At 73.1% G+C, this 109,849-nt stretch carries 107 protein-coding genes (2 of these 107 only partly in view); 54 read left to right on the top strand and 53 right to left on the bottom strand.

What is annotated here, in order from left to right; all coding sequences use genetic code 11:
• Both tgmB and ACZ7EC_RS11890 read left to right on the top strand, forming a co-directional pair.
• Positions 1-601 carry the 3' portion of an ATP-grasp ribosomal peptide maturase gene (tgmB, locus tag ACZ7EC_RS11895; protein ID WP_471061233.1) on the top strand. 383 nt of this gene lie to the left of the window's left edge, so only the last 601 of its 984 coding nucleotides appear in the window; its start codon lies off the left edge, out of view; it ends in the stop codon at positions 599-601.
• Positions 602-636: 35 nt separating this feature from the next.
• On the top strand, positions 637-1,515 hold the full coding sequence (locus tag ACZ7EC_RS11890; RefSeq protein ID WP_471061230.1) for a Gfo/Idh/MocA family protein: 879 nt from the start codon (positions 637-639) through the stop codon (positions 1,513-1,515).
• Between the two features lie 28 nt (positions 1,516-1,543).
• Here the strand turns inward: ACZ7EC_RS11890 and ACZ7EC_RS11885 are convergent, their stop codons facing one another.
• From ACZ7EC_RS11885 to ACZ7EC_RS11860, 6 genes are all read right to left on the bottom strand, one after another.
• Positions 1,544-2,494, bottom strand: a complete 951-nt coding sequence (locus ACZ7EC_RS11885; protein WP_471061227.1) for a class I SAM-dependent methyltransferase — start codon at positions 2,492-2,494, stop codon at positions 1,544-1,546.
• A complete protein-coding gene (locus tag ACZ7EC_RS11880; protein ID WP_471061222.1) occupies positions 2,473-3,123 on the bottom strand; it encodes a cysteine hydrolase family protein in 651 nt (216 codons plus the stop codon). Before ACZ7EC_RS11880 ends, ACZ7EC_RS11885 begins: the two co-directional genes overlap by 22 nt.
• Positions 3,120-4,214, bottom strand: a complete 1,095-nt coding sequence (locus tag ACZ7EC_RS11875) for an isocitrate/isopropylmalate family dehydrogenase (RefSeq protein ID WP_471061219.1) — start codon at positions 4,212-4,214, stop codon at positions 3,120-3,122. Before ACZ7EC_RS11875 ends, ACZ7EC_RS11880 begins: the two co-directional genes overlap by 4 nt.
• Positions 4,211-4,768 (bottom strand): EF-hand domain-containing protein, encoded by a 558-nt coding sequence (locus ACZ7EC_RS11870; protein WP_471061217.1) that lies wholly within the window; start codon positions 4,766-4,768, stop codon positions 4,211-4,213. The genes ACZ7EC_RS11875 and ACZ7EC_RS11870 overlap by 4 nt, the downstream gene beginning before the upstream one ends.
• Positions 4,769-4,931: 163 nt before the next feature.
• Positions 4,932-5,849 carry a GNAT family N-acetyltransferase gene (locus ACZ7EC_RS11865; protein WP_471061214.1) on the bottom strand — a complete coding sequence of 306 codons (918 nt, stop codon included), beginning with the start codon at positions 5,847-5,849 and terminating at the stop codon, positions 4,932-4,934.
• Positions 5,850-5,903: 54 nt separating this feature from the next.
• A complete protein-coding gene (locus ACZ7EC_RS11860) occupies positions 5,904-6,119 on the bottom strand; it encodes a hypothetical protein (RefSeq protein ID WP_471061212.1) in 216 nt (71 codons plus the stop codon).
• Between the two features lie 54 nt (positions 6,120-6,173).
• Between ACZ7EC_RS11860 and ACZ7EC_RS11855 the strand changes: the two genes are divergently transcribed.
• Positions 6,174-7,232: a PP2C family protein-serine/threonine phosphatase gene (locus ACZ7EC_RS11855; RefSeq protein ID WP_471061209.1), complete on the top strand. Its 1,059-nt coding sequence runs from the start codon at positions 6,174-6,176 to the stop codon at positions 7,230-7,232.
• 116 nt (positions 7,233-7,348) lie between these two features.
• Here ACZ7EC_RS11855 and ACZ7EC_RS11850 read toward each other — a convergent pair whose 3' ends face one another.
• Both ACZ7EC_RS11850 and ACZ7EC_RS11845 read right to left on the bottom strand, forming a co-directional pair.
• Positions 7,349-7,789 carry an Lrp/AsnC family transcriptional regulator gene (locus ACZ7EC_RS11850; RefSeq protein ID WP_471061207.1) on the bottom strand — a complete coding sequence of 147 codons (441 nt, stop codon included), beginning with the start codon at positions 7,787-7,789 and terminating at the stop codon, positions 7,349-7,351.
• A 22-nt stretch (positions 7,790-7,811) separates the two neighbouring features.
• Entirely contained in the window at positions 7,812-9,161 is a 1,350-nt protein-coding gene (locus ACZ7EC_RS11845) for a transaminase (RefSeq protein ID WP_471061204.1), read from the bottom strand.
• Between the two features lie 304 nt (positions 9,162-9,465).
• Here ACZ7EC_RS11845 and ACZ7EC_RS11840 point away from each other — a divergent pair, with 304 nt between their 5' ends.
• Positions 9,466-9,945, top strand: coding sequence for a hypothetical protein (locus tag ACZ7EC_RS11840; RefSeq protein WP_471061201.1), 480 nt, complete (start codon positions 9,466-9,468; stop codon positions 9,943-9,945).
• A gap of 135 nt (positions 9,946-10,080) precedes the next feature.
• On the opposite strand, the gene ACZ7EC_RS11835 is transcribed toward ACZ7EC_RS11840, so the two are convergent.
• The gene (locus ACZ7EC_RS11835) at positions 10,081-11,622 is read right to left on the bottom strand and encodes a helix-turn-helix domain-containing protein (protein WP_471061198.1); all 1,542 of its coding nucleotides are present in this window, start codon (positions 11,620-11,622) and stop codon (positions 10,081-10,083) included.
• 352 nt (positions 11,623-11,974) lie between these two features.
• Between ACZ7EC_RS11835 and ACZ7EC_RS11830 the strand changes: the two genes are divergently transcribed.
• From ACZ7EC_RS11830 to ACZ7EC_RS11820, 3 genes are all read left to right on the top strand, one after another.
• Entirely contained in the window at positions 11,975-12,595 is a 621-nt protein-coding gene (locus tag ACZ7EC_RS11830) for an L-threonylcarbamoyladenylate synthase (RefSeq protein ID WP_471061196.1), read from the top strand.
• Positions 12,596-12,756: 161 nt separating this feature from the next.
• Complete coding sequence (locus ACZ7EC_RS11825) at positions 12,757-13,512, top strand: dienelactone hydrolase family protein (RefSeq protein ID WP_471061193.1); 756 nt, start codon at positions 12,757-12,759, stop codon at positions 13,510-13,512.
• Positions 13,513-13,725: 213 nt separating this feature from the next.
• Positions 13,726-14,925 carry a glycoside hydrolase family 64 protein gene (locus tag ACZ7EC_RS11820; RefSeq protein ID WP_471061190.1) on the top strand — a complete coding sequence of 400 codons (1,200 nt, stop codon included), beginning with the start codon at positions 13,726-13,728 and terminating at the stop codon, positions 14,923-14,925.
• Between the two features lie 65 nt (positions 14,926-14,990).
• On the opposite strand, the gene ACZ7EC_RS11815 is transcribed toward ACZ7EC_RS11820, so the two are convergent.
• Complete coding sequence (locus tag ACZ7EC_RS11815) at positions 14,991-17,312, bottom strand: M4 family metallopeptidase (RefSeq protein ID WP_471062044.1); 2,322 nt, start codon at positions 17,310-17,312, stop codon at positions 14,991-14,993.
• Positions 17,313-17,786: 474 nt separating this feature from the next.
• Between ACZ7EC_RS11815 and ACZ7EC_RS11810 the strand changes: the two genes are divergently transcribed.
• The gene (locus ACZ7EC_RS11810; protein ID WP_471061186.1) at positions 17,787-18,764 is read left to right on the top strand and encodes an alpha/beta fold hydrolase; all 978 of its coding nucleotides are present in this window, start codon (positions 17,787-17,789) and stop codon (positions 18,762-18,764) included.
• Between the two features lie 155 nt (positions 18,765-18,919).
• Complete coding sequence (locus ACZ7EC_RS11805; RefSeq protein ID WP_471061183.1) at positions 18,920-19,951, top strand: LLM class flavin-dependent oxidoreductase; 1,032 nt, start codon at positions 18,920-18,922, stop codon at positions 19,949-19,951.
• Positions 19,952-19,964: 13 nt separating this feature from the next.
• Here the strand turns inward: ACZ7EC_RS11805 and ACZ7EC_RS11800 are convergent, their stop codons facing one another.
• Complete coding sequence (locus ACZ7EC_RS11800) at positions 19,965-20,906, bottom strand: TauD/TfdA dioxygenase family protein (RefSeq protein WP_471062042.1); 942 nt, start codon at positions 20,904-20,906, stop codon at positions 19,965-19,967.
• A 253-nt stretch (positions 20,907-21,159) separates the two neighbouring features.
• Here ACZ7EC_RS11800 and ACZ7EC_RS11795 point away from each other — a divergent pair, with 253 nt between their 5' ends.
• The 3 genes from ACZ7EC_RS11795 (at position 21,160) to ACZ7EC_RS11785 (ending at position 23,191) form a co-directional block, all read left to right on the top strand.
• Positions 21,160-21,990 (top strand): aldo/keto reductase, encoded by an 831-nt coding sequence (locus tag ACZ7EC_RS11795; protein ID WP_471061181.1) that lies wholly within the window; start codon positions 21,160-21,162, stop codon positions 21,988-21,990.
• 59 nt (positions 21,991-22,049) lie between these two features.
• On the top strand, positions 22,050-22,658 hold the full coding sequence (locus ACZ7EC_RS11790) for a DNA polymerase ligase N-terminal domain-containing protein (protein WP_471061178.1): 609 nt from the start codon (positions 22,050-22,052) through the stop codon (positions 22,656-22,658).
• 95 nt (positions 22,659-22,753) lie between these two features.
• Entirely contained in the window at positions 22,754-23,191 is a 438-nt protein-coding gene (locus ACZ7EC_RS11785) for a cupin domain-containing protein (RefSeq protein ID WP_471061175.1), read from the top strand.
• A 7-nt stretch (positions 23,192-23,198) separates the two neighbouring features.
• On the opposite strand, the gene ACZ7EC_RS11780 is transcribed toward ACZ7EC_RS11785, so the two are convergent.
• The 3 genes from ACZ7EC_RS11780 to ACZ7EC_RS11770 form a co-directional block, all read right to left on the bottom strand.
• On the bottom strand, positions 23,199-25,541 hold the full coding sequence (locus ACZ7EC_RS11780) for an ATP-binding SpoIIE family protein phosphatase (RefSeq protein ID WP_471061173.1): 2,343 nt from the start codon (positions 25,539-25,541) through the stop codon (positions 23,199-23,201).
• 56 nt (positions 25,542-25,597) lie between these two features.
• Positions 25,598-26,065 carry a peroxiredoxin gene (locus ACZ7EC_RS11775; protein ID WP_471061170.1) on the bottom strand — a complete coding sequence of 156 codons (468 nt, stop codon included), beginning with the start codon at positions 26,063-26,065 and terminating at the stop codon, positions 25,598-25,600.
• A gap of 77 nt (positions 26,066-26,142) precedes the next feature.
• Positions 26,143-26,721 (bottom strand): MarR family winged helix-turn-helix transcriptional regulator, encoded by a 579-nt coding sequence (locus tag ACZ7EC_RS11770; protein WP_471061167.1) that lies wholly within the window; start codon positions 26,719-26,721, stop codon positions 26,143-26,145.
• A gap of 251 nt (positions 26,722-26,972) precedes the next feature.
• Between ACZ7EC_RS11770 and ACZ7EC_RS11765 the strand changes: the two genes are divergently transcribed.
• The 4 genes from ACZ7EC_RS11765 to hemC all read left to right on the top strand — a co-directional run bounded on the left by ACZ7EC_RS11765 (position 26,973) and on the right by hemC (position 30,425).
• On the top strand, positions 26,973-27,356 hold the full coding sequence (locus tag ACZ7EC_RS11765) for an SH3 domain-containing protein (RefSeq protein ID WP_471061164.1): 384 nt from the start codon (positions 26,973-26,975) through the stop codon (positions 27,354-27,356).
• A gap of 191 nt (positions 27,357-27,547) precedes the next feature.
• The gene (locus ACZ7EC_RS11760; RefSeq protein WP_471061161.1) at positions 27,548-28,324 is read left to right on the top strand and encodes a helix-turn-helix domain-containing protein; all 777 of its coding nucleotides are present in this window, start codon (positions 27,548-27,550) and stop codon (positions 28,322-28,324) included.
• A gap of 139 nt (positions 28,325-28,463) precedes the next feature.
• Positions 28,464-29,420, top strand: a complete 957-nt coding sequence (locus tag ACZ7EC_RS11755) for an ATP-dependent DNA ligase (protein ID WP_471062039.1) — start codon at positions 28,464-28,466, stop codon at positions 29,418-29,420.
• A 63-nt stretch (positions 29,421-29,483) separates the two neighbouring features.
• On the top strand, positions 29,484-30,425 hold the full coding sequence (gene hemC, locus ACZ7EC_RS11750) for a hydroxymethylbilane synthase (RefSeq protein ID WP_471061158.1): 942 nt from the start codon (positions 29,484-29,486) through the stop codon (positions 30,423-30,425).
• Between the two features lie 102 nt (positions 30,426-30,527).
• On the opposite strand, the gene ACZ7EC_RS11745 is transcribed toward hemC, so the two are convergent.
• From ACZ7EC_RS11745 to ACZ7EC_RS11730, 4 genes are all read right to left on the bottom strand, one after another.
• Positions 30,528-31,052, bottom strand: a complete 525-nt coding sequence (locus tag ACZ7EC_RS11745; protein WP_471061156.1) for a hypothetical protein — start codon at positions 31,050-31,052, stop codon at positions 30,528-30,530.
• Positions 31,053-31,235: 183 nt separating this feature from the next.
• Entirely contained in the window at positions 31,236-32,099 is an 864-nt protein-coding gene (locus ACZ7EC_RS11740) for an ABC transporter permease (protein ID WP_471061153.1), read from the bottom strand.
• Complete coding sequence (locus ACZ7EC_RS11735) at positions 32,056-32,973, bottom strand: ABC transporter ATP-binding protein (RefSeq protein WP_471061151.1); 918 nt, start codon at positions 32,971-32,973, stop codon at positions 32,056-32,058. Before ACZ7EC_RS11735 ends, ACZ7EC_RS11740 begins: the two co-directional genes overlap by 44 nt.
• Positions 32,970-33,548 carry a MarR family winged helix-turn-helix transcriptional regulator gene (locus tag ACZ7EC_RS11730; RefSeq protein ID WP_471062037.1) on the bottom strand — a complete coding sequence of 193 codons (579 nt, stop codon included), beginning with the start codon at positions 33,546-33,548 and terminating at the stop codon, positions 32,970-32,972. Before ACZ7EC_RS11730 ends, ACZ7EC_RS11735 begins: the two co-directional genes overlap by 4 nt.
• A gap of 290 nt (positions 33,549-33,838) precedes the next feature.
• Here ACZ7EC_RS11730 and ACZ7EC_RS11725 point away from each other — a divergent pair, with 290 nt between their 5' ends.
• Entirely contained in the window at positions 33,839-34,642 is an 804-nt protein-coding gene (locus ACZ7EC_RS11725; protein WP_471061148.1) for an RNA polymerase sigma factor SigF, read from the top strand.
• 222 nt (positions 34,643-34,864) lie between these two features.
• Positions 34,865-35,695, top strand: coding sequence for a VOC family protein (locus ACZ7EC_RS11720; protein WP_471061145.1), 831 nt, complete (start codon positions 34,865-34,867; stop codon positions 35,693-35,695).
• A 296-nt stretch (positions 35,696-35,991) separates the two neighbouring features.
• Here the strand turns inward: ACZ7EC_RS11720 and glgX are convergent, their stop codons facing one another.
• Together glgX and ACZ7EC_RS11710 are read right to left on the bottom strand one after the other, a co-directional pair.
• Positions 35,992-38,136, bottom strand: coding sequence for a glycogen debranching protein GlgX (gene glgX, locus ACZ7EC_RS11715; protein ID WP_471061142.1), 2,145 nt, complete (start codon positions 38,134-38,136; stop codon positions 35,992-35,994).
• A complete protein-coding gene (locus ACZ7EC_RS11710; RefSeq protein ID WP_471061140.1) occupies positions 38,133-38,642 on the bottom strand; it encodes a pep a2 in 510 nt (169 codons plus the stop codon). The genes glgX and ACZ7EC_RS11710 overlap by 4 nt, the downstream gene beginning before the upstream one ends.
• Before the next feature lie 305 nt (positions 38,643-38,947).
• Between ACZ7EC_RS11710 and ACZ7EC_RS11705 the strand changes: the two genes are divergently transcribed.
• The 6 genes from ACZ7EC_RS11705 to ACZ7EC_RS11680 all read left to right on the top strand — a co-directional run bounded on the left by ACZ7EC_RS11705 (position 38,948) and on the right by ACZ7EC_RS11680 (position 47,851).
• Positions 38,948-39,247: a DUF5133 domain-containing protein gene (locus ACZ7EC_RS11705; RefSeq protein ID WP_471061138.1), complete on the top strand. Its 300-nt coding sequence runs from the start codon at positions 38,948-38,950 to the stop codon at positions 39,245-39,247.
• A 109-nt stretch (positions 39,248-39,356) separates the two neighbouring features.
• Complete coding sequence (locus ACZ7EC_RS11700; protein ID WP_471061135.1) at positions 39,357-41,348, top strand: alpha-1,4-glucan--maltose-1-phosphate maltosyltransferase; 1,992 nt, start codon at positions 39,357-39,359, stop codon at positions 41,346-41,348.
• The gene (gene treS / locus ACZ7EC_RS11695) at positions 41,345-43,063 is read left to right on the top strand and encodes a maltose alpha-D-glucosyltransferase (protein WP_471061132.1); all 1,719 of its coding nucleotides are present in this window, start codon (positions 41,345-41,347) and stop codon (positions 43,061-43,063) included. Before ACZ7EC_RS11700 ends, treS begins: the two co-directional genes overlap by 4 nt.
• A gap of 31 nt (positions 43,064-43,094) precedes the next feature.
• Positions 43,095-44,459 carry a maltokinase N-terminal cap-like domain-containing protein gene (locus ACZ7EC_RS11690; protein ID WP_471061129.1) on the top strand — a complete coding sequence of 455 codons (1,365 nt, stop codon included), beginning with the start codon at positions 43,095-43,097 and terminating at the stop codon, positions 44,457-44,459.
• 4 nt (positions 44,460-44,463) lie between these two features.
• The gene (glgB, locus tag ACZ7EC_RS11685) at positions 44,464-46,671 is read left to right on the top strand and encodes a 1,4-alpha-glucan branching enzyme (protein WP_471061126.1); all 2,208 of its coding nucleotides are present in this window, start codon (positions 44,464-44,466) and stop codon (positions 46,669-46,671) included.
• A gap of 91 nt (positions 46,672-46,762) precedes the next feature.
• Positions 46,763-47,851, top strand: a complete 1,089-nt coding sequence (locus ACZ7EC_RS11680) for a glutamate--cysteine ligase 2 (RefSeq protein ID WP_471061122.1) — start codon at positions 46,763-46,765, stop codon at positions 47,849-47,851.
• Positions 47,852-47,874: 23 nt separating this feature from the next.
• Here ACZ7EC_RS11680 and ACZ7EC_RS11675 read toward each other — a convergent pair whose 3' ends face one another.
• Positions 47,875-48,108, bottom strand: coding sequence for a DUF6480 family protein (locus ACZ7EC_RS11675; protein WP_471061119.1), 234 nt, complete (start codon positions 48,106-48,108; stop codon positions 47,875-47,877).
• Positions 48,109-48,417: 309 nt separating this feature from the next.
• Here ACZ7EC_RS11675 and ACZ7EC_RS11670 point away from each other — a divergent pair, with 309 nt between their 5' ends.
• From ACZ7EC_RS11670 to ACZ7EC_RS11660, 3 genes are all read left to right on the top strand, one after another.
• The gene (locus ACZ7EC_RS11670; protein ID WP_471061116.1) at positions 48,418-48,852 is read left to right on the top strand and encodes an ATP-binding protein; all 435 of its coding nucleotides are present in this window, start codon (positions 48,418-48,420) and stop codon (positions 48,850-48,852) included.
• 160 nt (positions 48,853-49,012) lie between these two features.
• Positions 49,013-50,386 (top strand): NAD(P)/FAD-dependent oxidoreductase, encoded by a 1,374-nt coding sequence (locus tag ACZ7EC_RS11665; protein ID WP_471061113.1) that lies wholly within the window; start codon positions 49,013-49,015, stop codon positions 50,384-50,386.
• Positions 50,387-50,449: 63 nt separating this feature from the next.
• Positions 50,450-52,762 carry an FUSC family protein gene (locus ACZ7EC_RS11660; protein ID WP_471061110.1) on the top strand — a complete coding sequence of 771 codons (2,313 nt, stop codon included), beginning with the start codon at positions 50,450-50,452 and terminating at the stop codon, positions 52,760-52,762.
• Positions 52,763-52,796: 34 nt separating this feature from the next.
• Here ACZ7EC_RS11660 and ACZ7EC_RS11655 read toward each other — a convergent pair whose 3' ends face one another.
• Both ACZ7EC_RS11655 and ACZ7EC_RS11650 read right to left on the bottom strand, forming a co-directional pair.
• Positions 52,797-53,636 carry a SigB/SigF/SigG family RNA polymerase sigma factor gene (locus tag ACZ7EC_RS11655; protein WP_471061107.1) on the bottom strand — a complete coding sequence of 280 codons (840 nt, stop codon included), beginning with the start codon at positions 53,634-53,636 and terminating at the stop codon, positions 52,797-52,799.
• Positions 53,637-54,098: 462 nt separating this feature from the next.
• Positions 54,099-54,515 carry an ATP-binding protein gene (locus ACZ7EC_RS11650; RefSeq protein ID WP_471061104.1) on the bottom strand — a complete coding sequence of 139 codons (417 nt, stop codon included), beginning with the start codon at positions 54,513-54,515 and terminating at the stop codon, positions 54,099-54,101.
• A gap of 124 nt (positions 54,516-54,639) precedes the next feature.
• On the opposite strand from ACZ7EC_RS11650, the gene ACZ7EC_RS11645 reads away from it, so the two are divergent.
• Positions 54,640-54,885, top strand: a complete 246-nt coding sequence (locus tag ACZ7EC_RS11645; protein ID WP_471061101.1) for a hypothetical protein — start codon at positions 54,640-54,642, stop codon at positions 54,883-54,885.
• 282 nt (positions 54,886-55,167) lie between these two features.
• The gene (locus ACZ7EC_RS11640; RefSeq protein ID WP_471061098.1) at positions 55,168-55,623 is read left to right on the top strand and encodes a cyclic nucleotide-binding domain-containing protein; all 456 of its coding nucleotides are present in this window, start codon (positions 55,168-55,170) and stop codon (positions 55,621-55,623) included.
• A gap of 21 nt (positions 55,624-55,644) precedes the next feature.
• On the opposite strand, the gene ACZ7EC_RS11635 is transcribed toward ACZ7EC_RS11640, so the two are convergent.
• A complete protein-coding gene (locus ACZ7EC_RS11635) occupies positions 55,645-56,943 on the bottom strand; it encodes an MFS transporter (protein WP_471061095.1) in 1,299 nt (432 codons plus the stop codon).
• Positions 56,944-57,043: 100 nt separating this feature from the next.
• Complete coding sequence (locus ACZ7EC_RS11630; RefSeq protein ID WP_471061091.1) at positions 57,044-57,658, bottom strand: LysE/ArgO family amino acid transporter; 615 nt, start codon at positions 57,656-57,658, stop codon at positions 57,044-57,046.
• Between the two features lie 69 nt (positions 57,659-57,727).
• Here ACZ7EC_RS11630 and ACZ7EC_RS11625 point away from each other — a divergent pair, with 69 nt between their 5' ends.
• Entirely contained in the window at positions 57,728-58,609 is an 882-nt protein-coding gene (locus ACZ7EC_RS11625; RefSeq protein WP_471062034.1) for a LysR family transcriptional regulator ArgP, read from the top strand.
• A 157-nt stretch (positions 58,610-58,766) separates the two neighbouring features.
• The gene (locus ACZ7EC_RS11620) at positions 58,767-59,018 is read left to right on the top strand and encodes a WhiB family transcriptional regulator (protein WP_471061088.1); all 252 of its coding nucleotides are present in this window, start codon (positions 58,767-58,769) and stop codon (positions 59,016-59,018) included.
• Between the two features lie 12 nt (positions 59,019-59,030).
• Here the strand turns inward: ACZ7EC_RS11620 and ACZ7EC_RS11615 are convergent, their stop codons facing one another.
• The 5 genes from ACZ7EC_RS11615 to ACZ7EC_RS11595 all read right to left on the bottom strand — a co-directional run bounded on the left by ACZ7EC_RS11615 (position 59,031) and on the right by ACZ7EC_RS11595 (position 64,378).
• The gene (locus ACZ7EC_RS11615; RefSeq protein ID WP_471061085.1) at positions 59,031-59,480 is read right to left on the bottom strand and encodes a DUF6098 family protein; all 450 of its coding nucleotides are present in this window, start codon (positions 59,478-59,480) and stop codon (positions 59,031-59,033) included.
• An 80-nt stretch (positions 59,481-59,560) separates the two neighbouring features.
• Positions 59,561-61,438 (bottom strand): sensor histidine kinase, encoded by a 1,878-nt coding sequence (locus ACZ7EC_RS11610; protein WP_471061082.1) that lies wholly within the window; start codon positions 61,436-61,438, stop codon positions 59,561-59,563.
• The gene (locus tag ACZ7EC_RS11605) at positions 61,435-62,139 is read right to left on the bottom strand and encodes a response regulator transcription factor (RefSeq protein ID WP_471061080.1); all 705 of its coding nucleotides are present in this window, start codon (positions 62,137-62,139) and stop codon (positions 61,435-61,437) included. Before ACZ7EC_RS11605 ends, ACZ7EC_RS11610 begins: the two co-directional genes overlap by 4 nt.
• Positions 62,140-62,179: 40 nt before the next feature.
• Complete coding sequence (locus ACZ7EC_RS11600; RefSeq protein ID WP_471061077.1) at positions 62,180-62,914, bottom strand: L,D-transpeptidase family protein; 735 nt, start codon at positions 62,912-62,914, stop codon at positions 62,180-62,182.
• A gap of 42 nt (positions 62,915-62,956) precedes the next feature.
• Positions 62,957-64,378, bottom strand: coding sequence for a M1 family metallopeptidase (locus ACZ7EC_RS11595; RefSeq protein ID WP_471061074.1), 1,422 nt, complete (start codon positions 64,376-64,378; stop codon positions 62,957-62,959).
• A 209-nt stretch (positions 64,379-64,587) separates the two neighbouring features.
• Between ACZ7EC_RS11595 and ACZ7EC_RS11590 the strand changes: the two genes are divergently transcribed.
• On the top strand, positions 64,588-64,935 hold the full coding sequence (locus ACZ7EC_RS11590; RefSeq protein ID WP_471061071.1) for a DUF488 domain-containing protein: 348 nt from the start codon (positions 64,588-64,590) through the stop codon (positions 64,933-64,935).
• Between the two features lie 2 nt (positions 64,936-64,937).
• Here the strand turns inward: ACZ7EC_RS11590 and ACZ7EC_RS11585 are convergent, their stop codons facing one another.
• Positions 64,938-66,611 (bottom strand): FAD-binding dehydrogenase, encoded by a 1,674-nt coding sequence (locus ACZ7EC_RS11585; protein ID WP_471061068.1) that lies wholly within the window; start codon positions 66,609-66,611, stop codon positions 64,938-64,940.
• A 17-nt stretch (positions 66,612-66,628) separates the two neighbouring features.
• A complete protein-coding gene (locus tag ACZ7EC_RS11580) occupies positions 66,629-67,261 on the bottom strand; it encodes a TetR/AcrR family transcriptional regulator (RefSeq protein WP_471061064.1) in 633 nt (210 codons plus the stop codon).
• A gap of 126 nt (positions 67,262-67,387) precedes the next feature.
• Here ACZ7EC_RS11580 and ACZ7EC_RS11575 point away from each other — a divergent pair, with 126 nt between their 5' ends.
• Positions 67,388-68,017 (top strand): alpha-ketoglutarate-dependent dioxygenase AlkB, encoded by a 630-nt coding sequence (locus tag ACZ7EC_RS11575; RefSeq protein ID WP_471061061.1) that lies wholly within the window; start codon positions 67,388-67,390, stop codon positions 68,015-68,017.
• Positions 68,018-68,102: 85 nt separating this feature from the next.
• A complete protein-coding gene (locus ACZ7EC_RS11570; RefSeq protein ID WP_471061059.1) occupies positions 68,103-68,876 on the top strand; it encodes an MBL fold metallo-hydrolase in 774 nt (257 codons plus the stop codon).
• A 6-nt stretch (positions 68,877-68,882) separates the two neighbouring features.
• Here ACZ7EC_RS11570 and ACZ7EC_RS11565 read toward each other — a convergent pair whose 3' ends face one another.
• Positions 68,883-69,749 carry a universal stress protein gene (locus ACZ7EC_RS11565; RefSeq protein WP_471061056.1) on the bottom strand — a complete coding sequence of 289 codons (867 nt, stop codon included), beginning with the start codon at positions 69,747-69,749 and terminating at the stop codon, positions 68,883-68,885.
• A gap of 203 nt (positions 69,750-69,952) precedes the next feature.
• On the opposite strand from ACZ7EC_RS11565, the gene ACZ7EC_RS11560 reads away from it, so the two are divergent.
• From ACZ7EC_RS11560 to ACZ7EC_RS11550, 3 genes are read left to right on the top strand one after another with little or no spacing between them, the layout of a single operon-like run.
• The gene (locus ACZ7EC_RS11560; RefSeq protein WP_471061053.1) at positions 69,953-71,662 is read left to right on the top strand and encodes an FAD-dependent oxidoreductase; all 1,710 of its coding nucleotides are present in this window, start codon (positions 69,953-69,955) and stop codon (positions 71,660-71,662) included.
• A complete protein-coding gene (locus ACZ7EC_RS11555; RefSeq protein ID WP_471061050.1) occupies positions 71,659-73,155 on the top strand; it encodes an ATP-binding protein in 1,497 nt (498 codons plus the stop codon). The genes ACZ7EC_RS11560 and ACZ7EC_RS11555 overlap by 4 nt, the downstream gene beginning before the upstream one ends.
• On the top strand, positions 73,152-73,502 hold the full coding sequence (locus tag ACZ7EC_RS11550) for a UBP-type zinc finger domain-containing protein (RefSeq protein WP_471061048.1): 351 nt from the start codon (positions 73,152-73,154) through the stop codon (positions 73,500-73,502). Before ACZ7EC_RS11555 ends, ACZ7EC_RS11550 begins: the two co-directional genes overlap by 4 nt.
• A gap of 42 nt (positions 73,503-73,544) precedes the next feature.
• Here ACZ7EC_RS11550 and ACZ7EC_RS11545 read toward each other — a convergent pair whose 3' ends face one another.
• Entirely contained in the window at positions 73,545-74,888 is a 1,344-nt protein-coding gene (locus tag ACZ7EC_RS11545; protein ID WP_471061045.1) for an SGNH/GDSL hydrolase family protein, read from the bottom strand.
• 131 nt (positions 74,889-75,019) lie between these two features.
• A complete protein-coding gene (locus ACZ7EC_RS11540; RefSeq protein WP_471061042.1) occupies positions 75,020-76,780 on the bottom strand; it encodes a M4 family metallopeptidase in 1,761 nt (586 codons plus the stop codon).
• Between the two features lie 334 nt (positions 76,781-77,114).
• Here ACZ7EC_RS11540 and ACZ7EC_RS11535 point away from each other — a divergent pair, with 334 nt between their 5' ends.
• The 5 genes from ACZ7EC_RS11535 to ACZ7EC_RS11515 all read left to right on the top strand — a co-directional run bounded on the left by ACZ7EC_RS11535 (position 77,115) and on the right by ACZ7EC_RS11515 (position 81,537).
• Positions 77,115-78,281 carry a serine hydrolase domain-containing protein gene (locus tag ACZ7EC_RS11535; RefSeq protein ID WP_471061038.1) on the top strand — a complete coding sequence of 389 codons (1,167 nt, stop codon included), beginning with the start codon at positions 77,115-77,117 and terminating at the stop codon, positions 78,279-78,281.
• A 54-nt stretch (positions 78,282-78,335) separates the two neighbouring features.
• Positions 78,336-79,013 carry an AIM24 family protein gene (locus ACZ7EC_RS11530; RefSeq protein ID WP_471061035.1) on the top strand — a complete coding sequence of 226 codons (678 nt, stop codon included), beginning with the start codon at positions 78,336-78,338 and terminating at the stop codon, positions 79,011-79,013.
• A 19-nt stretch (positions 79,014-79,032) separates the two neighbouring features.
• Positions 79,033-79,995: a pyridoxal-phosphate dependent enzyme gene (locus ACZ7EC_RS11525; RefSeq protein ID WP_471061032.1), complete on the top strand. Its 963-nt coding sequence runs from the start codon at positions 79,033-79,035 to the stop codon at positions 79,993-79,995.
• 77 nt (positions 79,996-80,072) lie between these two features.
• Positions 80,073-81,044 carry an LLM class F420-dependent oxidoreductase gene (locus ACZ7EC_RS11520; RefSeq protein ID WP_471061030.1) on the top strand — a complete coding sequence of 324 codons (972 nt, stop codon included), beginning with the start codon at positions 80,073-80,075 and terminating at the stop codon, positions 81,042-81,044.
• A gap of 67 nt (positions 81,045-81,111) precedes the next feature.
• Entirely contained in the window at positions 81,112-81,537 is a 426-nt protein-coding gene (locus tag ACZ7EC_RS11515; protein ID WP_471061027.1) for an SsgA family sporulation/cell division regulator, read from the top strand.
• Between the two features lie 12 nt (positions 81,538-81,549).
• On the opposite strand, the gene ACZ7EC_RS11510 is transcribed toward ACZ7EC_RS11515, so the two are convergent.
• The 5 genes from ACZ7EC_RS11510 to ACZ7EC_RS11490 form a co-directional block, all read right to left on the bottom strand.
• The gene (locus ACZ7EC_RS11510) at positions 81,550-82,038 is read right to left on the bottom strand and encodes a GNAT family N-acetyltransferase (RefSeq protein WP_471061025.1); all 489 of its coding nucleotides are present in this window, start codon (positions 82,036-82,038) and stop codon (positions 81,550-81,552) included.
• A gap of 33 nt (positions 82,039-82,071) precedes the next feature.
• Entirely contained in the window at positions 82,072-82,569 is a 498-nt protein-coding gene (locus tag ACZ7EC_RS11505) for a DUF6328 family protein (RefSeq protein WP_471061023.1), read from the bottom strand.
• A gap of 52 nt (positions 82,570-82,621) precedes the next feature.
• A complete protein-coding gene (locus ACZ7EC_RS11500; protein ID WP_471061020.1) occupies positions 82,622-83,605 on the bottom strand; it encodes an aldo/keto reductase in 984 nt (327 codons plus the stop codon).
• 65 nt (positions 83,606-83,670) lie between these two features.
• Positions 83,671-84,369, bottom strand: a complete 699-nt coding sequence (locus ACZ7EC_RS11495; RefSeq protein WP_471061017.1) for a ribonuclease H family protein — start codon at positions 84,367-84,369, stop codon at positions 83,671-83,673.
• Between the two features lie 45 nt (positions 84,370-84,414).
• Positions 84,415-85,209, bottom strand: a complete 795-nt coding sequence (locus ACZ7EC_RS11490; RefSeq protein WP_471061014.1) for a VOC family protein — start codon at positions 85,207-85,209, stop codon at positions 84,415-84,417.
• 138 nt (positions 85,210-85,347) lie between these two features.
• Between ACZ7EC_RS11490 and ACZ7EC_RS11485 the strand changes: the two genes are divergently transcribed.
• Together ACZ7EC_RS11485 and ACZ7EC_RS11480 are read left to right on the top strand one after the other, a co-directional pair.
• Positions 85,348-86,358, top strand: a complete 1,011-nt coding sequence (locus ACZ7EC_RS11485; RefSeq protein ID WP_471062031.1) for a zinc-binding alcohol dehydrogenase family protein — start codon at positions 85,348-85,350, stop codon at positions 86,356-86,358.
• Between the two features lie 35 nt (positions 86,359-86,393).
• Positions 86,394-86,549, top strand: coding sequence for a hypothetical protein (locus tag ACZ7EC_RS11480; RefSeq protein WP_471061011.1), 156 nt, complete (start codon positions 86,394-86,396; stop codon positions 86,547-86,549).
• Between the two features lie 119 nt (positions 86,550-86,668).
• Here ACZ7EC_RS11480 and ACZ7EC_RS11475 read toward each other — a convergent pair whose 3' ends face one another.
• Positions 86,669-87,151, bottom strand: a complete 483-nt coding sequence (locus ACZ7EC_RS11475) for a VOC family protein (protein WP_471061007.1) — start codon at positions 87,149-87,151, stop codon at positions 86,669-86,671.
• Positions 87,152-87,581: 430 nt separating this feature from the next.
• Here ACZ7EC_RS11475 and ACZ7EC_RS11470 point away from each other — a divergent pair, with 430 nt between their 5' ends.
• Complete coding sequence (locus tag ACZ7EC_RS11470) at positions 87,582-88,454, top strand: RNA polymerase sigma factor SigF (protein ID WP_471061004.1); 873 nt, start codon at positions 87,582-87,584, stop codon at positions 88,452-88,454.
• A 61-nt stretch (positions 88,455-88,515) separates the two neighbouring features.
• On the opposite strand, the gene ACZ7EC_RS11465 is transcribed toward ACZ7EC_RS11470, so the two are convergent.
• On the bottom strand, positions 88,516-88,968 hold the full coding sequence (locus ACZ7EC_RS11465; RefSeq protein WP_471061001.1) for an ATP-binding protein: 453 nt from the start codon (positions 88,966-88,968) through the stop codon (positions 88,516-88,518).
• 182 nt (positions 88,969-89,150) lie between these two features.
• On the opposite strand from ACZ7EC_RS11465, the gene ACZ7EC_RS11460 reads away from it, so the two are divergent.
• Complete coding sequence (locus ACZ7EC_RS11460) at positions 89,151-90,452, top strand: streptophobe family protein (protein ID WP_471060998.1); 1,302 nt, start codon at positions 89,151-89,153, stop codon at positions 90,450-90,452.
• Here the strand turns inward: ACZ7EC_RS11460 and ACZ7EC_RS11455 are convergent.
• Entirely contained in the window at positions 90,405-90,815 is a 411-nt protein-coding gene (locus tag ACZ7EC_RS11455) for a hypothetical protein (protein WP_471060995.1), read from the bottom strand. The two genes, ACZ7EC_RS11460 and ACZ7EC_RS11455, sit on opposite strands and share 48 nt — an antisense overlap.
• A 317-nt stretch (positions 90,816-91,132) precedes the next feature.
• Between ACZ7EC_RS11455 and ACZ7EC_RS11450 the strand changes: the two genes are divergently transcribed.
• Positions 91,133-91,516, top strand: a complete 384-nt coding sequence (locus tag ACZ7EC_RS11450) for a nuclear transport factor 2 family protein (protein WP_471060992.1) — start codon at positions 91,133-91,135, stop codon at positions 91,514-91,516.
• A gap of 129 nt (positions 91,517-91,645) precedes the next feature.
• On the opposite strand, the gene mgrA is transcribed toward ACZ7EC_RS11450, so the two are convergent.
• Positions 91,646-92,638, bottom strand: a complete 993-nt coding sequence (mgrA, locus tag ACZ7EC_RS11445; protein ID WP_471062028.1) for an L-glyceraldehyde 3-phosphate reductase — start codon at positions 92,636-92,638, stop codon at positions 91,646-91,648.
• 108 nt (positions 92,639-92,746) lie between these two features.
• Here mgrA and ACZ7EC_RS11440 point away from each other — a divergent pair, with 108 nt between their 5' ends.
• A complete protein-coding gene (locus tag ACZ7EC_RS11440) occupies positions 92,747-93,628 on the top strand; it encodes a LysR family transcriptional regulator (protein WP_471060990.1) in 882 nt (293 codons plus the stop codon).
• A gap of 55 nt (positions 93,629-93,683) precedes the next feature.
• Positions 93,684-94,199 (top strand): mycothiol transferase, encoded by a 516-nt coding sequence (locus tag ACZ7EC_RS11435; RefSeq protein WP_471060987.1) that lies wholly within the window; start codon positions 93,684-93,686, stop codon positions 94,197-94,199.
• Here the strand turns inward: ACZ7EC_RS11435 and ACZ7EC_RS11430 are convergent.
• From ACZ7EC_RS11430 to ACZ7EC_RS11420, 3 genes are all read right to left on the bottom strand, one after another.
• The gene (locus ACZ7EC_RS11430) at positions 94,181-95,251 is read right to left on the bottom strand and encodes an adenosine deaminase (protein ID WP_471060984.1); all 1,071 of its coding nucleotides are present in this window, start codon (positions 95,249-95,251) and stop codon (positions 94,181-94,183) included. The two genes, ACZ7EC_RS11435 and ACZ7EC_RS11430, sit on opposite strands and share 19 nt — an antisense overlap.
• A gap of 275 nt (positions 95,252-95,526) precedes the next feature.
• Complete coding sequence (locus ACZ7EC_RS11425; RefSeq protein ID WP_471060980.1) at positions 95,527-96,453, bottom strand: M48 family metalloprotease; 927 nt, start codon at positions 96,451-96,453, stop codon at positions 95,527-95,529.
• Between the two features lie 16 nt (positions 96,454-96,469).
• Complete coding sequence (locus tag ACZ7EC_RS11420; RefSeq protein ID WP_471060978.1) at positions 96,470-96,847, bottom strand: BlaI/MecI/CopY family transcriptional regulator; 378 nt, start codon at positions 96,845-96,847, stop codon at positions 96,470-96,472.
• A gap of 330 nt (positions 96,848-97,177) precedes the next feature.
• Between ACZ7EC_RS11420 and ACZ7EC_RS11415 the strand changes: the two genes are divergently transcribed.
• On the top strand, positions 97,178-97,624 hold the full coding sequence (locus ACZ7EC_RS11415) for an SPW repeat protein (protein WP_471060975.1): 447 nt from the start codon (positions 97,178-97,180) through the stop codon (positions 97,622-97,624).
• A 161-nt stretch (positions 97,625-97,785) separates the two neighbouring features.
• Here the strand turns inward: ACZ7EC_RS11415 and ACZ7EC_RS11410 are convergent, their stop codons facing one another.
• Both ACZ7EC_RS11410 and ACZ7EC_RS11405 read right to left on the bottom strand, forming a co-directional pair.
• The gene (locus ACZ7EC_RS11410) at positions 97,786-98,298 is read right to left on the bottom strand and encodes a GNAT family N-acetyltransferase (RefSeq protein WP_471062025.1); all 513 of its coding nucleotides are present in this window, start codon (positions 98,296-98,298) and stop codon (positions 97,786-97,788) included.
• A gap of 138 nt (positions 98,299-98,436) precedes the next feature.
• Positions 98,437-99,879, bottom strand: coding sequence for an APC family permease (locus tag ACZ7EC_RS11405; protein WP_471060972.1), 1,443 nt, complete (start codon positions 99,877-99,879; stop codon positions 98,437-98,439).
• 176 nt (positions 99,880-100,055) lie between these two features.
• Here ACZ7EC_RS11405 and ACZ7EC_RS11400 point away from each other — a divergent pair, with 176 nt between their 5' ends.
• Complete coding sequence (locus tag ACZ7EC_RS11400) at positions 100,056-102,797, top strand: glycoside hydrolase family 2 protein (protein WP_471060969.1); 2,742 nt, start codon at positions 100,056-100,058, stop codon at positions 102,795-102,797.
• A 49-nt stretch (positions 102,798-102,846) separates the two neighbouring features.
• Here the strand turns inward: ACZ7EC_RS11400 and ACZ7EC_RS11395 are convergent, their stop codons facing one another.
• Complete coding sequence (locus ACZ7EC_RS11395) at positions 102,847-104,319, bottom strand: hydrolase (protein WP_471060967.1); 1,473 nt, start codon at positions 104,317-104,319, stop codon at positions 102,847-102,849.
• Positions 104,320-104,541: 222 nt separating this feature from the next.
• Here ACZ7EC_RS11395 and ACZ7EC_RS11390 point away from each other — a divergent pair, with 222 nt between their 5' ends.
• Positions 104,542-104,805, top strand: coding sequence for a GlsB/YeaQ/YmgE family stress response membrane protein (locus ACZ7EC_RS11390; protein ID WP_471060964.1), 264 nt, complete (start codon positions 104,542-104,544; stop codon positions 104,803-104,805).
• Between the two features lie 7 nt (positions 104,806-104,812).
• Here the strand turns inward: ACZ7EC_RS11390 and ACZ7EC_RS11385 are convergent, their stop codons facing one another.
• The 3 genes from ACZ7EC_RS11385 to ACZ7EC_RS11375 all read right to left on the bottom strand — a co-directional run bounded on the left by ACZ7EC_RS11385 (position 104,813) and on the right by ACZ7EC_RS11375 (position 107,387).
• Positions 104,813-105,604 (bottom strand): GNAT family N-acetyltransferase, encoded by a 792-nt coding sequence (locus ACZ7EC_RS11385; protein WP_471060961.1) that lies wholly within the window; start codon positions 105,602-105,604, stop codon positions 104,813-104,815.
• A 49-nt stretch (positions 105,605-105,653) separates the two neighbouring features.
• Positions 105,654-106,508, bottom strand: a complete 855-nt coding sequence (locus ACZ7EC_RS11380; protein ID WP_471060958.1) for a GNAT family N-acetyltransferase — start codon at positions 106,506-106,508, stop codon at positions 105,654-105,656.
• 231 nt (positions 106,509-106,739) lie between these two features.
• Entirely contained in the window at positions 106,740-107,387 is a 648-nt protein-coding gene (locus ACZ7EC_RS11375) for a chaplin (protein ID WP_471060955.1), read from the bottom strand.
• Positions 107,388-107,684: 297 nt separating this feature from the next.
• Here ACZ7EC_RS11375 and ACZ7EC_RS11370 point away from each other — a divergent pair, with 297 nt between their 5' ends.
• Positions 107,685-109,310 carry an alpha/beta hydrolase gene (locus ACZ7EC_RS11370; RefSeq protein WP_471060953.1) on the top strand — a complete coding sequence of 542 codons (1,626 nt, stop codon included), beginning with the start codon at positions 107,685-107,687 and terminating at the stop codon, positions 109,308-109,310.
• 57 nt (positions 109,311-109,367) lie between these two features.
• Positions 109,368-109,849, top strand: partial view of a DUF4232 domain-containing protein gene (locus tag ACZ7EC_RS11365; protein ID WP_471060950.1) — the 5' portion only. Its footprint extends 232 nt past the window's final position; only the first 482 of its 714 coding nucleotides appear in the window; it begins with the start codon at positions 109,368-109,370; its stop codon lies beyond the right edge, outside the window.

Here is a 109,849-nt window from a genome sequence, read left to right as displayed (position 1 = left end):
CCAGCGCAGCGGCCTCACCGTGCCGGCCACGCTGATCACCACGCTCCCGCAGGCGGCGCGGGAGTTCGCCGGGCGCCACCGGGACCTGGTGGTCAAGCCGGTCTCCGGAGCGCATCCGCAGGAGCCGCCGCGGGCGGTGCCGACCAGCAGGGTCGCGCCGGACGCGGACTTCACGGCGGTCGCCTACGGGCCGACGCTGCTCCAGCAACGCGTGCCGAAGCAGGCCGACATCCGGCTCACCGCCGTCGGCGGCACCCTGCTGGCGGCCCGCAAGCCGGTCGATCCGGACGCCCACCCGGACGACGTGGACGTCCGGTTCGCCCCGTCCGTGTCGCCATGGCTGCCCGTCGCGGTGCCCGCATGGGTCGCCGAGGGGGTTCTGCGCTATCTCCGGGGCGCCGCGCTGGCGTACGGTGCCTTCGACTTCGCGGAGGACGCGGACGGCGTCTGGTGGTTCCTGGAGTGCAATCAGTCGGGTCAGTTCGGTTTCGTGGAGATGGACACCGGGCAGCCGATCGCCGCCACCATCGCGCAATGGCTCGCGGGGGACGGGCTCGCCGAGGACGGCTGCGCGAACGCCGCTCCGGGCGCGGCCCGCTGAGGACGCGGGGACCGGTTCGAGGAGAGGAACGTCATATGCGCATCGGACTGCTGGGTACGGGGCCCTGGGCGCGGGCGGTGCACGCCCCCGCGCTCGCCGCGCACCCCGGCGTGGAGTTCGCCGGGGTGTGGGGCCGCCGCCCCGAGGCGGCCGCCGCGCTCGCGCAGCGGTACGACGGCAGGCCGTACGCCGACGTGGACGCGCTGCTGGCCGACGTGGACGCGGTCGCCGTCGCCCTGCCGCCGTCCGTGCAGGCACCCCTGGCGGTGCGGGCGGCGCGGGCCGGGCGGCATCTGCTCCTGGACAAGCCGCTCGCGCTGTCGGTCGCGGACGCGCGTGCCGTGGCCGAGGCGGCGGAGCGTGCCGGGGTGGGGTCGGTCGTCTTCTTCACCACGCGCTTCCAGAAGGAGCCGCAAAACTGGATCGAGGAACAGGCCGCGGTGAAGGGCTGGTTCACGGCGCGGGCGCAGTGGCTGGGGGCGGTGTTCACCACCGACAGCCCCTATGCGGCCTCTCCGTGGCGCCAGGAGAAGGGGGCGCTGTGGGACGTGGGCCCGCACGCGCTGTCCGTGCTGCTGCCGATCCTCGGCGATGTCACCCGTGTGGTGGCGGCCCGCGGTCCGGGGGACACCGTGCACCTGATCCTCGACCACGCGGCCGGAGCCTCCAGCACCGTCACCCTCAGCCTGACGGCCCCGCAGGAGGCCGCCGGGGTCGAATTCGAGCTGCGCGGCGAGTCCGGTGTCACCGCCATGCCGGCCGCCTCCGACGACAACGCCCTCGGCCGGGCCATCGACGCCCTGCTGACCTGCGTCGAGACGGGCCGCCGCCACCCCTGCGACGCGGCCTTCGGCCTACGGGTGACGGAGATCCTGGCGGCGGCGGAGGCCCGCCTGGCGGCCGAGGCGGAATGACGGCGCGGGATCTCCCGAACACCCGGTGTCAGCCCGCGCCCCCTTCCCGTACGGCCGTTCGCGGTGCCGGGACCGGTCCCGCCGCGTTCCTCGGCGCCGCCGCGAAGATCCAGCGGTTGGCGGCCAGGGCGTCGTTCGGCTCCGGCAGCGGGCCGCGGCCGTGGCGGCGGGTGAAGTCGTAGGGGGTGCGTGTCGTCGCCGTCCAGCCCAGGGAGGCGAGTTCGGCGGCCGAGTCGGGGCGGGGCTCCGCGTCGAAGAGGGCGAGCAGGTCGATGCCGAGGCGCCGGCGGGTCTCCGTGTAGACGGGGCTGGCCCGCACCTGCGGGGACTCCACGAGGTCCTTGATCTCGTACGCGAGGGTGCTGTCCGCCGCGCTGAGCCGGTCGACCGTGGCGACGAGACGCCGTTCGGCCGCCGCCGGCAGATACAGCAGCAGCCCCTCGGCGAGCCACGCCGTGGGCTCGGTGGGGTCGAAGCCCGCGGACAGCAGGACGGCGGCCCAGTCCTCGCGCAGGTCGGCCGCGAGCGGACGGCGCTCGGCCGCGGGGGCGGCCCCCAGCCGGTCGAGGACCGTCCGCTTGAAGGCCAGCACCTCCGCCGTGTCCACCTCGTACACCACACATCCCGGCGGCCAGCCCAGCCGGTACGCCCGGCAGTCCAGGCCCGCGCCGAGGAGCACCACCTGGCGCACGCCCAGATGGGCCGAGCGCAGCAGATGGTCGTCCAGGACGCGGGTGCGCAGGGCGAAGTACCGGCCGAGCCTGCCCCACAGCGGGTCGGCGTCGCCGTCGGGCACCTGCCCCGGACGCACCGGCCAGCTCGCGGAGGCCGGCGCCGCGCGCACGAAGTGCTCGGCGAACGGATCGCGGGCCAGCGCGTCGGGGCGATGCGTCTCGATCGCGCGGGCCGCGGCCACCAGCAGGGCGGTGCGGCCGACGCCCCGCGCGACCCCGGCGGTCAGACCCCCGGCCGTATGCACGGCACCTCCCCGGTCCCGAGCGCGGGCGCGGGCGCGGTCCAGGCCGCCGGGTCGGCGGCGGTGCTGGTCCGGGCGCCGTAGACGACGCGCATGAACCGCAGGACGTCGTCGCACGGAAGGTGCAGGGCCGCGGTGCAGTCCGTCAGGACGGTCACATGGAAGCCTTTCTGGAACGCCGTGCGGGCGGTGGTGTCCACACACACGTCCGCGTACACCCCGGCGAAGACCAGGTGGCCGATGCCGCGCGCGCCGAGGTGGTCCTCGAAGCCCTCGCCGAGGAAGGCGTCGAAGCGGGCGCGTTTGGTGAAGACGCGCTCGCCCGGTGCCGGGGCGACCCGGTGGAACTCGGCGCCCCAGGTGCCTTCCAGGCACTTCGGCCGCTTGCCGAGAGCCTCGTCCCGCGAGCGCCAGGCGGCGCCCTGGTGCTCGGGGTCGCCGGTGAACCGTACGAAGATCACCTCGATATCGCGCGCGCGGGCCGCGGCCACCGCCCGGACGGTGCCGGAGACGGCCGCGTCCAGGACCGCGGGGTCGCCGCCGAAGCGGGCGAGGGCGGCCGGCCCGGTGCAGAAGTCGTTCTGCACGTCCACCACGACCAGGGCCGTCCGCTCCCCCGGCACGCCGGTCACGACCCGCCGGCCAGGGTGGTCGCCGGTGACCCGCCGGGCGCGTCCAGGGCGTCGAGCAGGGCGTCGGCCACGGCGGTGGTGGAGTGCCGCCCGCCGAGATCGGGCGTGGAGATGCCCCGCTCCTCCAGGATCCGCAGCGCCTTCTCCACGGCCTCCACCGCTCCCGCGCGCCCGACGTGCCCCTCGGCGACGCGCGCGGCCGCGCGGATGGTCGCCACCGGGTTGACGAGGCCCCGCCCGGCGATGTCGTCGGCGGAGCCGTGCACCGTCTGGTACTCGGTGAGTCCCGCCAGCGCGGGATCGAGGAAGACGTTCTCGGTGCACCGGTTCTCCTGCCGCTCGGAGCCGAACCGGTCGAGCAGCATGACGTGCATGATGTCGGCCCATTCGTTGCCGGCGATCAGCAGCGTCCGGTCGGGCAGGCCGTGGGTGAGGAGGTTGCGGTTGACCGTGTCCGGCTGGAACAGGCCGATCTCCACACCGAGTTCGTCCGCGAGCCCGCTCACCCAGTCGTCCAGCGCGCCGTCCAGGAGATGGAACTTGTACGCCATGACGATGCGGCCGATCCGGCCGTCCGGCCACTCCTGCCGGGCCCGGCGCAGGGCGTAGCGGACCACGCTCGCGGTGATGTCCTGGGAGAAGGTCGTGGTGCGGGTGAGCCGGCCGGGCGTGTGCCGGTTCTCGCCGGTGTAGAACCCCTGGGCCTGGTCCCGCACCAGCAGCAGGGAGCGGCCGTCGGCGCCGAGCAGGTCCACCTTGACGGCGCGCAGCCGCTGGCGGACGAGGTAGAGGGACTGGGCGTTGACGGCGGTCCGGAAGACCGCCGTCGTGCCCCGCTCGGCGCGGGTGCGGCAGAACCGCTCGTAGTGGTCCGCGTCCGCGGCGGTCAGCTCGCGGACGCGGTCGAGGCCGGGTTCGGCGCGCAGCGAGTGGTAGGAGTGGTAGAGACGCGGGGAGCGCTCGATCGTCACCGTGCCCGGATGCCCGGCGGTCAGCGCGCCGAGCACCCGCTCGAACACGTCGGCGAGTTCGGGTCCGGTGCCCCGGCCCACGGCCAGCCCGATGACGGGCGCGTTCGGGTCGTGGGTCACTGGGCGTTGCCCGTGGTGAGGTGGTCGCCGGGGATGCCGGACTTCTCCGGGCGGTAGTAGTCGCGGATGCCGTCGGCCCAGGTGACCACGGGGACACGGTCGCCGTGGACCGGCTCGAAGGCGTCGAACAGGGCCTCGATGTTGGGGCGCTGGAAGCCGATGGCGGTCATCAGGGCGACGAAGTGGGGGCGTTCGACATAGCCGTCGCCGTCCGGGTCGCCCAGCGCGGCGAGGGCCTCGGCGAACTCGTTGACCGTGACGTCGAATCGCTGGGGGTCGAGCACGATGGCGTTGAACTCGGCGGGGCTGACCTGCCCGTCGCCGTCGGCGTCCAGCTCGGTGCGCAGGGTGTCCCAGTAGCTCTGGAAGGCCTTGAGCATCCGGTGCTTCGCGCCGTCCCCGGCCTCGGGCACGGCCTCGACGACGCGCCTGCCCATCAGCTCGAAGTCGCCGGGGTCCAGTACGCCGTTGCCGTTGGCGTCGAACAGCGAGAAGACGAGTTCGACCCGGTTGTTCGCCTCGGTGGTGGCCATGGTGTTTTCCCCTCCGGTCATACGGTGCGCATACGCCGTCGGCCCCTGGGCCCGGCGGCGGCTCCACTATCGGCTCGCCACCCCCGTCCGGTGCGGGAAAGACGGCCAACTGCCCCCGAACGAAGGAAATTTCGCGTCGGAGGCATGAACCCGCCGGTCCTGGAAAACACCGCGCACCGGACCGTCACTCCTCGGGGGCACCGCCTGCCGACCGTCCCAGCCGGAAGTTCACCCGCTCCCGTACGACCGGATATCCGGCCGTGGCGAAGTGCGCGGCCATCGGGATGTTGGACCGGTCGGTGGCGGCGGCGATGAAGCCGGCGCCCTCGGCGGCCAGCAAGTGGGTGCACTCGGCGAGGAGGTCGTAGGCGTAGCCGTGGCCGCGGTGTTCGGGGACCACGCCGACGAACCCGACGCACGGGCCCGAGGGGTTGCGGGCGGGGATGTGGATGCCGACCGGATCGCCGGCGCCGGTGCGGGCGACCTGCCACCAGGAGCGCGGCGAGGGCATCCAGTGGAAGACGTCCAGGTCCTCCCGAGCGGCCTGCTCGACCCCGCCCCGCGCGATGGCCCGGCGGGCGTGCGCGTCGAGAGTGGCGGAGTGGATGCGGCGCAGCAGGCCGAGGAAGACGGCGTCGTCCGGCTCCGGGCTGAAGACCAGGCGGCCGGGGCGCTCGGGCAGGCCGTGGTCCGGGGTCCAGCGGTAGACGAAGCGCTCCACCAGCGGCGTGTAACCGGCCAGGCGCGCGGCCGCGGCGCGGGTCTCGGCGGCGGCCCGCAGCCGTGGGTCGGCGCGCCAGCCGCCGGGCAGGTCCAGTTCGAGTTCGTCCGGACGCCAGGGCGCGGTCCGCAGGAGTTCGGCGCCGGCCGCCTCCTCGCCCTCGGCGACGTCCAGCCAGTTGATCAGCATCGGCTCGGTGTCCTCGGCGCGCCCCCACCAGGCGGCGCGGGCCACGGTGCGGCCGTCGCGCAGGGCGATGCGCTGCCACTCGGGGCGGAACGCGACCAGCCGGTGCTTCTCGGCGAGGGCCAGCGGGTCGGGCATGGTGTGGAACAGGTGCGCACTGTGCTCGTCGAGCGTGCGCATGACCAGCTCGGTCAAGGAGTCCTCCGGGATACGGGCCGCGAACGGCCTCGCGGCGGGTCGCGCTCCCGGTCAGGCCTGGCACACCCGGACGACGGGGAGGGGGGAGCGCGTGATGATCGCGGCCATGGCACTCGCCTCCTTCGTCCGTCTGGTGTCCGTCTCGGATGTGCGCTCGGACGCTATCCGGGCCGCCCGGCCGGCGTCCAGCGGATTTCCGTACCGCCCCCGGTGGGAGCCGCCGGCGACCGACGGGCCCTCCTCCCGGCGGCGGCGTAGCGTGGGCATGTGCGATCGCTGTTCGAATGGTCGTCGCGTGGGAGCCGGGAGGATCGCGGCTGGTTGCGGGGTGCTCCGCCGCCGTGGTGGATCCGGCTGCTGCCGGTGCTGCTGCTGGCCGGGGTGACCGCCGCCTCGACCTTCACCCCGCACGCCAGCGACCTCGGTTTCCTGCTGGGCGCGATCCCGCCGCTCGCCGTCCTGTCGTACGGCCCGCTGGTCACCGCCCTGCTCGGAGCGCTGGTGGTGGTGGTTCTGAACGTGCCGGCGACCCATCTGAACCGGCCCGGCAACACCGACCTGCTCACCATCGTCTTCGTCGCCCTGCTCAGCGTGTTCGTGTCGTTCGTGCGCAGCCGCCGCGACGCGCAGCTCCAGGTGGAGCGCACCATCGGCGAGGCCGTGCAGCGGGCGGTGATGCCGCCGCTGCCCGAGCGGGTGGGGCGGGTCGGCTGCACGGGCTTCTACCGGGCGGCGGAGAACGGCACGCTGGTGGGCGGGGACTTCTTCGACGTACGCGAAGGGCCGCACGGCGTACGCGCGGTGATGGGCGATGTGCGCGGGCACGGGCTGGTGGCGGTCGCGACCGTCGTCTCCCTGCTGGGCGCGTTCCGCGAGGCGGTCCTGGACCACCAGGACCTGGAGTCGGTGGCGTCCCGGATGGACCGCCGGCTGGCGGTGGACGCCAAGGGCATGCCGGACGGGGAGCTGTTCGCGACGGCGGTGCTGGTGGAGTTCCCGGCCGGCGCGCGCACGATGCGGGTGGTGGCCTGCGGTCATCCGGCGCCGGTGCTGCTGCGCGACGGCGACGCGCGGGAGATCACCGTGACACCGGGCAGCCCGCTGGGGATCGGCCTGGTCGGGGCGGATCCACCGAAGGAGGTCACGGTGCCGCTGGAGCCGGGCGACCGGCTGCTGCTGGCTTCCGACGGCGTCTGGGAGGCGCGGGACCGCTCCGGGGTCTTCTACCCGCTGCCGGACCGGCTGGCCGCCCTCGCGTACACCCGTGACGGCGAGTTGCCGGCCTCCGTGTGGGCCGATCTCGCGCGGCTGCGCTACGAGGTCCGCGACGACGCGACGATGCTGCTCCTGGCACCCACCCCGGACGACTCGCCCGCCTGACCCGCCGCCCTCGGGGCGGCCCGGCGGAGACCCGCACGGGGCCGCATCCCCCGCGCGCCTCCCGGCGGGAGCCCGCGCCGCCCATGCACTCCAGCGCCTCTCCCCCGGCTGCCCGCTCAGCCCACGTCCCACAGGAACCGGTGGGTGTGGATGCCGAAGTACGGGAAGGACCTGATCTCCCGGACGCCCTCGACCGGGCGGACCACGTCGTTGACGAAGTCCAGCAGCGCCTTCGGGCCGGACGCGACCACCTCGGCGAAGAGGTCGAAGCCGCCGGAGGTGAGCACCGCGTACACGACCTCGGGCCGCTCGGCGAGGGCGTCGGCGACCGCGCGCGGGTCGCCGTCCACGCCGATGCCGAGCAGTGCCATGGCCTGGCCGCCCATCGCCATCGGGTCGGTGACGCCGACCACTTGGACGGCGCGGGAGTCCAGCAGCCGCTGGAGCCGCTGCCGGGCCGCCGAGGCGGACAGGCCCACCTTGGGCCCGAGGTCGGCGTAGGCGATACGGCCGTCGGTCTGGAGCTCGCGCAGGATGGCCCGGTCGATGTCGTCCATGGCGGTCATCATGCCCCTCGTCTCATCCGGCCAGTTCGGCGAGGGCGGCCGCGAACACCTCGGTGTGCCGGTCGACGTCCTGCTCGGTGGTGTCGGGGCACATCAGCGCCATGTTGTGGAACGGCGTGAGCAGGATGCCCCGGTTGGCGAGGTACAGGTGCAGGAAGTCCTCCAGCCCGGCGTCGGCGGCCGCCGCCGACTCGGTGCCGGTGCGCGGGGCGGGCGCGGTGAAGCGGTATTCGGCACGTGCCCCGAGCCGGCTCACCGACCAGGGCAGGGCGTGCACCTCGATCCCGGCGCGCACGCCCGCCTCGAAGCGTGCGCACAGCTTGCCCATCCGGGCGAACGCCTCGTCGGTGAGGACGTGTTCGAGGGTGGCGCGGGTGGCCGCGACCGACAGGGCGTTGCCGGCGAGGGTGCCGCCGACACCGCCCATGTCGACGAGGTCGAGATCGTCGCGGGCCAGCAGCCGGTCGGCCAGTTCGGCGCAGAGGCCGTAGGCACCGGCCGGGATGCCGCCGCCGATCGCCTTGCCGATGGTGAGCATGTCCGGTTCGAGGTCCCAGGCGCCGGTGCAGCCGCCGGGCCCGGCGGAGAAGGTGTGGGTCTCGTCGTTGATCAGCAGCGTGCCGTACCGCCTGGTCAGCTCGCGGACGCCGGCGAGGTAGCCGGGCTCGGGCAGCACGATGCCGATGTTGGTGAGGGCGGGCTCCATGAGGAGGGCGGCCACGTCGCCGTGGGCGAGTTCGCGCTCCAGTGCGTCGAGGTCGTTGAACTCGGCGACCCTGCTGGTGCGGGTCACCTCGCAGGGCGCGCCGACGTTGCCGGGGCGTGCGGTGCCCTCGCCGCCGGGGCCGGTGACGATCAGCGACTCGTCCACGCTGCCGTGGTAGCAGTAGCTGTGGAACAGGATCTTGGGCCGTCCGGTGACGGCGCGGGCGAGCCGGATCGCCCAGCGGTTGGCGTCGGTCGCGGTGAGCGAGAAGCTCCAGCGGGCCAGGCCGAAGCGCCGGGTCAGCTCCGCGCCGACCCACTCCGCGTCCTCGGTGGGCAGCATGGCGGTGGCCCCGCCGAGTTCCGCGAAGCGCCGCTGGACCGCCTCGGTGACCGCCGCGGGCGAGTGGCCCGCCATCGCGCCGGTGTCGCCGAGGCAGAAGTCGATGTACTCGTGCCCGTCCACATCGCTCACCCGTGCGCCGCGTGCCCCGGCCAGATACCGGGGGAACGCACCGGCCGTCTTGTTCATCCAGGTCATCGGCACCCGGCCGAAGAGATGCCCGGCCCCGGCGTACGCGGCGCGCGAGCGCGGGTTGCGGCGTTCGGCCTCGGCGCTCTCGCGGGCCAGGAGGGTGCGCAGTCGGGTGCGGTCCATGGAAAACCTCGCTGGAATCGGGCGACGGAACGACGTGAGGCTACGACGAGAACTGCACCCTCCTCAAGGGTTCACACACGAATCGATTGCCAGAACACACGAATCGTGCGCCAGGTCGGCCCACCACCCTCGAAGGGGTGACGCAGCCACCTCGTCCGGCTGACGAACCGGTGCGCGGAGTCCGAACGCGCCGACAGAAACGCCAGGCCGCGCCACCCCTTCCGCCGCATAGAAATATCTACGAGCATGCATATGCCGGGTTGCTGTGCGGACGCACCGAGTGCCCGAGAACGCGGAGCAGTGCATGACGAACACGATGTGGATGCGGGGCGTGGAGTGGCTGGCGGCGTCGGCCACCGACCCGCGCGCGTGCAAGTGGGAGTGGGACCACGGGGAGGGGATCGCACTGCTGGAGGCGGGGCGCTTCTGGGATGTGCTCAGCGTCCCCGAGCGGCTGGGGCTGCTCACCCTCGACCTGCTGTGGCAGCCCGCGCTGCCGGTGCCGGGCCCGACCCTGGTGGACCTCGCGGCCGGCCGGGTCGGCTTCTTCCTGCCGCCCGACCCGGACGGCGGCTGGGTCGGCGCGGGGCTGCGCTATGCGACCAGGGGCTCCTGGGTCGCCGCACCGCCGCCCTACCGGCCCGCTCGCTCCCTGGAGTGGCTGGTGCCGCCCGACGGCACCGGCACCCTGCACTCCCCCGGCGCCCTGGAGGACGCGCTGCGGCAGGCCAACGGCACGCTGACGGTGCTCACGGCAGCACCGCGCGAACAGCGGGAGCCGTAACGGACGCACGCGCGGGAAAGCAGGCGCGGGGCCCCGACCGGCCCCCCGTCCCGGTCGTGCCCCGCTGACGGTGAACTTACGTGCGACACGCGGTCCGTGCCAGCGCACCGGTGCGCGGCGCCCCGCGCGCAGCACTCACCGGTGCACAGCCGCGTCCGCTTGGTCCCGGTTCGCCGGGCCGAGCGCGGGGACGGGAAGTTCACCGGTGACGAGGTGGGCGAGGACGACCTCGTACAGATCGGTACCCCCCGCCAGCAGCCGGCGCTCCAGGACGGGCTCGGCGGCCCGCACGTGCTCCCGCACGGTCTGGACGTGCACCCCCCGCGCCGCCGCGGCGGGCCCGGCGTTGGCGTCGGCGGCCAGCCAGGCACGCAGGGTGCCGCGCAGATCCCGGCCGTCGGCGTCCAAGCGCCCGAGCAGGCCCCGCGCCCAGGAGCGCAGCGCGTCCCCGCCGAGCAGCTCCGCGAACCCGGCGGGCGCGGCGGGGGCGTTGCCGCCGGCGTCGTACGGGCCGTGCGCCGCCTCGGTGTCGAGCGCGATGTGCGCCATCGCGCGTACGGCCAGGGCGGAGAAGTCGGCGCCGATCAGCGCGGCCACCCGGTCCATCCGGGCGCGCACCGTGTTGCGGCTGACGCCGAGCACCTTGGCCGCGCTCACCGCCGTGAACTCCAGACCGAGCCGGGTGGTGGCGAGCAGTTCGGCGCGCACGTGGTACGGCAGCGGGTCCAGCGGGCGCAGCACGGCGGCCGACCAGGCATGCAGCGCGGCCGGGTCCATCAGGCGGGCGGGGCGGGTGCGTTCGGCGTAGACGGCGGTCCGCTCCGGGCTGAACCGGGCCACCGCGAGGGCGCTGACGGCCTGTCCGTAGGCGGTGGCGGTCAGTGCGAGGCGCTGGCGGGGGCTGCCGCCCAGGTAGATGCCGGGCCGGACCGCGACGAGGGAGCGCAGCCGGTCCCCCACCTCGGGGGCCGCGCCGAGGACGATGACGTGTTCGTCCATGGCGGGGCAGCGCACCACGAGGGCGCCGCCGCTGGTGGCCGCCCCGCACTCGTCGGCGAGCCGGTCGCGTTCGGCGGCGCTGCCCTCGACGACGTACACACGGGCGGTGTCGTGTTCCAGCAGTCCGGGCCACAGGCCCGCGGCGACCCGGCGGGCGGAGACGGTGTCCTCCACCATCAGCAGTTGCAGGATGGCGAGGCGCAGATCGGCGGTGGCCCGCCGCAGCCGGTGCCCGGCATGCGCCAACTCCCGCTCGCGCAAGAGGAGTCCGAGTACGCCCGCGGTGTGTCCGAGGATCTCGGTGGTGTGCCGGTCGAAGGGCTCCGGGCGGGCCACGGCCAGGACGGCGGAGGCCGCCGGGCCGGGTCCGGGATGCCGTATCCCGACCAGGCGGACATGCCGGGCGCCGTCCTCCAGTCCGGCGGCGGAGACCCGGCCCGCGGCCACGTCGGCGACGACGGCGGGGTCCAGCTCCGGCCGTTGTCCGGTCCCGGCGAGGAGAGCGCCGCGCGCGTCCTGGAGGTGCACGGCGGACCCGGTGCTCCGGGCGAGCCAGGCGACCAGCCGGTTCAGGTCGCGTGCGGCGGGGCGCAGCTGGTCGAGCAGTTCGCGCGCCCAGGCGCCGCCGGTCCCGCAGGACGTCCGGGGCAGCGGCTGCTCGTCCGCTCGGCGTGCCACGTGTCCCCCTCTTGTCGTCCAGGTCGTCCAGTTCGCCCACCGGTTCGGCCGATGTGCGCAGCCGGACGTTACCCGACCGTTCACCCGGTCGCCCCATCCGGGCGGACATGGCTCCGCCGGCGGCCCGGGGGGGGTGGGGCCGCCGACGGAGGCAACGCCTCCGGGGCGGGGGGAAGGCTCCGGATGGCTCAGGACTCGGGTGCCCGCGGATCCGGGGGATACACCAGGAATTTCTCCGGGGGCCGCAGGGGGCGTTTCCGGGGTGTGCGCGGGCCCCGTCCGCGGCGCGTGCGCGACCGGCGGCGCCCCCCTGCCGCCCGCGCCGCCCGCGGGTACGGCATAAGCTCGGTGAATGGCGAAGTACTTCGACGTGCACCCCGAGAACCCGCAGGCCCGCAGCATCGCGCAGATCGCCGACGCGGTCAGGGCGGGGGCGCTCATCGCATACCCGACCGACTCCTGCTACGCCCTCGGCTGCCGGCTGGGCAGCCAGGACGGCGTGGACCGCATCCGGGCCATCCGCCGGCTGGACGACCGCCACCACTTCACGCTGATGTGCCGGGACTTCGCGCAGCTCGGCCAGTTCGTGCGGGTGGACAACGATGTGTTCCGGGCCGTGAAGGCGTCCACGCCCGGCAGCTACACCTTCATCCTCCCCGCCACCCGCGAGGTCCCGCGCAAGCTGATGCACCCGAAGAAGAAGACCGTGGGCGTGCGCATCCCGGACCATGTGGTCACCCAGGCGCTGCTGGCCGAGCTGGGCGAGCCGCTGCTGTCCAGCACGCTGCTGCTGCCGGACGAGGAGGAGCCGATGACCCAGGGATGGGAGATCAAGGACCGCCTCGACCACGTGGTGGACGCGGTGGTCGACTCCGGGGACTGCGGCACCGAGCCGACCACGGTGATCGACTTCTCCGGCGGCGAGGCGGAGATCGTCCGGCGCGGCGCGGGCGACACCGCACGGTTCGAGTGACGGCGGGGGCGGTACGGCGGACCCCCCGCGAAGCTCCGGATCTTGCGTGGCAGCATGAGAGCCGCCCACCGCGCCTCGCGAGCTCGGCCGGAACACCGGCGCGCCCGCGGCGCGAGGGGGCGCCCGCCGCCCGCCATTCCTTCCCCAGGAGGCCCGTCACCATGACCGACGTACAGGGAGCATCCGTCGACATCCCGACCGAGGACGGCACCGCCGACGCCTACCTCGCCCACCCCGCGGACGGCGAGCCGCATCCGGGCGTCCTGCTGTACCAGGACGCCTACGGTCTGCGCCCCCAGCTGCGGTCGATGGCCGACCGGCTGGCGTCGGCCGGGTACACGGTCCTGGTGCCGAACGTGTTCTACCGGCACGGCTCCACCCCGCTCGGTGAGCTGCCGGAGTTCATCGACCCGGCGGCCGACCCGACCCTCTGGCAGCGCATCGGCCCGGTGATGGGCTCCCTCACCCCCGAGCAGACCCGGCGGGACGCGGACGCCTATCTGGGCTTCCTCGCGGACAACCCGTTCGTCACCGACGGACCGGTCGCGCTGACCGGCTACTGCATGGGCGCCCGGCTCGCCCTGCGCACGGCCGCCACGCACCCCGACCGGGTGGCCGCGGCGGCCGGGTTCCACGGCGGCAAGCTGGTCACGGACGCCCCGGACAGCCCGCACCGCGGCGCCGAGAACGTCACCGCCGAGCTGTACTTCGGCTTCGCCGACCAGGACGCCTCCATGCCGGCCGAGCAGATCCGGGAGCTGGAGCGGACGCTGGACGCGGCCGGGGTGCGCCACACCTGCGAGGTGTATCCGGGCGCGCAGCACGGCTACACGCAGGCCGACACCCCGGCGTACGACCGGGAGGCCGACGAACGCCACTGGGCGGCCCTGCTGGCCCTGCTCGACCGCGCCTTCTGACTCCTTCGGCGCCTTCCGGACCATCCGCCACCGGCCCATGGCGCCCGCCCCGCGGTGGGCGCCGGGCGGCGCGGTGACCCCTCCGGGGAACGAGAACCCGCGCCCAACTCGTTGACAGGGACACGACTTCGGCACCAGGCTGAGAGCGCTCTCAGGCAGGTACGGACCAGGAACCGAGGTCCGTATGACCCCGACCCCACACGGAGGTGGAGAGTGCCGCACATCCGAACCCGCCGCGCGCTGCCGATCGTCGCCGCCGCCGCCCTCGTCGGCGGAGCGCTCGCCCTCGGCGTCCCCCAACACGCCACGGCGGCCGTGCCCGACACCATCGCGCTGACCGTCACCAACAACTCGGGCCGCGCCCAGCCCGTCTACCTCTACGACCTCGGCACCCAGCTGTCCTCCGGGCAGCAGGGCTGGGCGGACGCGAACGGCGTCTTCCACGCCTGGCCGGCCGGTGGCAATCCGCCGACTCCCGCGCCGGACGCGGCGATTCCGGGACCGGCCGCCGGGCAGTCGACCACGATCCGCATCCCGAAGTTCTCCGGCCGGATCTACTTCTCCTACGGGCAGAAGCTCGTCTTCAAGCTCACCACCGGCGGTCTGGTGCAGCCGGCCGTGCAGAACCCGTCCGACCCCAACCACGACATCCTCTTCAACTGGTCCGAGTACACGCTCAACGACTCCGGGCTGTGGCTCAACAGCACGCAGGTGGACATGTTCTCGGCGCCGTACTCCGTCGGCGTGCGCCGCGCCGACGGGAGCGTCAGCACCACCGGGCAGCTGAAGCAAGGAGGCTGGTCGGGGTTCTTCGGCGCCCTGCGCGCCCAGTCCGGCGGCTGGTCCGGACTGGTCCAGACCGGCTCCGACGGCTCGGTGCTGCGCGCGCTGTCGCCGCTGTACGGCGTGGAGACCGGCGCGCTGCCCGCGAGCGCGATGGACGACTACGTGAACCGGGTCTGGCAGAAGTACGCGTCCTCGACGCTGACCGTCACGCCGTTCGCCGATCAGCCGGACAAGAAGTTCTACGGCCGGGTCTCGGGGAACGTCATGAACTTCACCGACACCACCGGCGCGGTCGTCACCAGCTTCCAGAAGCCGGACGCGGACAGCGTGTTCGGCTGCCACAAACTGCTGGACGCGCCCAACGACGCCGTGCGCGGCCCCATCTCCCGCACCCTGTGCGCCGGCTTCAACCGCTCGACGCTGCTGGTGAGTTCGCAGGCGCCGGACAACACGCCGGGTGACTTCTACCAGGACGCTGTGACCAACCAGTACGCGAAGGCGGTGCACGCCGAGATGGCCGACGGCAAGGCGTACGCGTTCGCCTTCGACGACGTCGGCAACCAGGAGTCGCTGGTCAACGACGGCGATCCGCAGCAGGCGTATCTCACGCTGGGTCCGCTGAACTGACCGCGTGCGAGGGTCCCGCTCCCCGGCCGGGGAGCGGGACCCTCGTGTTCAGGTGGTGCGGGTGATCAGCTGGTGGTCAGGGACGTGTCGTCCACGACGAAGCTGGTCTGCAGCGAGGAGTCCTCCACGCCGTTGAACTTCAGGGTGACCGTCTGGCCCGCCAGCGAGGACAGGTCGAAGGTCTTCTGCACGTAGCCCGTGGACGCGTTCAGGTTCGAGTACGAGGCCAGGGTGGTCGAACCGGCGGTGACCGTCAGCTTGTCGTACGCGGTGCTGGTGCTGGTCTCCGCGGTGTCGACGTGCAGGTAGAAGGACAGGGTGGCCTTGCAGCCCGCGGGGATCGTCACCGACTGGGACACGGAGTCGGTGTGCGAGGTGCCGTAGCCGTCCAGCCACGCCTTGTACGAACCGCCGTGGGCCGCCTCACCGCTGTCGTTGGTGATGACGCCGCTGGAGGCGGTCCAGCCGGTGTTGCCCGACTCGAAGCCGGGGTTCGCCAGAAGCTGCGTCGAGGAGCAGCCGCCGCCACCGCTGGTGCTCACCGTCCAGGAGAAGGTCGCGGTGCCGGTCGCGCCGGTGGAGTCCTTCACCGTGACGGTGGTGCTGTAGGTCCCGGCCGCGGTCGGCGTACCGGAGATCACCCCGGTGGAGCCGTTGATCGACAGGCCGGTCGGCAGGCCGGAGGCGCTGTAGGTCAGCGCGCCGCCGTTGGTGCTGCTCGCCTGGACCTGGAGGCTGACCGCCGTGCCCACGGTGGAGGACTGGCTGCCCGGATTGGTGACCGTCACGCCGTTGCCCGGCGGGGTGATGTGGCTGCCGACGTTGATGCCCGCGAAGGCGTTGCCGACGCCCGCGTACTGCGCGGAGTTGGTGCCGTAGAGCGCGGCGGCCGCGTTCAGCGCCGCGGTGCGGGCACCGGCGTAGTTGGTGCTGGACGTCATGTACGACGTCAGCGCCTTGTACCAGATCTGGAGGGCGGCGGCCCGGCCGATGCCGGCGACGGCGACGCCGTCCGAGGTCGGGCTGTTGTAGGTCACACCGTTGATGACCTTGGTGCCGCTGCCCTCGGAGAGCAGGTAGAACATGTGGTTCGCCGGGCCCGAGGAGTAGTGCACGTCGAGGTTGCCGACACCCGAGTACCAGCTGTCCGCCGAACCGCCGTCCTTGCTCGGCTTGTCCATGTAGCGCAGCGGGGTGCCGTCGCCGTTGATGTCGATCTTCTCGCCGATGAGGTAGTCACCGGGGTCCGAGCTGTTGTTCGCGTAGAACTCCACGCCCGTGCCGAAGATGTCGGAGGTGGCCTCGTTCAGGCCGCCGGACTCGCCGCTGTACTCCAGGCCCGCGGTGTTGGAGGTGACGCCGTGGCTCATCTCGTGGCCGGCGACGTCCAGCGCGGTCAGCGGGTCGTTGTTCCCGGAGCCGTCGCCGTAGGTCATGCAGAAGCAGCTGTCGTCCCAGAACGCGTTCACGTACGCGTTGCCGTAGTGGACGCGGGAGTAGGCGCCGACCCCGTCGTTCTTGATGCCGCTGCGCCCGAACGTGTTCTTGTAGAAGTCCCAGGTCTCCTGCGCGCCGTAGGCGGCGTCCGCGCCGGCCGTGGCGGCGTTGGAGTTGGTGCCGTCGCCCCAGGTGTCGCTGGACTGCGAGAACAGGGTGCCGGTGCCGGAGGAGCCGTGGTTCAGGTTGTACGTCTTGTGGCCGCCGCGGGTGCCGTCGGTCAGGGTGTACGACGAGCCCGACTGGGTCGTGGTCAGCGAGACCTGGCCGCTGTAGCGGGTGTTGCCGACGCCGGTGTCGATGCCCTGGTACCGGTACAGCTCCTTGCCGGTGGTGGCATCGGTGATGACGTGCAGCCGGCTCGGCGTGCCGTCGTCCTGGAAGCCGCCGATCACGGTCTCCCAGGCGAGCTTCGGGGTGCCGCTGCCGGCCCAGATCACCTTGCGGGCGCTGTCCGCGGTGGGCTTCGCGGCGTCCAGGGCCTTGGCGGCCTTCAGCGCCTTGTTCTCGGCGGCGGCCTTGGTGTAGGTCGCCGTGGTCGAGGCGACCTGGATCTTGTGCTTGTTGTTGTACGTGGTGCTCACGGTGCCGGCCGCCAGCGAGGCGGGCGGGGTGTGCACGATCAGGTCGCCGCCGAGGACGGGCAGGCCGTCGTAGGTGCGCTCGTAGCGGGTGTGCAGCGTGCCGTCGGCGTCCTTGGTGACGTCCTTGACGACCAGCTTCTCCTTGGCGCCGAGGCCGAGGGTGCGGGCGGTGTCGGCCGTCCTGTCGCGGGCGCTCTGGATCAGGGCCTTGTGCTGGGCCGGGCTGAGCCTGGCCTCCAGGGCTCCGGTGCGCAGGGGGCTGAGGTGGTGCGCGACGGGCGCGGCGGTCGCCGGGACGCTCTGCATGCCGACGGCGAAGAGGGCCGCGGTGGAGAGCAGGGCGGCTCCGACCGTGGCCCTCTTGGCGAGACGTCCCTGGGGAAGGCGTCCGTGAGAAAGGGATCTGTGGGGTCTCACTCTTACTCCTCCTGCGGAGGCCGCCGGGTCGCGGCCTGTGAGGACCGGACAGCCGGGTCTGCTGTCCGGTGGGCGGTGCTGTGCGGGACCGTGATCCGTGGTGCGTTCGTGGGGGATCAGCGTGCGCTGGGAGAATGACAGTCTTGAACCGTCCATGTCACCAGCCTGGAGGCCAATCGAGGGTTTTCCCTATGAAGTCGCTGTGCGCTCCCCCAGCGGCCAATTCACGTTCATGAAAGAACGGTTGGGACGCCTGCGACGCAAGGGCCCGTCCTGGGAAGATCGAACGGCCGGCACGATCGAACGGCCGGCGAACCCTTCATCCGACAGCCCGCGTTCACTCGACAGCCCACGGGAGGGCTCATGACACACGGCACCGAACCGACGCACCGGCTGGTGCCCACCGAGGGCGGCCGGATCCATCTGGTGGAGCAGGGCAGCGGGCCGCTGGTGCTGCTCGTGCACGGTTTCCCGGAGTCCTGGTACTCCTGGCGCCATCAGCTGCCCGCCCTCGCCGCGGCCGGCTACCGGGCGGTGGCGATCGACGTGCGCGGCTACGGCCGTTCCTCCAAGCCCGCCGCCGCGGACGCCTACCGGCTGACCGAACTCGTCGCGGACAACGTCGCGGTGGTGCGCGCCCTCGGCGAGGAGTCCGCGGTGGTCGTCGGCCACGACTGGGGCTCCCCCATCGCCTCGACCTCCGGCCTGCTCGCGCCGGAGATGTTCCGGGCGGTGGGCATGCTCAGCGTGCCGTACACCCCGCGCGGCGGGCCCCGGCCCACCGAACTCTTCGGGCGCATGGGCGGGGAGGACGAGTTCTACATCTCCTACTTCCAGGAGCCGGGCCGCGCCGAGGCCGAGATCGAACCGGATGTACGCGGCTGGCTCGCGCGTTTCTACCGGGCGCTGTCCGCCGGGACCATGCCCGGACCGGGCGATCCCGCCCCGTACGTGGTCAGCCCCGGCGGCACCCTGCTCGACCGGTGTCCCGACGGCCCGCCGCCCGGCTGGCTCGGCGAGGACGAACTCGACTTCTACGCGGGCGAGTTCGAGCGGACCGGGCTGACCGGAGCGCTCAACCGCTACCGGAACATGGACCGCGACTGGGCGGACCTCGCCGCGTACGACGGCGCTCCCCTCACCCAGCCGTCCCTGTTCCTCGGCGGCGCCCAGGACGTCACGATGACCTGGCTGTCCAAGTCCGTCGAGGCGTTCCCCGTCACCCTGCCGGGCCTGGTCTCCTCGCGGTTGCTCGACGACTGCGGCCACTGGATCCAGCAGGAGCGCCCCGAGGAGACCAACCGGCTGCTCATCGACTGGCTGGCCAAACTGCCCGGCTGAGACCCGGAGCGGTCCGCGGCCGGACGGGGTCGCCACTCCCCTGAAGCGGCGCCCGGCGGGTGGACGGCCGGGGGGCGCCGGAAACCGATCACACAGTTGTCACACTCGGCTGCCACACTCGGAGGGGAACCGATGTGCGACCGCTGGAGGAGCCCGTGCCGTCCACCCCACGCCCCCTGCGCAAGCTGGGCTTCCTCACGATCGGCCTGTTCGATCCGGCGGACCCGGCACGGGGGCACGAGTCCACCCTGGAGATCATCGAACTGGGTGAGCGGCTCGGCTTCGACAGCGCCTGGGTCCGTCACCGGCACCTCCAGTACGGCATATCGTCCCCGGTCGCCGTCCTCGCCGCCGCCTCCCAGCGCACCCGCCGCATCGAACTGGGTACGGCGGTCATCCCGCTCGGCTGGGAGAATCCGCTGCGCCTGGCCGAGGACCTGGCGACCGTCGACCTGCTGTCCGGCGGCCGGCTCAATCCGGGGGTCAGCGTGGGCCCCCCGATGCACTACGACCAGGTCAAGGACGCCCTGTACCCGGACACCGGCGACATCGAGGACTTCGGCTACGAGCGGGTGCGGCGGCTCCTGGACCTGGTGCGCGGCAAGCCCGCCAGCGACTTCAGCGGGGTCGAGGGCTTCGAGGTGTTCAGCGATGTGGTGCAGCCGCACTCCCCCGGTCTCGGCGGACGGCTGTGGTACGGCGGCGGCAGCCCCGGCTCCGCGCGCTGGGCGGCCGAGCACGGAATGAACTTCCTGACCAGCAGCGTCGTCAAGGCGGCGGATCCGGGCGGCGGGCCGTACGACTTCGCGGGGATACAGCGGTCCCTCATCCGGGAGTTCCGGGCGCACCACCCCGAGGGCGAGGCGGCACGGGTCTCGCAGGGCCTGGTGGTGATACCCACCGACTCGGCGACCCCGGAACAGCGCGCCCGGTACGCCGAGTTCGCGGCCAGGAGGCTGCCCCGCACCGCCGCCCCGCAGGGCCCGGCGCGGCTGCTGTTCGCGCCGGACCTGGTCGGCACCTCGGCGGAACTGGCCGAGCGGCTGCGGGCGGACCCGGCGTTCCGGGAGGTCGACGAGGTGGCCTTCGCGCTGCCGTTCACCTTCGAGCACGAGGACTATGTGCAGATCCTGACCGACATGGCGACGAAGCTCGGTCCCGCGCTCGGCTGGCGGCCGGCGGCCTGATCGCCGTACCGGCTCACCACCGGCCCGCCCCTGTGCCGGTGATCGGTGTGGACGGCCTGCCGTCGACGCCGACCGGGACCTCGCCGTGCAGCATCACCCGGTGCATGATCCGGGGCGCGCCGACCCGGGTGTGGTCGCTGGGGGCCAGATGGATGGTGGCCCGGTTGTCCCAGAAGGCGACGCTGCCGGGCGCCCAGCGGAAGCGGACCGTGTACTCGGGGCGGACTGCCTGGTCGAGGAGCATCTGGAGCAGGGCCGCGCTCTCCGGGCGGGAGACGCCGGTGATCTGCTCGATGTAGTAGCCGTTGACGAACAGCACCCGCTCCCCGGTCTCGGGGTGCACCCGTACCAGGGGGTGTTCGCAGGCCACCTGGTGGTCGAGGAGGTGGCGCAGATAGGCGTCGTCGCCGGGGCGCGGCTGGTAGCCGACGCCGAGCCGGTGCTCGGCGCGCAGCCCGTCCACGAAGGCGCGCACGGGTGCGGACAGGCCCGCGTAGGCGGCGGCCAGGTTGGACCAGGTGGTGTCGCCGCCGTAGGGCGGGACGGACTCGGCGCGCAGGATGGTCGCGGCGGGCGGGTCGACGCGCGCGCCGTGGTCGCAGTGCCAGCCGCGCAGCAGGGTGGGCCGGCGGCGGGCGAGCCATTCCTCGTGGTCCATGCCGTAGCGACCGCCCAGTTCCAGCCGGTCGGCCGTGGTCTCCACCTCGGGGAAGTCCGGGGGCGAGGCGCCGCCGCGGCGGCCGGGGACGACCGGTTCGCCGAAGCGGCGGGCGAAGGCGACATGCCCGGCGTGGTCGAGGCGCTGCTCCCGGAAGAACACCACCTTCCAGCGCAGCACGGCCCGCCGGATCAGGTCGGCCACCGCGTCGTCCAGGGGGGCGGCGAGGTCGACGCCGGTGATCTCGGCACCGATGTGCCCGGCGACGGGCCGCACCTCCACGCCGCCGCACCGCATGTCCACGCCGTCTCGCGCGCCCTCGCCGCCGAAACGCGCGTCCGCGCCGGTGCCCGGCTCCCGCCGCTCCGGTTCCTCCGGCCGCCCGTGCTGCTTCGCGCCGGCCCTGTCCGTCGTCATGCGCGCGCTCCGCTCGTCCGTACCGGCGCGGGGCCCGTGCCGTCCGCCGGCCTCGTCCCGCCCGCCCGGTTGATCACCACTCACCCTATCCGTGAGGCTGGGAGCACGACACTGTCGAGCGGAAGGTTCCCCCGTGAACGGCATACCGGTGCACACGCTCAACGACGGAACGACGATCCCCGCCCTCGGCCTCGGTACCTGGCCGCTGGACGACACGGCGGCCGAGCGGGCCGTGCGCGACGCGCTCGGCCTCGGCTACCGGCTGGTGGACACCGCGGTGAACTACCGCAACGAGACCGGCGTGGGCCGGGCCGTCGCGCACGGCGGGGTGCCCCGCGAGGAGGTGGTGGTGACCACCAAGCTCCCCGGCCGCCACCACGGCTACCAGGAGACCCTGGCCTCCTTCGAGGAGTCCCGGCGGCGCCTGGGCCTGGAGTACGTGGACCTGTATCTGATCCACTGGCCCAATCCCGGCGTCGGCAAGTACGTCGACTCCTGGAAGGCGATGATCAAGCTGCGGGAGGACGGTCTGGTCCGCTCGATCGGCGTCTCCAACTTCACCCCGGAGCACGTCATGCGCCTGGGGAAGGAGACCGGGGTGCTGCCGTCGGTGAACCAGATCGAGTTGCACCCGCTGTTCCCGCAGGAGGAGCTGCGCGCCTTCCACGCGGACCAGGGCATCCTCACCGAGAGCTGGAGCCCGCTGGGGCGGGGCGGCCAGTTGCTGGGCGACCCGGAGGTCGGCCGGATCGCCGACGAGCACGGCGTGAGCCCCGGCCAGGTGCTGCTGCGCTGGCACGTCCAGCTGGGCGCGCTGCCCATCCCGAAGTCCGCCGACCCCGAGCGCCGGCGCGCCAACCTGGACGTCTTCGGCTTCGAGCTGGACTCGGACCAGATGGCCGCCATCGCCCGGCACGCCCCGCGGCGGCTCGGCGGGGACCCGGAGACGCACGAGGAGTTCTGATCCCCGTGTGAGGGGGGTACCCGGTGCCCGGTGTGGCGAACGCAGGGAAGGAGCCGCACGTGGCAGCGGAGGACCGGCTGCGGACGTACCGCGGCAAGCGCGACTTCGGGCGGACTCGGGAGCCCTCGGGCGGGCGATCGCCCGAGGGCGGCGGCCGGCCGAGGTTCGTGGTGCAGATCCATGACGCGCGCCGGATGCACTTCGATTTCCGGCTCCAGGTGGACGGCGTCCTGAAGTCCTGGTCCGTGCCGAGGGGGCCGTCCGCCGACCCCGGCGACAAGCGGCTCGCGGTGCCGACGGAGGACCATCCGCTGGCGTACGAGGACTTCGAGGGCGTGATCCCGAAGGGCGAGTACGGCGGCGGCACCGTGATCGTGTGGGACCGGGGGACGTACGAGCCGCTGAGCCACGACCGGCAGGGGCGGCCGGTGGACTTCGCCGAGTCGCTGGCGCGCGGGCACGCCACGTTCCGGCTGCACGGCGCCAAGCTGCGCGGCGAGTACGCCCTGACCCGCTTCCGGGGCCGGGACGGGGAGGACGCCTGGCTGCTGGTGCGCAAGGGCCGGGCCGGGAAGGCGGCGCACGGCAGCCCCGACCCCCGGCGGGCACGTTCGGTGCGCACCGGGCGGACCCTCGCCCAGGTCGCGGCGGACGGTGAGGGGCGATGACGGTCCGGCGGTCCGGATTCCCTGATTCCGGCCCAAACGGGTGTGCGGCGAGCCTATGTTCGCGCCGACGTCCTTTCCTGCCCCGGAGGCATCCCATGCGCACAGCATCACGCGGCGCCGCCCTGGCCAGTGCCGTCGCCGCGGCCACCGTACTGACCTTCGGGACCGCGGGGGCGACCCCGGCGGGCCCCGGAGTGACCGCCCGCACGATCAGCGAGCGGACCGTCGACGGCACCGACTACACCCTGCGGGAGATCACCATCCCGCCCGGCCAGAGCACCGGCTGGCACTTCCACGACGGCCCGCTGTACGGGGTGGTGCGCCAGGGCACGCTGAGCCACTTCGACTCCGCCTGCGCCCCGGACGGGGTGTATCCGGCGGGCGCGCCGATACAGGAGCCGGCCGGTGCGGGGCACGTGCACATAGGCCGCAACCTCGGGGACACCCCCGTGGTGCTCGACGTGCTGTACGTGCTGCCGCACGGCTCCCCGTTCTCCGAGGACGCGCCGGATCCGGGCTGCGCCTTCCAGTAGGGGCCGGTCAGGCGTCGGGGAGCGGCTGTTCGGCCCAGATGGTCTTGCCCGCGGCCGTCTGCCTGCTCCCCCAGCGCTGGGTGAGCTGGGCGACCAGCAGCAGTCCCCGGCCGCCCTCGTCGTAGGCGTGCGCCCGGCGCAGGTGCGGGGAGGTGGAACTGCCGTCGGAGACCTCGCAGATGAGGGCGCGGTCGCGGATCAGCCGTAGCTGGATGGGGGGCGCACCGTACCGGATGGCGTTGGTGACGAGTTCACTGACGACGAGTTCCGTGACGAACGCGGCCTCCTCCAGCCCCCACGCGGCCAGTTGCTCGCCGGCGGCCTGCCGGACCACGGCGACCTGGGCGGGATGGGCGGGCACGTCCCAGGTGGCGACCCGGTCGGCGCCCAGGGCCCGGGTGCGCACCAGCAGCAGCGCCACGTCGTCGCACGGCTGCTCGGGCAGTACGGCCTTGAGGACGCCGTCGGCCAGCGCGTCCAGGGAGTCGGCCGGTGCCCCGACGGCACGGCGCAGCGCGTCGTCTGCGCCGTCCGGGTGTCCGGCGCGGTGTGCGACCAGGCCGTCGGTGAACAGGGCCACCACCGTGCCCTCGGGCAGCTCGAGTTCGGTCGCCTCGAAGGGCAGTCCGCCGATGCCGAGGGGCGGCCCGGCGGTCATGGGCGCGAGTTCGGCTCCGTCGCCGCCGGGCAGGACGAGGAACGGGGCGGGGTGGCCGGCGGCGGCGAGCGTGAGCCGGCGCGAGACGGGGTCGTAGACGGCGTACACGCAGGTGGCGCCGATCTCGGCGACGTCCTCGCGGCCGTTCTCGGCGGCCAGGTGCGTCACCAGGTCGTCGAGGTGGGTGAGGAGTTCGTCGGGCGGCAGGTCGACGTCGGCGAGGGTGCGCACGGCGGTGCGCAGCCGGCCCATGGTGGCCGAGGAGCTGATGCCGTGGCCCACCACGTCGCCGACGACGAGCCCGACCCGGCCGCCGGAGAGCGGGATGACGTCGAACCAGTCGCCGCCGATCCCGGCCTGCGAGCCGCACGGCAGATAGCGGTGGGCGACGTCGAGCGCGGCCTGTCCGGGCAGCCCGCTCGGCAGCAGGCTGTGCTGGAGCGCGAGGGCGGTGCTGCGCTCGCGGGCGAAGCGGCGGGCGTTGTCGATGCAGACGGCGGCGCGGCTGGCCAGGTCCTCGGCGAAGACGGCGTCGTCGGGGCCGTAGTCGTCCGGGTGGGCCAGCCGGACGCAGACCGCGACACCCAGGGTGGTGCCGCGGGCGCGCAGTGGTACCGCGATCATGGAGTGGACGCCCTCCCGGAAGTGGCGGCCCTCCGGTGAGCGCTCGTTGCGGTCCGCGAGCCAGGCCCCGAAGCCGGGCTCACCGGCCTGGCTGAGCACCGCGTGGCCCCCGCGCAGCGCGAGGGCCGGAGGGGCGGGCGGCCGGTAGATCTGGGTCTCGCCGACCCGCACGGCCACTCCGGGGCTGCCGGGCCGGGTGGACTGGTAGGCGACACGGCGCAGCTCGGCCTCGCCGGCGGCGGACATCGGGGGTTCGTCGGTGCCGAGCACCCAGTCCAGCAGGTCGACGGTGGCGAAGTCGGCGTAGCGCGGGACGAGGACCTCGATCAGTTCCTCGGCGGTGCGCACCACGTCGAGGGTGGTGCCGATGCGGGTGGCCGCCTCGTTGAGCAGGGCGAGTCGGCGTCTGGCCCAGTACTGCTCGCTGCTGTCGTAGGCGGCCATGGCGACCGCGGTCCGGGTGCCGGAGGCGTCGTGCAGCGGCCACATCTCCAGGTTCCAGGAGTGCTCCCGGTTCAGCGCGGGCGCGGCGGCGAAGCTCTCGTAGCGCACCGGCAGGCCGGTCTCGGCGACCTCGCGCAGATGGCGCAGGAAGCCCCGGTTGGCCTCGGTGTCGGCCACGGTGTCGGAGAAGAACCGGCCGGTCAGCCCCTCCTCGGGGACGCCGATGACCTTGCAGGCGGCGTCGTTGAGGCGCAGGTAGCACTGCTGGAGGTCGAAGACGGACATCGACAGGGACGCCTGCTGGAACGCCTGGGCGGCGAGCGCTGTGCCGGGGTGTTCGGCGGTGACGGCGTAGCCCGTGATCCCGTCGCCGCCGTCGAGGGGGCAGGCGGTGACGGCGAGATCGAGGCGGTGGCCGTCGCGGTGGCGCAGGGCGACGGTGCCGTGCCGCGTGCCGGTCCGCGCCGCGAGGGCTCCTCGGGGGAGTTCCGCGGCGAGCAGGTCCGCCGCGGGGCGGCCCACGACGTCCCCGGCCGGGTGGCCCGTGAGCAGCCGCGCGCCCTCGCTCCACCCGGTCACCATGCCCAGAGTGTCGATGATCGCCACGGCGGCGACACGGTCCATAAGGCCCAGAATGATCCGATTTGTTCGGCTCCTCAAGCGCGGGGCCGCGACCGGGGTCAGGCCCGGTGGGCACGCAGGGCGGCGAGGGCCTTGTCGGCGTGGGTGTTCATGCGCAGCTCGCTGCGGACGATCTCCAGCACGGTGCGGTCCTCGGCGATGACGTAGGTGACGCGCTTGGTGGGGGCGAGGGTGAAGCCGCGCCTGACCCCGAACCGCTCGCGGACCGTGCCGTCGGCGTCGGACAGCAGCGGCATGCCGAGCGTGTGCCGGCCGGCGAACTCCCGCTGCTTGCCGACGTCGTCCCCGCTGATGCCGACGGGCCGGGCGCCCAGCGCGGCGAACTCGGCGGCGAGATCGCGGAAGTGGCATGCCTCGGCGGTGCAGCCGGGGGTGAGGGCGGCGGGGTAGAAGAAGAGGACCACGGGGCCGTCGGCGAGCAGTTCGCCGAGACTCCGGACGGTCCCGGTCTCGTCGGGGAGGGCGAAGTCCTCCACCTTGTCGCCGACCTCGACGCGCTCGCTCATGACCGGTTCCTCCTCTGGTGGCCTGCCGCCGGATATTACTGGACGGTATGCCGCCGGGTGGCCCGTTCGTACGATCGTCACTCCCGATCCGCGGCGTCCCGCTCCCCCGCCGGCCCAGGTCCCGCGCGCCTGGCCGTCGCCGGCTCCTCCGTCACCGCCGCCTGCCCCGCCTCCGCCTCCGCCGAGTACGCGAGGAAGTCGTCGACCATCCGATGGAACAGCGTGGCCAGCTGCCGCAGTTCCGCGGGCCGCCAGCCGGCGAGCGCGCGCTGCATCTCGGCGGCCCCGGCCTCGCGGACGCGGTCGACGGCGAGGCGGCCCGCGCCGGTGAGCCGGATCCGCTGGGCGCGCCCGTCGTCGGGGTCGGGCACGCGGGTGACGTATCCCGCCCGGTGGAGCTGCTGCACGGTCCGGGTCACATGCGAAGCCTCCACCCCGAGGCGGTGCGCCACCTCCCCCGGCCGCATCGGCTCCCAGTCCGCGATCTGCCGCAGCAGCGCCACGGCGGCCCGGTCCAGCGGTACGTCGGCCAGGGCCCGCAGCCGGTCGTGGTGGCGAGTGCGGGAGCCGAGGTAGGTGGCGCGGGTGAGGGCGCGCTCGATCTCGGCGACCTCCGGGGAGGCCGGGATGTGGCCGGACGGCGTCGGCGCGGGCATGGCGCCAAGTCTACGCAGCCATTGCCCGACTCGGCCTTTTCGTCCCGGCGGCGCGCACGGCACGGACCGGTCCGCTCCGGTACGTCCGCCCGGCCCGGCGCCGTGAGCGGGGACCAGGGTCCGCGCCCGCTGCGCGGGACGTCCCGCGCCGTCCCGCGGGACGCGGAAACGGCATGGTGGGGGCTTCGCACGGCAAGGCTGGGCGACGTGATCACGGTTCGTGGTCACGAGATCGACAGCCGGAGGTTTCCATGATCCGTCGGGCCCTCAAGAGCGTTCTGCCGGCCGCGGCCGCGGCGCTCGCCCTGCTGCCCGTGTCGGCCGGTGCCGCCGCGGCGAGCACCGTCACCGCGCACCCGGTGGCCGCCGTCGCCGCCCCGCGGCACCCCGCCAGCACCCACCGCTACCACACCGGTCTGGTCGCCACCGGCGGCGTCCGGCTCAACGTCCGCTCCGGTCCGGGCACCGGCTACCGCGTGGTCGGCAGCAGGCACACCAACCGGCTCATCTCGGTCAGCTGCAAGACCTACGGCTCACGGGTGCACGGCAACCACGTCTGGTACCGGCTCCCCCACCACCACGGATACGTCTCCGCCCACTACGTGACCACCGGCCGGTACGTCCCCTGGTGCTGACGGGCGTCCGCCGCACCACCCGCTGACCGCCGAGGGCCTGTCCGGGAGCCGCGTCCCGAACAGACCTTCGGCATGGGGGCGCTTGACCCGGCCCATACCTCGTCCGGTGTTGCAGCACCCGTCCGGCAGGGAAACCATCCCGGCATCAGGGGCGAAACGCCCATAGGGGAATGGGAGTCGAGGAACGCACGATGCGGCACCCCCAAGGATCGACCGCGCCGGACGAGTCGCTGGTGGTGACACTGCGCGAGCTGAAGGACCGTACGGGGCTGAGCCTGGCGGCACTGGCCGCGCGCACCCCGTACAGCAAGTCCGCCTGGCACCGCTATCTTTCGGGCGGCAAGCGACCGCCGCGGCCCGCGGTGGAGGACCTGTGCCGGCTGGCCGACGCCGATGCCACGGCCGTACTGGCGCTGTGGGAGGCGGCCGGGGAACCCACCGCCCCGGCCCCGCCCGAGGAAGGTCCCGGCCGGCGCTCGCCCTGGCTGCCGCTGTGGGTCCCGGTGTCCGTGCTCGCGCTGTTCGGCGCGGCCACGGCGGTGGCGGCGGCCGTGGCCCTGTCCGGACACCCGGAATCCGCGCCGGTGGCCCAGCCCCTGAGCGAGGTGCCGCGCTGCCACGGGGCCTCCTGCCAGGGCGAGTTGCCCGACGCCTCGGTGTGCGCCCACGACGCGCAGACCAGGAGCAGGGTCGCCGACCACGCCTATGCCGTACGGCTGCGCTACTCGCCGTCCTGCGGGACCGCCTGGTCGGAGGTGCGGGTGCGCGGGAGGCTGGCCCGCGAGGTGTCGGTCCGCGCGGGTGACGACATCCTCTCCGCGAGCTATCCGGCCGATGATGTGACCGGTGTCAACAGCCCCATGCTGCCGGTGGGTTCGCCGCAGGGCGTGGAAGCGTGCGCCGAGGTGGGCGGGAAGGTGGCGTGCACCGGCCTGGACGCGGACGGGCCGCCCGTCCAGGAGCACTGAACGCACCGGCCGGGCGGCGGCTCGCCGGGAGGCCGGGGCACCCCGTTCAGGGGAACCGGGGCCGGAAGGCGCGTGAGGGGGCCGGGATCGGTCGACATCTTCTGCCGTGACCGCCGTAGCCCTGCCCTTCATCGCGCCGATGCTCGCCACCCCCGGTTCGCTGCCGCCCGCCGCGCAGGACGCGCGCTGGGCGTACGAGACCAAGCAGGACGGGCAGCGGGTGATGGTCTATCTGCCCGGTGACGGCAGCCTGGTGCTGCGCGCCCGTTCGGGCGAGGTGATCACCGGGGCGTATCCCGAACTGGCGCCGCTCAGCGGCGCGCTGGGCGCCCTCCCCGCGATCCTCGACGGCGAGGTGCTGGCGCTGGACGCGGACGGCCGGGCCGACTTCCAGCTGCTCCAGAGCCGGATGGGCCTCGCCCACGCGCCCGCGCGGGCCGCGCGCCGGGCCGCGCAGGTGCCGGTGCACCTGGTGCTGTTCGACGTGCCGTACCTGGTCGAGCCGCTGCTGCGGCAGCCGTACGCACGGCGCCGCGCCCGTCTGATGGACCTGGGCCTGTCCGGGCCGTACTGGTCGACGCCGGGCGCGGTCACCGGGCACGGCGCGCGGGCGCTCGCGGCCACGCGGGAGCACGGCCTGGAGGGCCTGGTGTGCAAGCGGCTGGACTCGGTGTACGAGCCCGGCGTGCGCTCGCGCGCCTGGATCAAGATCCGCAACATGCGCGCCGAGGACGTGATCGTGGGCGGCTGGCTGCCCGGCAGGGGGCGGCTGACCGGGCTGCCCGGCGCGGTGCTGGTGGGCCAGCGGGACGCGGCCGGCCGGCTGCGGTACGTCGGCGGGGTGGGCACCGGCTGGAGCGAGGCGGAGCGCACCCGGCTCGCGGAACTGCTCGCGGACGCGGCGAGCGGGCACTGCCCCTTCGAGCCGGCGCCGCGCGTACCGGGCGCCCGCTGGGTGCTGCCCCGGCTGGTCGGGGAGGTCGGCTACAGCACGCGCACCCGCTCGGGCCTGCTGCGTCAGCCGTCCTGGCTGAGGCTGCGTCCCGATCTCTCCCCGCAGGACTCGGCGGCGGACCTGCCCCCGCACCTGGCATGAGACCCGCAGGACTCGGCGGCACAGCCGCCCGCGGGTCCGGCCGGAGGTCCGAAGGTCTATCGTGTGCGCATGCCGGTTCCCGAACTGATCCGAATCGTCTCCCGCGACTCGCCCATGGCCCTGGCCCAAGTGGAGCGGGTCCGCGCCGAGTTGGCCGCCCTGCATCCGGGGGTGCGCACCGAGGTCGTCCCCGTGAAGACCACCGGCGACAAGTGGCTCGGGGATCTGGCGCGGGTCGAGGGCAAGGGGGCGTTCACCAAGGAGGTGGACGCCGCCCTGCTGGCCGGCGCGGCGGATCTCGCGGTGCACTGCCTGAAGGACGTGCCCGCCGACCGGCCGCTGCCCGCGGGGACGGTGTTCGCCGCGTTCCTGAAGCGGGACGACATCCGCGACGCGCTGGTGCACCCGGACGGCCTCACCCTGGACGAGCTGCCGGCCGGCACCCGGATCGGCACCTCCGCGGTGCGCAAGATCGCCCAACTGGCCGCCACCCACCCGCACCTGGAGTGCGTGCCGTTCCGCGGCAACGCCAACCGCAGGCTCCGGAAGCTGGCCGACGGCGAGGCGGACGCGCTGCTGCTCGCGGTGGCCGGCCTGGAGCGCATCGGGCGCACCGATGTGATCAGCGAGGTGCTGTCCCCGGAGACGATGATGCCGCCGATCGGGGCGGGCATCCTCGCCCTCCAGTGCCGCCAGGACGACACCGAGCTGATCGACGCGGTCAGCGGGCTCGGCGACCCGGACACCCACCGGGAGGCGACGGCCGAGCGGATGTTCCTGCATGTGCTCCAGGGCCACTGCAACAGCCCCATCTCCGGATACGCGCACGTGGACCGCAGCGGCGAACTCTCCCTGCGGGCCTGCGTGTTCACCCCCGACGGCAAGGTCAGGCTGAACGCCCACGAATGGGCGGGCCGGCTCGACGCGGCCACCCTCGGCACCTCGGTCGCGGTGGCGCTGCTGCGGCAGGGGGCGCGGGAGATCATCGACGGCATCCCGCACTGAGCGGGCGGCTCCGGGGGCGCCCGCCCTCGCCGCCGGTGAGGCCGCCCGGTTGCTCACCCGGTTCCCCGCGCCCGTCCGGGGCACCGCACGCGCGGCCGGGGCTCAGGCGGTGCCGGGTTCCGTCTGCTCCTTCAGGAAGGCGCTGACCTGGTGGGCCAGGTCGCCCTGCCCGGTGCCCACGGGGGCGGCCTGCGCGGTCGCCTCCTGGACGCCGGTGCCCCCCGTCCACAGCCGTCGGTCGGTCCACTCCTCGTCCACCCGCAGCTGCACCTGGATGTCCACATGGGTGAGCGCGGCCTCGGGCGCGGCGGCGTAGAGGACGGCGGTGGCCCGGCGCAGCGGGTAGACGTCGAAGCCCTCGATGAACTGGGAGTTGCGCCAGTCGATGAACGCCCCCTCGCCGTCCGTACCGACCCGGACGTCGACCTGGCCGTCCTCCAGATGGACGCCGAAGTGCCGGGTGCCCCGGTTCTCGACCGTCACCCGGACGCTGAAGTACGTCAGGCCGGCCGCGGCGTCGTCGCGTCCACGCGGGGGTTCGGCGGCCTCCAGGCGGTGGACGCGGACCCGCAGACCGGCATGCTCCTCGTACTCCTGCCAGTCACCGACCACGTTCGGCTCGTACACAGCGCCCCTCTCGACCCCGAGTGTCTATCTGTGGGCTCAGTGCACTGTCAAATGAGCGGAATGCACCGTGGCCAGGGGGTTCGCGCCCTTTGATCGGCGATCAAGCGCTGCCCAGGAGGAATCCCTCCGCCTCCCCTTCCGGGCGGGCCGCGGTGCGTGCCGCACATCACGTTCTCGGCATGATCACCGGGCCAGCCGGCCGAGCAGCGAGGAGGCCGCGGTGATGCCGAGCGCCGCGGCGATCGCCAGCACCCCGAAGTCGGCGCCGAGATGCGCGGGGGTGCCCAGCAGCAGCCCGCGCAGCGCGTCGACTTGGTAGCTCAGCGGGTTGACCTTGCTGACGGCCTGGAGCCAGCCCGGCATCACGGAGACCGGGTACAGGGCGTTGGAACCGAAGAACAGCGGCATGGTGATCGCCTGCCCGAAGCCCATCAGGCGGTCGCGGCTGAGCACGATGCCCGCGATGGTCATGGAGAGGCAGGAGAAGAACACCGAGGCGAGGATCACCGCGAGGGCGACGCCGAGCAGCTTCAGCGGGTTCCAGGTCAGGGCGACGCCGAGCAGCGCGGCGATGACGATCACGACGATCGCCTGCACCAGCGACTTCACACCGGCCGCGAACGCCTTGCCGGTGATCAGCGCCGAGCGCGGCGTCGGGGTGACCAGCAGCTTGTTCAGGATGCCGGCGTCCCGCTCCCAGATGATCTGGATGCCGTAGAAGATCGCGATGAACATGGCGGACTGGGCGATGATGCCGGGCGCCATGTAGTCGATGTACGGGATGCCGCCGGTGGGTATCGCCCGGATCCGGGTGAAGGTCTGACCGAAGATCAGCAGCCACAGGGCGGGCTGGACGGCGCGGGTGTACAGCTCGGTGCGGTCGTGGCGCAGCTTCTGCAGCTCCACGGTGCACATGGCGAGCACCCGCGCGGGCAGCAGCCGCCACCCGGCGCGCGGCACCGGGGGGCTGAGCAGCAGCGCGGTGTCCTTGCCGAGGGTGCGGTCAGCCGACGCGGCGTGCGGTGCGGCGGGTGCTTCGGACCTCACGGAAACCTCCTCCGGTGTTGTCGTCGAGGCCGCTGCCGGCGACGTCGCGGAAGACGTCCTCCAGGGTGGGCAGGGTCTCGGTGCCCTTGCGTTCGGCGAGGCCCCGGCGCAGTTCCTCCGGGGTGCCGAGGGCGCGGACGCGGCCGCGGTGCATCAGTCCGACCCGGTCGCAGTACTGGTCGGCCTCGTCCATGTAGTGGGTGGTGACGAGGACGGTCATGCCGGTCGCCTCGCGTACGGCGTTGATGTGCTCCCACACGCCGGTGCGGGCGATCGGGTCCAGGCCGATGGTCGGCTCGTCCAGGATCAGCAGCCGGGGGGCGCTGACCAGGGCCTGGGCGAGTTCGAGCCGGCGGACCATGCCACCGGAGTAGGTGCCGGCGAGCCGGTCGGCGGCATCGGAGAGATCGACGGCGGAGAGCGCCAGTTCCACGCGGGCGGCGCGCTCGCGGCGCGGCACGTCGAAAACTCGGGCGAACAGGGCGACGTTCTCGCGGCCGGTGAGGCCGCCGTCGGCGGACAGCTGCTGCGGGACGTAGCCGAGCAGGCGGCGCACGCCCATGCGCTCCCTGGCCGCGTCGTGCCCGAAGACGCGGACCATGCCGGCGGGGACCGGCAGCAGGGTGGTGATGCAGCGGATGGCGGTGGTCTTGCCGGCGCCGTTCGGCCCGAGCAGCCCGAAGACCTCGCCCTCGTGGACGCCCAGGTCGAGATCGTCGACGGCCTTGGTCTCGCCGAAGGCGTAGACGAGCCCGGTGCAGCTGACGGCCTCGGCGACGGCGGTGCCCGCCTCGGCCGTGGCGGTGGCCGCCGGTGCCGGGGTGGCGGCTGCCGGTGCCGGGGTGGCGGACGCGTCCGCCGGGTCGGTCGTCATGATGGCGTGCCCTCCGTCCAGGGTCCCTCGGGCGCGGCGTGCGCCCCGGCCGGCGCGGTCACGGGCGCCGGCCGGTGGTGTCCGCCGGTGCCGGGATCCGCGTCGTCCTCGTGCAGCAGGTCGGCGAGCCTGCGCAGGGCCGGCAGGGCCGCGCGCAGGGCGTCGTGGTCGGCTCCGTCGAGGCGGGCGAGACGCCCGCCGACCAGCTCGGCGCGGCGGCGGTGCCAGTCCTCCAGGCGCTTCTCGGCGACCCCGGTCAGCCGCAGGCGCGCGGCCCGCCGGTCGGCCGGGTCGGTCTCCCGCACCAGGTACGCGTCCCGCACGAGCTGATTGACCAGCGTCGAGACGGAATTGCTCGCCAGGTGCAGCTCCTTGGCCGCCTCCGAGACGCCGATCCCCGGCCGGGACTCGACCAGCCGCAGCAGTTCCACCTCGGCACCGCGCAGCCGGGGTCCGGCCAGGCCGCCCCGCAGCCGGCGCCGGATCAGCCGCTGGATGCCGACGAGCGCGTCGGTCAGCTCCGCCGGGAAGGTCTCGGGCTCGCCGGGCGGCGCGTCGCCGCCGGGCCCGCGTATCGCTTCTTCTTCCACGCCTGGAGATTACCTCTGCTACAGAGCTATCACCCCTCCAGCAGCCCCAAGATGCGGTCAAGCGAGCCCAGTCGCTCCTATGGTTTATCCCGTTATGAGACGAATTGTTTTGTGATGTCCATGAGCGGGAAAACCCCTTTATGTGCTTCGGACCGGAGGCACTTCCGTGGGAGCCGGCCCGAGTGGGCCTGACGCCCCCGAGTCCCCTTCCGTGACCGAGTGCGCGCGCTCCCACGGTGTCTGTCCAACCGGCACCGGCGAGAGAGGTGCGCGCGATGCGTGTCACTGGCAGCACCCAGCCCAGGTCCCGCCCCCATCCCCATGACGACGCGCCCGACACGGGCGAATGCTTCGCGCGGCTCGCGCAGCTGCCCGAGGGCCCTGAGCGCCACGCGCTGCGGGACGAACTGGTGCGGCTGTGGCTGCCCATGGCGGAGCGGATCGCCGTACGGTTCCGCGGTCGCGGGGAGTCCCTGGAGGATCTCTACCAGGTGGCCGCCCTGGGTCTGGTGAAGGCCGTCGACCATTACGACCCGGAGCGCGGCCGCGCCTTCGAGGCGTACGCGGTGCCCACCATCACCGGTGAGATCAAGCGGCACTTCCGGGACCACATGTGGACGCTGCATGTGCCCCGCCGGGTCCAGGACCTGCGCAACCGGGTCCGTACGGCCGTCAAGGAGCTGTCCCAGTCCACGCCGGGCCGGGCGCCCACCGTGGCCGAGATAGCCGAGTACACCCGGCTGGACGAGGACGAGGTGCGCGCCGGGATGGAGGCGCTGGAGTGCTTCTCCGCGCTGTCCCTGGACGCAGAGGTGGCGGGCACGGACGGCTACGCCCTCGGTGACTCGCTGGGCGGCCCCGACCCCGGATTCGACCTCGTGGTGGACCGGGCGGCCGTCAAGCCGTGTCTCGCCGCACTGCCGGAGCGCGAGCGGACCATCCTCTACCTGCGGTTCTTCGGCGGGATGACGCAGAGCCGGATCGCGCAGCAGCTGGGGATCTCGCAGATGCACGTGTCGCGGCTGCTGAGCGGGTGCTTCGACCGGCTGCGCGAGGAACTGCTCTCGGAGACGCGGTGAGGCCCTGGTCCGGGCGGGCCCCGGCCGGCTCCAGGCGTCCTCCGGCCGGATCGGCTCGGCGATGTCGCGCAGCCTGACGTGGGTGTCCTCCGAGACATCCCGCGGCGCGGCCGCCTGTCCCGCCGCCACCGGGGGTACTCGACAGGCGCCCCACCCGATTCCGGCCGGACACTGGAGCCAGACCGGTGCCCGCCGGCACCAGAGAGCAGGACGTTACCGAACATGAACCGAGAAACCCCTGTCAGCGACGGAGCGCGCGGTTCCGGGAACGGGTCGCGGGGGCGGGAGATCATCTCCACGCACTCCGTCTTCGGCGCACCGTGCTGGGTGAGCCTGACCAGCCGCGACCTCCAGGCCACCCAGGACTTCTACACGGCCGTGCTGGGCTGGCGCTGGCGCGGCGCGAAGCTCGGCGAGCACTTCCGGGTCGCGCTGGCCGACGGGGTGCCGGTGGCCGGGATCGCCGCGGTGGCCTCGATGTGGCAGATGGCGGTGGCGTGGACGCCGTACTTCGCGGTGCCGGACGCGGATGTCGCGGTGGCGCGGGCGCGGGAGCGGGGCGGTACGGCGGCGGTCGGGCCGCTCTCCTTCCCGCCGGGCCGGGCCGCGCTGCTCGCCGACCGCGACGGGGCGACGTTCGGGATCTGGCAGGGGGAACTGGTCTCCAACTGGGAGGCCTGGCGGCGCGCGGCCCCCACGTTCATCCGGCTGCACACCCGCGACGCCTTCGACTCCGCGATCTTCTACGGCGAGATCCTCGACTGGGCGTCGGGGAAGCCGGGGTGCTGCGAGGTCGAGTACGACGGCGACGAGGTCGTCCTGCGCAGCCAGGGCGACGCGGTGGCCCGGATCGACTCGGGCGCGGTGGAGGCCGCCCCGGACCCCTCCGTCCGCCCGCACTGGCAGATCCACTTCGCGGTGTCGGACGTGCCCGGCTGTGCCCGCACGGCGGAGAAGCACGGCGGCAGCGTCCTGAAGGAGGACGAGACGGAGGCGATCCTGCGGGACGCGGACGGCGCCCAGTTCACGGTGACATCCCGCCGGACCCGCTGACCCGGCCCGCGCCCTGAAGGGGCGCGGGGACCAGCGGGGCCGGCCCCATCGGACCCGCAGATCCGCACGACCCGTCGGACGAGCGGACCCGGACCGCCGCCACAACCCCCCTAGGGCCCTTCTTCCGGATCTTGCCGGGGTCGCGGGGCCTGGTACGCACATCTGCGGCGTTGTCGTCGGTCGTCGACGCTCCGCGTCGCCTCCCTCCTCCGCCTTGCATCTGCACGCACCAGCCCCCGCTCGGCTCGGCCGTACGGCACCGCCAACCCGAGCCGACCTGATCCGGAAGAAAGGCCCTAGCCGTCCACCTTCGACGCCCGCGTCAACAGCACCAGACTCCGCGCCTCCACCCGCACCCGCGTTCCCGCCTTGTGTTCCCGCTCGTCCGGCGTCCCCTCGGCGTCGGCGGTGTCGATCAGCGCCGTCCAGTGCTCCCCGAACGTCTCGTCCGGCAGCCGGAAGACCACCGGTTCCCAGTAGGCGTTGAGGAGGAGCAGGAAGGAGTCGTCGACCAGCCGGCGCCCGTACGCGTCCCGTTCGGCGATCGCGTCGCCGTTGAGGAAGACCCCGACGGAGTGGGCGTCGCCGCGCTGCCAGTCGCGGTCGGTCATCTCGCGGGCGTCCGGACGCAGCCACATCAGGTCCGGCAGCGGCTGCTTCGCGTTCGTCGCGGTCTCGCCGCGGAAGAAGCGGCGCCGGCGCAGCACGGGGTGCGCGGCGCGCAGCGCGATGAGGGTGCGGGTGAAGTCCGCCAGGTTCCGCTGCTCGCCGCCGAGTTCCCAGTCCACCCAGGAGATCTCGTTGTCCTGGCAGTACGCGTTGTTGTTGCCGCGCTGGCTGCGTCCGAGCTCGTCGCCGTGGCAGAGCATCGGGATGCCCTGCGAAAGCAGCAGCGTGGCAAGGAAGTTGCGCTGCTGGCGGCCCCGCAGTTCGAGCACGGCCGGATCGGTCGTGTCCCCCTCCGCGCCGCAGTTCCAGGACCGGTTGTGGCTCTCCCCGTCCCGGTTGTCCTCCCCGTTGGCCTCGTTGTGCTTGTCGTTGTACGACACCAGGTCCCGCAGCGTGAACCCGTCGTGCGCGGTGACGAAGTTGACGCTCGCCCGCGGCCGGCGCCTGCTGTGCTGGTACAGGTCGGAGGAGCCGGTCAGCCGGGACGCGAACTCGCCGAGGGAGCCTGGCTCGGCACGCCAGAAGTCCCGTACGGCGTCCCGGTAGCGGCCGTTCCACTCCGACCACAGCGGCGGGAAGTTGCCGACCTGGTAGCCGCCCTCCCCCACGTCCCAGGGCTCGGCGATCAGCTTGACGCGGCTGATCACCGGGTCCTGCTGGATCAGGTCGAAGAACGCCGAGAGCCGGTCCACCTCGTGGAACTGCCGGGCCAGCGTGGCCGCGAGGTCGAAGCGGAAGCCGTCGACGTGCATCTCGGTGACCCAGTACCGCAGCGAGTCCATGATCAGCTGAAGCACGTAGGGGTGACGCATCAGCAGGCTGTTGCCGGTGCCCGTGGTGTCGTAGTAGTGCGCCCAGTCCCCGTCCACCAGGCGGTAGTAGGAGGCGTTGTCGATGCCCCGGAAGGACAGGGTGGGGCCGAACTCGTTGCCCTCGGCGGTGTGGTTGTAGACCACGTCGAGGATGACTTCGAGGCCGGCCGCGTGCAGCGCCTTCACCATGGCCTTGAACTCGTTGACCTGCTGGCCGCGGGTGCCGAAGGCGGCGTAGGAGTTGTGCGGCGCGAAGAAGCCGATGGTGTTGTAGCCCCAGTAGTTGGACAGGCCCCGGTCCTGGAGCACCCCGTCCTGCACGAACTGGTGCACCGGCATCAGCTCCACCGCCGTCACCCCGAGCGAGGTCAGGTGCTCGACGACGGCGGGGTGGGCGAGTCCCGCGTAGCTGCCGCGCAGCCGTTCGGGGACGTCCGGGTGGGTGCGGGTCAGCCCACGCACATGAGCCTCGTAGATCACGGAGTCGGCGTACGCGGTGCGCGGCGGCCGGTCGTCGCCCCAGTCGAAGTACGGGTCGGTGACCACGCCCAGCATGGAGTGCCCGGCGCTGTCGGCGGGCGCCGGTCCGTCGGGCGAACGCTCGTACAGGGAGGCGTGGTTGTCGATCTGGCCGTCCACGGCGCGGGCGTACGGGTCGAGCAGCAGCTTTCTCGGGTTGCAGCGGTGGCCGAACGCGGGCTGCCAGGGGCCGTGCACCCGGTAGCCGTAGCGCTGGCCGGGCGCGATGCCGGGCAGATAGGCGTGCCAGACGAAGCCGTCGACCTCGTGCAGCCGGACGGGCGTCTCCCGGCCGCGGTCGTCCACGAGGATCAGGTCGACCCGTTCGGCGACCTCGCTGAACAGCGCGAAGTTGGTGCCCTGTCCGTCGAAGGAGGCGCCCAACGGGTAGGGCTGCCCGCTCCAGACGGGCAGCCCCTTCCGGGTGGTGCGGGCGCTCACCGGCTGCCCTCCAGGGAGTCGTCACCGGCGGCGGGTGCGGCCAGGACGGCCACCCGGCGCCGGCGCGGCTCGTTCAGGCCCGTGCTGATGAACGGCTCCGGCGGCAGCGGCACCAGCGGCACCCGTTCGCCGGCACGGGCGCGCTGCGAGAACCAGATGATCTTGCTTCCGGACTCGGCGGCGCAGCAGCCCCAGCCGTCGCTCATCGCGGCGATGTCCGCGAGGCAGGCGCGCAGATCCTGGTCCGGGCGCAGCTCGGGGTCGTCGTCGCCGAAGGCGGTGATCAGGTGCTGGCCGTTCCACCACATCTCGATGGAGGTGTGCTTGTCGCGGGCGTGCTGATCGATCGCCCGCAGCAGCAGTTCGGCGCCGCGGCAGACGGGGGCCACGAGATTGTCGAGGTCCCAGTGGCGGAGGTGGGCGGCCAGGATGCGGCTGACCTGTCCCACCCGTTCCGGGCTGACTTCCACGTCGAGGTGGTAGTAGCAGGGCACTGCGGTCTTCATCGTCGCTTGCTCCTCACCGGCGAAGCTCTCGCTCCCCTCGCCCTGTCCGGGAGGGATCCCGGACACTCAGCGTGAGCGGTGATCGCTTCTGAGTCATCTCCCACGGTGCGGTCGCTACGCCATTCGTGCAACACGAGCACACACCACTCCCGCTGGTTGAAGATCCAACAAGACGCTGCGTCCTCGCCCGTGCACCATGAGTGAAAGCCTCGATCGCCGTAACGGCGCCGTGCCCACCCCTGCGCGGACGCCACCCGACCGTCGGGAACGCGCCCAGTCGAGAGCGTGGAGGGTGAAACAGGGCCATGCTGCTACCCGCCAAGGCCGAAGTGGCCCGGCAGTTGCGGCGTTACCGGGCGTGGGAGCGCGTGATGCTCGCCTCGCCGTACGACCGCACGGTCCGGGCCACGTTCGAGGACTCGGGGTACACCTTGTGCGTTCTGATGGGCAAGCGCTGTGCCCGCGAGGCGGCGGAGGCGGCGGAGCGGTATCTGCGCACGGGTCCGGTCGGCTACCTGCGCGAGCAGGACGGCCGGCCGACGTCGCGCCGTTCGGCGCGAAGGGCGCCGGCTTCGGAGCGGCGTTCCACGGCGCCGAGCTCCTGAGCTGGCACCGTACAAGGCGTTCCCTTCGGGGACCGGCACGGGCCGGCCCCGCTCTCGGATCGCGAAGCCGGGCCGGTGCCCGGCTTCGCGCACGGCGGAGGTGAGATACATGCGCAGGACCCCGGCCATCGGCCGTGTACCGGTACGTGACGTCCGGCCGGCCGTGGAGTGCGGCAGGCGCCCGGCGAAGGCGGTGGCCGGGGAGACCTTCCAGGTCACCGCCACCGTGTTCCGGGAGGGGCACGACGCCGTCGGTGCCAATGTGGTCCTGCGCGATCCCACGGGCCGGCGCGGCCCCTGGACCCCGATGCGCGAGGTGTCCCCCGGCAGCGATGTGTGGGGCGCGGAGGTCACCCCGGACGTGACGGGCCGTTGGACCTTCCGGGTGGAGGCGTGGAGCCATCCGCTGGCGACCTGGCGGCACACTGCCTCGGTGAAGGTGCCGGCCGGCATCGACACCGGGCTGGTCCTGGAGGAGGGCGCCGAGCTGTACGAGCGCGCCACCGCCGGTGTGCCCAAGGGTCCGGAGCGCGATCTGGTGGCGGGCGCGGCCCGCGCCCTCGGCGACGACTCCCTGTCCATCCACGAGCGCCTGCGGCCCGCGCTCTCCCCGCGGGTGCGGGAGGTCCTGGAGCGTTATCCGCTGCGGGAGTTGGTGACCGCGTCCGATCCGATGCCGCTGCTCGTGGAGCGGGAGCGGGCGCTGTACGGCTCCTGGTACGAGTTCTTCCCGCGCAGCGAGGGCACGGCCGAGCGGCCGCACGGCACGTTCCGTACCGCGGCGCGGCGGCTGAAGCCGATCGCGGAGATGGGCTTCGACGTCGTCTACCTGCCGCCCATTCACCCGATCGGCCGGACCTTCCGCAAGGGCCCAAACAACTCCCTCACCGCGGGTCCGGACGACGTGGGGGTGCCGTGGGCGATCGGCTCCCCGGAGGGCGGGCACGACGCGATCCACCCGGACCTCGGCACCATCGAGGACTTCGACCACTTCGTCGCCGAGGCAAGGGGGTTGGGTCTGGAGGTCGCCCTGGACTTCGCCCTGCAGTGCTCCCCCGACCACCCCTGGGTGCACAAGCACCCGGAGTGGTTCCACCACCGCCCCGACGGGACGATCGCCTATGCCGAGAACCCGCCGAAGAAGTACCAGGACATCTACCCGATCGCCTTCGACACGGACATGGACGGCCTGATCGCGGAGACGGTCCGGGTGCTGCGGCACTGGATGGAGCACGGGGTGCGGATCTTCCGGGTGGACAACCCGCACACCAAGCCGGTGGTCTTCTGGGAGCGGGTCATCGCCGAGATCAACCGCAAGGACCCGGACGTGATCTTCCTGGCGGAGGCCTTCACCCGCCCGGCGATGATGCACACCCTGGCGCAGATCGGCTTCCAGCAGTCCTACACCTACTTCACCTGGCGTGAGACGCGTCAGGAACTCACCGAGTACCTGACGGAGTTGACCGGCGAGGCCGCGGCCTACATGCGGCCCAACTTCTTCGCCAACACCCCGGACATCCTGCCCGGCCACCTCCAGCACGGCGGTCGCCCCGCCTTCGAGGTCCGGGCCGTGCTGGCCGCGACCCTCTCCCCCTCCTGGGGCATCTACAGCGGCTACGAGCTGTGCGAGAACACCCCGCTGCGGGAGGGCGGCGAGGAGTACCGCGACTCCGAGAAGTACCAACTCAGGCAACGCGACTGGGAATCGGCCGCACGCGAAGGCCGCACCATCGCACCGCTCATCACCCGGCTGAATGCCGTCCGCCGTGCACACCCGGCGCTACAGCGCCTGCGCAACCTCCGTTTCCACCGGACCGACAACGACGCCGTGCTCGCCTACAGCAAGAGCACGGGGCCGGACACGGTCATCGTGGTCGTCAATCTCGACCCGCACCACGCCCAGGAGGCCACGGTCTCGTTGGACATGCCGCAACTCGGCCTGGACTGGGACGCCGACCTGTCCGTACACGACGAACTGACGGGCGAGGCGTACCACTGGGGCAGGACCAACTACGTGCGCCTCACGCCGGGCCGCGCGCCGGCGCACGTGCTCCATGTCCAGCGGTCGACGCACCGGAACGGAGGGCCCGCAGCGCCATGACCGTGAACGAACCCGTACTGGACACCTTCGAGGACACCCCCGCCCGCGACCGTGACCCGCAGTGGTTCAAGCGCGCCGTCTTCTACGAGGTCCTGGTCCGCTCCTTCCAGGACAGCAACGGCGACGGCGTCGGTGACCTCAAGGGCCTGACCGCCAAGCTCGACTACCTCCAGTGGCTCGGCGTGGACTGCCTGTGGCTGCCGCCGTTCTTCAAGTCGCCGCTCAGGGACGGCGGTTACGATGTCGCCGACTACACCGCCGTCCTCCCCGAGTTCGGCGACCTCGCCGACTTCGTGGAGTTCGTGGACGCCGCCCACCAGCGCGGTATGCGCGTGATCATCGACTTCGTCATGAACCACACCAGCGACCAGCACCCGTGGTTCCAGGAGTCCCGCAAGGACCCCGACGGCCCCTACGGCGACTACTACGTCTGGGCCGACGACGACAAGCAGTACCAGGACGCCCGCATCATCTTCGTCGACACCGAGGCGTCCAACTGGACCTACGACCCCGTGCGCGGCCAGTACTACTTCCACCGCTTCTTCTCCCACCAGCCGGACCTCAACTACGAGAACCCCCTGGTGCAGGAGGAGATCCTGGCCGCCCTGAAGTTCTGGCTCGACCTCGGCATCGACGGCTACCGGCTGGACGCGGTCCCCTACCTCTACGCGCAGGAGGGCACCAACTGCGAGAACCTGCCGGCCACGCACCAGTTCCTGAAGCGGGTGCGCCGGGAGATCGACGCGGGCTACCCGGACACCGTGCTGCTCGCCGAGGCCAACCAGTGGCCCGAGGACGTGGTCGACTACTTCGGCGACTACGAGCGCGGCGGCGACGAGTGCCACATGGCGTTCCACTTCCCCGTCATGCCGCGCATCTTCATGGCCGTACGGCGGGAATCGCGCCACCCCGTCTCCGAAATCCTCGCCAAGACGCCCGCGATCCCCTCGGGTTGCCAGTGGGGCATCTTCCTGCGCAACCACGACGAGCTGACCCTGGAGATGGTCACCGACGAGGAACGCGACTACATGTGGGCCGAGTACGCGAAAGACCCCCGCATGCGCGCCAACATCGGCATCCGCCGCCGCCTCGCCCCGCTCCTCGACAACGACCGCAACCAGATCGAGCTGTTCACCGCCCTGCTGCTCTCCCTGCCCGGCTCGCCCATCCTCTACTACGGCGACGAGATCGGCATGGGCGACAACATCTGGCTCGGCGACCGCGACGCCGTCCGCACCCCCATGCAGTGGACCCCCGACCGCAACGCCGGCTTCTCGACCTGCGACCCCGGACGGCTGTACCTGCCCACGATCATGGACCCGGTCTACGGCTACCAGGTCACCAATGTCGAGGCGTCGATGTCCTCGCCGTCCTCGCTGCTGCACTGGACCCGGCGCATGATCGAGATCCGCAAGCAGAACCCCGCCTTCGGACTCGGCTCCTTCACCGAGCTGACCTCGTCCAACCCGGCGGTGCTCGCCTTCCTGCGCGAGTACGAGGACGACCTGGTGCTGTGCGTGCACAACTTCTCCCGCTTCGCCCAGCCCACCGAGCTGGACCTGCGGGCCTACGACGGCCGCCATCCGGTGGAGCTGATCGGGGGGGTGCGCTTTCCCGCCATCGGTGAACTGCCCTATCTCCTCACCCTTCAGGGCCACGGCTTCTACTGGTTCCGGCTCACCCGAGTCGCATCCCGCATCGGCCGCCGCCGCTGAGCGCACGGCGCCGGGGAAAGGACGCGTCACCATGCCGAAGACCATCACCCTCCGGCCGAGAACCGCGGCCGGTACCGACGGTCCCCTCGCCTCGCTCGGCGGGCTGCTGCGCGAGTGGCTGCCGCGCCAGCGCTGGTTCGCGGGCAAGGACCGGCCCGTGACCGATCTGTCGGTGCTCAGTGTGACCGAGCTGTTCCCCGGATGTCTGCATCTGCTGGTGCACGCCTCGCACGCGCCGGTGCCCACCCCCGGCGGCACTGCCCCGCCGGGCGACTGCTACCAGCTGCTGCTGGGGGTGCGCGAGCAGCTCGCGCCGCGCCTGGAGCGGGCGCTGATCGGGCGGGCCACCGCCGGGCCGCTGGCCGGGCTCGCGGTCTACGACGCGCTCTACGACCCGCGCTCGGCGAGCCTGCTCCTGGAGCGGCTGCGCCGGCCGGGCAGCGCGGGCCCGCTGCGCTTCGGGGCGGACCCCGCCGCCCCGGTGCCCGGTGGCCTGCCGCCGCGGCTGCTGGACGCCGAGCAGTCCAACACCTCGCTGGTGTACGGGGACGCGTACATCCTCAAGCTGTTCCGGCGCATCCAGCCGGGCGTCAACCCGGACCTGGAGGTGTCGGCGGCGCTCGCCGCGCAGGGCTGCACCCGCGTGCCCGCGCCGGTCGCCTGGTTCACCACCAGCGCACCGCGCCCGGCCACGCTCGGGGTGCTCCAGCCGTTCCTGCCGGACGCCACCGACGGCTGGACGCTGGCGCTGGGCGCGCTCGCCGCGGGCGACGACTTCACCGCCGAGGCCCGTGAGCTGGGCCGCGCCACCGCCGAGGTGCACCTCGCGCTGGCCGAGGCGTTCCCGCCGGCCGGGCCCGGCGAGAACGGGCGGACCACCGAGGCCATGTGCGCACGCCTGGAGGCCGCGGCGCACGCCGTGCCGGGCCTCAAGCCCTACGTGCCCGGTCTGCGGGCCGCGTTCGGGGCGCTCGCCACCTGCGACACCGGGCCGCCCGCCCAGCGCATCCACGGCGATCTGCACCTCGGGCAGGTGCTGCGGGCCGGCCGCGACTGGTTCGTCATCGACTTCGAGGGCGAGCCGTCCAGGCCGCTGGCCGAGCGGCGGGCCCCCCAGTCCCCGGTGCGGGACGTGGCGGGGATGCTCCGCTCCTTCGACTACGCGGCCCGGCAGCGCCGCCCCTGGCGACCCGAGTGGGCGCGCCGCTGCCGGGAGGCGTTCTGCGCGGGCTACGCGGCCCGCGCGGGCTGGGATCCACGCAAGAAGCACGCGCTGCTGCGCGCGCACGAGACGGACAGGGCGGTGTACGAGGTGCTGTACGAGGCGAGACACCGGCCGGACTGGCTGCCGGTACCCATGGCCGCGATCAAGCGGCTCGCGGTGTGGGGAGGCTGACGGCATGGCACTGCGCGACACGTCGCCCCCCGAGACCGCGGGCCCCGGACCGGCCGCGGCCACCGCGCTGGACCCCGCCGAGCGGGACCGGCTGCTCGGCGGCCGGCACCACGATCCGCACGCCCTGCTGGGCGCCCACCCGGTGCCGGGCGGCACCCTGTTCCGGGCCCTGCGCCCGAACGCGCGGGCGGTGAGCGTCCTGGTCGACGGGATGGCCAACCCGCTCGTCTCCGAGGGCGGCGGGCTGTTCTCGGCCGTACTGCCCTACCCGCAGATCCCGCCGTACACGCTGCTGGTGACGTACGACGAGGACGAGCGGGAGGTGCACGACCCGTACCGCTTCCTGCCCGCCCTGGGCGAGCTGGACCTGCATCTGATCCGCGAGGGCCGGCACGAGCAGCTGTGGCAGGCGCTCGGCGCGGAGCCGATGACCCACGAGGGCGTGGCCGGCACCCGGTTCACCGTGTGGGCACCCAACGCCCAAGGGGTCCGGGTGGCCGGGGACTTCACGTTCTGGGACGGCACGCAGTACCCGATGCGCTCGCTCGGCGCGTCCGGGGTGTGGGAGCTGTTCCTGCCCGGTGTCGGCGAGGGCGACCGCTACAAGTTCGAGATCACCTCCCGCTACGGCCACCGGTTCCTCAAGGCCGACCCGATGGCCCGGCGCACCGAGGTCCCGCCGGACACCGCCTCGATCGTGACGGTCTCGCACTATGCGTGGGGCGACGAGCAGTGGATGGCGCGCCGCGGCGACATCCCGGTGCACGAGGCGCCGTTCTCGGTGTACGAGGTGCATCTCCCGTCCTGGCGGCCAGGATTGACCTACCGTCAGCTCGCGGAGGAACTGCCCGCCTACGTCGAGGAGATGGGCTTCACGCACGTGGAGCTGATGCCGGTGGCCGGGCATCCGTTCAGCGGCTCCTGGGGCTACCAGGTCACCTCGTACTACGCGCCCACGCCCCGGCTCGGATCGCCGGACGACTTCCGGTACCTGGTGGACGCGCTGCACCGGGCGGGCATCGGCGTGATCATGGACTGGGTGCCGGCGCACTTCCCCAAGGACGACTGGGCGCTGGCCCGGTTCGACGGGGACCCGCTGTACGAACCCGGCAACGCGGCGCGTGCCGAGCACCCCGACTGGGGGACGTACGAGTTCGACTACGGCCGCACCGAGGTGCGCAACTTCCTCGTGGCCAACGCCGTGTACTGGTGCGAGGAGTTCCATATCGACGGGCTGCGGGTGGACGCCGTCGCCTCCATGCTCTACCTCGACTACTCGCGGGACTCCGGGCAGTGGGAGCCCAATGTGTTCGGCGGGCGCGAGGACCTGGACGCGGTGGCGTTCCTCCAGGAGATGAACGCCACGGTCTACCGGCGCTGCCCCGGTGTGGTGACCATCGCCGAGGAGTCCACCGCCTGGGACGGGGTGACCCGGCCGACCGACGGCGGCGGTCTCGGGTTCGGGCTGAAGTGGAACATGGGCTGGATGCACGACTCCCTCCAGTACATCCAGAAGGAGCCCGTGCACCGCAAGTACCACCACAACGAGATGACCTTCTCGATGGTGTACGCCTACAGCGAGAACTACGTGCTGCCCATCTCGCACGACGAGGTGGTGCACGGCAAGCGGGCACTGGTGTCGAAGATGCCGGGCGACTGGTGGCAGCGGCGCGCCAACCACCGCGCCTACCTCGGCTTCATGTGGGCCCATCCGGGCAAGCAACTGCTGTTCATGGGCCAGGAGTTCGCGCAGGGCGCCGAGTGGGCGGAGCAGCAGGGGCCCGAGTGGTGGCTGCTGTCCGGCGACTACCACTCCGCCGGCGACCACCGGGGCGTGCAGGCGCTGGTGCGGGACCTGAACGCGCTGTACCGGGCGACCCCGGCGCTGTGGCAGCGGGACACCGATCCGGGCGGCTTCCGCTGGGTGCTGTGCGACGCGGCGGAGGACAACGTCTTCGCGTTCCTGCGCTTCGCGGCCGACGGCACCCCGCTGCTCGCGGTGTCGAACTTCTCCCCCGTGGTCCGGGAGGACTACCGGCTGGCGGTCCCCGAGGAGGTGCCGGCCTGGCGGGAGCTGCTCAACACCGACGACGTCGGCTACGGGGGCGGCGGGGTGCCCGTCGGCGCGCCGGGGACGCTGGAGCCGGCCGGCGACGGCCTGCGGCTCACGCTGCCGCCGCTGGCCACCGTGTTCCTGGGGCCGCTGCGCTGAAGGCGCAGGTGTCGGCGCCCCCGACAGGGGCAGTCGGGGGTCATAGACAACCCTGGCTGCCCCTGGTCACAGGGCGGAAAGGCGGCACCGAGTGCGCACCGTCGGAGTGGAGGAGGAGCTTCTTCTGGTCGACCCGGACAGCGGGGACCCGAAGGCGCTGGCGGCGCCCGTGCTCGCACGGGCCGACCGCGACGATCCCGGACAGGACGTGTTCGAGAAGGAACTGTTCGGGCAGATGCTGGAGTTCGCCACGCATCCGCAGTCGGACATGGCGGACCTCGGCGACGAGATCGTGCGCTGCCGCAAGGAGGCGGCCCGGCATGCCGAGCAGATCGGCTGCACGGTCGCCGCGCTCGCCAGCTCGCCGCTGCCGGTGAGCCCCTCCCTCACCATGAACGACCGCTACCAGTGGCTGGCCGACCGGTACGGCGTCGGCACCCGCGAGCAGCTCGTCTGCGGCTGCCATGTCCATGTGTCGGTGGAGTCCGACGAGGAGGGCGTGGCGGTCCTGGACCGGTTGCGGCCCTGGCTCCCGGTGCTCACCGCGATCAGCGCCAACTCCCCCTTCTGGCAAGGCCATGACAGCAGTTACGCGAGCTATCGCAGCCGGGTGTGGTCGCGCTGGCCGTCGGCCGGGCCGACCGAGCTGTTCGGCTCGCCCGAGCGGTACCACCGGCGGGTGGCGGACATGGTGGCCACCGGGGTGATCCTGGACGAGGCGATGGTGTACTTCGACGCGCGGCTCTCCGCCCGCTATCCGACGGTCGAGGTGCGGGTCTCGGACGTATGCCTGCACGCGGACACCGCACTGCTCGTCGCGACCCTCGCCCGCGGCCTGGTGGAGACGGCCGCGCGGGACTGGCGCGCGGGCCGCCCGGCGCCGGACCACAGCGTGAGCCTGCTCAGGCTCGCCTCCTGGCAGGCGGCGCGCGAGGGCATCGAGGGGGAACTGCTCGACCCGTCGACCCTGCGCCCCCGGCCCGCCGCGCGGGTGCTGCGCTCGCTGCTCGATCTGATCGGCGACGCGCTCGACGGCAGCGGGGACGCGCACCGCGCCGAACAGGGCGTCGAGGAGCTGCTCCGGCACGGCAACGGCGCGCGCGTGCAGCGCCGGCTGGTGGAGCGCGGCGGCACCCTGCGGGACGTCGTCACGGAGTGCGTGCGGCAGACGCAGGCGTGATCAGGCGGACCGCGCGGCCGCGGTCAGTGGATCAGGACCAGGGCGTACACCAGGAAGAACGCGGCGAACACCACCACCAGGGCCAGGATCAGCGCCAGCGGCGCCTTGGCCCAGCCGCGCTGGGTGGCGCCCGGTTCGCGGACCGCGGCCTGGGGCATGCTGCTCTCCGCGGGCGGGGTCTCGCCGGGCGGCACCGAGCCACCGGGCTCGAGTCCGGTGGTGCGTTCGGGATCCGGATCGGGGTTCACATGGCTCATGTCGGGATTCATGTCCCCCGAGTCCCCCGCGGGCGCCCGCCTCACCAGTCGATCGCGGCTGCGCTCGCACCGGCCGACAGGGTGGTGTGCCGCGTCGGGCGTCCGAGGGTCTACGGTGTCCTGCGGAGCCGTTCGCGCCGCGCAACAGGCTGCTCGCAGCCGGTGAGGCCGGCCCGTGGGGCGGGGAGACGGACGGATATCCGGCCCGGCTGTGGGAACCCGCAGCGCAGCGAGAGATCAGCGACGACGACCGTCCTGGCCGCACGGGGCAGCACAGGCTCCTCGCGGCCGAGGCCGGGGGATGCGGAGATGGCGACGGAGCCGCGTGGGGACGAGACACCGCCTTCGGAGGAGACGTACGAGCGCCAGTTCTCCTTCGCGGGGGAGCTGCGCAACGTCACGGAGGCGCGGCTGGCCGCGGAGGACTTCCTGGGCGGACTGGCCCGGATCGCGCCGCCCGGCGAGCACGAATACTGGGACGACATCCTGCTGGTGGTGACCGAACTCGCCGCCAACGTCATCCAGTACGCGCCCGGTCCGTTCGGCCTGCGGATGCGGCGCACCTTCGACGGGGTGCACGTGACGATGCACGACACCAGCACCACCAAGCCGGAGCCGCGGCCCTTCCACCCGCGCACGGGTGGCGGCGGCATCGGCTGGCATCTGGTGCACACGCTGTGCACCCAGGTCAGTGTGGTGGTGCACGACGAGGGCAAGGACATCCATGTGTTCCTGCCCTGGTGAGGGCGGCGAGGTGTAACGCGGCGTCGTCCGGTTACTCCACCGCGTGCCGCACCCGACTGGCGCAGCGGCGCGGGGCGCGGTGGGATCGGAGTTGGTGCGCAGCGCTCCGGGGCATGTGAACGGAGTCGAGCCGGACCGCCGTCCGGAACCGCAGAAAGGGATGGACACCGTGACACGACCCAGGATCCTGGTGGTCGGCGCAGGCTTCGCCGGAGTCGAGTGCGTCCGCCGCCTGGAGCGGAAACTCGCCCCCGACGAGGCCGACGTCACCCTGGTGACGCCCGTCTCCTACCAGCTCTATCTGCCGCTGCTGCCCCAGGTCGCCTCCGGTGTGCTCACACCGCAGTCGATCGCGCTCTCCTTGCGCCGCAGCAGGCGCTACCGCACCCGTATCCTGCCGGGCGGCGCGATCGGGGTGGACCTGAAGGCCAAGGTCTGCGTGGTCCGCACCATCACCGACAAGATCGTCAACGAGCCGTACGACTACATCGTGCTGGCGCCGGGCAGCGTGACCCGCACCTTCGACATTCCGGGCCTGACCGAGCACGCCTTCGGCATGAAGACGCTCGCCGAGGCCGCGTACATCCGCGATCACGTCATCTCCCAGCTGGATCTCGCCGACGCGAGCGATGATCCGGCCGAGCGGGCGGCGCGGCTCCAGTTCGTGGTGGTCGGCGGCGGGTACGCCGGCACCGAGACCGCCGCCTGTCTCCAGCGGCTCACGCACGCCGCCGTGCGGCGCTATCCGCGCCTGGACCCCGGTCTGATCCGGTGGCACCTGATCGACATCGCGCCCAAGCTGATGCCCGAGCTGGGCGACAAGCTCGGCCGCAGCGCGCAGGACATCCTGCGGCGGCGCGGCATCGACGTGTCCCTCGGGGTCTCGATCGACAAGGCCGGGGCGGAGGAGGTCACCTTCACCGACGGCCGGGTGGTGCCGACGCACACCCTGATCTGGACCGCGGGGGTGGTGGCCAGTCCGCTGATCGCGACGCTGGGCACGGAGACGGTCCGCGGCCGGCTCGTCGTCGACCCCGAGCTGACCGTGCCGGGGCAGGACGGGGTGTTCGCGCTCGGCGACTCGGCCGCGGTGCCCGATCTCGCCAAGGGCCAGGAGGGCGCGGTGTGCCCGCCGACCGCGCAGCACGCCTCGCGCCAGGGCAAGCGGGTCGCCGAGAACGTCATCGCGACCCTGCGCGGCGAGCCGCTCCAGCCGTACCACCACAAGGACTTGGGCCTGGTCGTGGACCTCGGCGGCAAGGACGCGGTGTCCAAGCCGCTCGGCATCGAGCTGCGCGGGATGCCGGCGCAGGTGGTGGCCCGCGGCTACCACTGGTCGGCGTTGCGGACCGGCGTGGCCAAGGCGCGGGTGATGACCAACTGGACGCTGAACGCGCTGGCCGGCGACGATTTCGTGCGCACCGGCTTCCAGGCCCGCAAGCCCGCCCGGCTGAAGGACTTCGAGTTCACGGACTCGTATCTGACGCCGGAGCAGGTACGGGCGCGGGCCGAGGGCGGCGTCGGCAGCTCCTGAGGTGACGCGGATCTCCCCTGGCCGCGGCGCCGGCCGAGGGCGGGCAATCCGGCCGCACGTGCGATGCTGGAGCAAAGATCTTTCTGGCACGGGTCACGGACGGGAGAGCGCGGCGGCGTGAGGGCAGCGGGGCGGTCGGGGCGGGTACGGATCTGGGACCGGGTCGCGGCATGGGATCCCGGCCTGCTCCGGCTCACCGCGGGGCTGCGCACGGTCGCCTCGATCGCCCTGACCCTCGCCGTGCTCGCCGCACTGGGCGCCCCGGTGCCGATGCTGGTCGCCGGGGCCATCGCGGCGATGGTCGCGACGTTCGCGATCCGTGAGAAGCAACGCGCGCAGCAGGCCGTCACCCTCGCGATCGGCCTGCCGGTGGCCCTCGTCTCGGTCACCCTCGGCACGCTGCTGAGCCGGTACGTCGTCGCGGGCGACCTGTTCTTCGTCGCGCTCATGTTCAGCGCCGTCTACAGCCGCCGGTTCGGCGACCGCGGCCACGCGCTCGGGCTGATCGGCTTCCAGACGTATTTCCTCTCCCTGTTCGTGCACGCCACCCCGGATCTGCTGCCGACGCTGTACGGCGTCGTCGCGGTCGCGTTCGGCTGCGCCGCCCTGGTCCGGTTCGCGCTGCTGCCGCAGACACCGGCGGGCACGCTGGACCGGCTGCGGCAGGCGTTCCGGGCCCGGCTCGCCCAGCTGATCGACACCCAGATCGACCTGCTGGACGCGGGCCCCGAGGACGTGGAGAAGGTCCTGGACGAGCTGCGCACCGGGACGGCGCGGCTGCACGAGACGGCGCTGCTGATCCAGGGCCGGCTGGAGGACGGCACCTCCGACGCGGCGGTGGCCCGGCTGCTCCAGCGCCGGATCGCGGACGCCGAGATCGCCGCCGAGCGGCTCGGCCTGCTGCTGCTCACGGCGCGCAGCGCCGAGCGCGCCGACACCCTCACCCTGCATCTGCCGGGCGCCCCGCTGCCGCTGAGCGGCGAGCAGCCGGTGCGGGACGAGGCCAGGGCCGAACTGCGCCGGGACCTCAAGGCGCTGCGGCTGCTGGCGCTGCGCCCGGCCGGCGAGGCCGCGGGCACCGCGCTCGCGCAGGTGCGCAACCGGCTGCTCGGCTACCGCGAGGAGGAGAACCTGCCCCAGGCCGCGCCGGCCGTGCAGGACGTCTTCCGCGGTCTCGGCGAGATGGCGCGGGCCGCGCTGGGTCTGCGGCTCGCGCTCGACGGGCCGCAGGACGAGTCCGACGACTCCCCCGCGACCACTCGCTCGCGCGAGGAGCTGGACGCGGAGGACACCGCGATCGAGATCAGCGAGGAGACCGAGCCGGCGCAGACGGAGCCGGGCGGGCTGCGCCGGCCCACCACACGGGCCGCGGTGCAGATCGCCGTCGGCTCCTCGCTCGCCATCGTCGGCGGCGAGCTGCTGTCCAGCCAGCGCTGGTACTGGGCGGTGCTGACCTGCTGGATCGTGTTCATCAACACCGCGTCCACCGGGGAGATCCTGGTCAAGGGCTACCGGCGGCTGGTCGGTACGGTGCTCGGCGTGATCGCCGGCATCGGCCTCGCCGGGCTGGTCGGGCACCACACCTGGACGGCGTTCGCGCTGGTGCTGCTGCTGGTCTTCGCGATGTTCTACACCGCGCCGCTGTCGTACACGCTGATGTCGTTCTTCGTGACGGCCGCGCTGGGCCTGCTGTACACGCTGCTCAACACCTACACCGCGGCCGTGCTGGTGCTGCGGATCGAGGAGACGGCACTGGGCGCGGCCTGCGGGGTGATCGCGGCCGCGGTGGTGCTGCCGATCCACACGGACCGCCGTACGAACGAGCTTCTCGTCACCGTCCTCGACCGGCTCGCGGAGGTCACGCGGGGCGCGGTCGACCAGCTCAGCGGCGGAGCGGGCGGCGATCTGGTGGAGCGGGCGCGGGAGCTGGACCAGGCGCTGGCCGATCTGCGCGCCGCCACCCAGCCGCTGACGCATCCCATCACCCCGATGCGGACCCGCCGCAACACCGCCCGCTATGTGGTGGCGCTGCTGGAGACCTGCGCCTACCACGGGCGGTCCCTCGCGGCGACGGCGGAGCTGCTGCCCACGCATCCCTCGATCGCGGCCGATCCCCGGCTGCGCGGAGCGGGCGCGCGGATCGTGCGGAACATCGAGACGATCGCCGCGCATGTCGCGGATCCGCGCTCGGCCGGGGAGATCGAGACCGGCCCCAGCATCGCCTCGATGCTGGAGCCGGGAACTCTGCGCACCCCGCGCTACGGCCGGGTCACCGACCGGGTGCTACGGCATCTGCAACGTCTCGACGAGGCCGTCGCGGGCCTCGCCCGCCCGCTGGGGCTGCGGCCGGAGCCGGCACCGGCGAAGAAGCGGTGACGGATCGCCCGCCGGGTGCCGGCGCGACGGCCTCTCACGCGGCCCCGTCGGGGCGGCGGCCCACCGCCTCCTCGCGGACGCGGGCGCAGCTGCGGCTGATCAGCCGCGAGACGTGCATCTGGGAGATGCCCAGCTGGTCGGCGATGCGGCTTTGCGTCATGTCCTCGAAGAAGCGCATGTAGAGGATGGCCCGTTCGCGCTCGGGCAGCCGGCGCAGGCCCGCCTTGGCGGCCTCGCGGTCGACCACGACGTCGTACGACGTGTCGGTGGCACCGAGGGTGTCGGCGAGGCTGTAGCCGTCGTCGCCGCCGGCCAGTTCGGCGTCCAGCGACAGCGTGCTGAAGCTCTCCAGGGCCTCCAGTCCGGCCGCGACCTCCTCCTCGGTGAGCCCGGTGTGGGCGGCGATGGCAGCGGCGTTGGGTTCCGGGCTGCCGGGATTCTGGGTCAGCTCCCGGCGGGCCACGCGCACCCGGTTGCGCAGTTCCTGCACCCGGCGGGGCACCCTGAGCGCCCACATCCGGTCCCGGAAATGGCGCTTGACCTCGCCGGTGATGGTCGGCACGGCGTAGCTCTCGAACGCGCCGCGCGAGGGGTCGTACCGGTCGACGGCCTTCACCAGGCCCAGCGCCGCCACCTGGCGCAGATCCTCCACGGACTCGCCGCGGTCGCGGAAGCGGCCGGCGATGCGGTGGGCCATGGGGAGCCAGGCCTCGACGAGTTCGTCGCGCAGGGCGTCCCGCTCGGGACCCTCGTCCAGGGCCGCGAGCCGGGTGAACAGTTCCGCGGTCTCCGGGGCGTCGTCGTGGCTCCGGCGCGAAGTCTGGGTTGCGGGGTCGGACGTGCCGGGACGGCCAGTCGACATGTCGGTCAGCATGCGGAATCGCTCCTGAACGTGGTGTCTGGGCGCGGCCGGAAATGGGATTCCGGTTCTGGCCCGAACGGTGCTTGTCAGGTTCGCCGCGGGTGGGTGTGCAGGGCCAACCGGAGAGGGCCCCGGCGGTGAGTCCACCCGCCGGCGTGCGCCTCCGGTCCGAAGCACGAGATTCCGTCTGCCCGCCGCCCCCGGACGCAAACACCCTTCCCGGAAGGAATCGGCAAACCGGGACGGACCCGCAGGTCAGAGGGGGACAGAGGCGGTAAGTGAGAGTGCCGGCCGACGCCCGGACCCGGACTGACCAAGGAGCCGCCGGCCGCCCGCCCGAGGTCACCTGTGGATGGGCGGGGCGCGGGCCGTTCGGCGGGGCCGCCGGGCGCCCCGGTCCGGCGACGCTCGCCGCGTCGGCTCGGACGGTCGGATCTCCGCGTCGGCGCACACCGGCGGGATTCCGGCGTCGGCTCAGGCCAGCGGGACCACCGCGGTGATGCGTTTGCCGCCGCAGGGCAGTTCGCAGACGTGTACGTCGCGGGCGAGGTCGCAGACGATCGGCCAGCCCCGGCCGTGGGGCTGGGCGCGGTCGGGCGCGGAGGGCTTGGCGACCGGGAGTTCGGTGCTGCGGTCGCTCACCGAGACACGGACACCGGCGGAGTCGACGTCGACGTCGAAGCCGGTGATGCCGCCGCCGTGGACGATGGCGTTGGTGGTGAGCTCGGAGGTGACCAGGAGGGCGTCGTCCATGGCCCCCGGTTCGAGCCTCTGGTGACGGGCCCGGCAGCGCTCGGCGACGACACGCCGTACGGCGCTGCGGGCGTCGGCCGGCCGGCACGGCGGTCGGCAGCCGGGTTCGTCGACGGGTATCGCGTACGGGTCTGGCATCCCTTCCCTCCCTGCGGCGGTGCCGGTTTCACATTCCCTCCCCTTCCGGCTGACCCCGAGCGGCGCCCTCAAACACCCTGCGTGCCCCAGTCATCACCGGGACCGGACGGGGTACCCGCGCCCCATGAGCGATGTCGTGGACGCAGACGAACTGCTGCGCCGCATCCAGCGGGGCAGGGACCGCGCGGCCGAGGAGCGCAGGCACTGGACGGAGCGCGCACAGGGCCTCACGGCGACCGAGCCGGAACGCGCCCGTGACGCCGTGGCCACGGCGCGGGCGTACGAGGCCGTGCTGCGGGTGCTGGACGAGATCGTCCGGCCGGGCGCGCATCCGGCGGACGGGGACGACGGCGTGAGACGGGCCACCTGACCGCCGCCCGATTTCCCGGACGGACCGGGAATGGTTTATCGTTCATACATACGTGATGGCGGCACGGGCCATGGAGTCCCGCCCTGTCACCTCTCAGCGGCCCTGGCTGGCTTCCCCCGTCCAGCCAGGGCTTTTTTCTGTCCGGATCTCGACCGGTGCGAAGAAATCCGCTTCCTTCGAGGTGCCCGGCCCGCCGCCAACGGCTGAAATGGGTGTACGCAACGCACCGGCCCACACGAGGCACCGCAGCACCCGAACCGCCGCCGGCGAGGAGCCCGCGCCATGACCAAAGCGATAAAACTGCTGACCGCCCTGCCCCAGGCGCAGCGCGAACGCCTGATGGAGCTGGCCGAAGAGGTGTCCTTCCCGGAGGACACCCGCATCTTCGAGGCGGGCGGCACGGCCGACCGGTTCTGGGTGATCCGCTCCGGCGCGGTCCATCTGGACCAGCAGGTCACCTCGCGGCAGCGGGTGGCCGTGGCCACGCTCGGCGCGGGCGACCTGCTCGGCTGGTCCTGGCTCTTTCCGCCGTACCAGTGGGACTTCGGTTCGGTGGCCTTCAGCAACGTACGCGCCTACGAGTTCGACGGGCCCTCCGTGCTCGCGCTGTGTGTGGAGGACCCGCTGCTCGGGCTGTCGCTGGTGCGCTCGGTGGCGGAGATCCTCGCGCACCGTCTGGAGACCACCCGCGGCAAGCTGATGGACCAGTACACGCTGGGCCGCCGCAGCCCGCTGTAGCCCGCGCCCGCCCGCGTCCCGTCAGATCCGGTAGCGCCGCAGCGCGGGCACCGCGCCCGCCAGGGCCAGCATCAGGACGACGACCAGCACGCCGCCGCCCGCCACGGCCGCGCGCGGCCCGAACACGGCGCCGGCGGTGCCGTGCAGCACATCCGCGAGGCGGGGGCCGCCGGCCACCACGACCGTGAACACGCCCTGCATCCGGCCGCGCATCTCGTCGGTCGCGGCGGACAGCAGGATCGCGCCGCGGAACACCATCGAGACCATGTCGGCGACGCCCGCCGCGGCGAGGAAGGCCAGCGCGATCCAGAGGTTGCCGCTGAGCCCGAACCCGGCGATGGCCACGCCCCAGGCGACGACGGCCCCGATGACCATCCAGCCGTGCCGGCGGGCGCGGGAGAAGACGCCCGAGAGCAGCCCGCCGAGCACCGCGCCGACCGGGATGCCCGCGAACAGCACGCCGAGCGCGAAGCCCGCGCCCCAGGAGTGGTACGTCTGCGCGGCCAGCTGCGGGAACAGGGCGCGGGGCATGCCGAAGACCATGGCGACGATGTCGGCGAGGAAGGACAGCAGCAGCACCTTGTGCCGGGATATGTAGCGGAAGCCCTCGGCTATCTCGCGCACCCCGGCGCGGCGCGCGAGGGCGTCGCCGAGCGGGGGCAGCGCGGGCAGCCGGAAGACGGCCCACACGGTGACGCACAGGGCGAGGGCGTCGATGAGGTACAGCTCTGGCAGGCCGATGACCGGGATGAGCACACCGGCGAGCAGCGGGCCCGCCACCAGGCCGGTCTGCATCACGGTGGAGCTGAGCGCGTTGGCCGCGGGCAGCTCCCCGGCCGGGACGAGCCGGGCGATGGAGGCGTTGCGGGCCGGGGAGTTGAGGCCGAAGAACGCCTGCTGGAGGGCGAGCAGCACCATCAGGACGGCGACGGAGTCCAGCTTGGTGACGGCCTGCGCCCAGAACAGCAGCGAGGTGACCGCGATCCCGATGTTGGTCCACAGCAGCAGCTTGCGCCGGTCCACGGTGTCCGCGACCGCGCCGCCCCACAGCGCGAACACCACCATGGGCACGAGCCCGGCGAGGCTGGCGTAGCCGACCCAGGCGGAGGAGTGCGTGATGTCGTAGATCTGCTTGGGTACGGCGACGGCGGTCAGCTGGCTGCCGACGGAGGTGACGATGGTGGAGGACCACAGGCGCCGGTAGGCGGGGATGCGCAGCGGGCGCGTGTCCATCGCCCAGCGGCGCCAGCCGCGGTGGGGCGCGGGGGCGTCCGCGGGAGCCTCGTCGCCGGTCTCGGTACTGCTCTCGCTGGTGTTCACGGATGTCCTGGTTGCTCGTTACATCTTTTCGGTTCGAGAGCCTAACCATCTCATCGCACCGGCGGCGAACGGCGTCGGTCCCACGGACCGCTTCTCAGCCTCAGGCGAGCAGCGAGACGCCCAGCACGAGCATGGTGAGGGCGACCAGGCCGTCCAGGACCCGCCAGGCGCCGGGCCGGGCCAGAAAGCGGCCGAGCAGGCGGGCACCGAAGCCGAGCGCGGTGAACCAGCACAGGCTGGCGAGCGCGGCCCCGAACCCGAACGTCCAGCGCAGCGGGCCCTGGTCGGCGGCGAGGGAGCCCAGCAGGAACACCGTGTCCAGGTAGACGTGCGGATTGAGCCAGGTCATCGCGAGGCAGGTGAGCACCGCGCGGCGCCGGGACCCGGCCGCCTCGCCCTGCGCGCTCAGCCCGGTCCCGGCGGGCCGCACGACCCGGCGGGCGGCCAGCGCGCCGTAGCAGAGCAGGAAGAGGCCGCCGACGACGCCGACCGCCCTGACCGCGCCGGGCCAGGCCACCACGATCGCGCCGACGCCGCCCACGCCGAGCGCGATGAGTGCCGCGTCGGACAGGGCGCAGATGCCGACCACGGCGGGTACGGCGTCCCGGCGCACCCCCTGGCGCAGGACGAAGGCGTTCTGGGCGCCGATGGCGACGATCAGGGACAGGCCGGTGCCGAAGCCCGCGGCCACGGCGGTCAGAGCGGTGTGGTTCATGGACCGAAGCTAAGGAGATGAGGACTCTCAAGTACAGCTAAAGGTTCTTACGTATCATTAGCGCTTGTGATGGACCTCCCCCTGGACCAGGTGCGGACGCTGCTCGCGGTGGTGGACGAGGGCACCTTCGACGCGGCGGCCGCCGCCCTGCACGTGACGCCGTCGGCGGTCAGCCAGCGGGTCAAGGCGCTCGAACAGCGCACCGGGCGGGTGCTGCTCCAGCGCACCAAGCCGGTCCGGCCCACGGAGTCGGGCGCGGTGCTGGTGCGCTACGCCCGGCAGCTCGCCCGGCTGGAACGGGACGCGTGGGGCGAGCTGGGGCTCGGCAGCGCCGGTGAGCCCACCCGCGTGTCGGTCGCGGTGAACGCGGACTCGCTGGCGACCTGGTTCCTGCCCGCGCTGCGCCGGGTGCCGGGGCTCTGCTTCGAGCTGCACCGCGAGGACGAGGGCCATACGGCGGTGCTGCTGCGCGAGGGCCTGGTGATGGCGGCGGTGACCTCCTCGCCCGACCCGGTGCCCGGCTGCACGGCCCGTCCCCTCGGCCGGATGCGCTATCTCCCGGTGGCGGAGCCGGAGTTCGCCCGCACCAGGGTCGCCGGGCGCCCGCTGCCCGACGCCCTCGCCGCGGCGCCCGTGGTGGTCTTCGACCGCAAGGACGACTTCCAGGACGGCTATGTCCGCCGGCTGGGCGGTGTCTCGGCCGCCTCGCTGCGCCATCACGTGCCCACCTCGGAGGGCTTCCTCGACGCCGTGGCCGCGGGCCTCGGCTGGGGCATGGTCCCGGAGGTGCAGGCCCATCCCCTGCTGGCCGACGGCCGGCTGAGCCTGCTGGCGCCCGGCGAGTGGATGGACGTCACCCTGTACTGGCAGCAGTGGAAGCTGGACTCCCCCGCGCTGGCCGCGCTGGCCGAGGCGGTGACGGCGACGGCGGCGCAGGCGCTGCGCGACTGAGGTCGGCGGCCGGAGAGTGGCCGAACTCCGTTGTGCCACGGCCGGATTCCGCCCTCTTGTCAGTGTGCGCCGTTTCATGCCGCGCCGACCGGTCACCCGCTTCCGAGACAGGCGTCCGCCCCGACGCGGACGACTCCGATCCGAGCGGGAGACTTCCATGGAGAACTGGCGCGAACACGCCGCCTGCCGTTACGAGGACCCCGATCTCTTCTTCCCCATCGGCACCACCGGTCCCGCCCAGGTGCAGGCCGAGCGGGCCAAGGTGGTCTGTGCCCGCTGCCCCGTCCGGCAGCAGTGCCTCGACTGGGCGCTGGACACCGGACAGGCCATAGGCGTCTGGGGCGGCACCACCGAAGTGGAGCGGCGCAGGCTGCGCCGCCGGGCCCGCTCCCACCCGCGCTCGGGCTGAACCGGCGCGTGTTCAGCGACCGCTGCGCCGCAGCGTCCCCCACTGCCGTTCCTGGCGGCCCACCTCCGCTCTGGCCGCCTCGATCACCTCGTCGCCGATCCAGCACAGCGGCTCGGCGTCGACGACCAGGGGTTCGTTGTCCGGGCCCCGGCCGGCCTCGCGGCCCCTGAGGATCCAGGGGCGCACATCGGGGCCCTTGTCGTGCGGGAGGTGCGCGTAGTCGTACAGGCGGCGGGCCACCCACAGTTCCGGCGAGCGGTCGCCCCACCACGGGGCCACGTCCAGGGGGCTGGCGGACAGGCCCGGCAGCGGGACGCCGGTCAGCTCGTCGGTGCTGGAGGCCGCGTCGAGATCGACGCCGGGGCCCTTGGACCAGCGCACGTACAGGCCACGGTGCCGGGCGACCAGGGCGGCCGCCTCGGCCAGCGTGGTCACGGTCGGCAGGCAGTCCGGTGTTCTCATGGCGCCCGGAGTACCCAGGGCGTACGCCCGGAATCGGCCACCGGATTCCGCCGCCACGGAGCCCCAGTCCGGTCTCCCCTCTACGGCTCCCCCGCCCACCGCTCCTCCCCCGGCTCCTCGGTCGCGGGCAGCCGCAGGGTGAACACCGCGCCCGCGCCGGGCTCGCTCGCGGCCCGCGCCGTGCCGCCGTGGGCGGCGACCAGGTGGCGGACGATCGGGAGGCCGAGGCCACTGCCTCCGGTACGGCGGCTGCGGGACTTCTCGGCGCGCCAGAACCGTTCGAAGACATACGGCAGATCCTCGGCGGCGATGCCGGAGCCGGTGTCGGCGACGGTCAGCACGGCGTCGGCGCCGTCCCGGCGGGCCTCGAGGGTGACCGTGCCGCCGGCCGGGGTGTGCCGCAGCGCGTTGGAGACGAGGTTGCCGAGCACCTGCCGCATCCGTACCGGGTCGGCGTCCAGCCAGACCGCGGGCCCGGCCCCGGTCACCAGCGCGACCCCGGCCGCGTCGGCGGCCACCCGGTGGGCGGCGGCGACCTGGCCGAACAACTCGGCGGCGGACAGCGGTTCGCGGTGCAGGCGCAGGGTGCCCGCGTCGGCGGCGGCGAGGTCCTGGAGGTCGTCGATGATCCGCTGGAGGACGAGCGCCTCCTCGTGCAGGGAGTCCAGCAGGCCCGGATCCGGATCGACGACACCGTCGCGCATCACCTCCAGCCAGCCGCGGATGTTGGTGAGCGGGCTGCGCAGTTCGTGCGCGATGTCGCTGACCATCGCCTTGCGCTGGGCCTCCAGGCGCTCGCGGCGCTCCGTGAGCCCGTTGAACGCCTCCGCGAGGATGCCGGTCTCGTCGCGCGTGGTCACCGGCACCCTGACGTGCTGTTCGGGCGGCGCCTGGGCGGCCTCGGTCAGCGCACGCAGCGGCCGTACCAGCCGGCTGGCGACGGCGGCGCCCGCCGCGACGGTGACGGCGAGGACCAGCCCGGCCGCGGAGACCACCTTGGACTTGTTCGCCGGCGAGATGTCGAAGCGGGCGGGACTCTGATCGCCGATGCCGAGGAACAGGTCGGCGGCCGGGGCGACATAGGGCTCCAGTTGGGTGCGGCGGGCACTGAGCACACAGTTCTGGGCCGAGCGCACGCTCGCGTCCTTGCCGTGGCCCGCGAGCTTGGGGAGCAGGGGGCCGCCGCCGAAGCGGTCCTTGCCGCCCGGATCGACGGCGAGGAAGAGGGAGCCGCCGCCGACGTCCAGACCCGTCTGCCGCAGACAGGGGCGGGCGAGCCCGGACAGCGTGTCCAGGGCGCGGGTCTCGGTGGGTGTGGCCGCGTGCAGCCGCGCGTCCTCGCATGCCGGCACGCCGTAGCGGGACGGGGCGCTGCCGTCGGAGCCGGTGAGCACGGGGCGTCCGCCGGGGGTGTGCCGCACGGTGGTCTGGAGGCCGTAGCGGGCGTAGCACCGCTTGCTGCGGGCGGCCAGCGCGTCCAGCCCGGCGCGTTCCTTCGCGGGCAGCCGGTAGGGGCCGACGGCGCGCGGGTCGATGCCGCTGAGCTGGGCGCCGGTGTCGCTGTAGGTGTCGGTGCGCAGCGGGTCGACGCTCGCGGCGGGCCGGGGCGGCAGCGGGGTGCCGCGCGGCGCGGAGTCGGCGAGGAGGACCCGGTCCGGGGTGGTGAGCGCGATCCGGCGGCCGGTCCGCGCGGCCAGTTCCCGCACCGAGCGCCGGACGCCGGACCAGTCGGAGTGGCCGGCCGCGTACCCGCTGAGCTGGGCGAGGATGCTGTTGTCGGCGGCCAGGTCCTGGCCCTGCTCCTCTCTCAGGGCGCTGGTGGTGGTGGTCACCGCGAGCCAGGCGGTGGCCGCCACCGAGCAGACGGCGATCAGGGCGGAGACGGACAGCAGCCGGACCAGGAGCCGCTTGCGCAGCGGGATCCGTCGCCGGTCGCCCTGCCGCGTGCGGGGTCTCACAGTCGGCCGCTGAGCTTGTAGCCGACGCCGAACACGGTGAGCAGCCGGACCGGACGCCGGGAGTCGGCCTCTTTCTTGCGGCGCAGGTTCATGATGTGGACGTCGACGGCCCGTTCGGTGGAGGACCGGTCGAACCCGCGGGTGCAGCGCAGGAGTTGGCGCCGGGTGAACACCCGCTCCGGTTCTGCCGCCATCGCCAGCAGGATCTGGAACTCGGCCGGGGTGACGTCCACCGGCACGCCGTCGCAGCGCACTTCGTGCCGGCCGGGATCGACGCTGAGCCCGGCGGCCCGCACCACCGGGTCCTCGCCGCGCGCGCCGCCGCCCCGCCCGCTGCGCCGCAGCACCGCCCGGATGCGGGCCATCAGCTCGCGCGGGCTGTACGGCTTGGTGAGGTAGTCGTCGGCGCCCAGTTCGAGGCCGAGCAGCAGATCGTCCTCGCCGGAGCGGGCGGTGAGCATCACCACGGGGACGTCCAGATCACCGTCGCCGCCGCGCAGTTCGCGGCAGACGCCGAAGCCGTCCAGGACCGGCAGCATCAGGTCGAGGACGAGGAGATCGGGCCGCAGCCGGCGGGCGGTGGCGAGCGCGGTCGCGCCGTCGTGCACCACCGTCGCGGTGTGTCCCTCGGCCAGCAGGGAGCGGCGGATCAGTTCGGCCTGCTTCTCGTCGTCCTCGGCGACCAGCACATGTGCGCACACCCTTGCGGATCCTAGGCCCTCTCGTTCGGATCAGGGCGGGTCAGGCCGCGAGCCAGTCGGCGTAGCCCATGGCGACGACCGGGTGCCGGGCCGGGTCGAGGGTGTGCAGGAGGTCCTTCATATGGGCCTTGGAGACGCTGACGCAGCCGTGGGTGGGGCCGCCGTGGTCGACGTGCAGCCAGACTCCGCCGCCGCGCCTGGCGCCGAGGGGGCGGGTCCAGTCCAGCGGGGAGGTGCCGGGCTTGCGGTTGTAGTCGATGGCGATGACGTAGTCGAAGCAGCCGTCCAGCGGCTCGCCCTCGAAACCGGTGCCGGGCGAGTGGAATCCGGCGGACTGGTGGTACGGCAGCCTGCTGCCGGGGTCGGGCAGCAGACCCCCGGCGTCGGAGAGGGTGTACACGCCGAGCGGGGAGCGCAGGTCGCCCAGCATGTGGTGGGCGCTCCAGCCGCGCAGCGCGTTGTGCGCGGGCCAGCTCGGGCCCGCCTGCCAGCCGTCGGCGGTGCGCTGGTGCAGGACGACCGTGCACTGGGGGGAGTTCGGACCGCGCCCGGTGGCGACGACGGCCTGGGTGCAGTGCTCCGGTATCTCCGCGGACCGGGTGGGCCCGAGTCCGGGTATGCCCCGAGCGGCCTGTTCGGCCTGCGAGGTGGTACCGGTCGCGGGCGCGGGCCCGGTGGGCCGCGCCCGGCGCCCGGCCTCCCCGCCGCTTGCGCCGCAGCCGGTGAGCAGCAGCGGGGAGGCGAGGAGGGAGAGAGCGGTTCTGCGGTTGATCATGTTGTCGAGCTTGGCGGAGAGTTATGTGGAATCGGTAAGAATTCACGCCCTCTTGGGCTTGCCCTTCGTGAACAGCCAGGTGTGGAAGAGGGAGTCCAGCGGCCTGCCGGACTTCTGCTCGGCGAGACGGACGAACTGCGCGGTGGTGCCGTGCCCGTCGCGGTGTCCGGCGGCCCAGGCGCGCAGGATCGCGAAGAACGTGCGGTCGCCGACCGCCTTGCGCAGCTCGTGCAGGGCCATGGCACCGCGGTCGTAGACCGGCGTGCCGAAGATGTTCGCGCCGCTGCCCGGATCGCCGGGCGGGTAGGCCCACAGGTCGTTGCCCGCGGGGCGGGCGTAGAGGCCGTCGAAGGTCTTCTGGGCGCTCGCGCCGCCGTGTTGTTCCTCGTAGAGCCACTCGGCGTAGGTGGCGAAGCCCTCGTTGAGCCAGATGTCCTTCCAGGAGGTCAGCGACACCGAGTCGCCGAACCACTGGTGGGCGCTCTCGTGCACGAGGGTGTCGATGTCGGGCGCGGAGTCGTAGAGCGGGCGGGTCTGCGTCTCCAGGGCGTAGCCGACGTCCGCGTGGTCCACGATGGCTCCGGCGGACCTGAACGGGTAGGGCCCGAACAGCTTGCTCTCCCAATCAAGGACCGAGGGGAGCTGCTTGAGCACCGGGGCCGCGGCCTTGGCCTCGCGGGGGTCGACGGCGTTGTAGACCCGGATGCCGTCGCGGGTGGTGTACTGCGTGACCTGGAAGGTGCCGATGGTGGCGGTGGCGAGGTAGGCGGCCATGGGCTGGGTCTCGCGCCAACGGAAGGTGGTCCGGCCCTTGGCGGTGCGCTGTCCGAGCAGGGCACCGTTGGCGACGGCGGTGCGCCCCTGCGGCACGGTGATCGTGAAGTCGTACGACGACTTGTCCTTGGGGTGGGCGTTGGCCGGGAACCACGTCATCGCGCCCTGCGGCTCGCCCGCGACGAACGCGCCGTCGTCGGTGGGGATCCAGCCGTCCGCCGAGCCGTCGGGGTCGGTGACGGGCTTGGGGGTGCCGTGGTAGGCGACGGTGATCGTGAAGTCCTGGCCGGTGCGCAGGGCGCGGCGCGGGGCGACGACGAGTTCCTGCCCGGAGCGCTTGACGCCCGCGGCGGCGCGGTCCACCGTGACGCCGTCGACCGTCAGCCCCGAGAAGTCGAGGTCGAAGCGGCTGAGCGGCTGGGTGGCGCGGGCGGTGAGGACCGCGGTGCCGTCCAGCCGGCCGCCCCCCTGGTAGCTCAGCGTCAGGTCGTAATGGCGGACGTGGTAGCCGCCGTTGCCGCTGAGCGGGAAGTATGGGTCGCCCGCGCCGGCCGCGCCGGTGGTGCCCGCGCCGGCCGGGCCGGCGGCACCGACGAGCGCGGCCACGGCGACGGGCACGGTGGCGAGCACCGCCCTGCGGCCGAGGACCGTGGTACGACGGCGTGCGGGCTGTCTGCGGGGTGACGTCACGTGCGCTCCTCGAAGGTGGCTGCTGATCGACTGGCCCACAGACTAGAGGCGCCGGTGTCCTCGGGTCTCCCCCGTTTTCGTCCCGGCCGTCCGGTGTCCGGAACGCCGCTCGGCGGGGACCGGCAGAGCCAGGCCGCCGACCGGCGCTCCGCCCCTGCCCGCAGTACCCTCGCCGGAAGTGGCCGCCGTCGCGAAGGGAGGGCCTGCTCGTGAGCGTGCGGGTGCGCCGGATCTACGAACCGCCCGAGTCCGGCGACGGGCTGCGGGTGCTGGTCGACCGGCTGTGGCCGCGCGGGGTGGCCAGGGAGGCGGCGCACGTGGACGAATGGCCGAAGGGGCTCGCCCCGTCGGCGGAGCTGCGCACCTGGTTCCACGGCGGCGGGTCGTACGACGAGTTCCGCGCCCGGTACGAGGCGGAGCTGGCCGCGCCCGAAGCCGCGGAGCTGCTCGACGGCCTGCGGGAGTCGGTGCGCGAGGGCCCGGTGACGCTGCTGACGGCGGTCAAGACCCCGGAGCGCAGCCACGCGCAGGTGCTTGTGGAGCTGCTCGCCGACTGAGGTCAGCCGGTGTGCCGGGCCGCGTGCCGGCCCGCGGCGCGGCCCGAGAAGAGGCAGCCGCCGAGGAAGGTGCCCTCCAGGGAGTTGTAGCCGTGCACCCCGCCGCCACCGAACCCGGCCACCTCGCCGGCCGCGTACAGCCCCTCGATCGGCGCCCCCTCGGCGTCGAGGGCCCGCGAGTCGAGGTCGGTCTGGATGCCGCCGAGCGTCTTGCGGGTCAGCACATGCATCCGTACACCGATCAGCGGGCCCGCGGCCGGGTCCAGCAGGCGGTGCGGCGCGGCCACCCGGCCGAGCCGGTCGCCCAGGTAGCGGCGGGCGTTGCGGATGCCCTGGATCTGGGAGTCCTTGCTGTAGGGGTTGGCGATCTGGAGGTCGCGGGCCTCGATCTGGCGGCGCACCCCGGCCGGGTCCAGCAGCGGCTGCCCGGTGAGGCCGTTCATCTTCTCGACCAGCCGCTCCAGGCTGTCCGCGGTGACGAAGTCGGCGCCCTTGTCGAGGAATGCCTGTACCGGTCCGGGAGCACCCTTGCCGAGGACGCGGGCGCGTACCACCGCCTTGCGGTCCCTGGACGTGATGTCGGGGTTCTGCTCGGAGCCGGAGAGCGCGAACTCCTTCTCGATGATCTTCCGGGTGAGGATGAACCAGGAGTGGTCGTAGCCCGCGATGTCCTCGGTGGTGCGCAGGTATGCGAGCGTGCCCAGGGTGTCGTAGCCGGGCAGGCAGGGGTCGGGCAGCCGGCGGCCGAGGGCGTCCAGCCAGATGGCGGAGGGGCCGGGCAGGATGCGGATGCCGTGACCGGGCCAGACCGGGTCCCAGTTCTGGAGCCCCTCGGTGTAGTGCCACATCCGGTCCCGGTTGACCAGGCGCACGCCGGCCGCCGCGCTGATGTCGAGCATCCGGCCGTCCACATGGGCGGGAACGCCGGTGACCATCCGGGCGGGGGGTGTGCCGAGCCGCGCGGGCCAGTAGCGGCGCACGATGTCGTGGTCGGCGCCGATGCCGCCGGTGGTGACGACGACGGCCTGGGCGGTGAGTTCGAAGTCGCCGGCCCGCTCACGGCTGGAGGCGACGCCGCGCGGGGAGTCGTCGGCGGCGAGCAGGGTGCCGCGCACGCCGCGGGCGGTGCCGTCCTCGATGACCAGCTCGTCCACCTGGTGGCGGTGGTGGAAGGTGAGCAGTCCGTCGCGGGCGGCCTGCCGGGCGTAGCGGACGAAGGGCTCGACCACTCCGGTGCCGGTGCCCCAGGCGATGTGGAAGCGGGGCACGGAGTTGCCGTGCCCGTCGGCCCTGAGGTCGCCGCGCTCGGCCCAGCCGACGGTGGGCAGCAGTTCGATGCCGTGCCCCTGGAGCCAGGACCGCTTCTCGCCGGCCGCGAACTCCACGTAGGCGCGGGCCCAGCGCACCGCCCAGGAGTCCTCGTCCTCGGTCCGATCGAAGCGCGCGCTGCCGCGCCAGTCGTTCCAGGCCAGTTCGAGGGAGTCCTTGATGCCGATGCGTCGCTGTTCGGGCGAGTCCACGAGGAAGAGGCCGCCGAAGGACCAGTACGCCTGGCCACCGAGGTTGGCGGCGTTCTCCTGGTCGACGAGGACCACCCGCCGTCCCTGGCGGGTGAGTTCGTGGGCGGCGACCAGGCCGGCGAGGCCCGCTCCGACGACGATGACGTCCGCGTCCATGGCGTGGGGGTCCTTCCTCAGTGGGTGGCGGGGGCGGGGGCGGCGGCGCCGTCCGTGAGCAGCGCGGTGAGCAACTGCTTGAGCCAGCGGCGCGCGTGTTCGACGTCCTGGTCCAGCAGGAGCTGGGTGGTGACGCCGTCGTACGCCGCGACGACGGCGTGCGCGGCACCGTCCGTGCCGCCGAGTACGGCGGGCAGCGCGGTGTGGCCGCGGGCCCGGAAGAGGCGGTCCGCGACGGCTTCCCGGAGCCGGGCGCGATGGCCGAGCAGGACGCGGGCGACGCGCGGGTCGCGGGCCGCGTGCACCAGGAAGTCGGTCTTCACCAGCAGCCAGTCCACGTCGAGCAGCAGCACCTCGGTGACGCGGTCCACGGCGGCCGGTACGTCCAGCTCGGGGCCGTCCTCGGCGAGGGCGTCCGCGACCTGGGCGGCGATGAGGTCGGCGCGTTCCTGGTAGAGGGCGAAGAACAGCTCGTCCAGGGTGGCGAAGTTGGAGTAGAAGGCGCCCCTGCTGTAGCCGGCGGCCTCGCAGACCTCCTCGATGGAGACCCGCCCGAACCCCTTGGCCGCGAACACCCGGAACGCGGCGTCCAGCAGCCGGGCGCGGGTCTCCACCCGGCGCCGGGTGACGCGTTTGGCGGTCTCGGGCATGACGGCACCTCCGTTCGATACATGAATGTATTCGATACACCGGTGTATCGGAAGAGGAACCGACCCCGGATTCCGGACCGATGATCGTATGGGAACGTATTTTCGAATAAGGAGTACGCTGGCCTCATGGCCACGCACCTCCAGGGCTCCCTGTTCGACCAGACCGACGACCTGCGCCTGGGCCCCCTCGCCGGCCTGCGCCGGACCGTGCTGGGCGCCGGTGCCTGGATCGACGTCCTGCCGGGCTGGCTGACCGGCGCCGACGCCCTGTTCGAACGGCTCGCGGCGGACGTCCCCTGGCGCGCCGAGCACCGCACGATGTACGACAACGTGGTCGCCGTACCGCGCCTGCTCGCCTTCTACGGCGCCGCGGACCCCCTCCCCCACCCGGCCCTGGACGAGGCCCGCGCCGCCCTGTCCGGGCACTACGCGAAGGAGCTGGGCGAGCCGTTCACCACCGCCGGGCTGTGCTACTACCGCGACGGCCGGGACAGCGTGGCCTGGCACGGCGACCGGATCGGCAGGGGCGCCCGGCGGGACACCATGGTCGCGATCCTCTCCGTGGGCGAGCCCCGCGATCTGCTGCTGCGCCCGGCCGGCGGGGGCGGCGAAACGGTACGCCGGCCGCTCGGGCACGGCGATCTGATCGTGATGGGCGGCTCCTGCCAGCGCACCTGGGAGCACTGCGTGCCCAAGACGGCGCGGGGGGCGGGACCGCGGATCAGCATCCAGTTCCGGCCGCACGGCGTGCGCTGAGGCATCCCACCCCCTTGCGCTTCCCGGTGACCGGTCTGATTGGCTGTCCTCCCGACGATCACTGACACTCGGGCGCGGAGAGACCATGCGGGCAGAGGTACACCAAGTCGCCGACGGCACCTACCTGGTGCACGGCAACAACGTCAACTGGGTGATTCTGAAGGACGGGAGCGACCTCACCCTCATCGACACCGGGTATCCCGGCGACCGGCCGGGGATTCTGGAGTCCCTCGCGGCGGTCGGCGGTTCGCCCGAGGCGGTCTCCGCCGTGCTGATCACCCACGCGCACAACGACCATCTGGGCTCCGCCGAATACCTGCGCGCCACGCACGGCACGCCCGTCTACCTGCACCCGTCCGAAGTCCCGCACGCGCGGCGGGAGTTCCTGCACCAGGCCACTCTCGGCGATGTCGTCCGCAACGCCTGGCGGCCGGGCATGCTGCCCTGGGCCGCGCACGTCATCAAGGTCGGCGGCATGGAACAGCACCCGGTGACCGCGCCCGAGCCGTTCCCCACCGCGGGCGCGCTCGATCTGCCGGGCCGCCCGGTGCCCGTGCACACCCCCGGCCACACCGACGGGCACTGCGTCTACCACCTGCCCGAGGCCGGGATCGTGATCTCCGGCGACGCCCTGGTCAGCGGGCACGCCGTGTCGCGCGTCAAGGGGCCGCAGCTGCTGCCCTGCTTCTTCCACCACGAGCGCGGCCAGGTGCTGGCCTCCCTGGACGTGATCGCCGGGCTGGACGGCGACACCCTGCTGCCCGGCCACGGCCCGGTCCACCGGGGCGCGGTACGCGCCGCCGCCGAACAGGCTCGGGACCGGGCGGGCCGCGCGTACCGTACGCCCGCCCGGAGTTGACGCCGGTCAGTCGTGCGGAACCACCGCCACCGGGCAGTCCGCGTGGTGCAGTACCCCGTGCGCGACCGAGCCGATGCGGGCGCCGACCGCGGTGCGGCGGGCCCGGCGGCCGACGACCATCAGCTGGGCGCGGCCGGCGAGCGACAGCAGCACCTGCCCGGCACTGCCCATCTCCACCTGCTCCGCCACCGGCACCGCGGGGAACCGCTCGCGCCAGGGCCGCAGGGCGTCGGCCAGCGCCTGCTTCTCGTACGGTTCCAGGCCCCCGGCCTCGTCCAGCAGCCTGAGCGAGCCGGGGCTGTAGGCGAAGACCGGGGGCAGGGTCCAGGCCCGCACGGCGCGCACGGTGGCGCCGCGGGCCGCGGCCGTCTCGAAGGCGAAGCGCAGCGCGGCGGCGCTGTCCCCGGCGTCGCCCTGCTGGCCGACCACCACCTCGCGTCCCGCGGCCTCCAGGGCGGCGCGGTCGCCGGCGCGCACCAGCACCACGGGCCGGGCGGCCCCGGCGATGACCTGCTGTCCCACCGAGCCGAGCAGGAAGCCGACCACCGGCCCGTGCCCGCGCGAGCCCAGGACCAGCATCTCCGCGTCGCGGGCCGCGCGGCCCAGCGCCTCCCCGGCGTCCTCCTCGACCACGTCGACGCTCACCGTGAGCCGTGGATGCCGCCCGGCGACCTGGCGCACCGCCTCCGCGACGCCCTGCTCGGCCCACCCGCGCTGGGTGTCCCGGTCGGCCCCGGCGACCCTCTCCGCGTGGTGCCAGGCGTGCAGCACGCGCAGGGGCAGCCCCCGGCGCACGGCCTCCCTGGCCGCCCAGTCCAGCGCGGCCAGGGACTCCTCCGTGCCGTCGAGACCTGCCGTGATCGCCCGTGTCATCCGTGGCCTCCTCGCCGTGCCGACCGTTCCTGCCGCCGATGCCCACTATCGGGCACCGCCCGCCCCATCCGGCCCCCGGCTCCCGCTCCGGTTCCCAGCTGCCGGGGCGAAGCCGGGGGATCGAACATACGATGGGCGCGTACCGGTGCGGCGGCACCCGTGCCACCGCGCCGCGGGATTCCGACGCTCGGGGTGGGAGATCCATGACACAGGCCGCGCCCAGCGCAGGGGCCCCGGCGACCTGGACCGCCGACGCGACGCGGACCGTCATCCTGACCGTGGACGACGATCCGGGGGTCTCCCGCGCCGTCGCCCGCGACCTGCGGCGCCGCTACGGAGCGTCGTACCGGATCGTGCGCGCCGAGTCCGGGCCGTCCGCGCTGGACGCGCTGCGCGAGCTGAAGCTGCGCGGCGACCTGGTGGCGGTGATCCTGGCCGACTACCGGATGCCGGGCATGAACGGCATCGAGTTCCTGGAGCAGGCGCTCGACGTGTACCCGGCGGCGCGGCGGGTGCTGCTGACCGCCTACGCGGACACCGGCGCGGCGATCGACGCGATCAACGTGGTGGACCTCGACCACTATCTGCTCAAGCCCTGGGACCCGCCGGAGGAGAAGCTCTACCCGGTCCTGGACGATCTCCTGGCGGCATGGCTGGCCGGCGACCGCAGGCCGGTGCCGAGCACCAAGGTGGTGGGGCACCGCTGGTCGGCGCCGTCCGCGCGGGTGCGGGACTTCCTGGCGCGCAACCAGGTGCCGTACCGCTGGTACTCGGTGGAGGAGCCGGAGGGGCGGCGGCTGCTGGCCGCGGCCGGGCAGGACGGGCAGCGGCTGCCGGTGGTGATCTTCCCGGACGGTTCGGCGCTGGTCGAGCCCGAGGCGCCGGAACTGGCCGCGCGGGTGGGTCTGGCGACGACGCCCACGGCCGACTTCTACGACCTGGTGGTGATCGGCGGCGGCCCCGCCGGGCTCGGCGCGGCCGTGTACGGGGCCTCGGAGGGGCTGCGCACGGTGCTCGTGGAGCGCTCGGCCACCGGCGGGCAGGCGGGGCAGAGTTCCCGCATCGAGAACTACCTGGGCTTCCCCGACGGGGTGTCCGGAGCCCAGCTCACCGGCCGGGCGCGGCGGCAGGCGGCCCGGTTCGGCGCCGAGATCCTCACCGCGCGCGAGGTGACCGGCCTCGAAACGCGCGGTGCGGCGCGGGTCGTGCGGTTCGCGGACGGTACGGCGATCGCCGCGCACAGCGTGATCCTGGCGACCGGCGTGCAGTACCGGCAACTCGACGCCGAGGGATGCACCGATCTGACCGGCTGCGGGGTGTTCTACGGTTCGGCGCTGACCGAGGCGGCCGGCTGCCAGGGCCAGGACGTGTACATCGTCGGCGGCGCCAACTCGGCGGGCCAGGCGGCCATGTACCTGGCCCGCGGCGCGAAGTCGGTGACGCTGCTGGTGCGCGGCGCGGACCTGTCGGCGTCGATGTCGTACTACCTGGTCCAGCAGATCGACCAGGCGCCGAACATCGAGGTGCGCTGCCGCACGGTGGTGGACGCGGCCCATGGCTCGGAGCACCTGGAGCAGCTGACGCTGCGTCATACCGGCACCGGGGAGACCGAACGGGTCGACGCCCAGTGGATGTTCGTGTTCATCGGCGCGGCCCCGCTCACCGACTGGCTCGGCGAGGGCGTGCTGCGCGACGAGCGCGGCTTCATCCTGGCCGGGCCCGATCTGACCGCCGACGGGCGGCCGCCGGCGGGCTGGGAGCTGGACCGGCCGCCGTACCACCTGGAGACCAGCGTGCCCGGCGTGTTCGTGGCGGGCGACGCGCGCGCCGAGTCCGCCAAGCGCGTCGCGTCCGCCGTCGGCGAGGGCGCGATGGCCGTCATGCTCGTCCACCGGTATCTGGAGCAGTCATGAGCGGACAGATCATGCCGTGCGACCCGAAGGAGATCCGTTCGCTGTTCCTCTTCGAGAAGCTCACGCCCGAGCAGTTGGGGCGGCTGTGCGCCGAGGGGCGGGTGGAGCTGTTCCCACCGGGTCCGGTGTACACCGAGGGCGACCCGGCGACCTGCTTCTTCGTGATGGTCGAGGGCGCGGTGGTGATCTCGCGCCGGGTCGGCGGGGACGACGTGGAGGTCTCCCGGACCTCGCAGCGCGGGGTGTACGGCGGCGCGATGCAGGCGTATCTGGGCGACCGGGTGCGCCAGGTGTACAACAACTCGCTCCGGGCCACCGAGCCGACGCGGTTCTTCGTACTGCCGGCCGACCTGTTCGCGGATGTGATGCACGAGTGGTTCCCGATGGCGGTGCATCTGCTGGAGGGCCTGTTCTTCGGGTCCAAGACCACGCAGGCGGCGGTCGGGCAGCGGGAGCGGCTGCTGGCGCTCGGCTCGCTGTCGGCGGGCCTGACGCACGAGCTGAACAACCCGGCGGCCGCGGCCGTGCGGGCCACCGCCACGCTGCGCGAGCGGGTGGCGAAGATGCGGCGCAAACTGGCCGTGATCGCCGAAGGGCCGTTCTCCCGCGACGCGTTGGCGAGCCTGGTGGAGATCCAGGAGCGCACTGCCGAGCGGGTGGCGAAGGCTCCGGCGCTCAGTCCGCTGGAGGCCGCCGACCGGGAGGATCTGCTCGGGGACTGGCTGGCGGACCACGGTATCGACAACGGCTGGCAGCTGGCACCGACCTTCGTGCAGGCGGGACTCGACGTCGACTGGCTGGAGCAGGTCGCGGCGGCCGTGGACGAGGAGATCCTGCCGGGCGCGGTGGGCTGGCTCAACTACACCGTGGAGACAGAGCTGTTGATGACCGAGATCGAGGACTCCACCACCCGGATCTCGCACCTGGTGGACGCGGCCAAGCAGTACTCCCAGCTGGACCGGGCGCCGTACCGCGCGGTGGACGTGCACGAACTCCTGGAGAGCACACTGCTGATGCTGTCGGCCAAGATCGGCTCCGGCATCCGGGTGGTCAGGGAGTACGACCGTACGCTCCCGCCGGTGCCCGCCCACCCGGCGGAGCTGAACCAGGTGTGGACCAACCTCGTCGACAACGCGGTCTGCGCCATGCGGGCTTCGGGCGGCGAGGGCACGCTGACGGTGCGCACCGCGCGCGATCACGACCGGGTGCTGGTGGAGTTCCGGGACACCGGGCCCGGCATACCGCCGGAGATCAAGGGCCGGATCTTCGACCCCTTCTTCACCACCAAGCCGGTCGGCGAGGGCACCGGGCTCGGCCTGGACATCTCCTGGCGGATCGTCGTCGACAAGCACCACGGCACGCTGCGGGTCGACTCGGTGCCCGGAGACACCCGTTTCCAGGTGCTGCTGCCGCTGACCGCCGCACGATCCGAGCCGGATGGATCCACCGAATCGGCCGAAGCGGCCGGGGAGCGAACGGAGGAGGCCGTATGAACGGCGTCGAGGGCATCGAACCGGGCGTCCCGCCGAGCGGCACCGGGTGCGTGGAGTGCGAGGCGGCGGGCGGCTGGTGGTTCCATCTGCGCCGCTGCGCCCAGTGCGGGCACATCGGCTGCTGCGACGACTCGCCCGCCAAGCACGCCACCGCGCACTACCGGGCCACCGGGCATCCGGTGATCCGCAGCTTCGAGCCGGAGGAGGCGTGGTTCTGGGACTACGCCACCGGGGAGCTGTTCGCCGAGGGCCCCGAACTCGCCCCTCCGGCCGCGCATCCCGCCGACCAGCCGGTGCCGGGCCCGGCGGGGCGGGTACCGCGGGACTGGGCGCGGACCCTGGGCTGAGCGCGGCCCCCGGCTGAGCGCGCCGGAATGGCCGCGGCGGTCTCAGCGCGCGCAGTCGAGCCGCTTCAGGTCGACGGCGTCGGCAAGGGCACGCATCCCCCGGTCGTCCGGGTGCAGATGGTCCCCGCCGTCGTACCGGGGCCGCAGGCGCGCGGGGTCGCGGGGGTCGCGCAGGGCCCGGTCGAAGTCGGCGACGGCGTCGAACTCCCCGCGGCCGCGCAGGTAGTGGTTGACCTCGCGGCGCACGGCGTCGGCTGCGCGGTCCCACTCCGGCCAGCCCTTGAAGGGGGTGATGGTGGCGGCCATCACGCACAGGTGCGCCGCGTGCGCCCGGTGCACCAACCGCCGGTACCCGGCGATCAGCCGGGCCGCGGTGACGCCGGTGTGGTCCTTGAGGTCGTTGACGCCCGCGAAGAGGACGACGGTGCGTACACCGGGCTGGGACAGCACGTCCCGGTCCAGCCGGTGTCCGATGCTCTGCCCGGCGCCGTCCCCGGTGCCGTCGGTGAGCAGCTTGTCGCCGGATATGCCCTCGTCGGCCACGCCCTGGAGGGCGCCGCGGGCCGTGTGCAGGTGCCGGGCCAGGTAGTCGGGCCAACGGCGGTTGCGGTCGGGGGTGGAGTCCCGGCCGTCGGTGAGGGAGTCGCCGAGCGCGGCCACGGCGCCGGTGGCCGGGCGGTCGGGGCGTACGGCCACGGCGTCGAGGTACCACCAGGAGCCGGTGGTCCCGGTCCAGCGGGTGCCGCCGTCCCCGGCGGTGAGGTCGCCGCCCAGCCCCGTGTACGAGGTCTGCAGGGCCAGCTGGTGGCCGCTGGCCGGGCCCGCGGCACTGGGGGTGCGCAGGCTCACCGCGAGGTCGGCGCCGGCGGGCACCCGGCCGGGCAGCGGATCGCTCCAGGCGACGGAGCCGGCGGGGACGGTGACGCGGTGGGCGCCGCCGAAGGTCAGCGCGTGGTTTCCGCCGGGGCGCAGGGCGGCGCCGCGGGCGCGCAGCCCCGCGTAGACATGGTCGAGGGTCAGCGGGCGGTCGCCGAAGGCGTTGGTGAAGCGGATCCGCGGCGCGCTGCCGCCGACGCTGGTGTGCACGATCATCCGGTACTGCGCGCCGGGAAAGCCCATGCCCAGGCGTTCGGCGCTCGCCGCCCAGGTGAGCACGCCGGAGGGCCGGCCGGGGACGCCGGTCAGGCCCGCCGACTGGCGGGCGGGTCCGGCTTGGCAGGCGGCAGCCGTCAGCAGGGCGGCGAGGCACAGGCCGCGCCCGGCCCGGCCGTTCACGAGGCGCCCGGCCCATCGGAACCCGGCCGGACCCCCGCGGCCGTACCCGCGTATCCCACGCACGTCATGGTCCCGCCGCGGGGACGGCTCCGCACCTCGGCGGGTGGTCATCCGGGGGTCCTCCTCGTCCGCTCGTCCTCGTCCTCGGCACCCGCGGCGCCGGACGGTCCGGTTGCCCCGCACGGGCCCGGACATGCGGATGCCCCGCGCGGGGGCGGGGCATCCGGTCGTGCGCGGGGCCGTCAGTGCCTGGCGGCCGGCGTGTTCGCGGCGGTCACATTGACCGCCGCCCACGCCTGGTTCACCGTCTTGTACTCGGTGCTGTTCGCGCCGTACAGGTCCTTGGCGGCCTGGAGCGTCGCGACGCGAGCGTCGTGGAAGTCGGTCGTGGAGACCATGTAGCGGGTCAGCGCACGGTAGAAGATGGCGGTGGCCTTGGTACGGCCGATGCCCTTCACCGTGGACTTGTCGTACGTCGGCGAGTCGTACGCCACGCCATTGATCGTCTTCTTGCCGCTGCCCTCCGCGAGGAGGTAGTAGGCGTGCGACGAGACACCGGAACCGGCGTGCACCTCGGTGTCGTAGGCGGCCGGCGACCAGTAGTCGATGGTGCCCTCGAGCTTGTCCAGCGAGGGATGGTCCAGGCGGCGCAGGAACTTCTGCGACAGGCCCAGCTTCTCGCCGATCAGGTAGTCGGGCTTGTCCTGCTTGTTGTTGGCGTAGAACTCGACGTTGGAGCCGAAGATGTCCGCCAGCGACTCGTTGAGCGCGCCCGGCTCGCCGAACTGGTTGCCGTCGGGGTCGACATAGGTCGGCTCCAGCTTGGCGGTCGCGTCCACCACGCCGTGGGTCAGCTCGTGACCGGTGACGTCGAGGACGACCAGCGGCTTCTTGAAGGTCCGCCCGTCACCGTCGCCGTAGAGCATGCAGTTGCAGGTCGGGTCCCAGAAGGCGTTGGCGACCTTGCTGCCCCAGTGCACCAGGCCGTGGGCGGCCTTGCTGTTGTCGGCGATGCCCTTGCGGCCGAACGTCTTCTTGTAGAAGTCCAGCGTCTCGGTGATGCCGTACTGGGCGTCGGCGGCGGCGCTGGCCCGGTTGGCGGTCGTGCCGTTGCCCCACACGTTCGTGGTGGTGGTGAACTTCGTGCCGGCGCCGAAGCTCTCCGTGGTCTTGCCCTTGGCGTCGCGCACCTCGGTGCCGTACCGGCTCGGGTCGGCGAGCTGGTAGTGGCCGCGCGAGGTCTGCGTGGTGGTGAGACCGACGCTGCCGTCGTAGAGGGTCTTGCCGGTGCCCTTCGCGGCGGACGGGTAGGCCGACTTGACGCCGGTGGGGGCGTCGGCGCGGCCGAGGGCGGCGGCGCGGGCGGCATCCGTGCTCGGGGTGGCCGTCACGCCCTGCTGCTGGAGGCTCTTGATGAGCTTCGGCGACAGGAACTGGTCGCTGTCGGGCGTGTTGCTGCGCACCTTGCCGGTGACGGCGTCGACCACGACGGTGCTGGTGCCGTCCTGGTCGGTCACGGTGACCTGGTAGGCGAGCGCGGAGGCACCGTCGCGGGCGTCCACGACGAGCTGGGCGGTGCCCGCCTCGCCCTTGGCCGCCTGCGCGGCCTTGGCGGCGGCCTGACCGGCGGTCAGCTTGGCCTTCGCGGCGACGGCCGGCTTGACGGCCTGGTCGGCGGCGCGGGTCACGCCGGTGTAGGCGAGCCGGTGGTCGAGGTGGACCACGAGGTCGCCGCCGAGCACCGGCAGGCCGTCGTGGGTGCGCTCGAAGCGGACGTGCCGGGCGCCCTCGGGGTCCAGCATGACGTCCTGGGCGTGGAGTTCGTCACCCGTGGAGACGCCGGTCGCGGACGCGTGCGCGAAGGCCGCGGCGCGGGCCGCGGTCACCACGGCGGCGGTGTCGCTGACGGACGCGACGGAGCGCGCCTCCCCCGTCGTGGGTCCCGCGAAGGCCGTGCCGGCCAGGCCCGTGGCGGCCGTCGCCACCGCGACGGCGACCGCCACTGAGCGTATGTGCGGTGTACGCAATCTGATCAGGGTTCCTTCGGTGAAGGGCGGCGCGAACCGTCAACCGCCCTGCGTCATGGCGCGCTTCGGCGCCACGGGGCTGGTCGGGCCCCGAAGGCTCACCCTTACGGATCAGTCATGAGCACGTAAACCAGGAATGATCTATTTCGCGATCTTCTATGACAATCCTTTGCAAATGTGCGCCGGAGAGTGATCGCGAAATGACCAACTGTGTGTCGGCTGTGGAGACGTGACCTCGATCCCCTAGGTTCCCAGGGCTGAATGTGACCGATGTCGCATCGACAGTCGTACGGATGGGAGTGGGTGCCGGATGGTGTCAGCCACGGTGAGCAGGGGTGCGGTCCTCGCAGCGGTCACGCTGTCGCTGCTCGCGGTCCCGGTGGTGGAGTCGGCCGCGGCGGACGGGCTCGCGGCGCCCGACACCGCGGGTGTGACCGCGGTGCTGCGGTCGGCGGTGGCCCAGGGCGCGCCGGGCGCGCTGGCCCGGATCGACGACCACGGCACGGTGTACCGGACGACCTACGGGTACGCCGACCGCGGCACCCGGCGCGCCATGGACGCGGGCGACCGGTTCCGCGTCGGCAGCGTCACCAAGTCCTTCTCGGCGGTCGTCCTGCTGCAACTCGCCGACGAGCACCGGCTGGAGCTGGACGCGCCGGTGAACCGCTATCTGCCGGGGCTGCTGCCGGACGACCGGATCACGGTGCGCCAGGTGCTCGGCCACCGCAGCGGGCTGTACGACTTCACGAACGACATGTTCGCCGACAGCGTCCCCGGCTTCGAGGCGGTCCGCGACAAGGTGTTCACCTACCGCGAGTTGGTGGCGCTGTCCCTGAAGCACCCGCGTACCAACGCGCCCGGCGCGGCGTACTCGTACTCGAACACCAACTTCGTGGTCGCCGGCATGCTCATCGAGAAGATCACCGGGCGTTCGGTGCGGACCGAGTACCAGAACCGCATCTTCGGGCCGCTGAAGCTCCGGGACACGTTCTACGTGCACCCCGACACCGCGATCCCCGGCACCCACGCCCACGGCTACCTCACCCCCGACAAGGCGGGCGATCCGCTGGTCGACGCCACCGAGCAGACGGTGTCGTGGGCGCAGAGCGCGGGGGCGATCATCTCCAGCGCGCGGGACCTGGACACCTTCTACAGCGCGCTGCTCGGCGGGAAGCTGATGTCCGCGGCACGGCTCGCCGAGATGGAGAAGATGAACCGGGTCGACGCCACCACCGCGTACGGGCTCGGGCTGCGCCGCCGCGATCTGTCCTGCGGGATCTCGGTGTACGGGCACACGGGGGCGGTGCAGGGCTACTACACGTACGCGTTCGCGACCAAGGACGGCGGGCGGAGCATGACGGCCGTCGCCACCACGTCGAACAACGGCAAGGTGCTCAGCACGCTCGCCGGGACGCTGGATTCGGCGTTCTGCGGGAAGCAGGGCAAGCGGTGGCCCGAAGGGGCGGGCAAGGAGTAGGCGCCTCGCGTCCCGATCTTGGCAGATGGTGTGCCGCCGGGTCAGGATGCCCGCATGAAGGGTGATCTCTTTTCCGGCCGGCACCTGGTGCGGGCGACCGTCGAACCCGGTATGTCCGTCGAGAACGCCAAGTGCCTCAGGTACGCGGTGGACGGCGAGATGTACGCCCGGCAGGGCGCGATGGTCGCCCACCGCGGTGATCTGCGTTTCGAGCGCAAGGGGCAGGGCGTCGGGGGCATGCTCAAGCGCGCGGTCACCGGCGAGGGGCTGCCGCTGATGGCGGTGCGCGGGCGGGGCGAGGTGTGGCTCGCGCACGAGGCGCAGAACTGCTTCGTGGTGGAGCTGGAGCCCGGCGACCGGTTCACGGTGGGCGGCCGGCACGTGCTGTGCTTCGACCCGTCGCTGTCGTACGAGATCCGGACGGTGAAGGGCTCGGGCGTCACCGCGGGCGGCCTGTTCAACACCGTGTTCGCGGGCAGCGGCCGGCTCGGGCTGGTCTGCGAGGGAAATCCGCTGGTCATCCCGGTCACGGCGGAGCAGCCGGTGTACGTCGACACGGACGCGGTGGTCGGCTGGACGGAGGCGCTGGAGACCTCGCTGCACCGCTCGCAGTCGATAGGGTCCATGCTGCGCGGCGGCTCCGGGGAGGCGGTGCAGCTGATGCTCCGGGGCGAGGGCGTGGTCGTCGTACGCCCGAGCGAGCTGACCCAGCACAAGCCGCAGCAGCACTGAACGGGAAGGGTGGCACACCTTGATCGGTATCTCCGAGATCGAGACCGCGGCCGAACTGATAGCCCCGCACGTGGTGCGGACGCCGACCGTGGCGAGTCCGGGACTCGAAGCGCTGCTCGGCGTGCCGGTCACCGCCAAGCTCGAACTGCTCCAGCGCACCGGCTCGTTCAAGGCGCGCGGGGCGGCGGCGAAGCTGCTGTCGCTGAGCGAGGCGGAGCGGGCGGCGGGCGTGGTGGCGGTCAGCGGCGGCAACCACGGCATCGCGCTCGCGGTGATGGCGGCGGCCCTCGAGGTGAAGGCGACGGTGGTGATGCCCCGCACCGCGCCCGCGCGTTCGCTCGCGCTCGCCGAGGAGGCCGGGGCGTCGCTGCGGCTGACCGACGGCATGGACGCCGCCTTCGAGCTGGGGACGCGGCTCGCGGACGAGGGGCTGACACTGGTCCACCCCTTCGACGACCCGGTCGTGATCGCCGGGCAGGGCACGGTCGGCCTCGAACTGGCCGAGGACGCCGCCGGGGAGCTGACGGACGTCGTCGTCAGCATCGGCGGGGGCGGGCTGATCTCGGGCGTCGCGGCGGCGCTGCGGGCGCGGCGGCCCGGAGTGCGGGTGTGGGGCGTGGAGACGGCGGGCGCGGAGGCGATGTCGGCCGCGCTGCGGGCGGGCGGCCCGGTGCCGGTCGCGCTGTCCTCCCTGGTCACCACGCTCAGCGCGCCCGCGGTGTGCCGGCTGACCTACGACCATGCCGTCGAGCTGGTGGAGGACGTCCTGGTGGTCCCGGACCGGGAGGCCGTCCGCGGCAGCCTCGACCTGGCCACCCACGCCAAACTCTGGACCGAACCGGCCGCGGGCTGCCTGCTCCCGGCCGCACGGGAGGTCGTCTCCCGCGTCGGCCCCGACGCCCGCCTGGGCCTCGTGGTCTGCGGCGGCAACACGACCCTGCCCGAGCTGACCGCCTGGACGGAGCGCTTCGCGCTGGGGTAGACGGGGGCCGGCTCCCTGGTTCGGCCACCACTCTCCTCCCCTGTTTTCATGGCCGCCGGGCCGGGGACTCGGGGGGCATGGTGCGAATCGGATACACGATGATGACCGAGCAGGCCGGGCCGCGAGAGCTCGTGGAGCATGTGGTCGGGGCCGAAGAAGTGGGGTTCGACTTCTCGGTGATCTCGGATCACTACTTCCCGTGGCTGCGGGCGCAGGGGCATGCCCCCTACGCGTGGACCGTACTGGGCGCCGCCGCGCAGGCCACCTCGCGGATTCCGCTGATGACCTACGTGACCTGCCCCATCCGGCGCTACCACCCGGCCGTCGTGGCGCAGAAGGCGGCGACCGTGCAACTGCTCTCCGAGGGCAGGTTCCGGCTCGGGCTCGGCGCCGGCGAGAACCTGAACGAACATGTGGTGGGCGGCGGCTGGCCCCCCGTCGACGTACGCCACGAGATGCTGGAGGAAGCCGTACAGATCATCCGCGCGCTGTTCGAGGGCAAGCACGTCACCCACCACGGCCGGCACTACCAGGTGGAGTCGGCCCGGCTGTGGGACGTGCCGGAGCAGGCCCCGCCGATCGGCATCGCGGTCTCCGGCGAGCAGTCCTGCCGGCTCGCTGGGCAGCACGGCGACCTGGTGATCGCGACCGAGCCGAAGCCCGATCTGCTGGCGGCCTTCGACCGCCACGGCGGCCGCGGCAAGCCCCGCGTCGGCCAGCTGCCGGTGAGCTACGACCCCGACCGGGACACCGCCGTCAAGCGCGCCCACGCCCAGTTCCGCTGGTTCGGGCTCGGCTGGAAGGTGAACGCCGAGCTGCCGCACCCGGACTCCTTCGACTCCGCGACGCAGTTCGTCACCCCCGACGACGTGGCCGCCTCCATCCCGTGCGGCAACGACCCGGACGACTTCGTCGAGGCCGTACGGCCCTACGCGCAGGCCGGTTTCGAGGAGGTCGCGCTGGTGCAGATCGGCGGCGAGACCCAGCCGGAGTTCCTGGACTGGTCGGCGAAGACCCTGCTGCCCGCGCTGCGGGAGGCGTTCGGCTGACGAGTGCTCGACCGGGGCGAACGGGGTACCTGGGGGTCCTACGCAGATCGTCCTGGGAGGTCCCCGCGTGAACGCCTTCGTGCACCAGACCCTGGTGGTGCAGCTCCACACCCCCGGCACCGGCCGCTTCCCGGTCCTCGTCCACCTCGGCTACGACGCCGCCGACCCGTTCGCCGTCACGGCCGTCTTCGCCCACGACGGCCGGGTGCTGGCGCAGTGGCGCCTCGACCGCGAGATGCTCGCCGAGGGGCTGACCAGGCCGGTCGGCATCGGCGACGTACGGCTGCGGCCGGCCGGCACCGGGGTGTGGCAGGAGCTGCGCCTGGAGTTCCTCGGCGACGCGCGCCCGGACGGCGGGCGGCAGCGCGCGGTGGTGTACGCCTGGGCGCCGGCCGTCGCCGCGTTCCTGCGCGAGACCCGCGAGATCGTGCCGCCCGGCCGCGAACAGGCCCCGGTGGACGAGCTGCTGGCGGACATCCTCGCCCTGGGATGAGGACGGCCGGGGTCAGGGGCAGGTCAGCGAGCGGCGGTACGTGAGGCCCGGTCGGCCGGAGAGCCGGGTCTCACCGGTCACGGAGAATCCCGTGCGCCCCAGCACGGTCCGCGAGGCCGTGTTGTCGAGCGTCGTCGCGGCCATGAGGAAGGTCAGCCCGTACCGGTCGGCGGCCCGCGCGCACAGCTCCCGTACCGCCCATGTCGCCAGCCCCCGGCCCGCGGCGCGCTCGGCGATCCGGTAGCCGAGATGGGCGCCGCCGTCCGCCAGGTCCACGAGGTTGATCCGGCCGAGGATCTCCTCGTCCGGGCCGGTCACGACATGGAACCGGCAGACGCCCGCCTCCTGTTCGGCGAGCAGGTCGCGCAGCCGCTCCCCGAAGCGGGCGAAGTAGTCGTCGCCCCGGTCGGGGACGGTCCGGGCGAAGTACGCCCGGTTCTCCCGCTCGAAGGCGAGCAGCGCGGGGGCGTGGTCGGGGCGCAGTGGCCGCAGCTCGGGCATGGCGGGACCCTACGCGCCCCGGTCGCCGGGCCGTTACCGGTTTTCCGCGCCCTCGGTGTGCCGGCGCCGGGCCCACAGCGGCAGGCCGTACCAGCACACCAGGTACCAGGCGACGACGCCCGCGACCAGCCAGGGCACATAGCTGTCCCGCGTGGCCACCCGGAGGATGAGCAGCAGGGCCGCGGTCATGGTGGCCAGCAGCAGCACCAGGCCGACGAAGGTGAGGCGGGCGGCGATCCGTACCGCTCGGGGTTTGACCCGGCGGCCGGAGACCAGGCGGTGCAGGGAGACCGGGCCGATGAGGGCGCCGGTGGCGCAGGCGCCGAGCACCACGGTGACGATGTAGATGTGCTGGTCGATGTCGGGCAGCCGGGCGTACTTGGGCTGGAAGACGACGGTCAGCAGGAAGCCGAACAGGATCTGCACGCCCGTCTGGGCGACGCGGACCTCCTGGATGAGTTCACCCCACATCCGGTCCGCCCGCTCCTCCTCGGTCTCGTCGCGCCCGCTGCGCTGTCCTTCCCCGGTCATGGGAAGCAGGTAACCGCCCGGCCGTTCCTTCAAACGGCGGGCGGTGGCGCGGCTACCAGCGGTGCTCGACCTGCTCCGCGATCCGCTGCTGGTACAGGTCCCGGATCGCGGTGAACGTGTCCGGGGGCAGTGGCGGCAGCTTCGCGGCGGCCGCGTTGGCGCGGGCCTGCTCGGGGTTGCGGGCGCCGGGGATGACGGTGGTGACGCCCTCCTGCTCGATGATCCAGCGCAGTGCGAGCTGGGCCGGGGTGTAGCCCTCGGGGGCGAGCGCCGCGAACTCGGCGGCCGCCTCCACGCCCGTGGCGTAGTCGACGCCGGAGAAGGTCTCGCCCTGGTCGAAGGCCTCGCCGTGCCGGTTGAAGGTGCGGTGGTCGTTCGCGGCGAAGACGGTGTCCTTGGTGTACTTGCCGGACAGCAGGCCGGAGGCGAGCGGCACCCTGGCGATGATGCCGACGCCGGCCGCGCGGGCGGCGGGCAGCACCTCGCGCAGCGGCTTCATCCGGAACGGGTTGAGGATGATCTGCACGCTGGCCACGTTCGGCCGGGCGATCGCGGCCAGCGCCTGCGCGCAGGTCTCCACGCTGACGCCGTACGCGGCGATGCGCTCCTCCTCGACCAGGGTGTCCAGCGCGTCGTACACCGCGTCGGTGGAGTAGACGGCGGTGGGCGGGCAGTGCAGCTGGACCAGGTCGATCCGGTCGACGCCGAGGTTGCGCCGCGAACGGTCGTTCCAGGCGCGGAAGTTGTCGAGGACGTAATTCTCGGGGAGCTGGTCGACGCGGCGGCCCATCTTGGTGGCCACCAGCACATGAAGGTCGGGGCGGCCGCTCAGGAAGGCGGCGATGGTCTGCTCGCTGCGCCCGTCGCCGTAGACGTCGGCGGTGTCGAAGAAGGTGACCCCGGACTCGGCGGCGGCCTCCAGGACGGCCAGCGCGTCCTTGTCGGCCACGTCGCCCCAGTCCGCGCCGAGCTGCCAGGTGCCGAGTCCGACCACCGACGCCCACTGACCCGACCTGTCGATTACACGTTCGTCCATGGCGACAGTCTGTCACCCGGCGCCCGGCCGCGCGGGAGGGCGGGCCACTCCTGCGCGGCGCCCGCTCAGGCCCCGGTGGTACGGCACTCCGGGTGGCCCCAGCCCTGCGCGTTCTTGGCGATGGACTCGCCCGCCGCGTAGGAGCGGCCGCACAGACACCGCCCGGCGAACTTCGCCTTGATGGTGCGCGAGGAGGTCGACGCGTCCCCGGTGCGGCGGACCGTCTTCTTGCGCGGGGCACTGGACTTGGGCGTATCGGGCGAGGGCGGCGGCACCGGTGAGCCCAGCGCGCTGCCCGCCGCCTCCTGGGCGAGGGCGGCCTGGCTGGCGGCGCGGTCGGCGAAGTCGTTGAGCGGGTCGCCGTCGACCTGGTGGGCCGGGACGTAGCGGAACTCCACCGAGCGGCCCTCCAGGAGCGCGTCGATGCCGACCACCAGCTCCTGGTTGGCGACCGGCTTGCCCCCGGACGTCTTCCAGCCGTTGCGCTTCCAGCCGGGCAGCCAGGTGGTGACGGCCTTCATCGCGTACTGGGAGTCCATCCGGATCTCCAGCTCCACGGCGGGGTCGACCGACCTCAGCAGCCGCTCCAGGGCGGTGAGTTCGGCGACGTTGTTGGTGGCCCGGCCCAGCGGGCCGGCCTCCCAGCGAGCGGGCGTCCGCTCGTCGTCACCCGAGACCACCCACGCCCATCCGGCCGGACCGGGGTTTCCCTTCGAAGCCCCGTCGCACGCGGCCACCACTCGTTCACGCATGCGCACGATCATCCCACGGCGGCGCAGGTGCCCCGACCGGCCCTGTGCGGCCCCCGCTCAAACGTCCTCGATCCGCGGCGGCTCCCCCTCGGTGGTGGTGATGTCGATCACCGAGAAGTCGGCGCCCTGCGGATCGCTGAGCGTCGCGAACCGGCCGAAGGGGCTGCTCATCGGCCCGAAGCGGACGACGCCGCCGAGCCGGGTCGCTCGGGCGACGGCCTCGTCGCAGTCGGCGACGGTGAAGTAGACGTTGATGGAGGACGGCACCTCGGGCGGGAAGTCCTCGGTCATCCGCATGCGTCCGAGCACGGTGTCCTCGCCTACGGCGAACATCCGGAAGTCCACCGCGTCGTCCACGAGGTCCTTGATCCGGTACGGGAAGACCGCGCGGAAGAACGCGTCCGCTTTCTCGGGCTCGCGGGTGAACACCTCGGCCCAGCAGTAGGCGCCCGGTACGGCCGTCTCCCCGAAGCCCTCGTGGGTGCCCGCCTGCCACACCCCGAACACGGCCCCGCTGGGCTCGCGGGCCAGGCACATGGTGCCGATGTAGCCGATCCGCATCGGTTCCAGCAGGACGTCGCCGCCGTGCCGCCGTACTTTCTCGGCGGTGGCGGCGGCGTCCGGCGAGGCGAAGTACAGGCACCACCGCGACTGGCCCTCCAGGCCGGGCATGGGCGGGACGAGGGCGGCGACGGCCTTCCCGTTCACCGTCGCCTGGGTGTAGTGCCCGAACTCCGCCGGGGAGTCGCCGAAGGTCCAGCCGAGGACGTCGCCGTAGAACTTCTTGGCGCCCTCCAGGTCGGTGAACATCGCGTCGGCCCAGCAGGGCGTTCCCTCGGGTGGTACGGCCATGCCCGCCGCCCTCCTGATGTCGTCGGGGCCCCGTCCGCCCACGCTAGCCAGCCCCTGGCGGGGCCGCGCGCCGAGCGGAGTGCTGCCGGACACTGGGGAGGAGGATCCGGCTGCGGAAGGGCACGGGCGATGGCGACGATGCGGGCGTGGTCGGTGGTGGCGCCGGGACCGGTCGAGGGCGAGCCGCTGAAGCCGGTGGAGCGGCCGGTGCCCGCGCCGGGACCGGACGAGCTGCTGGTGCGGGTCCGGGCGTGCGGGGTCTGCCGGACCGATCTGCATGTCACCGAGGGCGAGCTGCCGGTGCACCGGGCCGGGGTGACACCCGGACACGAGGTCGTCGGCGAGGTGGCGGGGCTCGGCTCGCAGGTCTTCGGCTTCGCGCCGGGCGACCGGGTGGGCGTGGCCTGGCTGCGCCGCACCGACGGGGTGTGCGCCTGCTGCGCGCGGGGCGCCGAGAACCTGTGCCCGCGCTCGCAGTACACCGGCTGGGACGCGGACGGCGGCTATGCCGAGTACACCACCGTGCCGGCCGCCTTCGCCTACCGGCTGCCCGAGGCGCTGGACGACGTGCCGGCGGCGCCGCTGCTGTGTGCCGGGATCATCGGCTTCCGCGCGCTGCGCCGCTGTGCGCTGCCGCCCGGCGGGCGCCTGGGCCTCTACGGCTTCGGGGGCAGCGCCCATCTGTGCGCGCAGGTCGCGCTCGCCGAGGGCGCCACCGTGCATGTGATCACGCGGGACGAGGTCTCGCGCCGGCTCGCCCTTCAGCTGGGCGCGGCGTCCGCGCGCGGCCTGGACGAGCGGCCGCCCGAGCCGCTGGACGCGGCGATCCTGTTCGCCCCGGCCGGCGATCTGGTGCCGGTGGCGCTGCGCGCCCTGGACCGGGGCGGGGTGCTGGCGGTGGCGGGCATCCACCTCAGCGACGTACCGCCGCTGCGCTACGAGACGGACCTGTTCTACGAGAAGGAGCTGCGCAGCGTCACCGCCAACACCCGCGCGGACGGGCGGGAGTTCCTCGCCCTGGCGGCCCGCTACGGCGTCCGGGCCACCACCCACCCCTATCCACTGGACCGGGCCCCCGACGCCCTGCGCGACCTGAAGGCGGGCCGCTTCGACGGCGCGGCGGTGCTGGTGCCTTCCGCGGGGCGCTGAAGTCCGCTCGACAGCAAAGGCGTCGGGGCGCTCGGATGACTGCCGTGAACGCGCAGCGGATGCACCCGGACGAACTCGACCTCGACGCGCGGCGCGGCACCGACCTCGTGCGCCAGATCCGGGACCGCGCCGGGTGCCTTGGGAGCCGTACCACCATGTCGGTCGCGCTGATCCAGCTCCCGTACTGCTGATCCAGCTCCCGTACTACGGAGACACCAATCCGGCCCTGGCGGAGAACTCCCGGCATGTGATCGCCGGGATCCTCGCCGAGGCCGGGTGAGGCGGCGGCGCGCTCGGGGCGGCCTTCCTGTCACTCCCCCGCGTGGGCCTTCTCCAGGGCGGCGGCGTCCAGTTTGCCCATGCTCATCATGGCGCGGGCCGTCCGGGCCGCCTTCTCCGGGTCCGGGTCGGTCATCAGGGTGAGCAGCCGGTCGTAGACGACCTGCCAGGAGACGCCGTACCGGTCCTTGAGCCAGCCGCAGGGGCCGCCCTGGCCGCCGTCCGCGGTGAGCCGGTTCCAGTAGTGGTCGATCTCCCGCTGGTCGGAGCAGAGGATCTGGAAGGAGATCGCCTCGTCGAAGGTGAACTGGGGTCCACCGTTGAGCGCCACGAACCGCTGGCCGTTGGCCGTGAACTCCACGGCCAGCACGGAGCCCTCCGGGCCGGGTCCGGCCGCGGTGTGCCGGGTGACGCGGTCGACGCGGGAGTTCTCGAAGACCGACACGTAATACCGCGCGGCCTCCTCCGCCCGGCCGTCGAACCAGAGACAGGTGGTGAAGCCGTCCGCGGTCATGAGCACCTCCGTGGTGGGGAAATACGGTCGGGGTGCAGACCGGCGGGCGGCCCGGAACTCATCGGCGGGGCGAAATCCGGCCGCGGCGGTCACTCCATGGCGGTGGGGGAGTCGGCGCCCGCCGGGCCGGGACGCGCGCACGATTTCGCCGGAATCTCGGGGAGCGACCGACCACCTCGGGGACGGTCGCGGGCCGCCGGAGGTGCGCCGGGGTGGCGCGGAACGGCGGTTTCGCGCCAGTACCGCAGGGGACGGGCATGCACCGAGTCACCGGGGGTACCAGCGCCGTGAACCACTCCACCGGCGGGAATGAAGCGCCGGATCCGGGGTACACGCCGAGCACACAACAGTGCAGGGACCAGAAAAAGCGGCCGACATGGGCAGACGTCGAAACGTGACTTTCGTGGGAGAGGTAATGGATACCGCCGGGATGCGGGCGCAGACAGCGGTCATCGAGAGGACCGGGCAGGACGAGGCGGAGTCGGGGACACTGCCCGGCATCGCGGACCCCACCTCCGTGGCCCCGAGGGATGCCCGCCAGCTGTCCCGCCAGTTCTTCCGCCGGCTCGCCGAGCTGGAAGAGGGGACCCACGAGTACCAGTACGCGCGCAACACCCTCATCGAGATGAACATGTCGCTCGTGCGGTTCGCGGCCGGCCGGTTCCGGGGCCGCGGCGACGACATGGAAGACATCGTCCAGACCGGCATGATCGGGCTGATCAAGGCCATCGACCGATTCGAACTGTCGCGCGAGGTGGAGTTCACCTCCTTCGCGCTGCCGTACATCGTCGGCGAGATCAAGCGGTTCTTCCGCGACACCACCTGGGCGGTGCACGTCCCCCGGCGGCTCCAGGAGCTGCGGGTGGAGCTGGCCAAGGCGCGCGAGGAGCTGTCCAGCCGCCTCGACCGCGAGCCGACCGTCGCCGAGCTGGCCACCTTGATGAACCTCTCCGAGGAGCAGGTGCTGGAGGGCCAGCTCGCCGCCAACGGCTACAACTCCTCCTCGCTCGACGCCGCCCTCACCGGCGACGGCCCCGAGGACGGCGAGGCGGTGCTCGCCGACTTCATCGGCGTGGAGGAGGAGGGGCTGCGCCTGGTGGAGGACTTCCACGCGCTGGCGCCGCTGATGGCGGAGCTGAGCGAGCGGGACCGGCAGATCATCCATCTGCGGTTCGTGGAGGAGGCCACCCAGGCGGAGATCGGGGAACGGCTCGGCTGCTCCCAGATGCATGTGTCACGGCTGATCAAGCGGATCATCGCCCGGCTGCGCCAGGGAATGCTGGGCGAGCTGGGCTGCGCCTGAGCCGGCGTAAGAGGGTTTGTCCGCGCGCTGAGCGCCCGGTACCGAAAGACGGTCCGGGCGCTCAGCGCCGCAGTGCGAAACGGGCGACCACGCGCTTGCCGACCGGGACCCGCTCGACGGTGACCTCGGTGGCGAGGGCGTGCACGATCTCCAGGCCGTGCCGCCCGATGCGCCGCGGGTTCTTCGGGAAGATCTGGGGCAGGGCCGTGCTGCTGTCGCAGACGGACACCGTGACGGAGGCGTCCGTGCCCTCCAGCTCCAGGATGTAGGGGCCGTCGCTGTGCCGGTCGGCGTTGGTGACCAGTTCGCTCACCAGCAGGAGCAGCTCACCGTCCGCGGCGCGGTCGATCGCCGCGCACCACTCGGTGCGCAACTGCTCCAGGAACTGTGCCGCGAAGGCCCGCGCCTCGGCGATGCAACCGGGTTCACCGGTGAAATGCGCCGCGCGTCTCAGCGGCTCGACGGGTACGTCAAAGCCGGTCGGTATCACTGCCCCGCCCAGATACTCGGTCATGCTGTCTTCCTCGCGGGCCGGTGGCCCGGTGTGTCGGCCGTATGCGCACCAGTCCTCTTACCCCGAGCCGCGTCCCGCAGTCCAGGCGTTCGCCCGCCGCGCACAGTGGCGAGCGTCACGCTCGCGGCGCGGACGGCCCTCCCGGCGGGCGGCCCGCCCCGCCGCTGCTTAGCGTGGCAGATGTGAGCCCCCTGACCGTCTCCGCGCGGCCCGCCGCCCGGCACGGCTGGCCGCAGGCGCTGGCCGTGGTGCTGACCGGGCTCGCAGTGATGGTACTGGTGGCCGCGGCCGGGCTGTGGGCGGCGGGTGCGGCGGCTCTGCCGGACGGCGCCTTCCCGCGGGTGCTGGCCGCCACCGTGGTCACGGCCGTCGGCGGCAGCGTCCGGCTCGCCGGTGACGCGGGCGCCCTGGCCAGGACCGAGGCCGGGATCAGTGTACTCCCCCTGTCCGTGACGCTGGTCGGCGCCCTGGTGGTCGGCGCGGGCTTCCTGCGCCCGCTGCGCCACCGGACCCTCGCCTCGGCCGGGGCGCTGGCCGGCTGGGCCGCGCGGATCGCCGTGCTGTGGCTCCTCGCACTCACCGGGCTCGCGTTCGCCGCCCGCGAGACGTTCGCCGTGGACGTGGGCAGCGGCACCCTGAACGATCTGACCTCGCTGTTCGAGGCGGAGCCGCGAGTCGGGTTCGCCGCGGACGTGCCGCCGACCGTGCTGTTCGCGCTGCTGTGGCTGGCCGGGGTGCTGGTCGTCGCGCTGCTGGTGGCGCGCCGGGTGCCGCTGCCGGGGCGGCCGGCGCGGTGGCGGGCGGGGGCGCGGCCGGCCGCCCGCGCGATGGTGGAGCTGCTGCTGGCCGCGGTCGTCGTGGGGCTGGCGGTCGCGCTCGGCACGGCGGCCGGCCGGGGGGATGCCCGTACGACCTTCGCGCTGATCCTGCTCGGGCTGCCCAATCTGGTCTGGCCGGCGCTGACCGTCGGTCTCGGCGCGACCTGGAACGGCCGGGTGGACGGCCCGTTCGGGCTGCCGGTCCCGCACATCCTGGACGTCCTGCTGCGCACCCCCGATGTCTCCGAGGTCGATCTGCGCACGCTGACGCAGTACGACGGCCGGATGGCGTGGCTGCCGGTGGCGGCCGGGGTGCTGCTGCTCGCCGTCGCCGTCCGGGCGGCCCTGCGCTCGGCGCCCCGGACCCCGCTGTGGCTGGACGCCGCCCGCCTCGCCGTCGCGCTCGCCCTCACCGTGCTCGCGATCTGCCTGCTGTGCCGGATCTCCGCGCACTACGGGCTGTCCCTGCTCGGCATCGGCGACCTGGGCGGCGGGCTGTCCGGGGAGCTGCTGCTGCGGCCGCGCACCTGGCAGGCGGTGGGCCTGGGCGCGCTGTGGGGGCTGGTCGCCGGGTTCCTCGGGCATCTGCTCGCGTCGGCGGTGCGCCGCGGGCGGCGGTCATCCGATGGGCAGCACGAGCGCGGGAAGGGTGCGCTGCATCCGTAGCGCGTCCACGGACTCGGCGAGCAGTTCGTACTCCGTGGTGTCGTCGTACGCGGCGATCCGCACCAGCCGGCCCTGGGCCAGTTCCTCGGCGACGCGCTCCTGCCGGACGTCGTCGGCGCACCAGGCGCGCAGCAGGGCGGGCACGTCGGCCACCGTCTCCGCGACCGGCACCAGCGCCCCCGCCGGGAAGGGAGCGGCCTCCGGGGTGGGGTCGAGCCGCTCGGCGATCCAGGACGCGCGGTCGCGCAGCCACCACAGGGCCAGTGCCAGGGTCGGCGCGCGGTAGGTGCCGAGCGGTACGCCGATGCGGCGGCCGTCGCACACCCCGTATGCCGTGACATGGCACAGGAATTCGTCGTGCACGTATCACTCCCCCGTCGCCTCGTCCGGGTGTGCCGGGCGGACCTCGCTCTCCGTGCGGCTCCATGCGGTGAAGTGCCCCTCGCTGTTCGAGTATCGCCCCGGCCGAAACACTGTCACCACGACTTTCCGGCCACTCTGGTGGCATATTCCCCATCCTTTTCGGGGGAAATGGTGGGGTCCGGCGGGGCGGTGCGGGCATGACCCCGGAGGTAATCGACCCGCCCGGCACCCCTCGGGCATGGTGGTTCCACCGGGTCGGCCAGACCTCGATCCGGCCGACGACCAGCACAGACGACTCCGATGGAGGCTGATCCGCCATGTCCGTGAACACCGAACGCTACGAGACCGCCGCCGCGCGTTACTTCGAGGCTTGGAACGCCACCGAGCCGGAGGCGCTGCGCAAGGCCGTCGCCGCCGCCTGGACCCCGGACGGCTCCTACACCGACCCGCTCGCCGACGTCCGCGGGCACGACGCCCTGGCGGCCGTGATCACCGCGGTGCACGAGCAGTTCCCCGGCTTCGTCTTCCGCCCGCTGGGCGCGGTGGACGGGCACCACGACGTGGCGCGCTTCGGCTGGGAGCTGGTGAACGAGGCCGACGGCTCGGCGCCGGTCGCCGGGTCCGACGTGGTGACGCTGGACGGCGAGGGCCGTATCCGGCAGGTCATGGGGTTCCTGGACCGGGCCCCCGAGGGTGCGTGACGGCACGCGGCCCGGCTTCCTGTCCGAGAGGGCGGGAGCCGGGCCGCGTGCGGGGATCGGCGGAGGCCGCGCCGGGAGGTCGGCGCGGGGTGCGATGCCGGAGGAGGCGGCGCGCGGAGGGGGCCGGTGCTACGACCGTACGATCGCGTCGATCCGCTTCAGCTCCTCCGCGTCGAAGTCCAGGTTGCGCAGGGCGCCGACACTGTCCTCCAGCTGCCGGGCGCTGCTGGCGCCGACCAGGGCGGAGGTGACCCGGCCGCCGCGCAGGACCCAGGCGAGGGCCAGCTGGGCGAGGGTCTGGCCGCGGGAGACGGCGATCTCCTGGAGCGCGCGCAGCCGCCCGACCAGGTCCTCGGTGACCGCGTCGGGCCCCAGGAACGGGCTGTCGCCGGCGGCGCGGGAGCCCTCCGGGATGCCGTCGAGGTAGCGGCCGGTGAGCAGGCCCTGCTCCAGCGGGGAGTAGACGATGGAACCGACCTTCAGTTCGTCCAGCGCGTCGAGCAGGCCCTCGTCCTCCGGGCGCCGGTCGAGCATCGAGTAGCGCGGCTGGTGGATGAGGAGCGGGGTACCGAGGTCGGCGAGGATGCGCGCGGCCTGCCGGGTCTGTTCGGCGGAGTAGTTGGAGACGCCGACGTAGAGCGCCTTGCCCTGCTGGACCGCCGTGTGCAGGGCGCCCATCGTCTCCTCCAGCGGAGTGTCCGGGTCGGGGCGGTGCGAGTAGAAGATGTCGACGTACTCCAGGCCCATCCGCTTCAGGCTCTGGTCCAGGGAGGCGAGCAGGTATTTGCGCGAGCCCCATTCACCGTACGGGCCGGGCCACATGAGGTAGCCGGCCTTGGTGGAGACGACCAGTTCGTCGCGGTAGGGCGCGAGGTCTCCGGCGAGGGCGGCGCCGAGCGCGGACTCGGCGGCGCCGGGCGGCGGGCCGTAGTTGTTGGCCAGGTCGAAGTGGGTGACGCCGAGGTCGAAGGCGCGGCGCAGGATGGCGCGCTGGGTCTCCACCGGACGGTCGGGGCCGAAGTTGTGCCACAGACCGAGCGACAGCGCGGGGAGTTTGAGGCCGCTGCGTCCGGTGCGCCGGTAGGGCATCTCGGCGTAACGGTCGGGGGATGCGGTGTACAACACGACTCCAGGGGGTCGGCACGGATCTTCCGGTCAAGGATTCCTCCGGCGGCGCCCTGCGGTCCAACGGGAGAATCGGATCGGATTGAGCGGTTAGGCTGCTCAATCATGGAACTGCGCCATCTCCAGCACTTCGTCGCGGTCGCCGAGGACCAGCACTTCACACGGGCCGCCGAGCGGCTGATGGTGTCCCAGTCGGGCCTGTCCGCGTCCATCCGGGCGCTGGAGCGCGAGCTGCGGGCGCCGCTGTTCGTGCGCACCACGCGCCGGGTGACGCTGACGGAGGCGGGGCGGGCACTGCTGGTGGAGGCCGAGCGGATCCTCGCGCAGGTGCGCGCCGCGCACGAGGCGGTGGCGGCGGTGCAGGGCGTGCTGCGCGGCACGCTGGCGCTGGGTACCGAGCAGTGCATCGCCGGGGTGCATGTGGCCCGGCTGCTGGCGGCGTTCCGGGGCGCGCACCCGGATGTGGAGATCCGGCTGCGCCAGGCGGGCTCGGGCGCGCTGGCGGAGGAGGTGGCCGCGGGGCGACTGGACCTGGCGTTCGCCTACCGCACGCGGGCGGACGGCGATCAGTCGCGCTCGGTGTCGCTGACCAGCGAGCCGATGACCGTGCTGTGCCATCCCCGGCACCGGCTCGCCGCGGCCGGGGCGCTGCCGGCGCCGGACGACCTCGCCGGTGAGGTCTTCGTGGACTTCCACCCGGACTGGGGGCCGCGGCGCGCCACCGACGCCGCCTTCGCCGCGGCGGGGGTGCGGCGCACGGTCGCGCTGGAGGTCAACGACGTCCACACGCTGCTGGACCTGGTGGACGAGAACCTGGGCATCGCGGTCGTACCCCGGCACTTCCGGCACAAGCGGCCCACGCTCACCGCGCTCCCGCTCAAGGGCACGGGCGAGGCCGAGTACGAGACGGTGGCGCTGCTGCCGCCGGAGCGGTCCACCAGCCCCGCCGCCCGCGCGCTCGTCGCCCTGCTGGAGGCCGGGGGCTGAGACGTCTGTCCGATTCCGGGCGCGTGCGGGCCGTGCGTCTGTGATGGTGGACGGTATGCATGCCAAGGACATCCTCATCGACGGCTACGGCCGCATCCAGGAAGAAGTCCACGACACCCTCGACGGGCTCGGGCCGGACGAGCTGCACCACCGTCCGGCGCCCGGTGCCAACACCATCGCCTGGCTGGTCTGGCATCTCACGCGGGTGCAGGACGACCACATCGCCGACGCCTTCGGCCTCGACCAGGTATGGCTCTCCGACGGCTGGGAGAAGCGGTTCGGCCTCGATCTGCCGCGCGGCGACACCGGCTACGGGCACACCCCGGCCAAGGTCGCCAAGGTGCGGGTGGCGAGCGCCGATCTGCTGACCGGGTACTACGACGCGGTGCACGAGCAGACGCTGGGCGCGCTGCGCTCACTGGCCGCCAAGGACCTCGAAGGCGTCGTGGACGAGCGCTGGGACCCGCCGGTCACGCTGGGCGTGCGCCTGGTGAGCGTCCTGTCCGACGATCTCCAGCACGTCGGACAGGCGGCCTACCTCAAGGGGCTGGTTCAGAGCGCGGCGGAGTAGCCGGGCAGGATCACGTCCTCGATGAGGGCCTTGCGCTCGTCGAACGGGATGAACGCGCTCTTGACCGCGTTCACCGTGACCGTCCGCAGGTCCTCGACGCCCCAGCCGGCCTCCTCGACCAGCAGCGCCATCTCACGGGTCATCGTGGTGCCCGACACCAGGCGGTTGTCGGTGTTCAGGGTGACCCGGAAGCCGAGGTCCTTCATCGCGGTGATCGGGTGCTCGGCGATCGAGGTGGCGCAGCCGGTCTGGAGGTTGGAGGTGGGGCACATCTCCAGGGCGATACGGCGGTCACGCACCCAGGAGGCGAGCCGGCCGAGCTTGCCGTCCACGATGTCCTCGGTCAGCCGCACGCCGTGCCCGATGCGCTGGGCGCCGCACACCTGCACCGCCTGGTGGATGCTGGGCAGGCCGTACGCCTCGCCGGCGTGAATGGTGAAGGGCACGCTCTCGCGGCGCAGGTGCTCGAAGGCGGCGAGGTGGTCGGCGGGCGGGAAGCCGTCCTCGGCGCCGGCGATGTCGAAGCCGACGACCCCGGCGTCCCGGTAGGCCACGGCCAGGTCGGCGGCCTCGGTGACGCGGTCGAACATCCGCATGCCGCACAGCAGGGTGCCGACGCGCACCGGGGTGCCCGCGGCGGCGGCCTTCGCCATGCCGGCGGCCAGGCCCTCCTGCACCGCCTCCACGACCTCGGCGAGGCTCAGCCCGCCGCGGGTGTTCAGCTCCGGGGCGTAGCGCACCTCGCCGTAGACCACGCCGTCGGCGGCCAGGTCCAGGACGTACTCCTCGGCGGTGCGCAGCAGGCCCTCACGGGTCTGCATCACGGCGAGGGTGTGCTCGAAGGTGGCGATGTAGCGCACCAGGTCACCGGAGTTGGCGGCCTCGACGTACCAGGCGGCCAGCTCGTCCGGGTCCGTGGTGGGCAGCCGGTGCCCGGCCTCGGCGGCCAGCTCCACGAGGGTGGCGGGGCGCAGGCCGCCGTCGAGGTGATCGTGCAGCACGGCCTTGGGGAGGCGGCGGAGCGTGTCGGTGTCGATGCGGGGGGCGGTCATGGCAGGGCGTTCCTCAGCAGGTTGTACCGGGGTCGATCAGGCGGCCGACGGTGCCGACGGGAGTAGTTAGCCGGTGAGGTTATACGTAAAACCGGATCCTTGTCTACGCGCGTTGCCGAGGAGTTGTCTACGCGCGTTCACGAGGGGTCGGGAGGATGCGGAGAGGAAGTGTCGGGGGCGCGCCGGGGGTTGAAGGCGGGGCGCGGGGATTCGTGGCGGGGCGGCGGGGTCACGGCGCTGCGCGTCGAGGTGGGGGTGGCGTCGTCGCCGCAGGCTCAGGGCGCCGCCTCGCCCTGTGCCACCTCCACCCGGTGGTGGAAGTCCGCCAGCCCGGCCGCGGCGGCGGCGCCGGACAGGGCGGTGCAGGCGATGAGCAGCGCGGCGACGGCCCGGCCCGCGCGGGCCCCGCCGGGCGTGTCCAGGAGGGCCCGCACCCGCTGCGGAACCGGCCCCGTGGTCGCCCCGGCCACGAAGTCGGGCCGCGCGGTGGCGGCGGCGTGCCCGGCCAGGGCGGCGCGGGCGATGGCCCGTGCGGTCAGCCGCCGGTCCCCCACCCGCGCGGCCGCGGCCTCGTCGGCGGCCCGCTCGGCGGCGAGCCGGACGGTCGTACGGACCGGCCGCAGCGCGGGGTGGCAGTGCGCGGCGAGTTCGGCGGCGGCGAGGAAATAGTGGTGACCGCCCTCGTTGTGCGCCCGCTCGTGCGCGAACAGCGCCTCCCGCTCGGGCCCGTCCAGGCTGCGCAGCATCGCGGTGGTGACGACGATGCGGTGCGGTCGGCCGGGGAGCGCGTAGGCGTCGGGGCGGGGCGAGTCCACCACGCACAGGTCACCGGCGGCGGGCCGGCGCCCGGCCTCGGTGCGGGCGAGGCGGAAGGCCCGGCTCTGGCGCAGCACCGAGCGCACGAGGGTCCAGCAGCAGACGGCGAGCGCGCCGACCGAGGTGGCCGCGGCGGGGACCACGATCACCGCGGAGGCGGTGTGCAGCGGGTGGATGAACTCGCCGAACGCGGCGAACAGGGGCAGTCGCAGCAACCCGATCAGCACGAAGGCGCCGAGTGCGGCGAGCGAGCAGCCGGCGAGGACCACCGCGCAGCCCGTGACGGCCCACAGCGCGACGGCCGGGGCCAGCCGGGCGAGGGCCCGCCGGGCCAGCGCGGGCAGGGCGCAGGGCAGCAGCAGAGGCAGCAGGAGCAGGGCGGTCATCGGGCGGGGGCTTTCATCAGCCGTCGGCTTCGAGGAGGTCCCGGAGGATGCGCTCGTCGTCCGGGTTGAGCTGGGCGACGAAGCGGGCGAGCACGGTCTCGCGGTCGCTGTCCCGGTCCAGCTCGCTGTGCATCCGGCGGGCGGTGAGGCCGTGGGCGTCCTGGACCTCCTGGACGGGGAAGTACACGAAGCCGCGGCCCTTGCGCTGCCGCTCGACGACGCCCTTGTCGTGCAGCCGGCTGAGGATCGTCGTCACCGTCGTGCGCGCCAGGTCCGCGCTCAGACTCGACTGGACCTGTCCCGGGGTCAGGGGCCCCCCGGCGGCCCAGAGCGCGGCCATGACGCTCGCCTCCAGTCCACCGGCCGGCCGGCGCTCGTCCTTGCCGTCGGTCATGGGAACGTCCTCACCCTCCTCGTCGTCCGCGTGCGGACCGTCTACACGATAGTAGTCATACGACCGCGCGCCCCGGACCCGCCCGTCCTTCGCGGAAGCCGCGGCCCGGCGTGCCGCCCGTCCGGCGGCGCCCCTGGCGGGGGCGCGGGGCGGGGAGCGGCGGTGCGGGCGATGTCGGGGCCGCTGCGGCGGGAGCCGCTTACCCCATACACGACAACTCGCCCCACCGCTACCCATACACCGTGAACAAGCGCAAAATGGGTACTGCGGTGCCCGCGGACACCGCACCCACCAGCGGTCTGGCCTGCGCGTTCGAAGGAGACGAAAGTCATGGCCAACGTGTCGCACAGGGGTGACATATCGACTCACCCGGATGTCCCCGAAATGCGGGAACGCTACGCCCGCATGCTCGGCGGTCGTGATGTGGCGCTCGTGGACGGGCCGGTGTTCCTGCTCGGTCTGTACTGCGCGGCATCGCCCTGGATCCTGCACTACTCCGCCGTCCAGCCGGCGCTCATGACCCACAACCTGATCATGGGTATCGCGATCGGGCTGCTGGCACTGGGATTCACCAGGGCCCCCGAGCGGATGTACGGCCTCAGTTGGGCGATGTGCGCGTTGGGCGTCTGGATGATCATCGCTCCGTGGATCGTGGGCAGCGCCCCGGACGCCGGCGTGATCATCAACAACGTCGTCATCGGCGCACTGGCCCTCCTCCTCGGAATCGTCTGCGCCGCGACGTCGGCGAAGGCCACGAAGAGCACGCCCAGGCCCTAGCGGGGAAGGAAGCACGACGAGAACGCGCGAGGAAGGAGCGGATCGTCGAGAACGAGAAAGGGAAGCAGAACACGGAAGGAAGAAGGACGGAGGGCCGGTGCGCCCAGCGGACCGGCCCTCCCCCGCGGTCCCGCGCCTCCTGTCCGGGAACCTGACCCCGTTCAGCGCCGCACGGTGAAGCTCAGCCACAGATCCGCCGGCAGCGACGGCCGCCCCGGCACCGCCCGCTCCGCGCAGCCCCACTCGCCCGGCGCGACCTCCTCCGCGACCCGCCGCCAGAAGGCCGCCCCAGCCGCGTTGTCCCGCTGGAAAGCGACCTCCCAGGGCCCGGGATGCCGCCGCAGCACCTCCCGTACGGCCCTCAGCCCCACCCCCGCGCGCCGGGCGCCCCGCACCACGAAGAAGCTGTTCAGCACGCGCACCGGCCCGTCGAGCCCCCGTACGAAGGCGAATCCGGCGAGGCGATCACCGCGGGTCAGCAGGTAGGGCGCCCAGCCGTCGCCGGTGAACGCGGCCTCCACCCGCTCGCTGCGGAACGTGCCGTCGCCCGCGGGCAGGCCGCCCTGGAACTCGGACATGTCATGGCGGAACATCAGCCACAGCCGCTCGACGGCGGGCCGGTCGTCGCTGGTCGCGGAGCGGACACGGACGTCCGCGGTCAGGGTCTCGTTCATGGTGCCGGTCGCATTGCCCGTCACCTTGTCGGTCACTTTGTCGCTCACGTCGTCGGTCATGAACGAAAGCCTCCCCGGCGGACTCTCGTCCGGGCCGGGGAGGCTTCTCACGCTGATCGGAGCATAGACCCCTGAGGCTCACACGGTCTCGGCGTCCCGCCCCGCCGGGCATTCCTCGCCGCTCTCCTTAGCCCCGAACGGCCAGACCCTCTCCCGCCGCGCCCAGAGCAGGAAGGCGGCGCAGCCGAGGGCCAGCCAGGCCAGGGACCATTCGATCGGGTGGCGGCGCGGGGAGTTGTGGTCGGCGCAGGCGTAGATCACGCACCAGCCGGTGAAGGCCACGAGGGACGGCAGCGGGTAGAGCCACATGCGGTACGGGCGGGGCAGCTCCGGGCGCCGGGCGCGCAGCACCGTCAGGGCCACGATCTGGGCCAGCGCCTGCACCAGCACCATCACGGTGGTCAGGAGCTGGATCAGGGTCGCGAGATCGGTGTGCCGGCCGATCAGGAAGCCGGCCGCGGTGATCACGGCCATGGTCGCCAGGCCCAGCGTCGGGAAGCGGTGCCGGGGGTGCAGTCTGGCGTACGGCCGGAAGAAGACCCGGTCGCGCGCCGCGTCGTACGGCACCCGCGAGCCGCCCAGCAGGCCGGTGAACACGGAGGCGAAGGCGGTGATCAGGATGAGCACGGTGACCGTGTCGGCGGCGCCCCTGCCCCAGGTCCGCTCCAGGACCGCGGAGGCCACCGAGGTGGACGCGATGTCGTCCGGGTCGCTCATGCGGTGCCAGTCGACCACGCCGAGCGTGCCGATCTGGAGCAGCAGGTAGATCGCCATGATGCCGAGGATCGAGTAGACGATGGAGCGCGGCAGGACGCGGCCGGGGTCCTTGATCTCGGCGCCCATGTAGGCGGTGGTGTTGTAGCCGAGGTAGTCGTAGACGCCGATGGTCAGGCCCGCGGCGAAACCGGCCCAGAAGTGGCCGCCGGTCAGGTCGAAGGCGCCCGCCGGGTAGCTGAAGGCCAGGTGCGGGCTGAAGTCCGTCGCGGCGGCGGCGATCACCAGGACCACCGAGGCGATCATCACCGTCCACATCACGGCCGCGATCCGCGCGATGTGCTCGATGCCGCGCCACAGCAGGAGCACCACCAGGGCGATGACGCCGAGGCCGGTCAGGTCGCCGGCCGGGCCGCCGAGGCCGGGGGCGAGATAGCCGAGGTACTGGACGAAGCCGACCACGCCCGTGGACATGATCAGCGGGACGAACAGCATCGCCGTCCACACGAACAGGAACGGCAGCAGCCTGCCGGTGCGGTGGCGGAAGGCCTCGCGCAGATAGACGTAACTGCCGCCGGAGCCGGGCAGCGCGGCGCCCAGCTCGGCCCAGACCAGTCCGTCGCACAGGGCCAGCACCGCGCCCGCGACGAACCCGACGACCGCCTGGGGCCCGCCGAAGGCGGCGACCATCAGCGGGATGGTGACGAACGGTCCGATGCCGCACATCTGGCTCATGTTGATGGCCGTGGCCTGGAACAGCCCGACCCGGCGGACGAAGCCGCCCGGAGGCGGCGGGCTACCGGACATGGGGACTCCTGGAAGCGTCGGGGAGGGGACCCTACGGGTATCCGCGCGCCCGGCGGAAGGCGGTTGACGGATATTCAGCGGACGCTGTGGCCACGGTCGTTGACAGCCCTGGGACGGCGACCTAGCTTAAGCCCGGTTAGTAAAGTTTCCTAACTTTACGAGCCTGGAGACCGTCTGTGTTCCCACGCCCCGCCCCCGGCCATCGGCTCGCCACGGCCACCGGACTCCTCGCCCTGCTGGGCTACCTCGGCACCGGCGCCTGGGCCGGACCGCACACCCCCGAACCGCCGCTGCGGCCGGTCGCGGACCTGAAGGCGCCCACCGTGATCACCCGAGTGTCCTCCGCCGCCGGAAGCGCCACCCCGCTCGCCGGGTTCGCCGTCCAGTCCACGGCGAAGGTGGACGACTCCCCGGCGGCCGTCTCCTCCCCCGGCTACGCGGCGCGCGGCTGGTACCCGGCGGGGCCGCGCTCCACGGTGCTGGCCGCGCTGCTCGCCGCCGGGGTGTACGACGACCCGTTCCGCTCCACCAACCTGGCGAAGATCCCGAAGGCCGACTTCGAGGTGCCCTGGTGGTACCGCTCGGACTTCACCGTCGCCGACACCGCGCGGCGCACCCTGCTCGACTTCAGCGGGGTCGTCTCCGCGGCGGACGTCTACGTCAACGGCCGCCGGGTGGCCGCCGCTCGGGAGGTGACCGGCGCCTACACCCACCATGAGCTCGACGTCACCGCCCTGGTGCGGCCCGGCGTCAACACGGTCGCCTTCCGTGTCCGGCCCAACGACCCGGCCAAAGACCTGACCATCGGCTGGCTGGACTGGCTCCAGCCGCCGCCCGACCGGAACATGGGCATCGTCCGGGACGTCCTGCTACGCCGGAGCGGCCCGGTCGCACTGCGCGACGCGCACGTCGTCACGAAGCTGGCCGTGCCGTCCCTCGCCACCGCCGACCTCACGGTCCGGGCGGGGGTCCGCAACGACTCCGGCGCGCCGGTCACCGCGGAGATCACCGGCGCCGTCGGCCCGGCGCGCTTTCGCCGGACGGTCCGGCTCGCCGCGCACGAGACGCGGGCCGTCTCCTTCTCCCCCGCCGGCGTACCCGCACTGCGCCTGACCGCGCCGAGGGTGTGGTGGCCGGCCGGGATGGGCGGGCAGCCGCTGTACGGCCTCGATCTGACCGCGCGCGTGTCGGGCACCACCTCGGACACCGCGCACGAGTCCTTCGGCATCCGGGACGTGCAGGCGCCGCTGAACGCGGCCGGGGCCCGCCAGTACCGGATCAACGGCCGCCCGCTGCTGATCAAGGGCGGCGGCTGGTCGCCCGACGAGTTCCTGCGCTGGGACCGCGCCTACGCGGAGGACCGGCTGCGGTACGCCGTCGATCTCGGCCTGAACACCCTGCGCCTGGAAGGCCACTTGGAGCCGGACGAGTTCTTCGGCCTCGCCGACCGCTACGGTGTGCTCACGCTGCCGGGCTGGGAATGCTGCACCAAGTGGGAGGGTCAGGTCAACGGCACGGAGAACGGGGAGAAGTGGACCCCGGCCGACTACCCGGTGGCGAAGGCGTCCATGGCCGCCGAGGCCGCCCGGCTGCGGGACCACCCGAGCGTGATCTCCTTCCTGATCGGCAGCGACTTCGCGCCCGACGCGACGATCGAGAAGAACTACCTGGACGCGCTGCGGGCCGCCGACTGGAACCTCCCGGTGGTCTCCGCCGCCTCCGACAAGTCCTCACCCCGGCTGGGCCGTTCGGGCATGAAGATGACCGGCCCCTACGACTGGGTACCGCCCGACTACTGGTACGCCAAGCGCGAGGGCGGGGCCACCGGCTTCAACTCCGAGACCAGCGCGGGCCCGAGCATCCCCACCCTGGACACCCTGCGCCGGATGCTCACCCCGGCCGAACTGGACAGCCTCTGGCAGGACCCCGACGCCAAGCAGTACCACCGCTCGCCGTCCGCCACCTTCGGCACCCTCTCGCTCTACGACGCCGCGCTCGCCGGCCGGTACGGCACCCCCACCGGCCTCGCCGACTACGTCCGCAAGGCGCAGCTGGCCCAGTACGAGAACGTACGGGCCCAGTTCGAGGCGTACCGCCGCAACGCGACGGACGCCGACGGACCCGCCACCGGGGTGATCCACTGGATGTTCAACAGCGGCTGGACCTCTCTGCACTGGCAGTTGACGGACCGTTTCCTCGACCAGGGCGGCGCGTACTTCGGCGTGAAGAAGGCCAACGAACCGCTGCACATCCAGTACGGCTACGACGACCGCTCGGTGGCCGTGGTCAACAACCGGCACACGGCGCGGCGGGGGCTCACCGCGCGCGCCACACTCTTCGACCCGGACGGCACCCTGCGGTACGACGGCACCGCGACCGGTCTCTCGGTGGGCGGGGACGGCGCGCACACGACCGCTCTGACCCTGCCGGAAACGGTCCCCGGACTCTCCCGCACGTACCTGCTGCGGCTGGTGCTCACCGACGCGGACGGCCGGGAGGTGAGCCGGAACGTGTACTGGCTCTCCGGTGCACAGGACACGCTCGACTGGCAGGGCACCACCTGGTGGTACACGCCGACGACCGGCTACGCCGACCTCACCGGGCTGGCCTCGATGGCACGGGTCCGGGTGGCGGCGACGGCCACCACCCGGTCCGGCGGGGGCACCTCGACCACGACCGTGACCCTGCGCAACACCACGGACGGGCGGACGCCCTCGCTGCTGACGGACGTGCATCTGGTCGACGGGCGCGGGGCGCCGGTGCTGCCGGTGCGCTGGTCGGACAACGAGGTCGGGCTGTGGCCGGGCGAGTCGGTGACGCTGACCGCCGTCTACCGGACGGCCGATCTGCACGGCGCGGCGCCTCGGGTGCGCGTCTCCGGGTGGAACACCCCGGAGCGGACCGTGCCGGCGGCATGACGAGGGGGGTGGGCCCCGCCGGACCCACCCCCCTCGCGTGCGCGGGCGCTCAGCTCACATTGAGCGCGGTGTCGTCCACGACGAACGAGGTCTGGTACTTGGCGCCCTCGGTGCCGGTGAACTGGAGGGTGACGTTCTGCCCCGCGTAGCCGCTGAGGTCGAAGCTGCGCTGGGTGTAGCCGGAGGCGGCGTTCAGGTTCGAATACGTCGCCAGGGTGCCCAGCACCGTGCCGGAGCTGTTGAGCACCTGCACCTTGAGGGTGTCGTAGGCGGTGCTGGTCGAGGTCTCGGCCGTGTCGACGTGCAGGTAGAAGCTCAGCTTGGCGGAGGTGCAGCCCGCCGGGATGGCCACGTGCTGGGAGAGCGTGTCGGTGGTGGCGGTGCCGTAGCCGTCGAGCCAGGCGTAGTACGAGCCCGAGTGGGGCGACTCGCCCGTGGCGTTGGTGATGACCTTGCTGGAGGCGCTCCAGGCCGTGTTGCCCGACTCGAAGCCGTTGTTGCCGAGCAGCTGGCCCGCGGTGCAGGTGCCGGTGCCGCCGCCACCGCCCGTGCCACCGCCGCCGCCACCGCCGCTGGTGCCGCCGTCACCGGCGAGCCACGCGGTGGCGTTCAGGGCGAGCGCCGCGTTGGTGGCGCCGCTGTCGTTCCAGCCGTCGTAGAGGGTGTTGCCGGGGCTGCCGGTGCCGTCGTCGATCGGGGAGCTGTCACCCCAGAAGGCGACGCGGCCGGCGCCGAAGGTGCTGGTCAGGAAGAAGGCACCGGTGTTGCCCGAGTAACCGCTGCGGTAGACCAGGCCCTTGACCGAGGAGTTGTCGGCGGGCTTGAGGGTGGCGGTCGTACCGTCGGCGAAAAGGCTCTTGGTGACCTTGCCGAAGGAGCCGTTCAGCACCGGGTCGGTGCTGTCGTTGATCGCGGCCGGGTAGCCGGAGCTGATGTCGAGCGAGTCGATGGAGAAGCCGAACGGGTCGGTGTTGTCGACGCCGTTGTTCGTCATCAGGTCGTTGAGGATCTCGACCGCGTCGCTGCCGTCGTTGTTGCGGTCGGCGCCGGTGTGGTCGGAGATCATGAACAGACCGCCGCCGTTCTTCACGAAGTTCATGATCGCCGTCTTCTCGGCGGACGTGAACAGCGTGTTGGGCTCCGGCAGGACCAGCGTGTCGAAGTTCGACAGGTCCTGCGCGGACGAACCGCCGTACGTCAGGCTCTGGCCCGAGGGCAGCGTCTTCAGGCTGTAGTCGCCGGTCTTCTGGAGTGCCACGCCCCACGAGGAGAGCGCGCCGGTCCAGTCGGTCTCGGACTGCGGGTTGGCGTTCTGGCCGAGCGGGTCGGGCTGGCTGGTGGAGATCACCCAGTCGGCGTTGCCGGCCGTCTCGGCGTGGGCGTTGTCGAACAGTACCCGGTGCGTGGTCGCCGCACGGGCGGGGGCGCTCGCACCGACCTGGACGGCGGCTCCGGTCAGGAGCAGGCCGAATCCGGCGAGTGCGGTGGTGACTCTGCGTCGGGATCTCCTGGATCCGAGCATCCGGCGAACCTCCGTTGTGGGGTGTGGGGAGAGGGAGTTGCGGCGCCAAGTCTGCGCGCGTAGAACCCGCTTGAGGGTTCTACACGCGTCGATGGCTTGAAAGGTACATGGCATGAAGTGCCGGTGAACAGAAAGTCCCGGCAATAAAGCGGCCCGGACTGTCCGCGCGCGCAGCGGGCACCTTCACCAAGGAGGGGTCTCACGCCGCGTGGAGGGGTGGAGATGGAGATTTCGGGCATCGTCAGCGCGATCGTCATCGGCCTGATCATCGGGGTGCTGGGCCGGCTGGTCGTGCCGGGGCGGCAGCATATCGGGGTGCTGTGGACCATCGTCGTCGGCATCGTGGCCGCGCTGGTCGGCTCCGCGATCGCCGCGGGGATCGGGGTCGCGGACACCAAGGGCCCGGACTGGATCGAGTGGCTCATCCAGATCGCCCTGGCGGCGGTGGGGATCAGCGCACTCGATCGGGCGAGGTCACGTCGTTGACGTACCGTCAACTTCCTTTGATCTCGTAGAGGTACGGGGTCGTGGTGCTCAGCGGGAGGAAGCCGAGGCGCTCCAGGATGGGGCGGCTCATCGGCGAGGCGTCGACCTGGAGGTAGCGGCAGCCGCGGGCGGCGGCGATCCGGGCCCGGTGGGCGACGAGGGCGCGGTACAGGCCCCGGCCCCGCCACGCCTCGGCGGTGCCGCCGCCCCACAGACCGGCGAACGGGGTGCCGGGCACCAGTTCCATCCGGGCGGCGCTGACGGCCTCCGTCCCGGCCATGGCGACGACGGCGACCAGCGCGCCGGGAGCGGCGGCCAGTTGGTCGAGCAGTCGCCGGCGCATCCAGGCGCCGTCGGTGCCGAACGCCTTCTCGTGCACCTCGGCGAAGAGGTCGACGCCCGTCGCGTCCACGACCTCCAGCAGCCGTACGCCGTCGGGGAGTCGGACGGCCAGGTCGAGCCGGTCGATCTCGCCGATCATCAGCGTCTCGGGCGGCTCGGCCCGGAACCCGGCCGCGGTGAGCCGGGCGCCGAGGTCGGCGGGCGAGTCGTGGCTGTAGAGCTTCCACTCGAAGCCGTGGCCGCGGGCGATGAAGGCGGCGATCTGCTCCCGGATCACCGCGTCCGCGTCCGTGCCCGCCGCGTCGAGGCCGGTCCAGAGCACGCCGTTCCAGCCGTGTGCGTCCGCGTGTTGCCGCACCACCTGCCCGACGCGTTCGACACGGGCGCCCGGCCCGTCGGGGACGGCGTGTTCGCGCAGGAGACGGTCGTACAGTGCGAGGATCTCGTTCTTGTCCATCGCGGCCCAGCCGATCACGCCGGAGGGGGCACGGCAACGCAAATAGCGGTCAGCCCAGTTCGAGGGTGGTCACGCCGAAGACGCGGTCCTGGGCGTGGGGCCGGACCGGACCGGTGTACATGCGGGCCGTCTCGAAGGAGGGGGCCAGTCCGGCGGCCTCGGCGAGGGCGGTGCCGGCGGCGTTGGGTTCGGGCACGTCGATGGCGAGTTCGCGTCCGGCGGCTTCCGTGGCCAGGGCGGCGAACAGGGCGCGGGCGTCGTCGGCGGTGTCCGCGAACAGCGGTCCGACGCGCAGGCTGTCGCGGCCGGGGCGGATCACGCCGTACCCGGTGAGGCGTCCTTCGTGGTGGCGTACGACGGTGTGGTGGCCCGGCGTGGAGAGCCACGCGGCGAGGAAGCGGGGGCGGTCCGCGGGGTGGCAGACGCTGTCGTAGGCGGTGATCGCGGCGAGGTCGGCGGGCCTGACGGGACGGACTCCCTCGGGGGCGCCGGTGGCGGGCGCGGTGCCGGTGAACCGGACGGTGCGGTAGGCGAGTTCGAAGCCGGACTGGCGGTAGTTGTCCTGCTGGGCGACGACTCCGTCGAGGCCGATGGTGCGGGTACCGGCGTGGGCCAGGGCGGTCTTCCAGGTGGTCAGGCCGTGGCCGTGGCCGCGCAGGTCGGGGCGGACGAGGTAGCAGCCGAGGAAGGCGAAATCGGCGCCGTAGTTGACGACCGAGACGGCCGAGACCGGCTCCCCGTCGATCCGGCCGAGGAAGAAGCCCTCGGGGTCCTGGGCGAAGAACGCGGGCCCGTCGGCGAGTCCGGGGTTCCAGCCCTCCGCCGCCGCCCACCCGCTGATCACCGGCCAGTCGGCGAGATCGGCGCGGGTGACGACGAGGTCGTGGGGGGCGGGAGAAGTCATCGGTGCGCTCCATCACGTCGGGGGCCGGCCGCCGTACCGGACGGCCCTTGTCCGCAGCATCCTCGCGGATCAACGGCCTTCGCACCATGGAAAGATCGGCCGACCGGCACCGGCGGCGGGGTGGTGTCACCGCTGTAGGGAGGGTCGCCGCGAGGCTCCACCGGGCCGGCGTCCGGTCGGGTGCTGGACGGTGGGGGCCCGGTGGCCGGTGGAGGCCTGGGACAGGGTGGGTCAGCGGGTACGGCTCGGGCGGAAGCGGCGGTACAGGATGGTGCCCGTGAGCAGCAGCGCAGCGCTGCCGGCCGCCGCGGGGGCGGTCAGGTCCGTACCGGTGTGGGCCAGTGAGGCGGCCACCGGTTCCGGCGCGGGCCGCGGAGTGTGCGGCGCGGCCGGGTGGGTCTTGGCGGGGGCCGGCGGCTGCGGAGTGGGCGCCACCGGGTGGCTCGGGGTCTCGCCGCCGCCGTTGACGGAGGTGTTGCCCATGGCCGGGTTGAGCAGGCCCACCACATTGACGCTGTTGCCGCTGATGTTCACCGGCAGGTCGACGGGGAGCTGGATCCCGTTGCCGGAGATCACTCCCGCGGAGTGGTGGGCGGCGCCGTGGGCCGCGGCCCCGCCGGAGGTGGCCGAGCCGGCCTTGCCGCCACCGGTCTCGTTCGCGCACGTGTTGCCCATGGCCGGGTTGAGCAGCCCCACCACGTCGACCGTGTTGCCGCACACGTTCACCGGGACGTCCACCGGCAGCTGGATGCCGTTGCCGGAGATCAGTCCGGGCGAGCCGGCCGCGACGCCGTCGGCACTCGCGCCGTCGGCCGCGAACGCGGCGGACACCGGCCACGCCAGGGCCATCGCACCGGAGGCGGCGACGGCGGCGATCACACCGTTTCGGGTAGCCCGTCTCATTGGTTCCTGCCTTCCAGACAAGTTCGCGGGCAGTCACCCGCATCCGGTAAAACGCGGGTGAACCAGCCGAGTTATGGCTTATCGGGCTTTCACCCCATCGAGTGGCATGGTCGATAAACCGCTTGTCATGCCGATCAATGATCATCAATCGGGCGCGGATCATACGGCACCCGGCGGCGTCCCGCCCGCCCGGAGGCGGGCCGAACGGGGCCCACTTATGGTGAGCAACAGGGCGCCGTCCCGGTCCGCTGCGGGCGCCTCGGGAGGCGATCGATGCTGGCCAAGCTGTGCACGCGGTCCGCGGTGCGGCGCTGTGCGGGTACCGGAGTCCTCGCCCTGGCGCTGCTCGCCCCAGCGCTGCCCGCGCCCGCGGCCTCTCTTCCCGCCGCGGCGGGAAGCCCCGAGCTGTCCCGGTTCTACCGGCAGAGGGTGACCTGGGGCGCCTGCGCGGGTCCGGGCATGCCGCGGAAGATGCAGTGCGGGAAGGTGACGGTCCCGCTCGACTACGCCCGGCCCGGCAGCGGGACGCTCGACCTCGCGCTGGCCCGCTACCGTGCCACCGGCGGCTCCCATCACTCGGTGCTGCTGAACTTCGGCGGCCCCGGCGGCGCGGGCGTGACCCAACTGGCTTACGACGGAACCCAGTTCCTGGGGCTGACCAGCGGCTATGACGTGGTCACCTTCGACCCGCGCGGGGTGGGCCGCTCCTCCCCCGTCAGCTGCGGCGACGACGGCGGCCAGGCCGCGGCCGTCACCGGCGCGGACGCCGACCTCGGCCATCCGCTGGCACTGCTGCGGCAGTTGCGGCTGAGCGCCGACGCGTGCGCGCGCAACTCCGGCGACGTACTGGCGCACATAGGGACCGTGGACGCCGCCCGTGATCTGGACGTGATCCGCCAGGCTCTGGGCGAGCGGAAGCTCAACTACCTCGGGTTCTCCTACGGGACGCGGCTCGGCGCGGTCTACGCGGCCCAGTTCCCGCACCACGTGGGGCGGATGGCGCTGGACGGCGTGGACACGCTGACCGAGTCGCTCGCCGAGCAGGGCATCGACGGCGCGCGCGGGCAGCAGACCGCGCTGGAGGACTTCCTGGACTGGTGTACGAGGGACGCCGGCTGCCCCTTCGGACGGGACCGGAGCGCGGCGAGCGGCGCGGTGGTCTCGCTGGTGCGCTCGCTGGACCGGCGGCCGGTCACGACGGACGGCGGGGACCCGTTCTCCGGGCAGGACCTGGTGGCCGCCCTCGCGCAGGCCCTCTACAGCCGAAGCCTGTGGCCCTCGCTGGAGCAGGCGCTGGGCTCCCTGACGCGGGACCGCGATCCCCGAGGCGTCATGGGCTTCGCCGGCGGGGGTGCCGGGCCGGTCCCCCTCGGCCGCCCGGCGACCGGGCACGACGGGCTGGTCGACCCGCAGGACGTGCCGGCCGACAACCTCCAGGCCGCCCTGCTGGCGATCGACTGCGCGGACGACCCCGACCGGCCCTCCGCGGCCCGGCTCGCCGCGGACCTGAAGCGGCTGCGGGCCGCGTACGACGAGGCCTCCCCCGTCTTCGGCCGCTACCGGCTCACCCAGGTGCTGATGTGCTACGGCCGCCCCAGGGGCACCGATTTCATCCGCGCCCGTGTGAAGGACGTCGACACCCCGCGGATGCTGCTGGTGGGCACCCGCGGGGACCCCGCGACGCCCTATCCGTGGGCGGTCCGGACCGCGCAGCGGCTCGGTCCGGCCGCGGTCGTCCTGGACAACAAGGGCGACGGGCACACCGGCTACGGCTCCTCCGTGTGCGTGCACCGCACGGTGGACGACTTCCTGCTCCACGGCTCCCTGCCCGCCTACGGCAGCTCCTGCCCGGCGGACGGGAGGGAGTGGAGCGTCTTCCCGAACCGCATCGACCGATGAAGGCACCGGCCGCCGACCGGCGTCCGTGACCGCGACCGGAGGGACACCATCATGCGCATGCGCGCCGCCACCGCCGTACCCGCCGCCGCTGCCGCCGTGGCGGCCCTGCTGCTGACCGCGCCGCCGGGAGAGGCCGCCACCAAGGCGCCGCCGCGGGTGGCACCCTGCGTCCAGGGCGAGCTGACGCTGCGGGCGGCCACCGTGCCGCACCGGCCCACGGTGGTGCGGGTCAGCGTCACCAACCACAGCGGGCGCACCTGCGCCATCGACCGGGTGCCGCTGGTGACCTTCGGCGGTCTGGACGGGGCCGCGCTGCCGGTGGCGGGGAACGGCGCGGGCCGGCTGCGGCTCGCGCCGGGCGCGACCGTCCACGCCGATGTCCGCACCATCGTGCGCCCGGCGGATCCGCAGGCCCGCCGGGCGGCGTCGGTCACCGTCGGCGACTGGGCGGGCCGCTGGGGCCGCGTCTTCACGCCCGCCCGGCTCGGCACCGGCACACGGGTGTCGGTGTGGGAGCCGGTGACGACGGCCTGGCAGCC

It is taken from the genome of Streptomyces sp. NPDC037203, assembly GCF_055605065.1.
The sequence above is the reverse complement of the archived record's forward strand: the minus strand, read 5'-3'. Positions and strand labels throughout refer to the sequence as shown.

Excerpts from the sequence above, each read along its gene's own strand:
- ACZ7EC_RS11890 (WP_471061230.1), top strand. The coding sequence starts at position 637 with ATGCGCATCGGACTGCTGGGTACGGGGCCCTGGGCGCGGGCGGTGCAC.
- ACZ7EC_RS11870 (WP_471061217.1), bottom strand. The coding sequence starts at position 4,768 with ATGACCGGAGGGGAAAACACCATGGCCACCACCGAGGCGAACAACCGG.
- ACZ7EC_RS11860 (WP_471061212.1), bottom strand. The coding sequence starts at position 6,119 with ATGCCCACGCTACGCCGCCGCCGGGAGGAGGGCCCGTCGGTCGCCGGC.
- ACZ7EC_RS11850 (WP_471061207.1), bottom strand. The coding sequence starts at position 7,789 with ATGGACGACATCGACCGGGCCATCCTGCGCGAGCTCCAGACCGACGGC.
- ACZ7EC_RS11845 (WP_471061204.1), bottom strand. The coding sequence starts at position 9,161 with ATGGACCGCACCCGACTGCGCACCCTCCTGGCCCGCGAGAGCGCCGAG.
- ACZ7EC_RS11840 (WP_471061201.1), top strand. The coding sequence starts at position 9,466 with ATGACGAACACGATGTGGATGCGGGGCGTGGAGTGGCTGGCGGCGTCG.
- ACZ7EC_RS11830 (WP_471061196.1), top strand. The coding sequence starts at position 11,975 with ATGGCGAAGTACTTCGACGTGCACCCCGAGAACCCGCAGGCCCGCAGC.
- ACZ7EC_RS11825 (WP_471061193.1), top strand. The coding sequence starts at position 12,757 with ATGACCGACGTACAGGGAGCATCCGTCGACATCCCGACCGAGGACGGC.
- ACZ7EC_RS11815 (WP_471062044.1), bottom strand. The coding sequence starts at position 17,312 with ATGCAGAGCGTCCCGGCGACCGCCGCGCCCGTCGCGCACCACCTCAGC.
- ACZ7EC_RS11810 (WP_471061186.1), top strand. The coding sequence starts at position 17,787 with ATGACACACGGCACCGAACCGACGCACCGGCTGGTGCCCACCGAGGGC.
- ACZ7EC_RS11800 (WP_471062042.1), bottom strand. The coding sequence starts at position 20,906 with ATGCGGTGCGGCGGCGTGGAGGTGCGGCCCGTCGCCGGGCACATCGGT.
- ACZ7EC_RS11785 (WP_471061175.1), top strand. The coding sequence starts at position 22,754 with ATGCGCACAGCATCACGCGGCGCCGCCCTGGCCAGTGCCGTCGCCGCG.
- ACZ7EC_RS11780 (WP_471061173.1), bottom strand. The coding sequence starts at position 25,541 with ATGGACCGTGTCGCCGCCGTGGCGATCATCGACACTCTGGGCATGGTG.
- ACZ7EC_RS11775 (WP_471061170.1), bottom strand. The coding sequence starts at position 26,065 with ATGAGCGAGCGCGTCGAGGTCGGCGACAAGGTGGAGGACTTCGCCCTC.
- ACZ7EC_RS11770 (WP_471061167.1), bottom strand. The coding sequence starts at position 26,721 with ATGCCCGCGCCGACGCCGTCCGGCCACATCCCGGCCTCCCCGGAGGTC.
- ACZ7EC_RS11765 (WP_471061164.1), top strand. The coding sequence starts at position 26,973 with ATGATCCGTCGGGCCCTCAAGAGCGTTCTGCCGGCCGCGGCCGCGGCG.
- ACZ7EC_RS11760 (WP_471061161.1), top strand. The coding sequence starts at position 27,548 with ATGCGGCACCCCCAAGGATCGACCGCGCCGGACGAGTCGCTGGTGGTG.
- ACZ7EC_RS11755 (WP_471062039.1), top strand. The coding sequence starts at position 28,464 with ATGCTCGCCACCCCCGGTTCGCTGCCGCCCGCCGCGCAGGACGCGCGC.
- ACZ7EC_RS11735 (WP_471061151.1), bottom strand. The coding sequence starts at position 32,973 with ATGACGACCGACCCGGCGGACGCGTCCGCCACCCCGGCACCGGCAGCC.
- ACZ7EC_RS11725 (WP_471061148.1), top strand. The coding sequence starts at position 33,839 with ATGCGTGTCACTGGCAGCACCCAGCCCAGGTCCCGCCCCCATCCCCAT.
- ACZ7EC_RS11720 (WP_471061145.1), top strand. The coding sequence starts at position 34,865 with ATGAACCGAGAAACCCCTGTCAGCGACGGAGCGCGCGGTTCCGGGAAC.
- ACZ7EC_RS11710 (WP_471061140.1), bottom strand. The coding sequence starts at position 38,642 with ATGAAGACCGCAGTGCCCTGCTACTACCACCTCGACGTGGAAGTCAGC.
- ACZ7EC_RS11705 (WP_471061138.1), top strand. The coding sequence starts at position 38,948 with ATGCTGCTACCCGCCAAGGCCGAAGTGGCCCGGCAGTTGCGGCGTTAC.
- ACZ7EC_RS11700 (WP_471061135.1), top strand. The coding sequence starts at position 39,357 with ATGCGCAGGACCCCGGCCATCGGCCGTGTACCGGTACGTGACGTCCGG.
- treS (WP_471061132.1), top strand. The coding sequence starts at position 41,345 with ATGACCGTGAACGAACCCGTACTGGACACCTTCGAGGACACCCCCGCC.
- ACZ7EC_RS11690 (WP_471061129.1), top strand. The coding sequence starts at position 43,095 with ATGCCGAAGACCATCACCCTCCGGCCGAGAACCGCGGCCGGTACCGAC.
- glgB (WP_471061126.1), top strand. The coding sequence starts at position 44,464 with ATGGCACTGCGCGACACGTCGCCCCCCGAGACCGCGGGCCCCGGACCG.
- ACZ7EC_RS11675 (WP_471061119.1), bottom strand. The coding sequence starts at position 48,108 with ATGAGCCATGTGAACCCCGATCCGGATCCCGAACGCACCACCGGACTC.
- ACZ7EC_RS11670 (WP_471061116.1), top strand. The coding sequence starts at position 48,418 with ATGGCGACGGAGCCGCGTGGGGACGAGACACCGCCTTCGGAGGAGACG.
- ACZ7EC_RS11665 (WP_471061113.1), top strand. The coding sequence starts at position 49,013 with ATGGACACCGTGACACGACCCAGGATCCTGGTGGTCGGCGCAGGCTTC.
- ACZ7EC_RS11660 (WP_471061110.1), top strand. The coding sequence starts at position 50,450 with ATGCTGGAGCAAAGATCTTTCTGGCACGGGTCACGGACGGGAGAGCGC.
- ACZ7EC_RS11655 (WP_471061107.1), bottom strand. The coding sequence starts at position 53,636 with ATGCTGACCGACATGTCGACTGGCCGTCCCGGCACGTCCGACCCCGCA.
- ACZ7EC_RS11650 (WP_471061104.1), bottom strand. The coding sequence starts at position 54,515 with ATGCCAGACCCGTACGCGATACCCGTCGACGAACCCGGCTGCCGACCG.
- ACZ7EC_RS11645 (WP_471061101.1), top strand. The coding sequence starts at position 54,640 with ATGAGCGATGTCGTGGACGCAGACGAACTGCTGCGCCGCATCCAGCGG.
- ACZ7EC_RS11640 (WP_471061098.1), top strand. The coding sequence starts at position 55,168 with ATGACCAAAGCGATAAAACTGCTGACCGCCCTGCCCCAGGCGCAGCGC.
- ACZ7EC_RS11630 (WP_471061091.1), bottom strand. The coding sequence starts at position 57,658 with ATGAACCACACCGCTCTGACCGCCGTGGCCGCGGGCTTCGGCACCGGC.
- ACZ7EC_RS11625 (WP_471062034.1), top strand. The coding sequence starts at position 57,728 with ATGGACCTCCCCCTGGACCAGGTGCGGACGCTGCTCGCGGTGGTGGAC.
- ACZ7EC_RS11620 (WP_471061088.1), top strand. The coding sequence starts at position 58,767 with ATGGAGAACTGGCGCGAACACGCCGCCTGCCGTTACGAGGACCCCGAT.
- ACZ7EC_RS11615 (WP_471061085.1), bottom strand. The coding sequence starts at position 59,480 with ATGAGAACACCGGACTGCCTGCCGACCGTGACCACGCTGGCCGAGGCG.
- ACZ7EC_RS11600 (WP_471061077.1), bottom strand. The coding sequence starts at position 62,914 with ATGATCAACCGCAGAACCGCTCTCTCCCTCCTCGCCTCCCCGCTGCTG.
- ACZ7EC_RS11585 (WP_471061068.1), bottom strand. The coding sequence starts at position 66,611 with ATGGACGCGGACGTCATCGTCGTCGGAGCGGGCCTCGCCGGCCTGGTC.
- ACZ7EC_RS11580 (WP_471061064.1), bottom strand. The coding sequence starts at position 67,261 with ATGCCCGAGACCGCCAAACGCGTCACCCGGCGCCGGGTGGAGACCCGC.
- ACZ7EC_RS11575 (WP_471061061.1), top strand. The coding sequence starts at position 67,388 with ATGGCCACGCACCTCCAGGGCTCCCTGTTCGACCAGACCGACGACCTG.
- ACZ7EC_RS11570 (WP_471061059.1), top strand. The coding sequence starts at position 68,103 with ATGCGGGCAGAGGTACACCAAGTCGCCGACGGCACCTACCTGGTGCAC.
- ACZ7EC_RS11565 (WP_471061056.1), bottom strand. The coding sequence starts at position 69,749 with ATGACACGGGCGATCACGGCAGGTCTCGACGGCACGGAGGAGTCCCTG.
- ACZ7EC_RS11560 (WP_471061053.1), top strand. The coding sequence starts at position 69,953 with ATGACACAGGCCGCGCCCAGCGCAGGGGCCCCGGCGACCTGGACCGCC.
- ACZ7EC_RS11555 (WP_471061050.1), top strand. The coding sequence starts at position 71,659 with ATGAGCGGACAGATCATGCCGTGCGACCCGAAGGAGATCCGTTCGCTG.
- ACZ7EC_RS11550 (WP_471061048.1), top strand. The coding sequence starts at position 73,152 with ATGAACGGCGTCGAGGGCATCGAACCGGGCGTCCCGCCGAGCGGCACC.
- ACZ7EC_RS11545 (WP_471061045.1), bottom strand. The coding sequence starts at position 74,888 with ATGACCACCCGCCGAGGTGCGGAGCCGTCCCCGCGGCGGGACCATGAC.
- ACZ7EC_RS11535 (WP_471061038.1), top strand. The coding sequence starts at position 77,115 with ATGGTGTCAGCCACGGTGAGCAGGGGTGCGGTCCTCGCAGCGGTCACG.
- ACZ7EC_RS11530 (WP_471061035.1), top strand. The coding sequence starts at position 78,336 with ATGAAGGGTGATCTCTTTTCCGGCCGGCACCTGGTGCGGGCGACCGTC.
- ACZ7EC_RS11520 (WP_471061030.1), top strand. The coding sequence starts at position 80,073 with ATGGTGCGAATCGGATACACGATGATGACCGAGCAGGCCGGGCCGCGA.
- ACZ7EC_RS11510 (WP_471061025.1), bottom strand. The coding sequence starts at position 82,038 with ATGCCCGAGCTGCGGCCACTGCGCCCCGACCACGCCCCCGCGCTGCTC.
- ACZ7EC_RS11505 (WP_471061023.1), bottom strand. The coding sequence starts at position 82,569 with ATGACCGGGGAAGGACAGCGCAGCGGGCGCGACGAGACCGAGGAGGAG.
- ACZ7EC_RS11500 (WP_471061020.1), bottom strand. The coding sequence starts at position 83,605 with ATGGACGAACGTGTAATCGACAGGTCGGGTCAGTGGGCGTCGGTGGTC.
- ACZ7EC_RS11495 (WP_471061017.1), bottom strand. The coding sequence starts at position 84,369 with ATGATCGTGCGCATGCGTGAACGAGTGGTGGCCGCGTGCGACGGGGCT.
- ACZ7EC_RS11490 (WP_471061014.1), bottom strand. The coding sequence starts at position 85,209 with ATGGCCGTACCACCCGAGGGAACGCCCTGCTGGGCCGACGCGATGTTC.
- ACZ7EC_RS11485 (WP_471062031.1), top strand. The coding sequence starts at position 85,348 with ATGCGGGCGTGGTCGGTGGTGGCGCCGGGACCGGTCGAGGGCGAGCCG.
- ACZ7EC_RS11480 (WP_471061011.1), top strand. The coding sequence starts at position 86,394 with ATGACTGCCGTGAACGCGCAGCGGATGCACCCGGACGAACTCGACCTC.
- ACZ7EC_RS11475 (WP_471061007.1), bottom strand. The coding sequence starts at position 87,151 with ATGACCGCGGACGGCTTCACCACCTGTCTCTGGTTCGACGGCCGGGCG.
- ACZ7EC_RS11470 (WP_471061004.1), top strand. The coding sequence starts at position 87,582 with ATGCGGGCGCAGACAGCGGTCATCGAGAGGACCGGGCAGGACGAGGCG.
- ACZ7EC_RS11465 (WP_471061001.1), bottom strand. The coding sequence starts at position 88,968 with ATGACCGAGTATCTGGGCGGGGCAGTGATACCGACCGGCTTTGACGTA.
- ACZ7EC_RS11450 (WP_471060992.1), top strand. The coding sequence starts at position 91,133 with ATGTCCGTGAACACCGAACGCTACGAGACCGCCGCCGCGCGTTACTTC.
- ACZ7EC_RS11440 (WP_471060990.1), top strand. The coding sequence starts at position 92,747 with ATGGAACTGCGCCATCTCCAGCACTTCGTCGCGGTCGCCGAGGACCAG.
- ACZ7EC_RS11435 (WP_471060987.1), top strand. The coding sequence starts at position 93,684 with ATGCATGCCAAGGACATCCTCATCGACGGCTACGGCCGCATCCAGGAA.
- ACZ7EC_RS11430 (WP_471060984.1), bottom strand. The coding sequence starts at position 95,251 with ATGACCGCCCCCCGCATCGACACCGACACGCTCCGCCGCCTCCCCAAG.
- ACZ7EC_RS11425 (WP_471060980.1), bottom strand. The coding sequence starts at position 96,453 with ATGACCGCCCTGCTCCTGCTGCCTCTGCTGCTGCCCTGCGCCCTGCCC.
- ACZ7EC_RS11420 (WP_471060978.1), bottom strand. The coding sequence starts at position 96,847 with ATGACCGACGGCAAGGACGAGCGCCGGCCGGCCGGTGGACTGGAGGCG.
- ACZ7EC_RS11415 (WP_471060975.1), top strand. The coding sequence starts at position 97,178 with ATGGCCAACGTGTCGCACAGGGGTGACATATCGACTCACCCGGATGTC.
- ACZ7EC_RS11410 (WP_471062025.1), bottom strand. The coding sequence starts at position 98,298 with ATGAACGAGACCCTGACCGCGGACGTCCGTGTCCGCTCCGCGACCAGC.
- ACZ7EC_RS11405 (WP_471060972.1), bottom strand. The coding sequence starts at position 99,879 with ATGTCCGGTAGCCCGCCGCCTCCGGGCGGCTTCGTCCGCCGGGTCGGG.
- ACZ7EC_RS11395 (WP_471060967.1), bottom strand. The coding sequence starts at position 104,319 with ATGCTCGGATCCAGGAGATCCCGACGCAGAGTCACCACCGCACTCGCC.
- ACZ7EC_RS11390 (WP_471060964.1), top strand. The coding sequence starts at position 104,542 with ATGGAGATTTCGGGCATCGTCAGCGCGATCGTCATCGGCCTGATCATC.
- ACZ7EC_RS11385 (WP_471060961.1), bottom strand. The coding sequence starts at position 105,604 with ATGGACAAGAACGAGATCCTCGCACTGTACGACCGTCTCCTGCGCGAA.
- ACZ7EC_RS11380 (WP_471060958.1), bottom strand. The coding sequence starts at position 106,508 with ATGACTTCTCCCGCCCCCCACGACCTCGTCGTCACCCGCGCCGATCTC.
- ACZ7EC_RS11370 (WP_471060953.1), top strand. The coding sequence starts at position 107,685 with ATGCTGGCCAAGCTGTGCACGCGGTCCGCGGTGCGGCGCTGTGCGGGT.